The sequence below is a fragment of the Arenibaculum pallidiluteum genome (assembly GCF_017355985.1).
GTDB lineage: Bacteria > Pseudomonadota > Alphaproteobacteria > Azospirillales > Azospirillaceae > Arenibaculum > Arenibaculum pallidiluteum.
In genome coordinates this window covers 276,520-375,360 of the sequence record NZ_JAFIQU010000006.1, presented here as the reverse complement: position 1 = coordinate 375,360, position 98,841 = coordinate 276,520, and the positions used below count along the sequence as shown (strand labels likewise).

Sequence of the window (98,841 nt, the reverse complement as noted above, 5' to 3'; positions counted from 1 at the left end):
GGAAAAGATCGACGATCGCATCCGAAATCCGGTCGCAGACCTTGTCCGGATGCCCCTCCGATACCGACTCGCTGGTGAAGACGTAGTTGGCGCTGGGCATCGAGGACACTCCCGTGCAGTCAAAAGTTGTGGCGGGGCGGGCGGTCCGGCCGCGGAACGGCCTCCGGCGGTGACCAGGCACCCGCGGTGCTCCGCTCCGGCCTCACTGTCCTTGCAGCCCCCGCCGGCTGTCCAACCCACAATGGGAGGCTCCCCGAACGAGAGTTGCCATTCGCCCACTGCCGAGTCCGGATGCCGCTCCGGTACGCCACCACTTCCGTGTTCTCAAGGATGTCCATTCCGCGTTCGGATGATCCTCGTCCAGATTTTGTCACACCGTTCGGTGGACCGCTGATTTCCCTCGATGGTAGCGCCGAAGCAGGGGCCTCTGCTGCAACGTAGGGGCGTAATGATTGGCTGATTGGGGATCCCTTGCCGTCACGGAGCTCACGATGGGTCTCATCAGCGATGCCGCACGCCGGCGGATTATGGCCGCCTACAGGGAGAAGCGCAGCGAGGAGCGGCTCCGTTTTCACTACGAGGTTGAAAAGAGGCTTGCCGAGAAGCTGAGGGACTCGACGAAGGAGAGCCGGTCGAGCCTGTATCGCGATTGCTATGAAGAGTTGTTCCGTACGGTGGGGGACCATCCCCAGCTCACGAACAAGTTCGACAACGATGCCGCGCACGTGAAACGGCGCCTTCGCCTTCTGCTGCCCATGCTGCGCCCCGATGCAACGCTCCTCGAGATCGGGGCCGGAGACTGCCGGCTGAGCATCGCGGCCGCGCCCCATGTGCGCAAGGTGATCGCACTGGACGTGGCGCCGGCGATCATGGCACGGAACGACCTTCCCGCGAACGTGGAGCCGTGCCTGTCGGACGGCACCAGCATCCCGGTGCCCCCGGGCTCGGTCGACATCGCCTATAGCGACCAGCTCATGGAGCATCTCCATCCCGACGACGCGCTGGAGCAGCTCCGCAACGTCTTCGCGGCGCTGAAGCCCGGCGGCCGCTATCTCTGCATCACGCCCAACCGGCTAAGCGGTCCCCACGACGTGTCGCGCTACTTCGAGGATGTCGCGACCGGCCTGCATCTGCGCGAATACACGAACCGGGACCTCCTCGTGCTGATGCGCGACGTCGGCTTCCGGGAGGTCCGCGCCGTCCTGGCGGCCAAGGGCCGCAAGATCGCCGAGGTTCCGGCCAGCATGGTCTCGGCCGTGGAGGGAGTGTTCGGCGCGCTGCCGCGCCGTCTCCGGAGCTTCGCCGGCGGCCCCCTCTCCAACGTCCTCTTCGGCACGCGGGTCGTCGCCTCCAAGTAAACCCCGCGTCAAAAGGCTTCGGCGCGCGGCCCCTTTCGGGACCGCGCGCCGAATTTCATTCCAGGCGGCGCGCCGGAGGCAGCCCCGCCGGAGGCGGGGCTGCAAGGCAGGCTCAGATGAACAGGTAATCTCCAGGCGCCAGGCTCGTCACCCCGGCGATCTTGAGGGTCTCGCTTCCGCCGGTGTAGGTGACCGTCCAGTTATCGTCGTCGGCGTGCACCAGCTTCGCGCCGCTGCCGAAGCCGCGGAGTTCCAGCTTGTCGACCCCCGTCTCGAAGTCGGTGATCAGGTCGCCGGTGGTCTCGCCCTTGCGCAGGATGAAGGCGTCCGCGCCGGCGCCGCCCGTCATCTCGTCCGCGCCGGTGTCGCCGGCCAGCCGGTCATTGCCTTCGCCGCCGAACAGCTTGTCGTTGTCGGCTCCGCCCATCAGCCGGTCGTTGCCCGCGCCGCCGTACAGGATGTCGGCGCCGCGATAGCTGGTGATGGAGTCGTCGCCGTCGCGGCCGTTCATGACGTTGGCGTTGTTGTCCCCCGCCATGTTGTCGTTGCCTTCGGTCCCGTAGATCGTGTTGTCCTCGGGCTCGTCCGGCGGCGGCGTCTGCGGACCCGACACCTTGGTGACCTTCACCCGCTCCACGCCCGTGGCATGGGTCAGCACCAGCGTGTCGCCGTCCCAGCTCTGCTTCAGCCTGCTGAAGCCCTTGAACTCGAAGGTGTCGACGCCTTCCTGGAAGTCCGTGATCCAGTCGCCGTTGGACTCGCCGGGACGCAGGATGAAGGCGTCGGCGCCCTTGCCCCCGGTCATGGTGTCGGCACCGGTATCGCCGGCCAGACGGTCGTCTCCGTCCCCACCCTCCATGATGTCATTGCCCGACCCGCCCATCAGCCGGTCGTTGCCCGACCCGCCGTAGATCTTGTCGTTGCCGCCCAGCCCCGAGAGCAGGTCGTCGCCGCCGAGCCCGTGGATCACGTTGGCTTTCGAATCGCCGTGGACGTGGTCGTAGTACTGGCTGCCGGTCACGTTCTCGATGTTCTTGAGCGTGTCGGTGACCTTGATCTCGCCGGGAACGGCGTCGGTCATTCCGGCGGCCTTCAGCGCGGTGTACCAGGCATCCGCGATCTTCTTGTAGCCCTCGGGCGTGGCGTGCACGCCCGTGTCGTTCGGCGGGTCCGAGATGTCGTCGAGGGTCAGCGACGCCATGCTGACGAACACGATGTCGTAGCCCAGCGCCTTCTTCTGGGCGACCAGGTCCGGCAGGGCGGCATTGAAAGCGTTCAGCTTGTCGATCTGGGCCTGGGTGTGGGTGCGCGGATCGATCGGCGGCAGCGAGGCCAGGAAGATCTTGGGCCGGCTCTCGTGGGTCGCGACGGTGTCGATCAGATCGGACATCTGCTGAAGGATGGTCTGCAGCGTGTCCGAGGAGCGCACGTCATTGGTGCCCATCAGCAGCAGGACGCCGTCGGGCTGCGTCTTGTTCAGGTAGTCCGTGGCGCGCGGGGTCATCCAGTCGATCTGCTGGCCGGGGCTGCCCTGGTGGTCCCGGTCGGGCAGCGTGGAGGGGCCATGCTGCTGGGTGCCGACGAAGTTCACGGTCTTCCCGTCGGCCTGGAACAGCTTGTAGAGCTCGGTCCGGTAGCCGCCGTTCTCGACCAGCGGATTGGTCTGGACGTAGCCGCGGGTCAGCGAGGCGCCCATGGGCATCAGCTTGATCGGCCGGGCGGCCGAGGCATCCATGAAGGCGGTGCCCGAGCTCAGGGCTACGTCGACGGGCCCATTGGCCTTGGTGAAGTCGATGGTGTCGATGCCGGCGCCACCATCGAAGGTGTCGAGGCCGTTGCGGTGCTGGAAAGTATCGTTACCGGATGTGCCCGTGTAGGTCGCCATGGTTTCCTCAGGATCGCGCAAAGTCTGCGCGCATCCTCCATGCCTACGAAAGCACCGCAATCGGGCGCGCGGACTAATCCGCGCTGAGTGGTATTGCTTGCCGGGCCGCGCTGATCGCGGCTTCGAAACTTCCGAATTCGGGGGGCGGCGCCGTCAATGCATCGCCCGACCGGCGGAGGTCGCGGATCCTCGGAGGCAAGCCAAGTTCCGAAGCCTTTCCGTTTCCGGCGCAAAGTCGAAGCGCTTGCGGCGATTCGCCGGCGCCGGACGCCCAGGGCTGAGGGACGGGTCGACGGAGGCGACCGGAATCAGGGCAGCCAGCCGCGATCGCGCGCCATGGCGCCGGTCAGCTCGGCTGTCGTCCGCCCGTCGAGCCCCTCGGCCCGCCAGCCGCGCCGCGCACGGGCGCTCTGCTCGACGCGCTCGGTCCATTCCGCAGGGAACAGGGCTTCCAGATATCTGCGGAGCTTCGCCGCGAGCCCGGGGCTCTTTCCGCCGGTCGACACGGTGAGCAGCAGCGAGCCGCGGCGCACGACCGAGGGCGTGTGGAAGTCGCAGAGCGGCATCACGTCCTCGACATTGACCAGCACGCCAAGCGCGCGTGCCTGGGCAGCCAGGCGCTCGGCCTCGGGCTCCGCAAGCCCAGCCACCCAAAGCACCTGCAGGGCGGCGGTCTCGGCGGGGTCCGGCAGGCGCCGGCGCAGGGCCGGGCCGGCCAGGGCCTCCAGCTCCGCGTCCGGGGCGGGCGCGTAGACGGCGGGGTCGCCGCCGCCGTCCCTGAGCCAGGCCAGGCGCCGGGCCAGCAGGGGGCCGCCGCCGGCCAGCCCGATGCGCACGCGCACCGGGTCCAGCACCAGCGGCACCATCAGGCGCGGGGTCTCATCCACGGGCGCCCCCCGCGGTCGCGCCGGCATCCACATCCGCGCCAAGATCGGCATGGAAGCGGTTCCCGGCGGTGGTCGCGGCCACGTGGCCCGCCCGGATGACGTAGTCGCCGAATCGCTCGCCTTTGCGGCGCTGCTTGGCGTAGGACCGGATCAGCGGCGTCAGGACCGGCGCGATCTCCTCGGCCTTGAGGTCGCGGCGATAGAGCTTGTTCAGCCGGCTGCCGTCGAAGGCCGCGCCCAGATACAGGTTGTAGACGCCGGGCCCGCGGCCGACGAGGCCGATCTCGGCGAGATAGGGCCGGGCGCAGCCGTTCGGGCAGCCCGTCATGCGGATCACGATCTCGTCGTCGCGCAGCCCGGCCCGCTCCACCACCGCGTCCAGCTCGCTCACGAGATCCGGCAGGAACCGCTCGCTCTCGGCAAGGGCCAGGCCGCAGGTCGGCAGCGCGACGCAGGCCATGGAATTCAGCCGCAGGCCGGTATGGGCGTTGTCCAGCCCGTGCGCCTTCAGGATCGCCTCGACGGCCACACGGTTTTCCGGCCGCACCCGCGCGATGATCAGGTTCTGGTTCGCCGTCAGTCGGAAGTCGCCGTCATGGATGCGCGCGATCTCGCGCAGGGCGGTCTTGGCCGTGTGCCCCGGCACGTCGCGCACGCGCCCGTTCTGGATGAAGGCCGTGTAGTGGAAGTTGCCCTCGTGGTCCTCGACCCAGCCGTAGCGATCGCCGGTGCCGTCGAAGGCGAAGGGGCGCGGCGCGCCCAGGCTGTAGCCCAGGCGCTTCTCGACCTCGTCGCGGAACCACGCGATCCCGCGGCGCTCGATCGTGTATTTCAGCCGGGCGTGCTTGCGCACCGCGCGGTCGCCGAAGTCGCGCTGGACCAGCAGCACCTTCTCGGCCACGTCCACGGCCTGCTCGGGCGTGCAGAAGCCCAGGATATCAGCGGTGCGCGGGAAGGTGTCCTCCTCGCCATGGGTCATGCCCATGCCGCCGCCCACGGTCACGTCGTAGCCGACGACCGTCCCGTCCTCGACGATCGCGACGAAGGCCAGGTCGTGAGCGAAGACGTCCACGTCGTTGCTGGGCGGCACCGCCACCACGATCTTGAATTTCCGCGGCAGGTAGTGCTTGCCGTAGATCGGCTCCTCCTCGGTGGCGGCCTGCTCGCCGTCGTAGACCTTCTCGTCCTCGATCCAGATCTCGTGATAGGCCCCGGTGCGGGGGCTCAGATGGTCGCTGATCTCGCGCGCGAGGCGCAGGGCCTCGGCATGGGCCCGGCTCTGGTGCGGGTTGGGGTTGCACATCACGTTGCGGTTCACGTCGCCGCAGGCCGCCAGCGTGTCCAGGAGGCTGGCGTTGATCTCCTTCATGACGCGCTTCAGGTTCGTCTTGATCACGCCGTGGAACTGGAAGGCTTGGCGCGTCGTCAGCTTCAGCGTCCCGTTGGCGAACTGGTCGGAGATGCGGTCCATCTCCAGCCACTGGGCAGGGGTCGCGACGCCGCCGGGCACGCGCACGCGGATCATGAAGCTGTAGGCCTTCTCCAGCTTCTTCTTGCGGCGCTCCGAGCGGATGTCGCGGTCGTCCTGCTGGTAGAAGCCGTGGAACTTCGTCAGCAGCGTGTCGTCGTCCGACAGGGCGCCGGTGACGACCTCCTGGAGACCCTCGGCGATGGTGCCGCGGAGATAGCGGCTGTTCTCCTTCAGGATCTCGTTCTTGGAGCGGGCGGTCGGTTCGTCGGCCATGACGGCCTCCTCGCGGCGTATCGGGTTTCGGGTTCTGGGAATCGGCGCCCAGGGGATCGGCAGCGGGGTCAGTAGACGTCGCGCTGGTAGCGGCCCGCGCGCTTGAGCTCGGACAGCCAGACCTCGGCGGCCTCGGCGTCACGGCCGCTGCGGTCCTCGACGATGCGGCGGAGCATGGCGTGCACGTCCTTGGCCATCTGCTTCTCGTCACCGCAGACGTAGAGATGCGCGCCTTCCTCGAGCCAGGCGTGGAGCTCGGCCCGCCGCTCCCACATCCGGTGCTGGACGTAGACCTTCTCCGGCTGGTCGCGCGAGAAGGCCACGTCGATGCGGGTCAGAGCGCCGCTCTTCAGGTGGTCCTGCCAGTCGAGCTGGTAGAGGAAGTCGTTGGTGTAGGTGCGGTCGCCGAAGAACAGCCAGCTTCGTCCCCGGGCGCCGAGAGCTTCGCGCTCCTGCACGAAGGCGCGGAACGGCGCGACGCCGGTGCCCGGGCCGATCATCACGATGGGCGTGTCCGGCGAGGCCGGCAGGCGGAAATGCCTGTTGGGCTTAACGAAGACCGGAACCTCGGCGCCCGGGGTCAGATGTCCCGCGACATAGCCCGAGGCGACGCCCTTGCGCTGGCGGCCGTGGCTCGCATAGCGAACGACGCTGACCAGCAGGTGGGCGTCCTCGCCGGTGGCCTTGGCGCTCGACGCGATCGAGTAGAGCCGGTGCGGCAGCGGGCGCAGGAGGCCCGTGAGCTGCTCGGCCGTCAGGCGCTGGGGGAAAGCCTCGATCAGGTCGATGATCTGGCGGCCCCGCAGGAAGGCCGGCAGGTCGTCGTCCTGGGCCAGGGCGGCGATGCGCGCGTCGCCCGTGAGCCTGGCATAGGCGTCGATCACCGGGCGCGTCAGGGTCGTGACGTCGTGCTCGCGGACCAGCCGATCCCGCAGCACATCGTCGCCGCCAAGCCCCGCGATCTCCAGCAGCGTCTCCACGTCGCCGGCATCGTTGCGCGGCATGATGCCGAGCGCGTCGCCGGGCTCCCAGGTCAGGCCCGATCCCTCGAGCGACAGCTCGAGATGGATCGTCTCCTTGTCGGAGCGGCTGCCGTTCAGGTTCACGGATTCCTGGACCCGGGCCGGGAACGGATTGTCCTTGCCGAAGAGCAAGGCCGGCGCCTCGGCAAATGCGGGATCGGCGAAGACGACCCCGGCAGCGGGCCCGGGAACGGCCCCGGCGGGCTCGGGCGCATCCTCGCGCGCGAGGCGGTCGAGCGTGTCCAGCGCGGAGCCGATCCAGGCCCGGGCCGGCTTCTCGTAATCCACGTCGCACTCGACCCGGTCGGCGATGCGGGTGCCGCCCAGCGCCTCCAGCCGGGCGTCGATTCGGCGGCCCACCGCGCAGAAATTCACATAGGCCGTGTCGCCGAGGGCCAGCACCGCGAAGCGGACCCCCTCGAGGCGCGGCGCCGTCTCCGCCATCAGGGCGTCGTGGAAGCGCACGGCCCGCTCTGGCGGGTCTCCCTCGCCCCAGGTGCTGGCGATCACCAGGAGGTTGCGGGCCTCGGCCAGCGCGGCGGGCTCAGCCTCCGCCATGTCGAGCATGCGCGCGGCGAAGCCCAGCTTCGCCGCGGCCTTGCGCACCTCGGCGGCCAGCCCCTCGGCATTGCCGGATTCGGTCGCGAACAGGATGGTCAGCGGCGTCTTCGGCCGCGCCGCCGCGGCCGGGGCCACGGCCGCGGCCAGCCCCGCGGCGGGCCCCGCCGCGCTGTCGTATCCCGCGAGGAACCCGCTGAGCCAGGCGCGCTGAGACGGGTTCAGCACCGGCATGATGCCATTCAGCGAAGCGATCTGCTCCGCGGAGAAAGGGGCGGTGCGGGGCAGTTGAAGCGGGCCGAGCATGGCGAAGCGATCCCAGGCTGAAATTCCGCACATAAGTGCGTGGATCGCGCGGCGTTTTCAACACAAAAAGGGATGTTCGGGCCGGCGGGGCTGGCATGCGGAGCTGTTATTTGCTGCCTTGCGAAATCATGTGATGTGAGTCCACACTGTTAAATATCGCAGATCACGCATAAATGGTGTGAAATGACGGCGAGCGCGATCCTCCATACAGAGTCCGATCCGCTGCAGGATCGCCTTGCCGCCCTGCGCGTGGCCTATGGCGGGCTGGAGGGGACGGCGCTTCTCGATGGCCTGATCCGGCGCGAGTTCGCGGGCCGGATCGCGCTCGTCTCCTCCTTCGGAACGGAATCGGCGCTGCTTCTCGCCATGGTGGCGGAGGTGGATCGCTCCCTGCCCGTGGTCTTCCTGGATACCGGCAAGCTCTTCGGCGAGACCCTGCGCTATCGGGACCAGCTCGCGGCTCGGCTCGGCCTCTCGGGCATCCGGACCGTCGAGCCCGATCCCGCGGACCTGCGCGCGGCCGATCCCGAGGGGCTGACCTGGCGCAGCGATCCCGACGCCTGCTGCCGGGCGCGCAAGGTGCTGCCGCTGGCCCGGGCGCTGCGCGGCCTCGATGCCTGGATAACCGGGCGCAAGCGCTACCAGTCCTCGACCCGGCTGCGCCTGCCGGTCATCGAGCTCGCCGACGGCCGGTTCAAGGTCAACCCGCTGGCTGGTTGGGACCGCGCCCGCATACAGGCCGAGTTCGCGCGCCGCGGCCTGCCGCCCCATCCGCTGGAGTCCGAGGGCTACCTGTCCATCGGCTGCATGCCCTGCACCGACCGCGTCGCGCCCGGGGCCGATCCGCGGTCGGGCCGCTGGTCCGGCCTTGGCAAGACCGAGTGCGGGATCCATTCCCCGGGGCTGTGAGCGCGCCCCTCAGCCGGCGCCGCGGTGCACCTGGAAGCCCGCGAAGGACTGGCTGACGGGCATGATCTCCAGCGTGTTCACGTTCAGGTGCGGCGGAAGTGTCGCCACCCAGAACAGCGTCTCTGCGATGTCCTCGGCCGTCATCGGGTTGGCGCCCTGGTAGACCGTGTCGGAGGCCGCCTTGTCACCCCCGGTGCGAACCAGGGTGAATTCGGTCTCCGCCATTCCAGGCTCGATCGAGGTCACGCGGACGCCCTTGCCGTGCAGGTCCGAGCGCAGGCCCAGCGAGAACTGCCGCACGAAGGCCTTGGTACCGCCGTAGACGTTGCCGCCGGTGTAGGGATAGGTGGCGGCGATGGAGCTGATGTTGATGATGGCGCCACGGCGCTCGATCAGCGTCGGCAGCAGCCGGTAGGTGATGGTCACCAGCCCCGTCACGTTGGTGTCGATCATGGTCCGCCACTGCCCGAGATCGGCCTCGAAGGCAGGCTTTGTGCCGAGGGCGAGCCCCGCGTTGTTCACCAGCGCGTCGATGCCGCGGAACCGATCGGGCAGGGAGGCGAGCGCCGCGTCGATGGCGGCCCCGTCCCGGATGTCGAAGGCGGCGGCGTGGACCCGCTCGGGGCCGAGTTCCTCGGCCAGGCGCTCCAGCCTGTCGGCGCGGCGGCCGGTGACGATCACGTTCCACCCGGCCCCGGCGAAGCGCCGGGCGGTGGCCGCGCCGAAGCCCGCGGTGGCCCCGGTGACGAGAACGGTCTTGGTCATCTTTCCTCCATCTGGCCCCTTCGGGACATCGGGCATCTGGCCCTGACGGGGCGGGCCTGTCCAGCCCGGCGCCGCGGCGATCGTCAGCCCGGGTTCACGAGCTGCCGGATGAACGGCAGCTCCCCCGAGATCGCCGTCCTGCTCGACCTGATCTACGAGACGTAGGCGGGCCGCGACGAGAAGGTCACTTGGCTGTTCCATCCCGGCCCGGTGCCGCGGGATGCCGATACCTGGACGATGAATGGACCCGCGCGTGCGAATCGGCCCCCGGCGGCGGTTTTCGCGCCGGTAGATGCCTCCGCCGGGCTGCCGGCCCGTCGTCCGAGCTACCTCCCGATGCCGCAGCGTGCCTCCGGAAAGCCCGCGCCGAAGTGTCAGACGGCTGACGGGTTGCATATACCGATAATCAGCCGATCACGCGATTGACTTGTCTCGCGCTTGCGGCATGCTGTGCGCGCCAATCGGCCCGCGGCTCCCGCCGCGGCGGCGAAGGGGCCGGAGCGCTGCGCCGGCCGCCCCATGCGGGCGGCAGGATGCATGCGCTGGGCCGCAACGCCCCCGGGGTCAAAAAGGCCTCGGGACAAGAACCATAATCCGGAGGGGGATGCATGCGAATCGGCACTCTGGCCCTGGCCGCACTCGGCACGGCCGCCCTGGCGGCGCCGGCCGCCGCCCAGGTCTCGGACAATGTCGTCAAGATCGGAATCCTGAACGACCAGTCCGGCGTCTACGCCGATTTCGGCGGCAAGTGGTCCTACGATGCCGCGCGCATGGCGGTCGAGGATTTCGGAGGCACGGTTCTCGGCAAGCCGGTCCAGGTCGTCACGGCGGACCACCAGAACAAGCCCGACATCGCCTCGAACATCGCGCGCCAGTGGTACGACACCGAGCAGGTGGACGCCATCATGGAGTTGACGACCTCCTCGGTCGCGCTGGCGGTCCAGGGCGTGTCCAAGGAGAAGAAGAGGATCAACATCGTCACCGGGGCGGCGACGACCGATCTGACCGGGAAGCAGTGCTCCCCCTACGGCTTCCACTGGGCCTACGACACCCGCTCGCTGGCGGTCGGCACCGGTGGCGCCATGGTCGCCCAGGGTGGCGACAGCTGGTTCTTCCTGACCGCGGACTACGCCTTCGGCTACTCGCTGGAGAGCGAGACCGGCAACTACGTGAAGTCCAAAGGCGGCCGCGTCCTGGGCTCGGTGCGCCACCCGCTGTCGGCGACGGACTATTCCTCCTTCCTCCTGCAGGCGCAGTCCTCGGGCGCGAAGGTGATCGGCATGGCCAATGCCGGGCTCGACACCTCAAACGCCATCAAGCAGGCCGCGGAGTTCGGCATCGTCCAGGGCGGCCAGCGCCTGGCGGCGCTGCTCTTCACCCTGTCCGAGGTCAACGGGCTCGGCCTCCAGTCCGCCCAGGGGCTCGTGCTGACCGAGGGCTGGTACTGGGACCAGAGCGACGAGAACCGTGCCTTCGCCGCCAGGTTCGAGAAGCGCAACAACGGCCGCAAGCCGAACATGATCCATGTCGGCACCTACTCCGCGGTCAGCCAGTACCTGAAGGCCATCCAGAAGGCCGGAACCGACCAGACCGAGGCCGTTGCCAAGGCGCTGCACGAGATGCCCGTGCAGGACGTCTTCGCGAAGAACGGCAAGGTGCTGCCGAACGGCCGCATGGCCTACGACATGTATCTGTTCGAGGTGAAGAAGCCGTCCGAGAGCAAGGGCCCATGGGATCTCTACAAGCAGCTCGCCAAGGTGCCCGGCGACGAGGCCTTCGCCAAGCCGGCCGAGAGCGGCTGCCCGCTCGTCCAGTGAGGCAGGCCCGTACCGACCGCCGACCAGCAGGGAGCCCCGCCCGCGGCCGTGCCGCGGGCGGGGACGGCTTGTGAGCGCAGCGAGCATGACGACAGCGAACCCGATCCTGACCGCTACGGGGCTCACCAAGGAGTTCCGGGGCTTCGTCGCCGTGAAGAACGTGAACCTGTCCATCGCCGAGGGCTCGATCCATGCGCTGATCGGGCCGAACGGCGCGGGCAAGACGACGGTCTTCAACCTGCTGACCAAGTTCCTTGAACCGAGCTCCGGGCGGATCCACTACCGCGGCCAAGACATCACGCGCACCCGCCCGGCCGAGGTGGCGCGGCTCGGCCTGGTGCGGTCCTTCCAGATCTCGGCGGTATTCCCGCACCTGACGGTGCTCGACAACGTCCGGGTCGCGCTGCAGCGGCCCATGGGGCTGGCGACGCAGTTCTGGCGCTCGGCCCGCGTCCTCGACACGCTGGACGACCGTGCCGAGGAGCTGCTGGAGGCCGTCAACCTGAAGTCCTTCCTGCACGTGCCGGCGGCCGAGATCTCCTACGGGCGCAAGCGCGCGCTGGAGATCGCGACCACCCTGGCCCTGGATCCCGCCCTGCTGCTGCTGGACGAGCCCATGGCCGGCATGGGGCACGAGGACATCGACCGCATCGCGGCGCTGATCCGGCGCATCGCGCGCAACCGCACCGTGGTGATGGTCGAGCACAATCTGAGCGTCGTCGCCGACCTCTGCGACCGGGTCACGGTGCTCCAGCGCGGGGAGGTCCTCGCCGAGGGCAGCTATGCCGAGGTCAGCGGGGATCCCCGCGTGCGCGAAGCCTATATGGGAACCGAGCATGCCTGAAGCGCCCGCCCTCCTTACCGTGCGCGGCCTGCACGGCTGGTACGGGGAAAGCCATGTCCTGCACGGCGTGGACCTCGACGTCCGCGAGGGCGAGACGGTGACCCTGCTGGGCCGCAACGGCGCCGGGAAGACCAGCACGCTGCGTGCCATCATGGGGCTGATGCGCCGACGCCAGGGCGAGATTCGCCTGCGCGGCGAGGACCTGACCGCGATGCCGCTCTACAAGACCGCGCGCGCCGGCCTCGGCTACGTGCCCGAGGAGCGCGGCATCTTCGCGAGCCTGACCGTGGCCGAGAACCTGACGCTGCCGCCGAAGGTCGCCGAGGGCGGGATGTCGCTGGACGAGATCTACGCCCTGTTCCCGAACATCTACGAGCGCAGGACCAGCCAGGGGACGAAGCTGTCGGGCGGCGAGCAGCAGATGCTGGCGATCGCCCGGGTGCTCAGGACCGGCGCGCGCATCCTGCTGCTCGACGAACCGACCGAGGGCCTGGCCCCCGTGATCGTGCAGCGCATCGGCGAAGTCCTGCGCACGCTGAAGGCGCGCGGGCTGACGATCCTGCTGGTCGAGCAGAACTTCCGGTTCGCCCGGACCGTGGCGGACCGCTTCTACGTGATGGAGCACGGCCGTATGATCGACGGCTTCGGCGTGGCCGAACTGGACGGCCGCATGGCCATGCTGCACGAAGCGCTGGGCGTATGAGGACCTGACATGACGATGATCTTCGGGGTGGCTCTCCCGGCGCTTCTCGGACAGCTCCTGCTGGGGCTGATCAACGGCTCCTTTTACGCGATGCTCAGCCTCGGGCTGGCCGTCATCTTCGGCCTGCTCCGGGTCATCAACTTCGCCCATGGCGCGCAGTACATGCTGGGCGCCTTCGCCGCCTTCCTGCTGCTCGAGCGCACCGGGATCGGCTACTGGGCCGCGCTGCTGGTCGCGCCCCTGATCGTTGGCGTGGTGGCCGTGGTGATCGAGCGCACCATGCTGCGGCGGCTCTACGGACTGGACCCTCTCTACGGCCTGCTGCTGACCTTCGGGATCGCGCTGGTGCTCGAAGGGCTGTTCCGGGAATGGTACGGCACCTCGGGCAAGCCCTACGCCGCCCCGCCCGAGCTGGTCGGCGCGACCAACCTGGGCTTCATGGTGCTGCCGATCTATCGGGGCTGGGTGGTCGCGGCCTCGCTCGTTGTGTGCATCGCGACCTGGCTGCTGATCGAGAAGACCCGGCTCGGCACCTATCTGCGCGCGGCGACCGAGAACGCGGCACTGGTGGAATCCTTCGGCGTCAACGTGCCCATGCTGCTGACCCTGACCTACGGGCTGGGCGCGGCGCTGGCGGCGCTGGCGGGCGTGCTCGCCGCGCCCATCCAGCAGGTCAGCCCGCTGATGGGCTCCAACCTGATCATCGTCGTCTTCGCCGTGGTGGTGGTGGGCGGCATGGGATCGATCATGGGGGCGATCGTCACGGGATACACGCTCGGCATCTTCGAGGGGCTGACGAAGGTCTTCTATCCGGAGGCGTCGAACATCGTGATCTTCGTCATCATGGCCCTGGTGCTTCTGGTAAGGCCCGCGGGCCTGTTCGGGCGGGGAGCTTGACATGGCGGGCGTGACCGACACCGCGGCCGAGAGCCGCCCCCCGGGGCTCGCCCGGCTGGGCTTCTGGATGGCGCTGGTCGCGCTGGCGCTGCTGGTGGTGGCGCCCTTCGCGATCTACCCGGTCTTCCTGATGAAGATCCTGTGCTTCGCGCTGTTCGCCTGCGCCTTCAACCTGCTGGTCGGCTATGTCGGCCTGCTTTCCTTCGGGCATGCCGCCTTCTTCGGCGGGGCCGCCTACTTCACGGCCCATTCGGTGAAGGTCTGGGGCCTGACGCCGGAGATCGGGCTGCTGATCGGGGTCGCGGGGGCCGCGGGGCTGGGGCTGGTCGTCGGCTTCCTCGCGATCCGGCGCCAGGGCATCTACTTCTCGATGATCACGCTGGCGCTCTCGCAGATGTTCTTCTTCGTCTGCCTGCAGGCGCCCTTCACCCATGGCGAGGATGGAATCCAGGGCGTGCCGCGCGGCCGGCTCTTCGGCATCGTGAGCCTGGACGATCCGCTGGCCATGTACTTCACGGTGCTCGTGATCTTCGTGGCGGGTGTCCTCGCCATCTGGCGCATCGTGAACTCGCCCTTCGGCAACATCCTGAAGGCGATCCGCGAGAACGAGCCGCGGGCGATCTCGCTGGGCTACCGGGTCGACCGCTACAAGCTCGGCGCCTTCGTGATGTCGGCGGCGCTGGCGGGGCTGGCGGGAGGGACCAAGGCGCTGGTCTTCCAGCTCGCGACCCTGACCGACGTGCAGTGGCAGATGTCGGGCGAGGTGATCCTGATGACGCTCCTGGGCGGCATCGGCACCATGGCCGGCCCGGTGGTCGGCGCGGCGCTCGTGGTCACGCTGCAGAACTACCTGTCGGCGGTCGGGATCCCCGTGAACGTGCTGATCGGCGCGATCTTCATCGTCTGCGTGCTGCTCTTCCGGCGCGGCATCGTGGGCGAGGCCGTGCACCTGCTGTCCCGCCGGGCGCGTTAGCCCGGGGACATGCCCCGGCGGCCCGGGGTCAGGCCCCGGGCGGGCTCAGGCCTGGGCCACCCAGCCGCGCCAGGTGAAGGCCGCGTAGAAGAGGCTGACATCGGCGAAGCCGGCGTCGCGGAGAACGGCCGCGTCCTGCTCCGGGTCGAGCAGGGTCAGCGTGGCCCCGACCGCCTCGTGGGCCCTGGCGGCGTGATCGGGATCCGCCCCCGACGCGATGGCGAAGCCGGCATAGCGCGAGAGCCATCGCGGGCGCTCGGCCTCGCCCTGCGGGAAGCTGGAATGCGCCGCCACGAACGGCGCCCCGGGCCTCAGCCGCCGTCGGATCTCGCCTGCCGTGCGCCGCCTTTCCGCGGCATCGAGGAAATGCAGCGTCAGAAGGCATGTCGCGGCTGAGAACGGCCCTTCCGGCGCATCGTCGATGTAGCCCTGCACGAGCCGCACCCGCGCGCCGAGCGGCCCCAGGGTCCGCTCGGCAAGCCCCAGCATCTCGGCCGAGGGGTCGACGCCGACGAAGGTCCACCCGGGATGGGCCTCGGCCAGCGCCTTCAGCTCGAGCCCGCCGCCCGCGCCAAGGACGAGCACCTCCGCGTCCCGCGGCGCCCGCTCGGCCAGGAGGATCCCCGTCATGCGGTGGAGATCGTCGTAGCCGGGGACGAAGCGGCGGGTCCTTTCCGCATAGCGCGCCAGGGCCTCGGGATCGGCGAAGGCATCCAGGAGGTACTTCGGGCCCGGTCGAGGCATCATCGGGGATCTCCAAGAGCTGGAAGCCGCGGGGCACCGCCGCCGCCGCGAGGTCATGTAACTTTTCATATTGCGTGATGCTCCGGCCGTCAACGGCGCGGAACGCCGCCGGGGCGGTGGCGAGCGCGGCTGCCTCCGGGAACGGGGTTGGAGACCTTTGAAGCCGCGCTCGGGTGGGCCGCAGCTAGATGGCCAGGCCGAACTCGCGCAGCACGGCCAGGGCCGCCGCCCAGGCGACGCCGACGACGCTGGCGACGACCGCCAGGCTCGCGATGCCCACCGCGCCGCCGATGCCCACAAGGACCCCGTCCTTCTCGATGATGCCCAAGGACATCAGGCAGACGGCGAAGGCCGGCAGCCAGTTGCCCAGCGGGATCGGCAGGCAGAGGACGAGCGAGATCAGCAGGATGTAGAGGCCGATCATGCGCTCGGCCGGTCCCTCGGCCAGGAAGCAGAGGCGCGGGCGCAGCATGCGCTCGAGCTGCTCCAGGCGGTGGCGCGTGCGGCGCGAAAGCGTCTCGACGGTCGAGCGCGGCAGGGTGACCGCCGCCAGCCGCTTCGGCAGCCAGGGCTTGGACCGCCCGAGCATGAGCTGGACCGAGAACAGGATCATGGGGATGCCGAGCACGGTCGACAGGCCGGGCAGCGGCACCGGGATCAGGTTCGGCAGGGCAAAGACCAGCAGCAGGGCGCCGAAGGCGCGGTCGCCCAGCACCTCGACCAGCCGGCCCAGCGTGACCTCGTGATGGGAGTGCCTGTCCAGCAGATGGTCCAGAAGCTCGGACGCGCGGGGCGGGACATCCACCCCGTCATGCTCGTCCACTCGCTCCTCGGGCCGCTCCTTGGGCGGCTTCCGCACGGGATGGGCTGCCATCTCAGCGATAGGGCATGATCTGGTTGGGGTCCTCGCGCGGGGCCGGGGCGGGCCGCGCCGCCGGCGCGCGGGCGCTGCCGCCGCCGATCAGGCGTTCGATGAAGCTCTGGAAACCGTCGACCACCGGGGCCACGCGCTCCTGCACCTGGACGACCATGGGGGCGGAGTCGAGCCCAGGCAGCGGCCTGGGCGGGCGCCCCTGGTGGGCGTCGGTCATCACCTCGCGCCACAGCCGCGCCGGCAGGCCGCCGCCCGTGACGCGCCGCATCGGCGCGTTGTCGTCGTTGCCCAGCCACACACCGGCGACCATGTCGCCGGTGAAGCCGACGAACCAGGCGTCGCGATGGTCCTGGCTGGTGCCGGTCTTTCCGGCGGCCATGCGGTCGAGGCGCGCGGCCTTTCCCGTCCCGTACTCCAGCACCGCCATCATCATCCGCGTCACCTCGCCGACCGCCCCGGGATCGGCGGCGACCGTCGCCGGCCCCGCCGTCCGTCGGTACAGCACCCGGCCCGCGCCGTCGCGGATCTCGGTCAGGGCGAAGGGCGGGGCCGCGCGGCCGCCATTGGCGAAGGCCGCATAGGCGCCGCTGAGCTCCAGCAGGCTCACCTCGCTGGTGCCCAGCGCCAAGCTCAGGTCGCGGCCGAGCGGATGCTCGATCCCCATGCGGCGGGCGGTATCGCGCATGCGGTCCACGCCCACCTGGTCGATCAGCCGCACGGCGGCGGTGTTGACGGAATGGGCCAGCGCGTCGCGCAGCGTCATGGTGCCGTTGTAGCCGGGCTCGAAGTTCTCCGGGCGCCAGGTGCCGATGCGTACGGGCGAGGCGTCGACCATGGTGTCCGCGGTCATGCCGGCCTCGACGGCCGCCAGGAACAGGAACGGCTTGAAGGAGGAGCCGGGCTGGCGCAGGGCGACAGTGGCACGGTTGAACTGGCTCTCGTCGTAGTCGCCGCCGCCCACCATGGCGCGCACGGCGCCGTCCAGCCCCAGCACGACGACGGCCGCCTGGCTGGCCTTGGCCTGGGCCGCGGGGCCCGAAAGCATGGCCGTCAGGCGCCGCTCGGCCGCGCGCTGGACGCCGGGGTCCAGGGTCGTCTGCACCTGCACGTCCCCATGTTCGGGGCCAAGGATCCCGCGCACCTGCTCGGCCACGTGGTCGGCGAAATAGCGCCAGCCGTCGCCGCCGGGCTTGCGCCGCGGGGTCGGCGGCGCGTTGCGGATGGCCTCGACCTCGGCCTCGGAGACGTAGCCGGCGTCCAGCATGGCCGCGAGGACAACCCCGGCGCGCTCGCGCGCGAGATGGGGGTTCGCCGCGGGCGAGAAGCGGGACGGCGCCTTCAGGAGCCCGGCGATGATCGCGGCTTCCTGCAGGTTCACCTCGGTCGCGGACTTCCCGAAATAGGTCTGGGCGGCCGCTTCGACCCCGTAGGTGCCGGAGCCGAGATAGACCCGGTTCAAATAGGCCCCCAGGATCTCGTCCTTGCTGTAGGTGGCCTCCAGCCACACCGCCAGCATCGCCTCCTGCACCTTGCGCTTCAGCGTCCGGTCGGGCGACAGGAACAGGTTCTTGGCGAGCTGCTGGGTGATCGTCGAGCCGCCCTGGAGCACTTGGCCCGCCCGCCAGTTGGTCCAGGCCGCGCGGGCGAGTCCGATGGGGTCGATGCCGAAGTGATAGTAGAAGCGGCGGTCCTCGGTCGCGATCACCGCCTCGATCAGGTGGGGCGGCAGCTCGCCGACCTGCACGAGCTTGCCGTGCATGTCGCCATAGCGCGCGAACTGCGTGCCGTCCGCCGCCAGCATGGCGATGGACGGGCGCCGCTCGGCCTGGGTGACCTGGCGCACGTCGGGGAGGTCCCAGGCGAAGAAGATCAGCAGGAACAGCGCGGCGACCGCCCCCCAGATCGCCGTCAGGGCGGCGCCGCGCGCGGCCAGCCTGCCCCAGCGCGAATGGCCGGCCTTGCGCTTCGGGGCCGGCCGGGCGGTCGGGGCGGGTCGGTTGGGCTTGCGGCTGGTCACGGTGGGCCGGGGCGGTGGCGGGGACGGTCGAGATATGGCTTCAACGCCCCCCGGAGGGAACAGGGTTCAAGACTTTCTCACCAAAATGGCACCAAGATGGCGCCGCTCGAAGTTCGATCAGGCTCCGCGGCCGGGCAGCAGCCCGTGCCGGCGCAGATGGTGCCGGAAGCGGTGATAGCCGAGGCGCAGCGCCTCGGCCGCGCGTTTCTGATTGAACCGGTGCGTCTCCAGCGCCTCGGCGAGCAGCCGCCGCTCGAAGGCGTTCACGCGCTCCTCGAACCCGCCGCGGGGCGCTTCGTCCTCGGCATCCGGCGCGGGGGGCTGCCCCGCTGATGGTGCAACAGGCGGCGCAGTGGGCGGTGGAGCGGGCCCGACTTCCAAGGGCGACCAGGGCGACTGGAAGGGGTCGAGCACGACCGCGGCGATGGGACGGTCGGGGCGCTCGGCCCTGGCGACCGCGCGTTCGACGGCGTTGCGGAGCTCGCGCACGTTGCCGGGCCAGCGATGGCCGGTCAGGGTCTCCAGCGCGCCGCGTGTGAATCCCGGAAACAGGGACCAGCCGAGCTCGCGCGCCATGCCGATGCCGAACTGCTCGGCCAGGATGGGGATGTCCTCCTGCCGTGCGCGCAGGGGCGGCAACGAGACCACGTCGAAGGCCAGGCGGTCCAGCAGGTCGGCGCGGAAGGCGCCCGTTGCTGCCAGGGTGCGCAGGTCGGCATTGGTCGCGCCGACCACGCGCACGTCGACGCTCAGGGTCCGGTTGCCTCCGACCCGCTCGAACTCCCCGTATTCCAGCACGCGCAGCAGCTTCTCCTGGACCCGGGGCGAGGCGGTGGCGATCTCGTCCAGGAACAGCGTGCCGCCGTCCGCGAGCTCGAACCGACCGGCATGGCGTCTCTGCGCGCCGGTGAAGGCGCCCGCCTCGTGCCCGAACAGCTCGGAATCGAGAAGGCTGTCGGTGAGCGCCGCGCAGTTCACCTTCACGAAGGCGCGGTCCCAGCGCCGCGACAGGTAGTGCAGGCGCGCCGCGATCAGCTCCTTGCCGGTGCCGCGCTCGCCGACCACCAGCACGGGGCGGTCGAGCGGCGCCAGCCGCGAGACCTGCTCAAGCACCGCGGTGAAGGCCGGGGCGACGCCCACCGGGGTTGGCAGGTCGGCAGGCTCCGTGATCGCATGTTCCGCCATAAAATCGCAAAATCCGCCAAGAGATATCGATCCAGATAATATCCTCGGCGGCGGGGATCAAGGTTTCCGCCATTCGCGGGCTGGCACGCCCCTTGCGAAAGCAGGGGCAGCACTCCGTTTCCGCTGCGAGGCCCCATGTACGACTTCACGAACCGCCCCCGCCCGTCCACCCGGTCGACGCTGCGCCGGGTCGAAGACTACCTGCGGTCCCGCTCGACCGAGCATTGGGCGTTCTTCGCGGCGGGCTTCGTGGCCGCCGCGCTGCTGACCTGACCCCCCCGGCAGCCTTCCGACAAACCCGAGGCCATGGGTCCGGACCGGTGCGGTCTGGCCCTCCTTCCGATCCCGACGAGGACACCCGCCATGGGCATCTTTTCGCGCCTGACTGACATCATCAATTCGAACATCAACGCGCTGCTGGACCGCGCCGAGGATCCCGAGAAGCTGATCCGCCTGATCATCCAGGAGATGGAGGACACGCTGGTCGAGGTCCGCTCGAGCACCGTGCGCACCATCGCCGAGAAGAAGGAGATCGAGCGCCGGCTGGCCGAGACCGCGCGCGAGCGCGACGAGTGGCAGCGCAAGGCCGAGCTGGCGCTGTCCCGCGACCGCGACGACCTCGCCAAGGGCGCGCTGGTGGCCAAGGCGCGTCTTCAGGAGCAGTTCGAGGCGCTGACCCGCCAGCACGCCGTGATCGAGGAGGCGCTGGCCAAGAGCGGCGAGGACATTGCCCGCTTGCAGGCCAAGCTGGCGGACGCCAAGAGCCGCGAGAAGGCGCTGGTCGCCCGGCACAAGGCGGCCACCGACCGGCTGAAGATCCGCGCCAAGCTGCACGACGAGCGCATCACCGACGCCTTCGCCCGGTTCGAGCAGGTCGAGCGGGCGCTGGACGAGATCGAAGGGCGCGTCGAGTCCTACGACATCGGTCGGCGCAAGTCCCTCGGCGAGGAGTTCGCCGATCTCGAGGTCGAGGGCAAGGTCGAGCAGGAGCTGGCCGAGCTGAAGCAGCGCCTGCACAACCAGCGCAGCGCGGGCTGAGCCATGGTCTCGGGCCCCTTCGCCTTCGTCCTGGCGATCCTCTTCCTGACGGTGGTCGCGCCCGTCTGGATCATCTTCCACTATGTCACGAAGTGGCGGGCGGCCCGGGGCCTGTCCGCCCAGGACGAACGCACCCTCGCCGAGCTCTGGGAGATCGCCCGGAGGATGGAGACGCGCATCCAGACCCTCGAGAAGGTCCTAGATGCCGAAGCCCCTAACTGGAGGAGCCGCCTGCCATGACCGGCGCGCAGAACCCCTTTGCCTCGCCCAACCCGCACCGGCTCTGGCGCGACCCCGCGCAGGGCCGGATCTTCGGGGTCTGCGCGGGCCTTGCGGACTATTTCGGCATCAGCGCCTTCCCGCTGCGCGTCGTCGTCGTCCTGGCGGCGCTGTTCGGCTTCTTCCTTCCGGTCGTCGCGGCCTATCTACTGCTGGCGGTCGTGCTGAAGCCGCGGCCGCCCGAGGCCTACCGCTCCGAGGAGGAGGAGGCCTTCTGGCGGTCGGTCTCGATCCGGCCCGACCGTTCCGTGGCGGGGCTCGGCCAGAAGTTCCACGACCTCGAACGGCGGCTCGCCGACATGGAGACCTGCGTCACCTCGCGGGAGTTCCAGCTCGCCCGCGACATCGGCGAGCTGGAGCGCCGGCCACCCCGCTGATCTCCACGGGTGGCTTCCCCGACTCGCTTTCCCGCGCCGGGTCAGATTCCCCAGGCCAGCTCCTGCGGCCATCCCCGGAGGCCTGCGCGGGCCGCCAGCGCCGCCCCGCCCAGCAGCGCAGCGGTGACGAGGCCGGCGACGACAAAGAGCAGCAAGGCGCGTCGCAGGTCCCCGGGCTCCGCCCTTGCTCGGCCGTCGCCGATCCAGGGCGCCCGCACCACGACCTCGCCTTCGCGCCGCGGGCCGGCAAGCGCCAGCCCCAGCGCGCCGGCGAAGGCCGCGACCGGCCAGGCGGAGCCCGCCGCGAGGCTGGGCTTCGCGCCGTCGCGCCAGGCCGTGCGGAGCGCCGCCCGCGGCGAGGCGGTGGCGACGAAGGGCGAGGCCAGGACGGCCGTCAGCGCCGTCAGCCGCGCCGGAACGTAGTCCATCAGCCGCATCAGGCCGGCGGCGCCCGCGCCAAAACCCCGATGCCGGTCGGTGCGCAGGCCGAAGCTGGCCTCCATCACCTCGGCGGTGCGCCAGAGGACAAGGCCCGGCAGGCCGCCCAGCAAGTACCAGAGGGCAGGGGCGACAAGGCGCCGGTGCAGGACCACCGGCAGCGCCTCGACCGCGGTGCGGACCATCGCATGGTCGTCGAGATCACCCGGTGCGCCGGGGGCGAGCACCCGCACGGCGTCGTGGGCGCGGTCGCGGTCGCGGATCGCCAGCGCCGCGCCGACGGCCCGCACGCGCAGCCATGGGGCGCGCAGCGCGACCGCACCGGCCAGCATCCACAGCTCGATCACCCGCATTTGCGGGACGCGGGCGGCGAGGGTGGCGAGCACCCATCCGGCCACCAGCGCCAGGAGCACCATCACCCCGGCGGCGAGATAGCCCCTGGCACGGCGGGTCGCCTCGGATCGCTGCAGCCGGTCGAGGCGGCGGTCGATCTCGCGGGCGAGCGCGTGCAGCGGGCGCCACGGCAGGACGCGCACCCGGTCCGCCGGTGCCCAGCCACCCAGCCCGGCATCGACGGCCAGCGCCACGAGCAGCAGCAGCAGCGGCTCGGGCCCCTGGAGCACCGGGACCAGCATGGGGGCGGGGATCACGGCGGCTTCCCGCGCCACCGCGTCAGCGCGAAGCGGCCTTCTGCAGGGCTGCGACGACCTGGGGGTTGCGCCCGTCGCGCGCCCAGCCCAGCGCATCCCTCCCGGAGAAGTCCGAGCGGTCCGTCCGCGCCCCCCGGGCCAGCAGCAGCCGGACGACGTCCAGATGACCGCTGCGCGCCGCCGCCATCAGCGGCGTCAGCCCCTGGCGGTTCTCCTTCTCGATCGGGGCGCCCGCATCCAGCAGCCGCTCCACCACCGTGACGTCGCCCTGCTCGGCAGAGCTCAGCAGGGCCGTGTTTCCGAGCTTGTCGGCCAAGTGAACATTGGCGCCGCGCTGCAGCAGGAATTCTGCCATCTCGAGATTGCCGTTGATCGCGGCGTACATCAGCGGGGTCTTGCCCTTGCCGTCCGACGTGTTCACGCTTGCGCCGTGATGCAGGACCAGCTGCTGGACCGCGTTGAAGTCGTCGGCGCTCGACGCCTTCGATATCTCCGGGGGCTGGAAGAGCGTCGTCTGTGCCAGGGCAGGGGGCGCCGCCAGCACGGCGGCGGCCAGGATCAGGGCCGTCGTCTTCGCTTTCATGGTGTCCTCCGCGCGCGCGGCCGGCCGATAGGCGCCACGCCGATCGCGGCCGACCTTACCCCATGGCGGTGTCGGGGCGCGACAGCGAATGGGCGGGATCGCGCTGCCGGATCTTGTCGGCCTCCACCGAAATTCCAAATGGTCCCAGGCCCGGCAGCGACCTAATCTCCAGCCCCCGCCCGGCTTGGATCAGTCAGAACAGAGGGACCGACCACCATGAGCTATTCCCCCGACTCCGCCCGCTACCAGGCCATGCCATACCGGCGCTGCGGGCGCAGCGGCCTCGACCTGCCGGCGATCTCGCTGGGGCTGTGGCAGAACTTCGGCGGCGCCGACGTCTTCGAGACCGGCCGCGCCGTCCTGCGCCGCGCCTTCGACCGCGGCGTCACCCATTTCGACCTCGCCAACAACTACGGCCCGCCGCCGGGCTCGGCCGAGGAGAATTTCGGCCGGATCCTGGCGACGGACTTCCGCACCCACCGCGACGAGCTGGTGGTCTCGACCAAGGCCGGATACGACATGTGGCCAGGCCCCTACGGCAGCTGGGGCTCGCGCAAGTACCTCGTCGCGAGCCTGGACCAGAGCCTGCGGCGCATGGGGCTCGACTACGTCGACATCTTCTATTCCCACCGCGTCGATCCCCGCACCCCGCTCGAGGAGACCATGGGGGCGCTTGACCAGGTGGTACGCCAGGGCAAGGCGCTCTATGTCGGCATCTCGTCCTACTCGCCCGCGATGACCCGGCGCGCCTCGGCCATCCTGCGCGAGCTGGGAACGCCCTGCCTGATCCACCAGCCGTCCTACTCCATGCTGAACCGCTGGATCGAAGGCGGGCTGCTGGACACGCTCGAGGAGCTCGGCATCGGCTGCATCGCCTTCTCGCCGCTGGCCCAGGGCATGCTGACGGCCAAGTATATCGGCGACCAGCGCCCGACCGACGCCCGCGCGGCCAAGGGCGGATCGCTGAAGGCGCAGTTCCTGAACCCGGAGACGCTGGAGCGCGTGCGCGCCCTCGACGCGATCGCGAAGCGGCGCGGGCAGACCCTGGCGCAGATGGCCATCGCCTGGGTGCTGCGCAAACCCGCGGTCACCTCGGCGCTGATCGGCGCCCGGACGGTCGAGCAGCTCGACAACTCGCTGGACGCGCTGGCACGGCTCGACTTCAGCCCGGAGGAGCTCGCGGAGATCGATCGTCATGCCGTCGACAGCGGCGTCAACCTCTGGCAGACCTCCTCGACGGCCGAGGCGGGCTGATGGCGGCAGCCTGATGGCGGCGGGGTGATGCCGGGGCGGGCGGCGAAGGCTGCCGCCCGCCCCTTTCCCCCGTCCCGGCCATTCCGGCCGTTGATTCAGGTCAAGCCCGCGGCAGGGGCGCCGGTATAGCATCGCGCCATCCTCCGGAGACTCCCCCGTGGACCCGAACGGCGCCCTCGCCCTGCTCGAACTCGGCCTTGCACATTGCGGCGCCTTCATCGGACGCGACGGCGGCATCCTGCTGAGTCTGCTGACGGCCGGGCTCGTAGGCGGCACGACCCATTGCGCTGGCATGTGCGGCCCCTTTGTCCTGTCCCAGGTCGCAGCGCGACTCGAATCGGTGCCGGCTTCGCGCATGGGGGAGTGGACGCGCCTGGTCGGTGCCGCGGCGCTGCCCTACCATCTCGGTCGCGCCACCACCTACGCGGCGTTGGGCGCTGTGGCCTCCGGTGCCGCGGGAACCCTTTCGGACCTTCCCGGGCTGCGCTGGATCTCGGTCCTGCTATTGGGCTTCGCGGCGCTGAGCTTCCTGGCCGGCGCCCTCGGCCGGGCCGCCCCGATCCTGGGGCATGGCCGGTTCGGCCAGGGCAAACTCAGGCATGACGCTCTCCAGCGCTGGGGGGCGGCAGTCGCGCGCCTCGCGCGGCCTCTCTTCGGCAATCCCGTCGGATGGCGCGGCTACCGCCTGGGCCTCGCGCTCGGGTTCATCCCCTGCGGGCTGCTCTACGGCGCCCTGGCCGTCGCTGCGGCGAGCGCAAGCCCGCTTACCGGCGCGGTTGGCATGGTCGCCTTCGCGCTCGGCACCCTGCCAAGCCTTCTTGCGGTGGGACTGGCCGGGCACGGCGCGGCGCGGCTCTTCCGGGGCGTCGTGATGCGCGCGGCGCCGCTGGTGATGATGGCGAACGCGTTGGTTCTCGGCTGGATGGCGTACCGATTCGCAGCCGGGTGAATCGACTTCAACGCACAAGCGTCGCGATCGTTGCGCACTGTCAAAAAAATTTCTCGTTGCGAGGGCCCCGAATCTCACTGAATTCCGTTGCGGATTCAGGGGGTTGCCTGCTGCATGGCGAAATTTTGTTGGTTGGCCTAGCGGTTTACCAATCGGAAACCTTCGCTATATCAGGCTGTTGTGGTCTGTGCTGTTCTGTCGCAGGCGTGCTGCGACGCAGCACGGATCAATTGACGGCGCGTGAGGGTCAGCCTTGCTCTATCAGCTCTACGATCTCCAGCATGCCGCCCTGTATCCCATGCGGCTGCTGGCCGAGGCGACCCAGGCCACCTTCCAGAACCCCTTCCTTCCGGCCTCCTACACCCGGCTGGGCCGCAGCATCGCGGCCGGCGCCGAGCTGATCGAGCGCACGACGCGCCGCTTCGGCAAGCCTGCCTGGGGCCTTGCCAAGACCCGCACGCCCAGCGGCGAGGCGTCGGTCGCCGAGGTGAAGGTCCTGCGCAAGCCCTTCTGCGACCTCGTCCATTTCAAGCGCTCAGTGCCGCGGCAGGATCCCAAGGTCCTGCTGGTCGCGCCCATGTCCGGCCACTACGCCACGCTGCTGCGCGGCACGGTCGACGCCCTGCTGCCCGAGCACGAGGTCTATGTCACGGACTGGATTGACGCGCGCCAGGTCCCGCTCTCCCAGGGCCGCTTCGATCTCGACGAGTACGTCGCCTACGTGATGGAATTCATCCGGCACCTCGGTCCGGACGTGCATGTGATCGCGGTCTGCCAGCCCGCCGTTCCGGTGCTGGCCGCCGTCTCCCTGATGTCCCAGGCCGACGATCCCATGCAGCCGCTGAGCATGGTGCTGATGGGCGGACCCATCGACACCGCGGCGGCGCCCACGGTGGTCACCCAGCTCGCGGAGACGCGGCCGCTCTCCTGGTTCGAGCGGAACGTCGTGACCTCGCTGCCGGTCTACTATCCCGGCGGCCTGCGCCGGGTCTATCCCGGCTTCGTGCAGCTCACCGGCTTCATGTCCATGAACCTCGACAGGCATGTCGGCGAGCACCTGAAGCTGTTCGAGCATCTCGTGCGCGGCGACGGCGAGAGCGCGGAGCAGCACCGCCGCTTCTACGACGAGTATCTCTCCGTCATGGACCTGCCGGCGGAGTTCTACCTGCAGACGGTCTCGACCGTGTTCCAGGAGCGCGCGCTGGCGCGCGGCCGGTTCACCTGGCGCGGCCAGGCCGTCGATCCCGGCGCCATCACCCGCACCGCGTTGATGACGGTCGAGGGCGAGCTCGACGACATCTCGGCCCCGGGCCAGACCCGCGCCGCGCATCGCCTGTGCTCCGGCCTGCGGCCCGAGCAGCGGCAGGACTACTGCCAGAAGGGCGTTGGCCACTACGGCATCTTCAACGGGCGTCGGTTCCGCGAGATGATCCTGCCGCGGATCCGCAACTTCATCCGCAACACCGAGCAGGGCGCATCGCCGGCCGTCGCGGCCGAGTGAGCCGGCCTGCCGCCGCAGGCCGGGCGCGCCGGGCGGCGCTCAGGCCCTGCGGGCCTCGGAGACGCCGTCCGCCTGGACCAGCGCCGGAGGGAAGCTCAGCGTGACGGTGGTGCCGGCACCCACGGTGCTGGCGATCCTCAGCGCCCCGCCATGGGCCTCGATCAGCGCCTTGACGATGGACAGGCCCAGCCCGACTCCGCCGTAGCTCCGGGTCAGGACGCTCTCCACCTGCTGGAAGGGCTGCAGCACCCGCTGGATGTCCTGCGGGGCGATTCCGATCCCGGTGTCCGAAACCGACAGCTCCACCCCGGAGCCGGTCTCGCGCACGGCCAGCGCCACGCTGCCGCCGGGCGGCGTGAACTTCACCGCGTTCGCCAGAAGGTTCAGGATCATCTGGCGGACTGCCCGCCGGTCGGCATGGAGGCGCGGGCACGGCGTCGGAAGGTCGAGGGTCAGGCGCACGCCGTGCTCCTCGGCGCGTCGCGCGATCCAGGCCCGGCATTCCAGCAGCACGCCTTCCAGCGGCATCGGCTCCGGGCGGAGCTGGGTCTGTCCGGCCTCGATCCGCGAGACATCCAGCACGTCCTCGATCAGCGCCAGCAGGTGCCGCCCGCTGTCGTGGATGTGGGCGGCGTAGGCCGCGTACTGGGGGGCGCCCAGCGGGCCGAAGATCTCGCCGCGCATGACCTCCGAGAAGCCGATGATGGCGTTCAGGGGCGTTCGCAGCTCGTGGCTCATATTCGCCATGAAGGCCGTCTTGGCGCGGTTCGCCGTCTGAGCCGCGTCGCGGGCCTCCAGCAGGTCCGCCTCGGCCTGCTTGCGCGCCGTGATGTCGGCGTGGGTCCCGACGGCGCGCACCGGGCGGCCGGCGTCGTCGCGCGCCACCACCTTGCCGCGCGACAGCACCCAGATCCACGAGCCGTCGCGGGCGCGCAGGCGCTGCTCGCATTCATAGAACTCGGTCTGCCCGGCCAGGTGCTCGTTGCGGGCACGCATGGCGCGGTCCCGGTCGTCGGGGTGGATCAGGCGTTCCCAGGTGCTCAGATGCGCAGGCAGCTCGCCCACGGCGTAGCCGAGCATGGAATGCCAGCGGTCGCTGAACCAGATGGCGCCCGTGGGGATGTCCCAGTCCCACAGCCCGTCATTGGTGCCGGCCAGCGCATGGGCCAGCCGCTCGGTGGCGTCGCGGGTCGCGGCCTCGGCTGCCAGCGCCGCCGCGGTGCTGGCGCGCAGCGCGTCCTCGGCCGACCGGCGGCGGCGGTCCTCACGGGCCAGGACGATCATCAGCAGCGCCGCCGTGACCGCCACGAACCCCCAGCCCTTGAACGTCTGAAGGTCCATCACCTCGTCCGGGAAGAGCGCTGCGACCGCCCTGTCCGAGACGGCGATCCACAGGGCGGAAACCGCGACATAGACGGTGGGGACGAGGAGCGCGAAACGCATCGCTTCTTCTATTGCCCGGACACGTTCCCTGCCGATCCCGCCAGCCATACGGACGTGTACCAAACCGTTTTACAATCTTTCGATTAGCTGCGCCAGCAGGGATGGCGGCGGGCGCCGGTGGCGCCGCGTGGCCGCGGGATTCCAGGGATGCGCAGGCGCAGAATCGGTGCCACCCGCCGGGTCCGCGCAGGCCGTCGGGCGCCTGCGCGGACCCGACTCGGGGGCGCATCCTGCGCTCCGGACCGTCCCTTGGCGCGTGACAGCATTCGGGCAAAGCGGTGACGGCCGCGGGCCTCGCCCGCGCTGCCGGTCCTAGGGAAGGGGGCCGCCTCAGAGGCGGCGGCCGTTCTCCATGTCGAAGAGATGGATCTCGCCGGGTGTGATCCCGAAATGCAGCGTGTCGCCGGCGGACACCTGGGCGCTGCCGGGCAGGCGGGCGAGCATGGTGCCCTCGCCCGAAGGGATCCTGCAGTGGACCACGGTGTCGGCGCCCAGCGCCTCCACCAGCTCGACGCGGACGGGGATGTCGCCGACCCGGTCGCCGGCGCCCAGCACCAGATGCTCGGGCCGGATGCCGAGCGCCACGCGACGGCCGGGCTCGATGCGGATGGCGTCGGGCACCGGGGCGCCGTGTCCGGGCGCGATCTCGACCGTCCGGCCGTCGGCCGTGACGCGGGCCGGCAGCACGTTCATGGCCGGCGAGCCGATGAAGCCGGCGACGAACAGGCTCGCCGGCCGGTGATAGACCTCCATGGGCGTGCCGATCTGCTCGGCCCGGCCGCCATTCATCACCATGATCCGGTCGGCCAGCGTCATGGCCTCGACCTGGTCGTGGGTGACGTAGAGGCTGGTGATGCCCAGGCGGTCCTGCAGCCGCTTGATCTCGATGCGCATCTGGGTGCGCAGCTTGGCGTCCAGGTTCGAGAGCGGCTCGTCGAACAGGAAGACCGCGGGCTCGCGCACGATGGCGCGGCCCATGGCGACGCGCTGGCGCTGCCCGCCCGAGAGCTGGCGGGGCTTGCGCTCGAGCAGGGCCGCGAGTTCCAGGATCTCCGCCGCACGGCGCACGCGCTGCTCGATCTCGGCCTTGGACATGCCGCGGATCTTCAGCCCGTAAGCCATGTTCTCGTACACGCTCATATGCGGGTAGAGCGCGTAGTTCTGGAACACCATGGCGATGTCCCGGTCCTTGGGCTCCAGGCCGTTGACGACCCGGCCGCCGATCGCGACCTCGCCGCCGGTGATGCCCTCAAGCCCTGCCACCATGCGCAGCAGGGTGGACTTGCCGCAGCCCGACGGGCCCAGCATCACAAGAAACTCGCCGTCCCCGACGGAGCAATCGACGCCCTTGATGGCTTCGACGCCACCCGGGTAGGTCTTGCGGACGTTGCGGATCTCGACTTCAGCCATGGGGGCGCTCACTTCTCGCTCTCGACGAGCCCTTTGACGAACCAGCGCTGCATCAGCACGACCACCAGCACCGGCGGCAGCATGGCCAGGATCGTGGTCGCCATGACGACGTGCCACTGGGTCTCGGCGTCGCTGAAGACGATCATGCGGCGCAGGCCGATGATGATGGTGTTCATCTCGTTGCTGTTTGTGACCAGCAGCGGCCAGAGGTACTGGGTCCAGCCGTAGGTGAACAGGATCACGAACAGCGCCGCGATGTTGGTGCGGGACAGCGGCAGCAGGATGTCCCTCAGGAAGCGCCAGGGGCCGGCGCCGTCGACCCGGGCGGCCTCGATCAGCTCGTCCGGGATCGTCATGAAGAACTGGCGGAACAGGAAGGTGGCCGTGGCCGAGGCCATCAGCGGCACCGTCAGCCCGGCATAGGTGTCGATCAGGTTCAGATCCACCATGACCTTGTAGGTCGGCATGATGCGCACCTCGACGGGCAGCATCAGCGTGATGAAGATCATCCAGAAGAACACCATCCGCATCGGGAAGCGGAAGAAGACGATCGCGTAGGCCGAAAGGATCGACATCACGATCTTGCCGATGGCGATCGCGAGGGCCACGAAGAACGAGTTGAACAGCATGCGCCCGGCGGTGACGCCGCCGATCTGCCCGACGCCGGAAAACAGCGCCTCGCCGTAGTTCTTCACGAAGTGCGACCCCGGAACCAGCGACATGGGCGGGGCCAGGATCTCGGGGATCGTCCGGGTCGAGGCCACGAACACCCAGTAGATCGGGAAGGCCACCAGCACGATGCCGATGACCAGGGTGAAATGGGCCATGAGGGTGCCCAGGGGCCGCCGCTCGATCATCCGTAGTGGACCTTGCTCTCGACGTAGCGGAACTGGACCACCGTCAGGCAGATCACGATCGCCATCAGGATCACCGACTGTGCAGAGGAGCCGCCGAGGTCCAGGTTCACGTAGCCGTCGTTGAAGACCTTGTAGACCAGCGTCTCCGTCGCCTTCGCGGGGCCGCCGCCGGTCACCGCATGGATGATCCCGAAGGTGTCGAAGAAGGCGTACACGGTGTTCACGACCAGCAGGTAGAAGCTGATCGGCGAGAGCAGCGGGAAGACGATGGTCCAGAAGCGGCGCGCGGGGCCCGCCCCGTCGATCGCCGCGGCCTCGATCAGCGAGCGCGGGATTGCCTGCAGCCCGGCGACGAAGAAGATGAAGTTGTAGCTGATCTGCTTCCAGGCCGCCGCGAAGATCACCAGCGCCATGGCCTGGTCGCCCGCGAGGACGGGGTCCCAGGGGACGCCCGCGCGGCGCAGCAGATAGGCCAGCGTGCCCATGGACGGGTTGAACAGGAACAGCCACAGCATGCCGGCGATGGCCGGCGCCACCGCATAGGGCCAGATCAGCATGGTGCGGTAGAAGCCGCGGCCACGGACCACGCGGTCGGCCATCACGGCCAGCAGCAGCGCCGCCGCCATGGCCAGCACCGCGACGCCCAGGCTGAAGATGGCCGTGACCTCCAGCGAGTTCACGTAATTCGGGTCTTCCAGCACGAGGACGAAGTTCTCGAGCCCCACGAACTCGCTGGACAGGCCGAAGGCGTCCTCGCGGTAGAGCGACTGCTCCAGCGCCTGGTAGGCCGGCCAGAAGAAGAAGACCAGCGTGATCGCGATCTGCGGCGCGAGCAGCAGGTACGGCAGGAGCTTGTTCGGAAAGTGGACGCGCTGGCGCATGGATTCCTGGGTCTGGTTCCGGCGCAAGAAGACCCTCCCCGCACATGGCGGGGAGGGTCCGTCCCTGCGCCGCTGTCGGCGGGCTTTACTGGGAGGCCTTGATCGTCCGGGCAGCCTGGGAGATCGCGGCGTTGGAGCGCTCGACCGCCTTGTCCAGCGCGGTCTTGGCGTCCTGCTTGCCGGCCAGCAGCGCCTCGAACTCCTCGTTCTGGATCTCGCGGACCTGCGGCATGTTCACGAGGCGCACGCCGCGCGAGTTGTCGGTCGGCTCCTTGCCCATCATCTGCAGGATCGGCGTCTCGCGGCCGGGGTTCTTCTCGTAGAAGCCCGACTTCTTGGTCTCCTCGTAGGCGGCGAGGGTCACCGGCAGGTAGCCGGAGGCCTGGTGCAGCCTGACCTGGATCGGCGTCTGAGACAGGAAGCCGAAGAACCGGGCGATACCCCTGTACTCGTCCGCGGTCTTGCCGCCGAAGACCCAGAGCGAGGCGCCGCCCGGGGTCGTGTTCTGCGGCGCGCCCTGGGCGTCGGGGTAGTAGGGCAGGGAGCCGGTGCCGTACTCGATGCCGGACTTGATGACGTCGCCGAGGCCGCCGGAGGATTCCGTCAGGATGGCGCACTCGCCCGAGGTGAACTTGGTCTTGGCCTCGGATGTGCGGCCGCCGTACTGGAACACGCCGTCGCGCTGCAGGTTGGCCAGCGTCTGGAAGTGCTTGACGTTGATCGGCCGGTTGATCTGCAGCTTCGGCTCAAGGCTGTTCAGGCCGTTTGCGTCCGTCGCATAGGGCTGGTTGTTCCAGGCCGAGAAGTTCTCGAGATGGATCCAGGTCAGCCAGGTCGAGGTGTAGCCGCAGGGCCAGCCCGCCGACTTCAGCTTGAGGGCGGTCTCGAACAGCTCGGGCCAGGTCTTCGGCGGCTTGTTCTCGTCGAGTCCGGCCTGCCGGAACGCCTTCTTGTTGTAGTAGAGGATCGGCGAGGAGCTGTTGAACGGGAACGACAGCAGCTCGCCCTTGGAGGTCGAGTAGTAGCCCGTGATGCCCGGCAGGTAGGCCTTGGGATCGAAGGGAACGCCGCCCTCCTTCATCACCTCGGCGACGGGCTTCACCGCCTTGCCGGCGCCCATCATCACGCCCGTGCCGACGTCGAAGACCTGGATGATGTGCGGGGCCTGGCGCGCGCGGAACGCGGCGATGCCGGCCTGCAGCACATCCGGGTACTTGCCCTTGTAGACCGGGACGACCCGATAGTCCTTCTGGCTTTCGTTGAATTCCTTGGCGAGCGTCTCGACGACCTCGTTGTTGGCGCCTTCCATGGCGTGCCACCACTGCAGGTCGGTGGCGGCATGCGCCGCGCCGACGCTGGCGAAGAGCGCCGCGGCGCTGGCGGCCAGAAGCTTCGTAGTCTGAGTCACGGGGTACCTCCCTTTCGTCCAACGTCGCGACTGTTAGCCCAGGGGCATTGCGGTCGTGTTGCCGGATCGTGAAGCTTTTATTACAGAATGATCGGAGCCGAAACCGTTGATTTTCGCAACCGAAAAGATCAGCGCGTCGAAACGCGCGCAACCGCGCTCTTCCAGCCTTGGTAAAGCGCCTCCCTCCGGCCGGCGTCCATCATGGGCTCGAAGCGCCGGTCAAGTGACCAGGCCTCCTCGATACTCCGCAGTCCTGCATAGAGGCCGGTCTCCATGCCGGCCAGGAAGGCGGCGCCCAGCGCCGTCGTCTCGGTGACCCGGGGCCGCTCCACGGGGATCGCGAGGATGTCGGCCAGGAACTGGCAGAGCCAGTTGTTGCGCACCATGCCGCCATCGACCCGCAGCGCCTTCGGGCGCGAGCCCGAATCGGCCTCCATGCAGCCTATCAGGTCCTGGGTCTGGTAGCACACGGCTTCCAGCCCGGCGCGCACCACCTGCGAGATGCCGGTGTCGCGGGTCAGCCCCAGCAGGGCGCCGCGGGCGTCGGGATCCCAGTGCGGCGCGCCCAGCCCGGTGAAGGCGGGGACCAGGTAGACGCCGCCGGTGTCCGGGATGGCGCGGGCATGGTGCTCGGATTCGGCGCCGTCCGGGATCAGGCGCAGGCCGTCGCGCAGCCACTGGATGGTGGCGCCCGCCATGAAGATCGCGCCCTCCAGCGCGTAGGTGGCCTTGCCGTCCAGGCGGTAGGCCGTGGTCGTCAGCAGCCGGTGGGTCGATGCGGCGGGCTGCTCGCCCAGGTTCATCAGCGCGAAGCACCCGGTGCCATAGGTGCTCTTCACCATGCCGGGAGAGAAGCAGGCCTGTCCGACGGTGGCGGCCTGCTGGTCCCCGGCCATGCCCGCAACCGGCACGGGACGACCCAGCAGCTCGGGCGTGGTGGCGCCGAACAGGGCGCGGTTGTCGCGCACCTCGGGCAGGACCGCGCGCGGGATGCGGAACAGGCTCAGCAGCGCGTCGTCCCAGTCCTGCCGGTAGATGTCGAAGAGCAGGGTGCGGCTGGCGTTCGTCGCGTCCGTCGCATGGACCGCCCCGCCGGTCAGGCGGTACAGCAGGAAGCTGTCCACCGTGCCGAAGGCGAGCTCGCCGCGCTCGGCCCGGGCGCGGGCGCCCGGCACGTGGTCCAGCAGCCAGGCCAGCTTCGTGGCCGAGAAGTAGGGGTCGAGCAGCAGGCCCGTGCGCTGGCTGACCAGGGGCTCGGCCCCGTCATCGAACAGGCGCCGGCATTCCGGCGCCGTGCGCCGGTCCTGCCAGACGATCGCCTTGTGCACGGCCTCGCCGGTGCGCCGGTCCCACAGCAGCGTCGTCTCGCGCTGGTTCGTGATGCCGATCGCGCAGACGCGGCCGGCATCCATCCCCGCCTCGTCCAGGACGCCGCGGCAGACCGCGCGGGTGTCGTTCCAGATGTCCTCGGGGTCGTGCTCGACCCAGCCGTCATGCGGGAAGAACTGCCGGAGCTCGCGCTGGCAGGTCGCCACGGCCCGCCCGGCCCCGTCGAACAGGATCGCCCGCGTCGATGTGGTGCCCTGGTCGATCGCCAGGACATGGTCAGCGCCCATGCCGTTCCTCCCGGGTTTCCCGGCCGGGTCTTCCGCCCGCCTGCCCCCTAGCTAGCCGCAGCCGCTCCGCAGGGTCAACGGGGCGCTTGGGGCACCGGCGCGCCGCCACCGGCGCAGGAGTGGTGGCGTGGGGACCCCGTCACCGCCATTATGCGTCCATGGTCCCGTCCGCATGTCCCGACCTTCCCACGCCATGACCGTGCGACCGCTGCGCGTGCCCGACCTGCCCGACGCTCCGATCGAGCTGCGCGAGAGCCCGCGCGCGACCCGCCTGACCCTGCGGGTCGACGCGGCCCGCGACGTGATCCGCGTGGTCGTGCCCCGCGGCGTCCCCGAGGCGGAGATCGTGCGCTTCGTGACGCGCCATGCCGACTGGGTCCGGGCGCGGCTGGCCGCCATGCCGCCGCGGCTGCCCTTCGCGGACGGAGCGGTGGTGCCGGTCCTGGGGCGGGACCACGTGATCCGTCACGAGGCCGACCGGCGCGGCGGTACCCGGCGCGCCGAGGGCGAGATCCGCGTCGGCGGGCGGCCCGAGTTCCTGGCCCGAAGGGTGCGCGACCACCTCGCGGCCGAGGCCCGCCGCGAGGTGGCGGTGCGCTCGCGCGACAAGGCGGCGCTGCTGGGCGCGCGGGTGGCCGCCGTGACGGTCCGCGACACGCGGAGCCGCTGGGGAAGCTGCGCCGCCAACGGGCGGCTGAGCTATTCCTGGCGCCTGATCCTGTCGCCGGAATGGGTGCTCGACTACGTGGTCGCCCACGAGGTCGCCCATCTGCGCGAGATGAACCATTCCCGCCGGTTCTGGCGCCTGGTCGAGGAACTGGTGCCCGACATCGACGCGCCCCGGGCCTGGCTGAAGGCCCATGGGGCGCTGCTCCTGCGCTACGGCTGAGCGGCCGGACGCCCTGCACGGAGATTCACCCCCGCGAGGTTCACCCCGCCGACCCGCCAGGCCGGCCCGTCCGGCGTCGCGATCCGGTCGAGACGGGTGAGCGAGGGCGCGTCCACGGCGAAGGCCAGGGCGCGGCGGGGCTCCACGCCCAGCGCATGGGCCAGTGCCGCGCGGATCGTGCCGGCATGGCACACGGCCACCAGATCCCGGCCGGCATGGGCCAAGGACAACCGCTCGAGCGCGCGGCCGACGCGTGCGGCCAGGGTGTCGAAGCTCTCGCCCCCGGGCGGAGCCGCGCCGGCGGGATCCGCCCAGAAGCGGGCCGATCCCTCGGCGTCGCGCGCCGCCACCGCATCCCAGGTCAGCCCCTGCCACTCGCCGAAATCCTGCTCGGCCAGATCGGCCTCGATTTCGGGCGGGCCGCCCTCCGGCAGCAGCGCCGCCAGCGTCTCGGACGTCCTGCGCAGGGGCGTTGCCAGCAGGACCGCGCCGCGCGGGAGCAGGGCGCCCAGCCCCGCCAGCCCCGCGCGGTCGGAAAGCTCGGCCGGCATGTCGAGCCGGCCGAGAATGCAGCCCGGTGGCGCACGGCAGGTGACAGCGGCGGGCGCGTGGCGCACCAGCCACCAGCGGGTCGTCGTCACCGCGTCACGGCGGGCGCGAGCAGCGCCAGGACCAGAAGCACCGCGGCAGCCGTCACCTGCTGGGCACCGCCCAGCACGTCGCCGGTCTGGCCGCCGACCTGCCGCTCGGCCAGCCGCGCCCAGAGCAGCGCCGCCAGCATCGCGGCGGCCGCGCAGGGCAGCATGGCCGGTCCCACGGCCAGGCCGGCGAGGCAGGCGCCCAGGACCAGGGCGGCCACGGCGCGCAGCCCGGCGGTGCGGCCGTGGCTCTCGCCCAGGCCGCCGGGGCGCGCCGGCGGCAGATAGGCGCCCAGCACCGGCAGCACCGCGCGCGACAGCGTTTCGGAAGCGACCAGGCCGACCGCCACCTGCCCGGGATGGTCCAGCGCCATGATGGCGGCCGCGCGGATCGACAGGGTGAAGATCAGGGCCAGCGCCCCGAAGGTGCCGAGCCGGCTGTCGCGCATGATGCGCAGCTTCGCCTCGCGATCCCTGCCGCCGCCGAAGCCGTCCACGGAATCCGCGAGCCCGTCCTCGTGCAGCGCGCCGGTCACCAGCACCAGCGCCAGCAGCGCCAGCAGCGCCGCCAGCAGCGGCGTCGCGCCGAGGCCCATGGCGAGCGCATGGACGAGGCCGCCCAGCAGGCCCAGCGCCGCGCCGACCAGCGGGTACCAGGCCATGGCCCGCCCGGGCAGGTCGGGCCCGCCATGGACGGGCCAGGGCACCGGCAGGCGGGTGAGGAAGGCGGCGGCCGCGGCCAGCTCGTCCAGGGGGCGGCCGCGCTCCGGGGCGCCATCTGCCGCAGGGCGTGAATCGGGTTGCGTCTCCACCATCGCCCATCTATAGGCGAGCGGGCGGCGCCGCGCATCATCGCCGTCGTATCCCAGAAAGGGGGCCGCCCATGGCCGAGAAGAAGCCCGTCGCGCGCTTCGACGAGATCCGCGCCCTGATCCCGAACCTGCCGGGCCCCGACCTGGAGGCCGGCACCGCCGCCGCCTCCCGCGAGCGCGAGCTGACCAAGCCGCGGGGATCCCTCGGCCGGCTGGAGGAGATCTCGGCCTGGCTGGCGACCTGGCAGGGGCACCACCCACCGCGCGCCGACCGGCCGCGCGTCTCGGTCTTCGCGGCCAATCACGGGATCGCGGCGCAGGGCGTCTCGGCCTATCCCCAGGCGGTGACGGCCGAGATGGTGCAGAACTTCATCGCCGGCGGCGCCGCGGTGAACCAGCTCTGCCAGCTCGCCGATGCGGACCTGCGCGTCTACGAGATGGCCCTGGACGAGCCGACGGCCGACTTCACCGCCGGGCCGGCCATGTCCGAGGCCGACTGCGCCAAGGCCATGGCCTACGGCATGATGACGGTGGAGCCCGGCATCGACCTGCTCTGCCTCGGCGAGATGGGCATCGCCAACACCACCGCGGGCTCTGCCCTGTGCGCCGCCCTGTTCGGCGGCGAGCCCGCCGACTGGGTCGGCGCGGGGACCGGTATGGATCGCGCCGGCATGGCACGCAAGGCTGAGGTCGTGGCCCGCGGCTTGGCCGCGAACCCGCAGGCGGCGACGGACCCACTGGAGGCGCTGCGCTGCGTGGGCGGCTTCGAGCTGGCCGCCATCGCCGGCGCCGTGCTGGCCGCCCGCATGGGCCGGGTGCCGGTGCTGCTGGACGGCTTCACCTGCACGGCCGCCGCCGCCGTGCTCCACCGGCTGGACCCGCGGGCGCTGGACCACTGCATGATCGCGCACCGCTCGGCCGAGCGGCCGCATGCGCGGCTGCTGGAGACAATCGGGAAGGAGCCGCTGCTCGACCTCGGCATGCGTCTCGGCGAGGGCTCCGGCGCGGCGCTGGCGATCCAGCTCGTGAAGGCCGCGGTCGCCTGCCATACCGGCATGGCGACCTTCGGCGAGGCGGGTGTCAGCGGGCCGGCCTGACGGGGGGCTCCCCGGGGCCGTCGGGACGAGGGCGCCGCCCGGGGCTCAGTCCTCCAGGAATTCCCGCAGCGCCTGGTGCACGGCCTCGGGCTGCTCGGCATGCAGCCAGTGCCCGCTGTCGGGAATGGTCACGATGCGCGCGCGCGGGAACATGCGCCGGATCTCGTCGTGATGGGCCGGCCGGACGTAGCTGGAATTCGCGCCGATCAGGAACAGGGCGGGGCCGTCGTAGCGCAGGCCGGCAGAGTCCGGAAAGCCGATGATCCTGTCGAACTCGGCCTCCAGCACCGGCAGGTTCAGGCGCCAGCGCAGCACGCCGTCCTCGGCCACCAGGTTCTGCATCAGGAAGGAGCGTTCGCCCGCAATGGGGATGGCCTCGGTCAGCGCCGCCTCGACCTCCGCCCGGCGGGAGAACCGGCCGAGATCCAGCGCCCGCATGGCGCGGATGTAGTCGATCAGGTTCGACGAGCGGTAGGCCACCGGCGCGACATCGGCGGCGATCACGCGCTCGACCAGGTCGGGCCGCGTCAGCGCGAGCCACAGGGCCGCCTTGCCGCCCATGCTGTGCCCGAGCACGGCGCAGGGCGCCAGATGCCGCGCCTCGATATAGGCCGCGACGTCCTCGGCCATGGACGGATAGTCCATGCGCTCGGCCCAAGGCGACGCGCCGTGGTTGCGCATGTCCAGCGCGTGGACGCGGTAGTCCGGGGCCAGCCGCCGCGCGATCATGTTCCAGTTCTTGGACGAGCCGAACAGCCCGTGCAGCACGACGAAGGGCGTCGTCCCCTCTCCCATCTCCTGGCTTGCAAGCTCCAGCGCCATCACCCGGTCCGTCCCCTCCTGTCGCGGGGCGCAGCATAGCGGCGCCCGGGCGCCGGCACCACCCGGCGCGCCGGTCGCCCGGCGGCCGCTGCCCCGTCCGTCACTCGCCGGTCTGAAGCAGCGCGCCGCGGTCCCGGGCGGCCTCGAAGCTGCGCACGAAGACGGCGGCGGCGGCGGCCATATAGGCCGCGTTGATCGCGAAGGCCCAGGCCAGGTGGTCCCAGCGCAGCACGTCCTGGAAAAGCAGCGCCCGCATGCCTTCGAAGACATGGGCCGAGGGCAGCGCCAGGGCAACCGCCTGGAGCCAGCCCGGCAGGACCGTCACGGGGTAGTAGATGGCGCTGACCGGCGCCAGCAGGAACACGGAGACCCAGGCCAGGCTTTCGGCGCCGAGGCCGTGGCGCAGGATCAGCGCGATGATCAGCAGGCCGAGCCACCAGCCCATCAGCAGGAGGTTCACGAAGAACAGGGCGAGCGGCATCCCCATGGAGAAGACGGAATAGTGGAAGACGGGGATCGCCAGCAGGGCCGCCGGCAGGATCCCGATCACGGCCCGGATCAGGCTCATCGCCATCATGGAGAGCACCCATTCCGAAGGCCGCAGGGGGCTCACGAACAGGTGGCCGAGATTTCGCGACCACATCTCCTCCAGGAAGGAGATGGAGACGCCGAGCTGGCCGCGGAACATCACGTCCCACAGCAGCACCGCCCCGATCAGCACGCCCGATGCCTGGGCGACCCAGGCGCTGTTGGTGCGCATGAACTCGTTGATGAAGCCCCAGAGCACCATCTGCATGGTCGGCCAGTAGGCGAGCTCCAGCAGCCGCGGCCAGGATCCGCGCAGCAGGTACCAGTAGCGCAGGACCATGGCGCCGACCCGCGCCGCCGACAGGCCGGGGCGATAGGCGAAAGCGGCCTCACGGATCGGCATCGGCGTCCTCCCGGACCGGGGCGGGGTAGGGGGCGCGGGCGATGTCCAGGAACACCTGCTCCAGCGAGGCGCGGCCGTAGCGGTCCAGCAGCTCGGCGGGCGTGCCGCGGTCCACGATCCGGCCGCGGCGCATCATCAGCACCTGGGAGCACATGCGCTCGACCTCGGGCATGTTGTGGGACGCCAGCAGGATCGTGGCGCCGGTCTCGGCGCGGTAGCGTTCGAGATAGGTCCTGATCCAGTCGGCCGTGTCGGGGTCGAGGCTGGCCGTCGGCTCGTCCAGCAGCAGCAGGTCGGGCCGGTTCAGCAGTGCCTTGGCAAGGGCCACGCGGGTCTTCTGCCCGGCCGAGAGCTTGCCGGTCTGCCGTCCGAGGAGCTGCCCCACGTCCAGCGCCTCGGCCAGCTCCTCGATGCGCAGGCCGAGCTGCCGGACGCCGTAGAGCCGGCCGTAGACCATCAGGTTCTCGCGCACGGTGAGCCGGTGCGGCAGGTCCACATAGGGCGAGGAGAAGTTCATGCGCGGCAGCACGCGGTGCCGATGGCGCAGCATGTCCTCGCCCAGCACCCGGACCCGACCGGAGGTCGGCAGCAGCAGGCCCAGCAGGATGGAGATGGTGGTGGTCTTGCCGGCCCCGTTGCCGCCCAGCAGGCCGGCGGTGGTGCCGGCGGCGACCTCGAAGCCGATGCTGTCGACCGCGAGCGTCGCGCCGAAGCGCTTGGTCAGGTCCTGGACCGCCAGAGCGGGCTGGGCCGCCCCGGCCGGTGTCGCGGATGCCGATGTCATGGCGGCCAATATGGAGCGGGCATCGGCACCGCGCCAGGGAGCCCCGACACCCTGACGTCCGGGCCGTCGGGGTGCGGCCGGCTGGCCCGGACGGAAGAACCGATTCCTTCGTCGCTGCGAAAAGGGCTGGTAACGTCGGGGCTTCGGTCTTATATGCAGCGCATCACGCCGGAGGCCGTTGCGCTTCCGAGCGAGGTTCGATTGCTCGATTCGGTGCGGTACACGGATATCGCCCACAAGACGAAGCGCGCGCGCCTCCCTCTCCTCCGGCCATGACGACATCAGACCGCCCGCGGCTAGGCGACGGCCCGCGGCGACCTTTGCTTTTCGTCCGGAGACATCTCAGTGCAATTTTCCGATCTCAAGCTTCACGCCAACCTTCTGAAGGCGATCGAGGCGGCCGGCCATACGACGCCGACCCCCGTCCAGGCCCAGGCGATCCCGGTCGCCCTGGAGGGCCGCGACGTGCTCGCCACCGCCGACACCGGCACCGGCAAGACCGGCGCCTTCCTGTTGCCCTCCCTGCACCGCCTCGCGCTCGCCGAGGACGAGGCCGCCGCCGCCGTGCCGCGGCGTGCCAAGCCGTTCGGCCCGCGCGTTCTCGTCCTGGCGCCGACGCGCGAGCTCGCCCGCCAGGTGACCATGGCGGCCCGCAACTACGTCCGGAACCTCCGCCTCTTCGTGGTCGAGGTCGTGGGCGGCGTTCCCTACCGCCAGCAGATCCGCGATCTCTCGCGCCCCGTTGACGTGCTCGTCGCGACTCCGGGCCGGCTGATCGACATGATCGAGCGCCGCGCCGTCTCGCTCGGCGAGGTCGAGGTGCTGATCCTGGACGAGGCCGACCGCATGCTGGACCTCGGCTTCGCCGAGGACATCGATGCCATCGCGAAGTCCTGCCCGGACACGCGCCAGACGCTCCTGTTCACGGCGACGCTCGACCGCCGCATGGAGAACGTGGCCCGCGGCCTCGTGCGTGATCCCGTCCGCGTCGCGATCGAGAGCACGCCCCAGAGCGCGCCCAAGATCGAGCAGCGGCTGGTCCAGGCCGACGACCTCGCCCACAAGCACCGCCTGCTCCGGCACTTCGTCGAGTCCGACGAGGTCGGCAAGGCCATCGTCTTCGCGGCGACCAAGCAGGACGCGGCGGACCTCGCCGACGGGCTGCGGGCCGAGGGTCACGCCGCGGCCGCGCTGCATGGGGACATGCGCCAGGACGCCCGCAACCGCACGCTCAGCAAGCTGCGCGAGGGCCGCGTGCGCCTGCTGGTGGCGACGGACGTGGCGGCGCGCGGCATCGACGTGCGCGACATCACCCACGTCATCAACTTCGACCTGCCGCGCAACGCCGAGGACTACGTCCACCGGATCGGCCGTACCGGCCGGGCCGGCGCCGAGGGGATCGCGATCTCCTTCGCGACGCGCGCCGACCGCGGGACGCTGCGCAACATCGAGCGCCTGCAGGGCGCCACGGTGCCACTGCACGTCGTGCCCGGGCTCGAAGCCAAGATGCCCTTCACGGCCCCCGCGCGCGGCGATCGCTTCGGCGGCGGCCCGCGGCGCGGCTTCGGCGGGCATGGCGGCCCCGGCGGCTTCCGCCATGGCGGTGGCGGCGGTGGCGGTTTCCGCCAGGGCGGCGGCTTCGGCCGCAGCCGTGACGGCGCCGCCGGCGGCGAGGTCCGTGGCGAGCGGCCGCGGCCGGAGGGCCGTGGCGAGGGGACCGGCTTCGGCCGGCCGCGCTTCGAGGGCCCGGCCCGCGACGATGCCTGGCGTCCCGAGCGCCAGCAGCCCCACCGCGCGCCGCGTCACGCCGACGCCCGCGGTGAGGACCGTCCGCGCGCCCGGTTCGAGGGTGCAGCGAAGCCCCCTCATGCCAAGCCCGCCCACGCCAAGCCCGTGCGTCCCACGGAAGGCGGCGCTCCCCGCGCACGCACGCCCGAGGCCGAGGGCGGCATGGCCCCGCCCAAGCGCCGGCGCTTCTGAGCCGGCGCCGGAGCGCCGGCGGCACATACGACAGAGCCTGAGACAGGGGCGCCGGTCCACCGACCGGCGCCCTTTTTCCGTTTCAGGCCAGCAGGTCCTGGCTGCCTTTGTTCCGGCGGAACCAGGCCCGCGCATAGCCGCAGTACGGCACGATCTTCGCGCCTTCCTCGCGCGCGCGTTCGGCGATCCCCTGCATCAGCCGCCCGGCCGCTCCGGTGCCGCGCAGCGGAACCGCTGCCTCGACGTGCAGGATCTGGATCACGGAGCCGCCGCGGCGATAGTCGGCGAAGGCCAGCAGGCCGTCGACCTCCAGCTCGAACCGGCTGCGGCCGCGATTGTCGGTCACGGGGTTGTCGGTCACGGGTTCGTCCATCTCCGGTCCTTCGGGGCCATTCCTTCGGGGCCGTGCGCCCCGGTCATCTCCAACCGATCGCGGGCGCGGGCGTCGCGGACCTGCGGGCCTGCCGCCGCGTGCCGGGCGGGCGGCGCCTCTCCTGCCGCGATTTCCGTCTCCAGCTTGCCGAGGATCGCCTGGGCGAAGCTGTCGTGGTCGGACGCCACATGGACGAATGCGCCCGGGCCCCCGATCACGTTGTCGGCGAAGTACTGCCCGAGCCAGGGCACCTCGTCCAGGATCGCAAGGCCGTTCACCGTGATCTCGCGCGCGATCACCCGGTCGCGGGCGAGCTGGGGCGGGATCCCGACATTGCTGATGCCGTTCCCGACGATGTCGATCACGCGGCGCGGCGCGGCGAAGCCGTTGCGCTCGAACAGCGCCGCGGCCTCCACCAAGGCCGAGCCGAGCCCGGTGCTGCCCTGCGGCTCGAGACGCGGCGCCGCCTCGATCCGGGCCGCGAGACGCAGCGCATCCTCGGCCCTCGCGACCGAAGTCCAGGGCACCAGCACCTGGAGGTCGCTGGGATCGGACCAGGTCACGACCGTCACGGCGATCCCGCGGCCGGGCGGGGCCCCGCCCGGACCGCTGTCCTGGCCGCTGTCCTGGCCGCTGTCCTGGCCGCCCGCGATGGCCGCGATCACGCGGGGATCCCGGAACGCGCGCGCATGCCCGTCGATCTGGAGCGCGAGGGTCGAGCCATCGATGCTCTCGGAGCGGTCGAGCGCCAGGACCAGCTCCAGAGCCACGGGCGTGTCGGCCGCTCCGGCCCGGGCCGGGGCGAGGTCCGCGGAGCCGCTGAACTGGGCGAGCCCGGCAAGCAAGGCGACGGCGGCCCATCTCATGACCCGTCCTCCGGGATCCTGGCGCTTTCATTGGGCACCCGGGCGGGGCATCGCTGTCAACGGGGCTTTAGGCGTGGACTTCCTTGGACAGCGTGGCGGGGCGCGTCCGCGGGTCTCGACAGCCGGCGCGGGCTGTCCCATGTTCAGGCACTCCGCAGCAGAGCCAAGACACGCCATGCCGTCCGACGCCGCCGACCCTGCCGTCACCGAGACGCCCGTTTCCGGGCCGGCCGCCGATGCGGCCACGGAGAATGCAGCCCCGCGCGAGGCGCTCTACCTCGTCGACGGCTCTGGCTTCATCTTCCGGGCCTTCCATGCGCTGCCGCTGCTGAGCAGGCCGGACGGAACGCCGGTGAACGCCGTCCTCGGCTTCACCAACATGATGATCAAGCTGCTGGCCGACCTGAAGGCGGAGGCGGTCGCCGTCGTCTTCGACGCCAAGCGCAACAACTACCGGAACGAGATCTATCCCGAGTACAAGGCCAACCGGTCCGAGCCGCCCGAGGAGCTGAAGCCCCAGTTCGGCCTGATCCGTGAATGCACCGAGGCCTTCTGCGTGCCCAGCCTGGAGCTCGAGGGCTACGAGGCCGACGACCTGATCGCGACCTATGCCCGGCTCGCCCGCGAGCAGGGGCGCGAGGTCACCATCGTCTCCTCGGACAAGGACCTGATGCAGCTCGTCGGGCCGGGCGTGCGCATGCTGGACCCCATCAAGAACCGGCCGATCGGCGCCGACGAGGTGGTGGAGAAGTTCGGCGTGCCGCCCGAGAAGGTCGTGGACGTGCAGGCGCTGGCCGGCGACAGCGTCGACAACGTCCCGGGCGTGCCCGGCATCGGCGTGAAGACCGCGGCGCAGCTGATCGGCGAGTTCGGCGATCTCGAGACGCTGCTGGCCCGCGCCGGGGAGATCAAGCAGCCCAAGCGGCGGGAGGCGCTGCAGACCTTCGCCGAGCAGGCCCGCATCTCGCGCCGGCTGGTCAAGCTCGACGATCGCGCGCCCGTTCCGGTTCCGCTCGATTCCCTGCGGGTGCGCGAGCCCGACCACCAGAAGCTGATCGACTTCCTGCGCCACCAGGGCTTCCGGTCCGTGGTGGCGCGGCTCGAGCGCGAGATCCGCGCTGACGGCACCATCGCTGACGGTGCCGCGCCCCGCCCCGCGGCGGCGCCGGCGGGCGGAGCGGCCGCCGGCCCGGAGCAGGACGGGTCCGCACCGGCCGGCGCCGCCCCGGTCGCGCCGCCGGCGACGGGCGCCCGGGCGCTGCCGCCGCCGCGACTGCCCTCGCGGGCCGGGCGCTACGTCCTCGTCCAGACCGAGGCGGAGCTGGACAGCTGGATCGCCCGGGCCGTCGAGGCCGGAATCGTCGCCGTCGACACCGAGACGGACAGCCTCGCCGCGGTGAGCTGCGCGCTCGTCGGCGTCTCGCTCTCGGTGGAGATGGGCGAGGCCTGCTACATCCCCGTGGGCCACGTCGCGCCGGATGCGATCGCGGGCGGCCTGGACCTCGGCGGCGCGGCGCGGCCCGAGCAGCTTTCGCTGAACGTCGTCGTCGGCAAGCTGAAGCCGCTGCTGGAGGACCCGTCGGTCCTGAAGGTCGGGCACAACCTGAAGTTCGACATGCAGGTGCTCGGCCAGCATGGCATCCGCGTGGCGCCCTGGGACGACACCATGCTGATCAGCTACGTGCTGGAAGGCGGGGTGCACGGCCACGGCATGGACGAGCTCAGCAAGCTCCATCTCGGCCATGCGCCGATCCCCTACGACGAGGTGACGGGCACCGGGCGCAACCGCATCACCTTCGACCGCGTGCCCCTGGACAAGGCCCGGGACTACGCGGCCGAGGACGCCGACATCACCCTGCGCCTGTGGCACGCGCTGAAGCCGCGCCTCGCGGCCGAGCGGCTGGCCACGGTCTACGAGACGCTGGAGCGGCCGCTGATCCCCGTCCTCGCCGCCATGGAGAGCGCGGGCGTGCTGGTGGACCGCGCCTATCTGGCCGAGCTGTCGCGCGACCTCGACGGAAGGCTGCGCGAGCTCGAGGTCGAGATCCATCGCGCGGCGGGGATGGAGTTCAACGTCGGCTCGCCCAAGCAGCTCGGCGAGGTGCTGTTCGACAAGCTCGGCATGCCGGGCGGCAGGAAGGGCAAGACCGGCGCGTATTCCACCGACAGCGCCGTGCTGGAGGACCTGGCCGATGTCCATCCCGTGCCGCAGAAGGTGCTGGACTGGCGCCAGCTCTCGAAGCTGAAGAGCACCTACACGGATGCCCTGCAGGAGCAGATCGACGCGAAGACCGGCCGCGTGCACACCCATTTCTCCATGGCGGTCACCAATACCGGACGGCTGAGCTCGACCGACCCGAACCTGCAGAACATCCCGATCCGCACCGAGGAGGGGCGCAAGATCCGGCGCGCCTTCGTGGCGCCGCCGGGCAACAAGCTGGTCTCGGTCGACTACAGCCAGATCGAGCTGCGGCTGGTCGCCGACATCGCCGGCGTCTCGGCCCTGCGCGAGGCCTTCCGGCAGGGCATCGACATCCATGCCATGACCGCCAGCCAGGTGTTCGGCGTCCCGCTCGACCAGATGACGCCCGACATCCGGCGCCGTGCCAAGACCATCAACTTCGGCATCATCTACGGCATCTCGGGATTCGGGCTCGGGCGCCAGCTCGGCATCGGCCCGGGCGAGGCGCAGGCCTATATCAGGACCTATCTCGAGCGCTTCTCCGAGCTCGCGGACTACATGGAGCGGACCAAAGCCTTCTGCCGCGAGCACGGCTACGTGCTGACGCGGTTCGGCCGCCGCTGCCACATCCAGGGCATGCAGGACCGCAATCCGGCCCGGCGCAGCTTCGCCGAGCGGCAGGCGATCAACGCGCCGATCCAGGGCACCGCGGCCGACATCATGAAGCGCGCCATGACCCGCATCCCGGCGGCGCTGGAGGCGGCCGGCCTGCGCGCGCGCATGCTCCTGCAGGTCCATGACGAGCTGCTGTTCGAGGCGCCCGAGGAGGAGGCCCAGCGCACCGCCGAAGTGGCCCGGTCGGTGATGGAGGAGGCGGTCGAGCTGTCGGTGCCGCTGACCGCCGAGGCCGGCATCGGCGCATCCTGGGCCGAGGCGCACTGACGGCCGTCACACCAGCGGTGATAAGGATGTGACCACAAGGGGTAGTCCTGCTCTTATTAAGTAGGGGGTTACTCCCTTCGGCCAGCCTGCCGTTCCGACACCGGAACGAGCAGGAGGCCGCAATATGGTTCGACCTTCCGCCAGGGCCCTTGCCGTGGCCCTTCTTGTCATCATGTCGTCCGCACCCACGCAGGCCGCAGATCTCGCGGACATGCGTGTGGCCGTCTCCGCTGCGGCCGAGCAGACCCGCCTGGTCTTCGGCCGCGTCGGCGACCTGATCCGCGGCCAGCGCGGCATGGGCGCCCCCAGCAGCGTCACCGCCCGCCGCCTGCAGGTCGAGGTCGAGGACAAGGCCGTGCCGATGAAGGCCTTCGACGGGCTCGTTCCCCGCAAGGTGATGGACCGCGAGCGCGAGGTGCTGGGCGCCTTCGTCACGGGAAACGCCCGGGTCGCCCCGCGCAACAGCAATGCCAAGGGTCTTTTCGGTGTCGAAACACATGGGCTGACGTTCGGCTCCGACCTCAAGCTCAATGACGGGACGAGTGTCGGCGTCGCCTTTGGCTATGCCAGCAATCCCGCCGACGAGGGTCGGGTCGAGGCCGGAACGGTCTCTCTCTACGGGGCTCGGACCGTGGGAAGTCTCGGTATCGAGGCCGTCGCGGGCGGCGGCAGCATGCGCATGCGGGGCGAGGAGGCCGAGGCCGGCGCCATCTTCTTCGCGGGCCTGGGCGCCAACTGGGACATGCATCCGGCACGAGGCGTCGGCGTGCTTCCCTGGGTGCGGGTGGATCTCTCGGGCGCCGATGCCGGGGGCGGGGCGGTTGCCGCCATGGCCGGGGCGGGCGTCGTGCGCGCCTCCGCCTCCACCGGCATCCAGGCGGGATACGAGATGCCGGTCCAGTGGGGGCGGCTGCGGCCCAATGCGGCGGTAGACCTGCGCCAGGTCTCGATCTCGGGCAGCGAGCAGGCGGGGATCGGCTCCTATGGCGACCTGCCCGACGAGGGCGCGTCGGCGACCCTGCGGCTCGGCGTCCTGGCCGAGATGCGCGACGGCGGGCCGATCCTGACCATCGACGGGCTCGTGGACCGGATCGGCACCGAACAGGCGCAGCACCGCATCCATGCGCGGCTAAAGGGCCGCTTCTGATCCCCGGCGCGGGCTTCCTTACGCCGTCAGGGCCGCCAGGATCTCCGCCGTGTCTAAGACCCGCGCGAACTCGAAGCCCAGCGTCGCCAGATGGGCCCGGTGGACATCCTCCGCCGCGACGGTGCCGCCGCGCCCGTCGGGCAGGTCGAAGCAGGCGCAGGCATCGCCCGCCACCAACACGGAATAGCCAAGGTTCGCCGCGACCCGGACCGAGGTCGAGACGCACATGTCGGTGCTGATCCCGAACAGCACCAGCGTCCGGGCGCCCGACCGGCGCAGCCGCAGGTCCAGGTCGGTCCCGATGAAGGCCGCGTTCACCGACTTGGTCACCAGCGGCTCGCCGGGGCGGGGATCGAAGCCCGGCCGGAAGGCGTTGCCCGGCGTGTCGGGCGCCAGCGACGACCCAGGCTCCACGGAGTCATGCCGGACATGGATGACCGGCCGGCCGGTCCGGCGCCATGCCGCAAGGAGGGCCAGGCCGTTCTCCTCCATGGCGGGGTTGTTCCGCCGGCCCCAGGACGGGGCGTCGAATCCCCGCTGCACGTCGATGGGGATCAGCACCGCCCCGTCCGGAATCGTCATCGCCATTCTCACCCCCTATGATCTGCCGGGCCACCCTAGGACCGGCCCACGGCCGGGCGATACCCGGCAAGACGACCGGCGGGCCGGCGGAATGACTGTGGACGGATCGCGTGATGGCGGAGATCGACGAGAAGGACCGGCACATCCTGGCGCTGCTCCAGGACGACGCGCGCATGCCGCTGGTCGCGATCGCCCGCGCCGTCGGCCTGTCCCGCAGCGCCGCGCAGGAGCGCCTGCGCCGGCTCGAGCGCAGCGGCGTGATCGGCCGCTACACGATCCGCATGGCGGATTCCGTCCCTGAGCGCGGCGTCCGGGCATGGCTCGCCATCCGCTTCGCCCCCGGGCGGAGCTGCGCGCATATCGTGCCGCTGCTCGCGCCGCTGCCCGAAATCCGGCTGCTCCAGAGCGTCGCTGGGCCAATCGATCTGCTGGCGCTGGCCGAGACGGACTCGACGGCGGCGCTGACCGCGCTGCGCGAGCGGGTCAACGCGCTGGCGGGCGTCGCCGGTGTGGAGACGACTGTGGTGCTGGCGACGCATCTCGACCGCCTCTGAGGCGCCCGGCCCCCGTCGGCGTTGCCACCGGCACCTCGCGCCAGGCGCCGGGGGCGAGCCCGTCGATCGTCCAGTCGCCGATCGCCCAGCGGATCAGGCGCAGGGTCGGCAGGCCGACGGCCGCCGTCATGCGCCGCACCTGGCGGTTCCGCCCCTCGCGCAGGACGACCTCGATCCAGGCGGTGGGAATGTTCCTGCGGAAGCGGACCGGCGGGTCGCGCGGCCACAGGCCTGGGGGCTCCGCGATGCGGCGGGTAGGCGCCGGAAGGGTCGGCCCGTCGTTCAGCACGACGCCGCGCCGGAGCCGGTCCAGCGCCGCCTCGTCCGGCTCGCCCTCGACCTGGGCCCAGTAGGTCTTGGGCAGCTTGTGCCGCGGGTCGGCGATCCGGGCCGTCAGCGCGCCGTCGTCGGTCAGCGCCAGCAGCCCCTCGCTGTCCCGGTCCAGGCGTCCGGCGGGATAGACCCCGGGCACCGGCACCAGGTCGCGCAGCGTCGCGCGTCCGGCCTCGCGGTCGGTGAACTGGGACAGGACGCCATAGGGCTTGTTCAGCAGGATCAGCCGGGACAAGGGCGGGGCTTCAGTGGAAGCCGGCCCGGCTCAGCAGTGTGAAGAAGTCGCGTAGCGCCCGTTCACGCACAGCCGGATCGGCGATGTCGGCCACGAACTTCTGCTCGAAGTTCGGCTGGCGCAAGTGCCCGATCACGCGCTCGCGCACGATTGTCAGCGCCCGTTGCGAGGTCAGTACGCCGGGCGTGCACATCTGCATCAGGCGGATCGCGCGGTGGCGCAGCGGATCGCCGGGGTTGTCCAGGCGCTCGACCACCCGCTGGTTCACGATGTAGCTGGCGATCATCGCATCGATGCCGTCCGCGACGCGCCTGCGCGTCTGCGGCTCCAGGGGCGATCCGGCGGCCGTCTCGTACAGGGCCGTCAGTCGCTCCAGGTTCAGCTTGATGGTGGCGCCGGTGCTGGTGAAGCGGCCATGGCTGGCCGGGTTTGACACCAGCCCGGTCAGGACGCCCTCCAGGTGCTCGGCCTGGTCCCGCCCGAACTCGGACCCCGCGAGGGCCATTAGGTACAGTGCTGCCTGGCGGGCATCGGCGCAGCTCGCCACGACCCCGTCGATGGCGAGCCTCTTGCCCGTCGCGCCGCCCTGCTCCAGAAAGCGCATGTAGCGCAGCGTCAGCGCCTCGGCCATGCCGGAGCCGCCGAGCAGGCCCGAATCCGTCAGCAGCCGCTCCAGCAGGTGGCGGAAGGCGGTCCTTTCGCCCTGGGGATCGTTGCGGACCAGCGGCGCCGAGCCCTTGAGCTGCCGGCGCATCCAGTCGAGCATCACGTGGCGGCTGGCCGGCATGGCCCGGGACGCGAACAGCGCGTTCATGCGCATGGTGGCGGCACCGGCCCCGGTGGGCGGCGCCTCGAGCCGTCCCTGGCCGAGATCGGCGAGGGAGCCCAGCGCCCGGGCCAGGCTGGGCTGCGAGCCCAGCAGCTCCTGGACCACCGGATTGACGCCCAGCGTATCGGCCAGGGCCCCGTCCAGCAGGGCGAGCGGATGCCCGTCGAGCTCGGGCTCCCGGTCCAGGATGTCGGCGAAGAACTCGACCTTGCCCGGCCAGCTCCGGACCCGGGTGCTCTCGGTCGAGAGCGCCACCAGCGCCAGGAAGTCCCGGTCCTCGGGCGCGCCCAGCTCCGCCGCGGCCTGCACGGTGCGCGCCCAGCCGTGGCGCGAGACCAGGGGCAGGTTCCGCTCGCCCGCGGCCTTGCGCGCCCGCTCGCTCATGGTGTCGATGATGCGGTGGATCTCGTCGCGGCGGGCCCGGCTCTCCTGGCCAGCCTGGAGGGCGGCCACGCGCGACACCGCCGAGGGCAGCAGGTCGTCCTTGTCGGCCAGGCGGCGCAGCTCCGCATGGTTGTGCAGCATCTCGGTCGGCGTGACGACCAGGTGCTCGATATAGCCCTTGAACAGGCGAGAGACCGTCAGGCGCGCATCGACCCCGTAGAACTCGTCGATGGTCTCGCAGGGCCTGGGCGGATCGTCGATAGGGCCGAGGGTGATCCTGTCCGCGGCGTCCCGGAACTCGGTGAAAAGCTCGCGCTCAACCACCGTCCCGTCCTCGCGGGGCCATTCGCGGACCACCCTGACGCCGTCGCTCCGCCGCTCCGCCAGCACGAGGCGCGCGATCTTGCGCGCCTCCTCCTCGGAGGTGCAGCGGGTCTCGATGACCCAGTGATCCCTTTTGAAGACCTGGACCTCGAACGTCGGACGCAAGTGGAGTCCTGTATCGAAATTATTCGATAAATGCTGCCTTCTTGCCGGAAGCAATGCAAGGCTGGCGCGTCCGGAAGTTTACTCCTCGTCGATGGCATCGGGATCGCGGGCATCGATGACGCGCCGCGCAGTCTCGTAGGAGAAGCCGGCGCGGCCCAGCGCCGCCAGGTCCCGCTCGCGCTGGGCCTCCCTGTCGCCGGCCCGGAAGGGGCCGAGCCGTCGGCGGCGGGCGAAGGCTTTGGCCGCCTCCAGGTCGAGGTCGCCGCCGATCTCCTCCCCCAGCGCATCCAGCGCGGCATCGGCCTGTTCGCGGCCGATGCCCTTGGCGGCAAGCTTCTCGCGGATCGCGCGGGTCGATGCGCCCCGGCGCTGCAGGCTCGCGGCCCTGGCCTCGGCATAGACACGGTCGTCCAGGATGCCGCTGCGCCGATAGCGCTCGACCAGCGCGTCCACCCAAGCCGCGCCCTCCTCGGGGTCGGTTCCGTGGTCCCGGGCCGAGCGTTGGACCCGGCGCATCAGGACCCGCCTCAGATTGGCCGAGGAGGTCGCGAAGCGCTCGAGGTAATGCAGCGCCGCGTTCTCCAGGGATTGCGGCGTGACCCGGCGGGCGACCTTGCGCCCCCGCTGCTCCGCTCCATCCATCCGCCCCTCCGCGCCTCCGCCGCCTCTTCCGACACCGTCTTTCGGCCCCGTCTCCGCCGGCCGGCTCCCGGAGCGAGCTTAGGCCCGGGCGCCGCCGGGCGGAAGATCCGCAGGGGCACGAGATCCCGCAGCCGCGGCGGGGCGCCATGCAGCCCCCGCGTTTGCGCGAGGCCTTCCCAGACGCTAGGGTCCGCCGCCATGCACAAGCCCCTGCCTCCCCAGCCCCGCGAAATCGGCGCCGTCAACTGGATCGGCCTCTGGACGCTGTTCCGCCGCGAGGTGCAGCGCTTCCTGAAGGTGTATCAGCAGACCGTCGCCGCGCCTGTGGTGACGACGCTGCTGTTCTATGCCGTCTTCGCACTGGCGCTGGGCGGGAACCTGCGCATGGTCGGCGAGACCCCCTTCCTGCAGTTCCTGGCGCCGGGCCTGATCATGATGGCCATGGCCCAGAACGCCTTCGCCAACACCTCCTCCTCGGTGATCATCGCGAAGGTCCAGGGCAACATCGTCGACGTGCTGATGCCGCCGCTGGCCCCGGCCGAGCTGGCGCTCGGCTACGTGATGGGCGGCGTCTGCCGCGGCCTGGCGGTGGGCATCGTCACGGCCATCGCCATCAGCCTGTTCGTGCCGCTGGAGATCGCCGCACCCTTCTATATCGTCTACCACGCGGTGATGGCGTCCATGCTGCTGTCGCTGCTGGGCCTGATCGGCGGCGTCTGGGCCGAGAAGTTCGACCACATCGCGGCCTTCACCAATTTCCTGATCACGCCCCTGACCTTCCTCTCGGGCACCTTCTATTCCGTCGAGCGGCTGCCCACCGCCTTCTGGTGGGTCGCGCACGCGAATCCCTTCTTCTACATGATCGACGGGTTCCGCTACGGCTTCATCGGCGTCAGCGACGGCACGCTCGGCGTGGGCCTGGCGCTGCTCGCCGGGACCAACCTCGCGCTCTGGGCGCTGCTGCTGCGCATGCTGTCCACGGGCTACAAGCTCAAGCCCTGAGCGGCGGCGCCAGACGCCAGCACCGTGGCCGCGACCGCAGCGCGGCCGATGCGCCGCCCCGCGGCAGGTACTCGGCCCCGCGCTGTTGACAAGCGCCGGGGCGGATCTTCTTAATTGCCGCTTTCCGTCCGGCGAACCCGTGCGTCCGCCGGTCCTGCCCGTTGGGGGATTTGCGTGATTCCTGTCGTGATGCCTACCTACGCCCGCGCGGACGTTGCGTTCGAGCGGGGCGAGGGCCCTTATCTCTTCGATGACAAGGGCAAGCGCTACCTTGACTTCATGAGCGGCATCGCCGTGAACGGCCTGGGCCACTGCCACCCGCGGCTGGTCGAGGCGCTGACCGCGCAGGCACGACGAATCTGGCACGTCTCCAACGTCTTCCGCGTCCCCGGCCAGGAGAAGGTGGCGCGCAGGCTCGTGGAGAATACCTTCGCGGACACGGTCTTCTTCACCAATTCCGGCGTGGAGGCGTGGGAGTGCGGGGCCAAGCTGGTCCGCAAGTACCATGACGAGACCGGCAATCCGCAGCGCTGGCGCATCATCACCTTCAACCAGGCCTTCCACGGGCGGACTATGACGGCGATTTCGGCCGCCAAGCAGGAGAAGCTCGTGAAGGGCTTCTACCCGCTGGTCGAGGGCTTCGACCAGGTCGCCTTCGGCAACCTGAACGAGCTGCGCGCCGCCATCACCGACGAGACGGCCGCCATCTGCGTGGAGCCCGTCCAGGGCGAGGGCGGCGTCCGCTCGGGCGACGCCGACTTCATGCGCGCCCTGCGCCAGGTCTGCGACGAGTTCGGCCTGCTGCTGTTCCTCGACGAGATCCAGACCGGCATGGGCCGCACCGGCAAGCTGTTCGCCCATGAATGGGCAGGCATCACGCCGGACGTGATGTGCATCGCCAAGGGCATCGGCGGCGGCTTCCCCGTGGGGGCGTGCCTTGCGACCGAGAAGGCCGCGGTGGGCATGACCGCGGGCACCCACGGGACCACCTTCGGCGGGAACCCGCTTGCCATGGCCGTGGCCGATGCCGTGCTCGACGTGATCCTGGAGCCGGGCTTCCTCGATCGCGTGGACGCCGTCGCACGACGCCTGCGCGCCCGGCTCGAGGCGCTGGCGGCCAAGCATCGCTCCGTCCTGACCGAGGTGCGCGGCATGGGCCTGCTGCTGGGCCTGCGCATCCGTGACGGCATCGCCAACACCGACGTGATCGCGGCGCTGCGCGACGCGGGGCTCGTCACGGTGGGGGCCGGGGACAACGTAATCCGGCTCCTGCCGCCGCTGATCATCGGGGATGCCGAGATCGAGGAGGGCTGCGCCATCCTCGACCGCGTGCTGTCCGAGACGAGGGCGTCGTGAGCGCGGCGTCCCGGCATTTCCTCGACCTCGACCGATTCGACGCGGCGACCCTGCGCGGGATCCTGGACCGCGGCGCCGCGCTGAAGCGCGCGGGCCGCGATCCCGCGCACCGGCCGCTGGCGGGCAAGACCCTGGCGCTGCTGTTCGAGAAGCCCTCCACGCGCACCCGCGTCTCGTTCGAGGTCGGCATGCGCCAGCTCGGCGGCGACGTGGTGATGATGGCCTCGTCCGACACGCAGCTCGGCCGCAGCGAGACGGTGGCGGACACGGCCCGCGTGCTGTCGCGCTATGTCGATGCGATCATGCTGCGGACCGACGACGCGCGGAAGCTCGAGGAGCTCGCCCGATACGCCACGGTGCCGGTGATCAACGGGCTGACCGACCTGTCGCATCCCTGCCAGATCATGGCAGACCTGATGACCTTCGAGGAGCACCGCGGCCCGATCGAGGGGCGGGTCGTAGCCTGGACCGGCGACGGCAACAACGTCGCCGCGAGCTGGATCCACGCGGCGGTGCGTCTCCGGTTCGAGATGCGGCTCGCCTGTCCGGCGGGGCTCACGCCCTCGGCCGAGCTGATGGCCTGGGCCGCGCGCGAGGGCGGGCGCGTGACCCTGACCGAGGATCCGCAGGAGGCCGTGCGCGGCGCGGACTGCGTGGTGACGGACACCTGGGTTTCCATGCACCAGCGCGATGCCGCCAACCGGCACAACCGGCTGGCCCCCTACAGGGTGGACGAATCCCTCATGAAAAGGGCGGCTCCGGACGCCATATTCATGCACTGTCTGCCCGCCCACCGCGGCGAGGAGGTGACCGATTCGGTCATCGACGGTCCCCAGTCGGTGGTCTGGGACGAGGCGGAGAACCGCCTGCACGCCCAGAAGGGCATCCTGTGCTGGTGCCTGGAGAGCTAGAGTATTGTCCGAAGCCACGTCCGAACGTCCCCTCGAGGACGACATCGTCCAACCCTTCCAGATCGACGCCTCGCACCTCCGCGGCCGCATGGTCCGTCTCGGGGGCGCGCTGGACGAGATCCTGACCAAGCACGCCTATCCCGGACCGGTCGCCCAGCTCCTGGGCGAGACCATCACCCTGGCTGCGACCCTCGCGGGGATGCTGAAGTACCAGGGAGTCTTCACCCTGCAGACCAAGGGCGACGGCCCGATCCGGCTGATGGTCGCCGATGTGACCAGCACGGGCGACCTGCGCGGCTATGCGCAGTTCGACGCCGAGCGGCTGCCCGAGGCGACCGCCGCGCCGGTCCCCGACCTGCTGGGCAAGGGCTACCTGGCCTTCACCGTCGACCAGGGCGAGCATACCGAGCGCTACCAGGGCATCGTGGAGCTGAGCGGCGCCACGCTGACCGACAGCGTGCAGCACTATTTCCGCCAGTCCGAGCAGCTCGAGACCGGGATCCGCGTCGCGGTCGAGAAGCGGGGCGAGGGCTGGCGCGGCGGCGCGCTGATGCTGCAGCGCCTGCCGGGCGAGGGCGGGACGGTGCAGCCTGGAAGCGACGTCGAGGACGACTGGCGCCGGGCCATGGTGCTGATGAGCACCGCCGAGGGCGGCGAGCTGACCGATCCAGGCCTCGGGGCCAACGACCTGCTGTACCGGCTGTTCCACGAGGACGGCGTCCGCGTCTGGCCTCCTACCGCCCTGCGCCAGGCCTGCCGCTGCTCGCGCGAGCGCGTCGCGACAGTGCTGGCGTCGCTGCCCCGCGAGGAGGTCGAGACGCTGAAGGTCGAGGGCAAGGTCAGCGCCACCTGCGAGTTCTGCAACAGCACCTACGACTTCGACGACGCCGATCTCGCGGCAATCTACGCGCGGCACTGAGCCCGGCGGCCGCGTCTTGGCCTGGACGGCGCTCACGGGACTGTTCGGCGTCTCGTTCCTGGCGGCCACGGTCCTTCCGGCCCAGAGCGAGCTGGTGCTGGCGGGGCTGCTGGCCGACGGGCGAATCGATCCCTGGCTGCTCGTCGCGGTCGCGAGCCTGGGCAACACCCTCGGCGCGGTGGTGAACTGGGGTCTCGGCCGCGGCGTCGAGCGGCTGCGCCGGCTGCCGGGGATGGGCGTGTCGGAGCGCGCCTACCGGCGTGCCGAGGACTGGTTCCGGCGCTTCGGGGCCTGGACGCTGCTGCTCTCCTGGGCGCCGTTCTTCGGCGACGCGCTGACCGTCGCAGCCGGCGCGCTGCGCACACCCTTCGTGCTGTTCCTCGTCCTGGTGGCGATCGGAAAGACCGCGCGCTATGCCGTCATGGTGCCGTTCCTCGGCTGAGTTCGAGTTCCAGCGGAGACCCTGCATGAGAATCCTTCCCCAGTCCCTGCGCCGGCTCCACCGGCATTCCGGACCGCGCCGGCTGCCGCGGTTTCGCGCGGCCGCCGTCGCCACTGCCGCCGTCGTCTCCTCCCTTGCGCTGGCGGCCTGCCAGACGCCGACGCCCGCGCCACCCATCGCGCCCCTGAGCTTCGCGCAGTACGGGCCCATCGCCTTCGATGTCGGGCAGGTGACGGTGGAGAACCGCTACGTGGCCCCGCTGGGCGGCGAGAATGTCGAGCACCTGGCCCCGACCCCGCCGGAGCAGGCGGTGCGCCGGTGGGTCGCCGACAGGATCCAATCGGTGGGCCGCGACGGCACGCTGCGGGTCGTGATCCATGACGCGCGGATTGTCGCCGTGCCGCTGCGCGTGACCCAGGGGATCCAGGGCTCGTTCCGGAACGAGCAGTCCACCCGCTTCGACGGCCGGATGGAGGTCGAGCTGGTGGGCGAGACCGGAGGCCGGCGCTTCCAGGGCTCGACCATCGCCACCGTCGAGCGCTCGCTCACGATCCCGGAGAACGCCTCGCCCTATGTCCGCGACCGTGCGCTGAACGACGTCGTCTCGGAGATGATGCGCGACCTGAACTACCGGCTGGAGACAGGGGCGCTCGGCAACCTGGCCCCGCTGATCCGGCGTTAGGGGCCTCAGCCGCCGCGGAACCCGCGCAGCCGCGGGTCGTCCAGGTTGATGCGGTCGCGCGGGCGCAGGGTTCGCGCGGCCTCCACCACCTCCTCCAGGAAGGCGCGGTAGCGCTCGGCGGGGTCGAGGCGCGGCGCCCCGGCGTCCAGCGGGCCGCCATAGGCCGTGTCGTTCTTCAGGAGCTCGGCGCCGGTTTCCTGCAGGAACGGGCAAACGAAGGCCATGAAGGGATCGTCGGCGATCTCGCCGACGTCGTGACGGGCCGGCTCGACCTCGAAGTCGCCGGCGCCGTCCGGCGGGGATAGGATCCGCAGCCCGCGATGGGACGTGGCCTCGGGCGCCGCGTTGGCCCGCGCGTCGCGGTCGAAGGCCTCGGGCGGATAGACCGCCGCGATGCTCGCGGGATCCCGGACGTTGGCGATGGCCATGCTGCGGCGCCTCCTGCTGCCTCTCGAAGGGACAACAGCTTCGTCCGGCGGCCGTCCCGTGGCAGCACCGAAGGGCCCAACGCAACGCAACGCAACGCGGCGCCGCGCGGCGCTGTTGACCCCGCATTCCCCGGGAGGTCACCGGGATCGCAGCAGCCGGGATGGCGTAATGGTCAAGGACAAGGCGGAACCCGTCCCCCACAGGGGACCAGGCCAGGATCCCCTGGCGGAGGAGCACGACGACGTCGAGGAGCGCGACAGGCCCGAAGGGCCGGTCCATTCGCCTTCGATCCACCCGGCGGAGGGGACGGGCGGCCAAGGCCTCGAGGAGCCGCGCCGGCCGGGCACGCCCAAGTTCTGAGCATTCCTGTGGAGCGTGCCCGGGACGGCACCCGGCTTCAGCCGATCGCGGCGCTGGGTTTCCCGATGATGGAGAGGAACTCGCGCCGCGTATCCGGATTGTTGCGGAACACCCCGAGCATGCGGCTGGTGACCATGGCGACGCCATGCTTGTGGACGCCGCGGGTCGTCATGCACTGGTGCTCGCCCTCGACCACGACGGCGACGCCCTGGGGCTGCAGCACCTCGTCGATGGTGTTGGCGATCTGGGCCGTCATCTTCTCCTGGATCTGCAGGCGCTTGGCATAGGCCTCGACGATCCGGGCGAGCTTGCTGATGCCGACGACCCGATGGCGCGGCAGGTAGGCGACATGAGCCTTGCCGATGATCGGCACCATGTGGTGCTCGCAATAGGATTCGAACCGGATGTCGCGCAGCACGACCATCTCGTCGTAACCCTCGACCTCCTCGAAGGTGCGCTGCAGGATGGCAACGGGATCGACCTTGTAGCCCGCGAAGAACTCCTCGTAGGAGCGCACGACGCGGTCGGGGGTTCCGCGCAGCCCTTCCCGGTCCGGATCGTCACCGGCCCACAGCAGCAGGGTCCGCACCGCCTGCTCGGCTTCGGCCCGCGTGGGCCGCTGAGCCGGCGCGCCGCCGCGCCTCTGCTGGGCGGGCTCCGCGACGATTTCGGCGCTGGCCGGGGAATTGGGCGCGGTCACAGCTTCATCCTTTCAGGAAGGGTCTTACTCTTTCGGGCGAGCTTAATGGATATTGCGCCCGCGGGCCCGCGGGTCAAGCTCGGTCACACGGATCGTCCGCTCCGGGGTCAGTTGAGCCGAACCTCCTGGTGCGGGCTGTCGAGCGAGAAAGCCGGGATCTCGACCTCGAAGCTCTCGCCGGCGGCCGTCTCCATCTGGTAGGCGCCGACCATGATTCCCGAGGGCGCGGACAGGGGGGTGCCGCTGGTATATTCGAAGGCCTCGCCGGGATGCAGGACCGGCTGCTCGCCGACCACGCCCGGCCCGCGGACTTCCTGGACCCGGCCGTGGCAGTCGGTGATGCGCCAGTAGCGCGTCTTCAGCTGGACCGTCTCGCGGCCGACATTCTCGATGCGCACGTGATAGGCCCAGACGTAATGAGCCTCGGCCGGCGAGGACTGCCCGTCGAGATAGGCCGGACGAACCGTCACGGTGATGGAGCGTGTGGTCTTGCTGTACATGCCGGAGCCGCGGTCGCACCGATGTTCCGACAAGTTAGGAACCCGTCTGCCCCTTGTCCAGGCATGGCGTCCGGCAGGAGGGCAGCAGGCGGGGCACGCACCCGAAATCAGCGCTCCATGGGCTGGGCCAGGCGCAGCAGCATGGAGACGAGGCCGCCCTCCTCGACCAGCATCGCGGCCTGTCCCGGCGACATCCACCGGCGCTCGCGCTGGCCGCGCTCGGGCCAGTCGTCGAGCTCGCGCTCGACCTCCAGGAGGTAGGCCTCGACGCGGCACGGCACCTCGCGCCCGGAGTCCAGCCGCTTGTCGTATTCGAAATATCCGAAGGGCGTCGGCGAGGGGCGCCCGACCAGCCCGGCCTCTTCGTACGCTTCCCTGGCGGCGAGTTCGTGCGGCTCCAGCCCGGACTCCGGCCAGCCCTTGGGAATGACCCAGCGCCGCGTCTCGCGGGAGGTCACCAGCATCACCTGGACGCGGTTGCCCTCGAGGCGGTAGGGGACCGCGGCGTACTGGGTCCTGAGCTTGGGTTTTCCCATTTCTCCTCGAACAGGCCGGCCGCGGCAGGACGGCTCAGTGCTCACAAGACCAGCTACTATAGTGCTTTCACGAAGTAGGCCGAGCGTTTCTTTTCGACATAGCCGAGACGGGCGTAGAAGCGGTGCGCGCCCTCGCGATGGAGCTGGGAGTGCAGGGTACAGGCCGCGAGGCCGCGGGCACGCGCCCAGGTCTCGGCCGCTTCCATCAGTGCAGCCCCAACGCCGCTCCCGCGCGCGGCCTCGTCGACGGTGAGGCTCTGGACATAGGCGCGAGGCGGCGCGTGCAGGCTCGCCATCGCGAAGGCGTGCAGGAAGCCCGTGACGCGCCCGCCGGCCTTCGCCACCAGCAGGAGCTGGTCGTCCCCCTGCGCGAGGTGCAGGAAGCGTTCGCGCACCTCCGCGACCGCTAAGGGATAGCCGAGCTGGCCGAGAAGGTCCGCCACGGCATCCGCATCGGCCGCGGTCATGGGGTGGATCGTCGCTGCCGGAGCCGGGGCCGGGACCGGCTCCACGGTCGGGGATGGTTCGGGGCGCGAAGGCGGCATGCCGGGCTCAGTCTCCGGCGGCGTCCAGCGTCAGGCACGGGCCGTCGGCCTCGACCGCGTCAGCGGGATCGTGTGTGACCAGCAGCGTCGGCAGTCGCTGCCGCCGCGCATGGTCGAAGACGAAGGCGCGGAACCGCGCCCGCAGATCGGCATCCAGTTTGGAGAAGGGCTCGTCCAGCAGCAAGGCCGCCGGCTCCGAAAGCAGCGTGCGCAGCAGCGCCGCCCGCGCCCGCTGCCCGCCCGACAGCGTCGCGGGATCCCTGCCGGCGAAGCCCTGAAGGCCGGCATCGGCCAGCGCCGCCTCGATCCGGGCCCGGCGCTCCGCCCCGCGCAGGCCGGACGGCAGGCCGAAGGCCAGGTTCTCCCCGACGGAAAGGTGCGGGAACAGGAGGTCGTCCTGGAACAGGATCCCGATGCGCCGGCGCTCGGGCGGGAGCGGCGCCAGCGCCCGGCCGCCGAGCCAGGCGCTTCCCTCGACCACGAAGGCGGGATCGAGCGTGCCGCAGAGGAAGGCCAACAGGCTCGACTTTCCGGACCCGCTGGGGCCCATCAGGACGGCGACGCGTCCGGGCTCGACCGTCAGGTCCAGCGGGCCCAGCAGGCGCCGGCCTCCCAGCCGCAGGGCGACGCGTTCGAGGACGAGTCCGGACGTGGCGCTCATGCCGCGCGCCCCATCCACCGGCGCATGGCGCGCCGCCGCCCCAGGGCAAGCGCCAGGGCGAAGCCGGCCAGGGGCAGCACCGCCTGGGCGAAGGCGGTGACCGCCAGGACGCGCCGGTCCGACCCCGCGGCGAGGGCTACGGCCTCGGTCGTCAGGGTCGGCAGCCTTCCGGCCCCGGCGAAGACCGTCGGCAGGTACTGAGCGACCGAGACGGAGAATCCGATGGCCGCCGCGCCGAGCACGACGCGGCGCAGCAGCGGCAGGCGCACGCGCCAGAAGACCCGGGCCGGCCGCGCTCCCAGGCAGGCCGCGGCCCGGTCGTAGCGTTCGTCCAGGCTGCGCCAGGGATCGGCCATGGACAGGAAGACGTAGGGCAGCACGAAGAGCAGGTGGCTCCACACCAGGGCGGGCCAGGTCCCATCCAGGCCGGTCGAGACCAGCAGAACCTGCACGCCGAACAGGAAACCGACCTGCGGCACCAGTAGCGGCAGGTAGAGCAGCCACAGGCCGCCGGCGGCGGGGCGCACCCCCGCGCGCCGCTCGTGCTCGAGGCAGCCCAGCGCCAGCGCCAGCGCCACCACCGTCGCCGCAGCGCCGGCCGCGAGGGTGTTCGCAAGCGGGCGGGCGAGGCCCGGCAGCGCGCGGGACCAGGCGTCCAGCGACCAGGCGGCGGGCAGCATGTCGGGAAAGCGCCAGCGCAGGGCCAGGGACCAGACCGCCAGAGCCAGCACCGCGCCGATCGCGGCCGCCAGCACCGCCCCAGCGGCGGCGGCCCCGGCGGCCTGCGCCGCCCGCCCCGGACCGCCGCGCGCCCCGCCGACGAGCCAGGGTCGGGCCAGCCGCCCGATGGCGGCCTCGGCCATGCGCAGGCCCGCGATGGCCCCCACCACCAGCAGAAGCTGCAGGCAGGCCCCCGCGGCGGCCTGCAGGCGCAGCGTCAGGTCCGGATCGCCGAACCAGCGCAGGACCAGCACCGCAAGCGTCGGCGGCGTGGTGGGACCCAGCACCATGGCCATGTCGACGACCGACAGGGAATAGGCGAGCACCGCGTAGACCGGCAGCCGCATCTGTGGCCAGACCAGCGGAAGGACGGCCTTCAGCCAGGCCTGAACGGGGCCATAGCCCATGCAGCGTGCCACCGTCAGCGTGCGGCCCGCCGGCACCTGGCCGAGTGCGGCGAGCAGCATCAGGACCAGGAACGGCGCCTCCTTCAGCGCCAGCGCCAGGGTCAGGGCGATCGCCCCGGGATCCTGAACCAGCGCGATGTCCGGAGGGTAGGTCCAGCCCGTCGCCCAGGGCGAGAGCAGCCGCACGATCCAGCCGGATGGCGCCGCCAGGAAGGCGAAGCCGATGGCGAAGGCCGCGTGGGGCAGTGCCAGCAGTGGCGCGAGGCCGGCGCGCAGCACGCGGGCGGCGCGGGTTCCGCCAGCCGCCCCCACTGCAGCCATGGCGATCAGCAGCGCCAGGAGGGTCGAGCCGATGCCGCTGACCAGGCTGGCCGCGACCGCGCCACCCACTCCGGGCGCCGCCGCCAGGGCGCGCCACGGATGGAGGCCGGGCTCGGTGGCACCCAGCACCGGCAGCACTCCGAAGGCGGGAAGCAGCGTGCCCGCGAGCCCCGCCAGGATCGGGCCGAGGAACAGCCCCAGCGTCAGCGCGGGAATCCACGACAGGCCCCTCGGCCGGCCCGTTGAGGAGGAGACCGATTGCCGGGCGGCCCTGCGGCCCGCGGCGACGGCGGCGCGGAAAGCCTCCTGAATTAGGCCGGTCATCGTCCGGCCGATCCCCGTCGCGCCATTCCGGTCGCATTCCTCCTTCCGGACCCCGCTCCGTCGTGCAGGCTAGCCCAGGGCTGAACCGGCAGCCAGACATCGGCATGGCGAAAATGTAACGGTTCACGGGAGTTTGATGTCACGCCTGCCTCTGGCCGGCTGCTGCCGGCTCGCCGCCCCATGCATGTCTCTTCAAGCCGGGGGACATCGATGCTATATGAACCCCGCCTGAAACTGTTCGGGACCCTGTCCATGTCAAGCCCGTGCGTCCTGCGACGACGAGGGATCGACGGTCCGCTCAATGCGGTCCGTGCGGTCGCCCTGCGGCGCGCCGAGGCTTGGGGTTGCGGGGGCTGAAGGGCCCGGCTCGACCCGGCAGCGGCGCAAGCGCCGCTTCTCCATGCTCCTTGCCGGGAAAGTCCTTCTGACATGAACATCGCGCTCGAACTGCCGCAGCATGCCCACGGCATCGAGGCTCTTCTCGACCTGTCCTTCGGCCCGCACCGCACCGCGAAGACGGCCTATCGGCTGCGCGAGGGCGTCGCGCCGGTTCCCGAGCTGTCGCTGATCGCGACGGACGATGCCACCGGTGCGCTCGACGGAACCATCCGCTTCTGGCCGATCCTGATCGGCGGGCGCACCCCGACGCTGCTGCTGGGCCCGATCGCCGTGGCGCCGCACCGGCGGGGAACCGGCCTCGGCGGCGCCCTGATCCTGTCTGGCCTCGATCGCGCCCGGCAGTTGGGCTGGCGCAGCACGCTGCTGGTGGGCGACGCCCCCTATTACAGCCGGTTCGGCTTCACGCGGGAGCTGACGCGCGACATGGCCATGCCGGGCCCGGTGGAGCTGAGCCGCTTCCTGGGCCTGGAGCTGGTTCCGGGCGGGCTGGCCGGCGCGGGCGGCCTGCTCGGTCGCTGGCCGGCGGGCCGGCCGCTGCCGGGGGCGGAGGCGCCGGGAACGGATGCGTTGGGGGCGGATGCGGCCGTGATCGACAGGGCGCGCCAGGCGGTCGCCACTCCGGCTTGAACGGCGGAGCGGCTTCCCCTATAACCGCACAGGAGCGCGGGCGTAGTTCAGCGGTAGAACGTCAGCTTCCCAAGCTGAATGTCGCCGGTTCGATCCCGGTCGCCCGCTCCATCCCCCCTTCTTCCAGCCGGTCCGACCCCGGCCTGACTGCTCCGCCGCTGCCGGCAGGGCGGGCCTCCCGCTGTATGCCGGGATCATCATCCCGCCGTGGTCGCAATCTGTCTGCCGATTGAATGTTGGAACCAGGATCATCATCCCGCAGTCCGCGTGGAAGGAGGATCCGATGGCCCGCTATCTCAAGCAAGGTCGTGATCCCGGCCTGATCGCCGAGGCCGATGCCAAAGTGCGCGCGATCGTCGAAAGTACGCTGGCCGATATCGCGGCGCGGGGCGATGCCGCGGTCCGGGAGCTCTCGGTTAAATTCGATGGTTGGGACCGCGACGACTACCGGCTGACCGACCAGGAGATCCGCGATTGCCTGTCCGAGCTGTCGTCGAGGGATCTCGATGACATCCGCTTCGCCCAGGAGCAGGTCAGGAACTTCGCCCGGCATCAGCGCGAGGCGCTGAAGGACCTCGAGGTGGAGACGCTGCCCGGCATCGTGCTCGGGCACAGGAACATTCCGGTCAACTCCGTCGGCTGCTACGTGCCCGGCGGCAAGTACCCGCTCCTCGCCTCCGCCCATATGTCTGTCATCACCGCCCGGGTCGCCGGCGTCGGGCGCGTCGTCACCTGCGCGCCGCCCTACCAGGGCCGGCCGGCCCCCGCGATCGTCGCGGCGCAGCACCTGGCGGGCGCCGACGTGATCTACTGCCTGGGGGGTATCCAGGCCGTGGGCGCCATGGCGCTGGGAACGGAGACGATCCAGCCCGTCGACATGATTGTCGGGCCGGGAAACGCCTACGTCGCCGAGGCCAAGCGGCAGCTCTTCGGGCGGGTGGGCATTGACCTGCTCGCTGGCCCGACCGAGACGCTGATCATCGCTGACGACACGGTGGACGGCGAGATCTGCGCCACCGACCTGCTGGGCCAGGCGGAGCATGGCCCGACCACGCCCGCGGTGCTGCTGACCAATTCCGAGAAGCTCGCGCGGGAGACCATGGTGGAGGTCGAGCGCCTGCTCGGCATCCTGCCGACGGCCGAGGTCGCGCGGAAGTCGTGGCAGGACTATGGCGAGGTGATCGTCTGCGACAGCTACGAGGAGATGGTGGCCGAGGCGGACCGCATCGCCTCGGAGCATGTCCAGGTCATGACGCGGGACCCCGACTACTTCCTCGAGCGGATGACCAACTACGGCGCGCTGTTCCTGGGGCCGCGCACCAACGTGTCCTACGGCGACAAGGTGATCGGCACCAACCACACGCTGCCGACCAACAAGGCGGCGCGCTACACCGGCGGCCTCTGGGTGGGCAAGTTCCTGAAGACCTGCACCTATCAGAGGGTCCTGACCGACGAGGCCTCGTCCATGATCGGCGCGTACTGCTCGCGTCTGTGCATGCTTGAGGGGTTCGCAGGCCACGCGGAGCAGGCCAATATCCGCGTCCGCCGCTACGGCGGCCGGAACGTGCCCTACGCCACCGCCGCTGAGTAGCGGGGAGGGCCGGCCCCACACCCCGCCCAATCTTATGCCGACGTCTTCATGGTCGCCCTGGTGGGACCGGTCCTGGCGCTCGCCACCGTGATCCTCCTGGGGGCCCTGTTCGGCTCGTTCTGAAGGCGGCGCGGGTATCTCTCGGCCCCCGCGCGCCGGCGCGGGCCGCTGACGACCCGTGCCGATCGCGGACGGCTTCGGTCAGAAGGCGACGTCGTCGCCGCCCTTGAGGGACAACATGGAGCGGGCCTCCTCGGGGGTCGCGACCTCGAGCCCCAGCCCCTCGACCAGCGCCCGGACGGTGCGGACCTGCTCCGCGTTCGATTCGGCGAGGCGGCCCGGACCGCTCCACAGGCTGTCCTCCAGGCCGACGCGGACATTGCCGCCGAGCGCCAGCGACATGGAGGCGATCGGCATCTGGTTGCGCCCGGCGCCGAGCACCGACCACACGTACTGGTCCCCGAACAGGCGGTCCGCGGTGCGCTTCATGTGCATCACGTCCTCGGGGTGCGGGCCGATCCCGCCAAGGATTCCGAAGACCGACTGAACGAACAGCGGCGGCTTCACCAGGCCGCGGTCCAGGAAATGGGAGAGGTTGTAGAGGTGCGAGATGTCGTAGCACTCGAACTCGAAGCGGGTGCCGTTCCCCGAGCAGCTCTCCACGATGTGCTGGATGTCCTTGTAGGTGTTCCTGAAAACGAGGTCGCGGCTGTTCTCGAGGTGCTGGCGCTCCCAGTCGTGCTTGAACTCCTTGAAGCGGTCGAGCATCGGGAAGAGCCCGAAGTTCATCGACCCCATGTTCAGCGACGCGACCTCCGGCTTGAACCGGGTGGCAGGACGCAGGCGTTCCTCGACGGTCATGTGCGGGCTGCCGCCGGTGGTCAGGTTGATGACGGCCTTGGTGCCCTGCTTGATCCGCGGAAGGAACCGCTCGAAGGCGGCCGGGTCCTGCGTCGGGCGGCCGGTCTCCTCGTCCCGGGCGTGAAGGTGCAGGATCGTCGCGCCCGCCTCGGCCGCGGCGATGGCCGCCTGGGCGATCTCGTCGGCCGTCACCGGCAGGTGGGGCGACATGGACGGGGTGTGGATGGCGCCCGTGACGGCGCAGGTGACGATGACCTTGCGTGCGGGCTTCTTCGTGGCGCTGGCCATGGCGGCCTCTCCTCCTGTGGGGCTCAAAGAGCGACGATGTTCCCGCAGACGCTCAGTGCCTGGCCGCTGACGTTGCGGCCGGCGGTGGAGCAGACGAACAGGATCGTGTTGGCGATGTCCTCGGCCGTGACCATGCGGCCGAGCGAGGCCTTGGCCCGGTACTCGGCCTCCATCTCGTCGTAGGGCACGCCCAGCGCGCCGGCCCGGGCCGAGATCACGGCCTCGATGCGCGGCCCCTGCACGACGCCGGGCAGAACCGCGTTGACCCTGATGCCGTCCTTGCCGAGCTCGATGGCCAGGCTCTTGACCATGCCGACGATGGCCCATTTCGTCGCGGCATAGGGCAGGCGGAAGGCGTAGCCGAGCCGGCCTGCCACCGAGGACAGCGCCACGATCGACGCGTCCTGCGATGCCTTCAGCATCGGCACCGCGCGGGTCAGGCAGTAGAAGTGGCTGTCCAGGTTCACCGCGACCGTGCGGTGCCAGTCCGCGTCCGAGATCTCCTCGACCGCGGCCGTGGGCCCGGCGATGCCGGCATTGTTGACGAGCACGTCCAGGCCGCCCCAGCGCTCCTCCACCTCGCGGAAGAGAGCGTCGACCTGCACGCGCTCGGACACGTCCGTCCGGGTCGCCCCGTGATCGGGATGGGTGGCGCGGAACTCCGCGAGCGCGGGCTCCGAGATGTCGCAGACATGGACGGCCGCGCCCGCCGCGATGAAGCCGTCGGCGATCGTGCGCCCGATGCCCGCCGCGCCGGCGGTGACCAGCACGCGCCGCCCCTTGAGGCCGTATTCCATTCCGGGTGATCCGAACATCTTTCCTGATCCCTTCACGAGCCGCTCGACGCGGCGATCTTGTGCGCGAGCAGCGCCATCAGCCGGCGGTCGCGCCAGGCTTGGCGCGCCGGCAGCCCTTCGGCCGGCAGAGCCTTTCGGCGCTCGGCATGGATGCGGGCGACGACCGGATGGGTCCAGCCGGCAGGCGGCAGGGGCTCGGCCTCGACCCGGTCGTAGAAGCCGCCGTACCGCGCGGCATAGTCGGCGACGCCTTCGGGCGCGTTCAGGTCGATGGTCTCGAACGGTCCCATGAAGGACCAGCGCAGGCCCAGCCCGTCGCGCACGCAGCGGTCCAGGTCCTCGGGCGAGACGTAGCCATGGGCGACCAGGCGCAGCGCCTCGTTGAGCAGCGCGCCCTGCAGCCGGTTCAGGACGAAGCCCTCGATCTCGCGCTCGACGGTGACCGGCACCTGGCCGACCTGCTCCATCAGCGCGCGGGTCCGCGCCACCGCGTCGTCGCTGGTCCAGGGCGTCCGGCACAGCTCCACCAGCGGGATCAGGTGAGGCGGGTTCACGGGATGCGCGACCAGACACCGGCCGCGCCCGGCCAGCCCCTCCGTGAAGGCGGAGCCCGGGATCGCCGAGGTCGAGCTGGCGATCACCGCGCCCTCGGGCGCCAGGCGGTCGAGCCCCGCGAAGGCGGCGCGTTTCAGGTCCAGGCGCTCCGGCAGGTTCTCCTGCACGTAGTCGGCGCCCGCGACCGCCTCGGCCATGTCCTCTGCCACGGAGAGGCGCGCCAGGATGGCTCCGGCGCCTTCCTTCAGCAGCCCGGCGCCTTCGAGGTCGCCGAGGCTGGAGCGGATGATGTCGAGCGCCTTGGTGGCCTCGGCGGGCGAGGCGTCCGCGAGGCGCACCTCGCAGCCGCCGCGGGCGAAGACGATGGCCCATGCGCGACCAATCAGGCCGCTCCCGATGATCCCGACCCTGGTGGTCATGATCCTTCCTTCCGCTGATTGCCGCCGCCTGTCAGAGCCATAGGACCTCGCGCCGGTAGTCCAGGTCCTCCAGCAGCGGCCGGCTCGGGCCGTGATGGACCACGCGCCCGCGCTCCAGCGCATAGGTCCGATCGGACAGGGACAGGACCAGGTCGAGGTTGTGGTCGACGATGATGATGGAAACCTCCCGCCGCAGGCGGTCGAAGACCGTGAACAACTCCTCGGTCACGGCCGGCGACAGCCCTTCGAACGGCTCGTCGAGCAGCAGCACGCGGACGTCGCCGTGCAGCGCGCGGGCCACCGCGACCATCTGCTGCTCGCCGCCCGAGAGGTAGTCGGCCGGCGTGTCCAGGCGCTCGCGCAGCCGCGGGAAGAACTCGAGGATGCGCTCCGTGTCCCAGTGCCTGCCCGCGCCGGTGCGGCGGCGCAGGCGTCCCAGCATCAGGTTGTCGGCCACGCTCATGCCGGCGAACAGCCCGCGGCCCTGGGGCACGTAGCCGACCCCGAGGCGCGCGATCTCGGGTGCGCTCAGGCCGGCCAGGTTCCGCCCCTCGTAATCGATGGTGCCCGAGGCCGGCGGCGCGATGCCGATGATGCCCTTGAGCAGCGTCGACTTGCCGGCGCCGTTCCGGCCGAGCAGCGCGACGATCTCGCCTTCGTGCAGGTCGAAGGACACGTCGTTGATGATGTGGCTCTTCCCGTAGAGCACGTTCAGGTCGCGTACGGCCATGACCACGGCGCTTCCCGCCGCGCTCTCGCGCGGACGGGACGCGATCGCCGCGGTGCCGGAGCCGATGTAGACCTCCTGCACGCGGCGGTCGGTGCGCGCCTCCTCGACCGTGCCGTCGACCAGGACCTGGCCCTGGTTCATCACGGTCACGCGGTCGGCGAAGCCGAACACCCGGTCGATGTCGTGCTCGACGAGCAGCACCGGGATGTGGTCGGCAATGCGCCGGATCAGGGCCGCGATGCGCTCGCGCTCCGCCGCGGCCAGCCCCGCCAGCGGTTCGTCCAGGAGCAGGATCGAGGGGCGGGACGCGAGGGCGATGCCCATGTCCACCAGGCGCTGCCCGCCGTAGGAGAGGCTCCCGGCCAGCGCCTGCTCGGTCCCGCCGAGCCCCATGAAGGCGATGACCTCCCTGGCCTCGGCGTTGATCTCCTCGATCGCGTCGGCGGGCCGCCAAGCGTTGAAGCGATGGGCGTGCCGCGCCTGGGAGGCCAGGCGGATGTTTTCCTCGACGGTGAGGTCGGGGAACAGGTTGGTGATCTGGAACGAGCGCGCGAGGCCGGCCTGGCAGATGCGGTGCGGCGACAGGCCCGACACCGTCGCGCCGCCCAGGCGCACGGTCCCCGCGCTCGGCGCGAACATGCCGGAGATCAGGTTGAAGACCGTCGTCTTGCCGGCGCCGTTCGGCCCGATCAGCGCGTGCAGCGTGCGGTCCCGGACCGCGAAGGACACGTCGCTGACCGCGGCCAGCCCGCCGAAGCGCTTGTGGAGACCTTCGCAGGTCAGGGTGTGGCCGCCGGCCTCCGCGGCCTCGCGCAGGAAGGCGGGCACGGCCGTCCCACCCGCGCCCTGGCGGGCCGAGACGCGGTTCGCCATGGCGGCCTCGCCGACCGGGGGCGGGCGCAGCATCGACCACAGGCGCGCGCCGACGCCGACGAGCCCCGTCGGCGAGAACAGGATGAAGCCGACGAAAAGGAGACCGAACCAGAGCAGCCAGTTCGGCGTCCACATGGAGAGGTATTCGCGGAACAGGATGTAGAAGACGACGCCGAGCGCCGGCCCCAGGAAGCTGCGCATGCCGCCGATCACGACCATGGCCAGCAGCTCGCCCGAGAAGGCGACGCTGGTCGGCTCGGCCGAGGCGAAGCGGTTCTGGAGCACGAACAGCGCGCCCGCGAAGCCCGTGAGCGTCGCGGAGATCACGAAGGCCACGAGCTTGTAGCGGCGGGTCGGATAGCCGACGAAGGAGGCGCGCTGCTCGTTCTCGCGGATTGCGACCAGGGTCCGCCCCAGGGGCGAGCCGAGCAGCCGCCAGAGCCCCGCGGCCACCGCGAAGGTTAGGATCCCGACAAGGGCATAGAAGGCCCGCGGGTCGTTGAAGTCGATGCCGAGCAGCACCGGCCGCTGGATCCCGCCCAGGCCGTTCTCGCCCCCGGTCAGGGCCGTCCAGCGGAAGGCGGTCGCGAAGGTCATGGCCGTGAAGGCGAGGGTCAGCAGCGAGAAGTAGACGCCGCGCCGGCGCAGGAACAGGAATCCGGCGACCGCCGCCAGCGCGGCGACGACCGCGACGGCGCCGAGCACGGGGCCGAGGACGCCGCCCGGGAGCCAGTTGAGCTGGATCAGCGCCGCCGCGTAGGCCCCGATGCCGAACCATGCTCCATGGCCGAACGACACGAGCCCCGTGTAGCCCACCAGCAGGTTCAGGCCCATCGCCGCGATCACCAGGATCAGGCAGATCGTCGCGGAGTCGTAGGTGAGCCCGATCGCCTGGAACAGGAACGGCAGGAAGACGATCCCGGCCGCCGCGACCACGAGCTGCATGGGCACGGAGGATCTCCGCCTGACCGTGACCGCTGGCCCGGCCAGCCCGATCGGATCCGATCCGGCGCTCTTCTGGGTGGTCATGGGCCCTCACTCGAAACGCAGGATGCGCTCGCCGAACAGGCCCCGTGGTCGGAGCAGCAGGACGAGGAGCATCAGGAGGTAGATCGAGGCCTCGGCGGCGGCGGGCACATAGTGGACCGCCAGGCCACGCACGATGCCGACCAGCACGGCCGCCACGACGACGCCCCAGAAGCTGCCGAGCCCGCCGATGACGACGACCACGAAGGCGGCCGTGATGATCTCCGTCCCCATGGCGGGATGGACGCCGGTGATCGGGGCGAGCAGCACCCCCGCGAGGCCGGCGAGCCCGATCCCGAGCGCGACGACGGCGCTCATGACGGGGGCCAGAGAGATGCCGAGAACGGCGACCATGTCGGGATTCTGGACACCGGCCTTCACCACGCGGCCGAAGGAGGTCCTGTTCAGCAGGAGCCAGGTGGCCGCCACGGCGAGCGTTGCCACGGCCAGCATGGCCAGCCTGTAGTAGGGGAAGATCAGGTCGCCGACGAAAAGCTGGCCCCGGATGAAGTCGGGGATTTGGAAGGGCAGGGGCGCCGCCCCCCAGAGGATGCGGATGCCCTGCTCGATCACCATGGCCAGGCCGAAAGTGAGCAGGAGGCCGAGGATGGGATCGGAGCGGTAGAAACGCCGGAACATCGTCCGCTCCAGCGCGATCCCGATCAGCGCGACCAGCACCGGCGAGAGAACGAGCGCGCCGGTGAAGCCGAGACGCTGCGCGATCTCGACGGCGAAATACGCGCCCAGGGCATAGAAGGCGCCATGCGCGAGGTTGACGATCCCGCCCAGGCTGAAGATCAGGGACAGCCCGAGCGCGATGAGCAGGTAGTAGGCGCTGACGACCACGCCGTTGAGCACCTGCTCGAAGACGAAGATGAATTCTTCCATCGGCTCCATCCAGCGGCCGCGGACGCGCAATCGGGAGCACCGCGCCGGCGGGGCCGGGCGGTGCCGCTTTGCTCAGGAAAGGGCGCAGGCGCTCTCGGACCGGGGCAGCGCGATGCGCTCGAGATCCTCACCGGGACCGGGGACAGGCTCGCTCAGCAGCAGCATGTCCCACTTGTCGGCATGCTGGGCGGCAGGCTTCGGCCGGATCGTGTACATCTCGTTCATGAGCTGGTGGTCCCAGCTCCGGAAATAGCCCTCCCGCCCTTTGAGGACATCGAACTTGGCGCCGGATTCCAGATGGCGGAGTATGGCATCGGCTTCGGTCGACCTGGTCTCGTTCATCGACTGGGCCAGGATCTTCATGCCGAGATAATCGCCCCAGGCCTGGTTCTCCGGCGGCTTTCCCCAGCGCTTCGTGAAGGCTGCGACGAAGGCCTTCGCGCTCTCGGTGCCGATGGTGTGATGCCAGAGGGCCGGCCAGATACCGGCGAAGGCGTCGGCACCCGCGCCCCAGGCCGCGGCCGTGTCGAAGCCCCCTCCTGCCAGTGGGAAGTCGAGGCCGTACTCCTTGTATTGCTTGATGAAGTTCGTGATCTGGTTGCCGGCGAGGTTTGAGAAGACGACGTCCGGGCGGGCGCGCCGGATCTTCAGGATGAACGGGCTGAAATCGGTAGCGTCCGTCGGCACCAGCTCGTTCTGCGACAGGTCGGCGCCGTTCTTCTGCGCATAGCGGCGGCTGACCTCCAGCAGGTCGTGACCGTAGGCGTAGTCGGCGGTCAGGCCGAACCACTTCTTGCCCTGGACCATGCCCTCGCGCTTGAGGCTGTCGCCCACGGCGTTGATGTACATCGTGTTCGCGGCCTCGATGTGGAACATGTAGCGGTTGCAGGCCTTGCCGCGAAGCTCGTCGGAATTGCAGCCGGTCTGGATGAACGGCTTCTTCTCGCGAAGGGCGACCTGGGAGATCGCGAGGCCCGAGGCGGAGCTGATCTCGCCGAGGATCGCGATGACGTTGTCGCGGCCGAACATGCGGTCCGCCTTGGTGGAGGCGGTGGATGGATTGACGCTGTCCTCGGCCACCAGCTCGACCTTGCGGCCCAGCACGCCGCCGGCCGCGTTGATCTCCTCCGCGGCGAGGGTGACTCCCATGACGCCGTACTCGCCCAGCGGGCCGAGAAAGCCCGTGCGCGGGGTCAGGTGCCCGACGCGGATGATGTCGGACTGCGCGCGGACGATGGCCGGCGCTCCGATCGCCGCCAGGACGGCGGCCCCGGCGGAACCCTTGAGGATTGTGCGTCGCGACACTCCATCCAGCTTGATCATCTGTGCGGCCCCTCCGTGGCGGTTACCATTGCGTGGCGGCGTGCGATATGTGATCTCAGTTAAGGGCGATATGTTTGGCGCGTCAACAATCAGGTCCCATGACGGACATGCGCAAAGGGTGGAGGTGACGATGCTTGGGCTGGAGCCGATCAGCCGCGAGACGGTCGGAGGGCGCGTCTACCGGGACCTGCGCGAACTGATCATGGCCGGGCAGATCTCGCCGGGAGAGCGGCTCTCGATCCGCGCACTCGCCTCGGCGCTGGGCACCAGCGTGATGCCGGTGCGCGACGCGGTCGCGAAGTTGGCGGCCGAGCAGGCCCTGGAGGTGCTGCCGAACCGCGCCGTGCGCGTTCCGCCCATGACCCAGGACCGGTTCGAGGAGCTCCGGGCGATCCGCCTGCTGCTGGAGGGCCACGCCGTCGAGATCGCGACGGCGCGCATGACGCCGGCCCGGCTGGCCCGGCTCCACGCCATCCATGCGGAGTTCGAGGCCGAGCACGACCGCTCCGAACCGGACGCCGGCGCCCTGGTCCGCCTGAACAAGGACTTTCATTTCCACATCTACGAAACGGCGGAGATGCCGTCGCTTCTGCGGATCATCGAGGGCCTGTGGCTGCAGATCGGGCCGGTGCTGAACTACGACCTGCGCTCGAAGTCGAGGCGCACGAAGGATCGGACGGCGCTCGGGTTCCACCTCGCCCTCGTCCAGGCGGCCGCCCGCGGGGACGCGGCCGGCGCCCGTGCCGCCCTGGTCGGCGACATCAACGCCGCAGGCGACTTCATCCTGAGCTGCGGTGCGCTCCTCGGCGCGTCCCCGGCGGAGCGCCCCGAGCGCGGGCGCGGGGCGAAGCGGGCCTGAATTCCCGCGGGGGCGCGCCTGTCAGTCGATGCGACGAAGGCCGCGACGGAAGCGCTCGGCATTGCGGACATAGGTCTCCGCGGACCGCCCGAGCTGCGCGATCGCCTCCTGGTCGAGCTCGCGCGCCAGCTTCGCGGGGGCGCCGATGATCAGGGAGCCGTCCGGGAACGCCTTGCCCTTGGTCACGAGCGCGCCCGCCCCGACGAGACAGTTTCGGCCGATGCGGGCGCCGTTGAGGATGGTGGCGCCCATGCCGATCAGTGTGCCGTCGCCGACGGTGCAGCCATGGACGATGGCATGGTGCCCGATTGTGCAGCCGCTACCGACCGACAGCGGGAAGCCGGGATCGGCATGAAGCATCGCCCCGTCCTGGACGTTGGTCCGGTCGCCCACGACGATGTCCTCGTTGTCGCCCCTGAGAACGGCGCCGAACCAGATCCCGACCGCCCTGCCGAGCCTCACGCGGCCCATCACATGGGCATCTGGCGCGATCCAGCAGTCGGGCGCGACTTCGGGCTCGATATCGTCCAGGGCATAGAGCGGCATCGCTTTCCTCCTAGGTAACGGACGAGACGCCGGAGGCGGCACCCCGCGCCTGGCAAGGTGCCTCGGGGCTTCGCGGCGATCCCGTCGCGCCGATCAGCTTCAACGGCGCCCCAGTGAACAGCAATTCTCTGGCCCTGTCCTGGCCGGGCTGCTGGAGGTCGAGGTTCTTGAATGGGCGGATCGGCCGGCCTGGAATCAGAACGGGCCCCGAAGGGCCCGTCCGCAGCGATCGTCTGGCTTTCCCGCGCTCAGCCCGGCTGGGCGATCGGGCTCCTGGCCTCTTCGATCTGAATGAGCTGCGGCGCACTGCCATGCGCGACGCGCCAGCCCGTCACGGCGCTGCACGCCAGCAGCACGAGGGTCACGGCGAAGAGCCCGTACACCACCACGGCGTCGGGCGAAAGGCGGCGGAAGGCAACGCGTCCCTGGTGCTGATGGGCCAGTGTCGTCATGATCAAGGATGCTCCCGGAAGCCAACTCGCGCGGTTGGCAATGCTATTACACCCGAAATCTTCTAATAGCCGGTAAACAGAACAACCCAATTTCGGGTACTCAAGTCGCCGCCGGGCGATATCTTCGAAAATGGGGAAAATGCGATCTATCCACCAAGTATAGGAATGGGGCGTTCGGGATGCCCCCTACGCCACTACCCATAGTAGATCGCCTGGGCTTCAGCCCTTGGGCTTGCGGGTGTCCTCGCGACCGTAAAGGCCGTCCTGGCGTTGAGGATCCGCCTCGATCCTCACGGTCGCCGTGCCGTCCTTCGTCATGCCGAGCTGGCGCGCCGCTCTCTTGGACAGGTCGATGACGCGGCCGCGGACATGGGGGCCCCGGTCCGTAATCTGCACCTCGGTCTTCCGCCCATTCTCGATGTTCGTCACCTCGGCCTCCGTGCCGAGCGGCAGCGTGCGGTGGGCGGCCGTCTGCTCGTTGGTGTTGAAGCGGTCGCCGGCGGCGGTCCTGCGACCATGGAACCTGTCGGCGTAATAGGAGGCCTCGCCGCGCTGGACGAACTGCCGCTTCAGCTCCTTCGGGCGCTCCCCGGCCGCAAGGCCAGCCGTGCCGGCCAGCAGCGATGCCGAGGCCGCAAGGACGAGCGCCACGTGTTTCCCGCTTCTCAAGGCTTGTCTCCTGACCGTTCCGATCCCGTCGTGAACAGGGAGGCGGCCAGCGCATTCCCGTGACATTCCGCGGGACCGGGGCGACCCAGGAACCTGCCGCGGGCCCCGCCGTTACCTCCTGCAGCGGAATCCCTGAGCGGGCGAGGAGGCCCGAGCTATGCCCAACATCTTCGTGATCATCGGCGTGATCGTCGTCGTTCTGGCCATCCTGTCCTTCCTGGGGCTGCGCTGATTCTGCCCGCGCCCACCGGCGCCGGCACGCCCGCTCAGAAGCGGAGCCTGCCGATCAGCCCGAAATACGGCTTCGATACGCCGACGAGGGGGATCAGCGTCGCGGAATCGTCAACCGCCTCGGTCAGGAAGAACGCCGTCGTGTAGGCCAGCGCCGCGCCGGCTATCACGTCACGGACATGATGGTCGTCGGACTCGACGCGGCTGTAGCCGACGACGGATGCGACAGCCGCCGCGGGCAAGCCGTATTCCCACCCATAGCGGAAATGAAGGTATGCGGCGCCCGAGAAGGCCTTTGCGGCGTGGCCGGATGGGAAGGCTTCCCTCCCGCCGTTCGGGCGCTTCCCCCACCCAGTGCCGTCGAAGGTTTCCTTCAGACCTTCGGTGAGCACGAGCGTGACGCCGAAGGTCGCGCCCAGCTGCGCCAGGCCCTCACGGTCGTCCCTGGCGGCGGAAATGCCCCCCGCCGCCAGGGGAATTCCGTAGCGCATCAGGTCGCCGAAGGTCTCCAGGCCGTCTCCGGCCTGCACCGGCGGTCCCGCGAGGATGACCGCCAAGCCGAAGGCCGGGGTCGCACGGCGAAGACGGCTCATGTGGCTCTCGCTCTACGCAGCAGACGCGTGGTGCAGCGGTCGCTCAGTCGGGCGCGGGCGGTGATGGCACCCGCCTTCGCCCTGACTTCCTCAAACAGGTCGTGCGCGCCTGCATCTCTCATGGCCCGCCTTGAATTCCGTGGGGCGTGGGGTCACATCCAGGTCACTTCGATCCGGGCCCCTCTGGCAGCCGCCTCCGGCTGCGATGTCGGATCTCTCACCTGACGAGCGCCTCGCGCTCAGCTTCTGGGAGACCACCTTGTACGGCCAAGCATCCCCCCTGCAATTCACCACCGGCGCCACCGACGTCGAGGCCACCCGCGATAGGCTGGAGGCCATCGCCCGCCTGCTCGACAGCGCCTTCGTCGTGCCCGGGACGCGCGTACGCGTCGGCGCCGACGCCATCCTGAACCTTGTTCCCGGCCTCGGCCCGCTCGTGTCCAAGGGCCTCTCGGGCTACCTGATCTACGAGGCCCGGCGGCTCGGCGTCCCCACGGGAACGCTCATCCGCATGGTGGGCAATGTGGGCCTGGATTTCCTGATCGGCCTGATCCCCATCGTCGGCTGGGTCGGAGACGTGTTCCATCGCGCGAACGCCAAGAACATGCGTCTCCTGCGCGAGCATCTCGACCGCGTGGTCGGCCCGCGCGGCGTGATCCTCGAAGCGACCGCGCGCTAAGGGAGGTCGCAATGCTCAGGAAGTTTGCGGTGCTCGCGCTGCGCATGGTCGCCGAGCGGTACGGGCGGCGCTGGATCCGGGGCGCGCCGGGAGCCGGCCGCGTCTCCCCCGGCGCCTTTTCCACCGATCCCTTTTCTCACGGACGTCGGGCGCGCGGCCCGGCGGCGCAGATCCTGCAGATCCTTCTCGGACGCCTCCTGAAGCGCTGATAAGGCCGGCCTGGGGCCCCGCGCCGGTGCGCGGCCCCAGGCGCTGCGGCCGCCTTGCGGGCACGCCTTACGGGCCGGCGTTGTCCAGCGACGGCACGAGCGGCCGGGCCCCGGGGGCGTCCGGAGGCGCGGCCAGCGAAGCCACCTGCGGCGAGGATTCCGGCGGGGCCGCGCGGCGGTCGACGTCGGCGACCGCCGCGCGGATCGCCCCATCCACCGCCGTCACGATCCGATTCCGGAGAGCCTTCCGGAGCGGATAGAGATAGCCCGTCGTCACCGTCCGCTTGACCCAGCCCCAGGGACCGGCCTCGCCGGCGCCGGGAAGCATGGGCGCCTGCAGCGCGTCGACCAGCGCATGGACGCGCGCCTTCACCAGGATCCCGATCCGGTCGAGGTCGGACGCGCGGCCGCCGGGCCAGTCGGGCAGCGGCTCGGGAGCCGCGCAGCGGCCGAAGAGCGGGACGATCGGCACATGGGTGGGATCGTTCCCGCAGCAGTCCGCGTCCGTCATGCGGCTGCGCCAGTCCTTGAAGAGCGGATTGTCCCTGGGCAGCGCGAAGGTCCTCTTCAGGAACCTCTGGCAGTTCCGGCGCCCGAGCATGAAGTCGTGGTGGCGGTAGGCCTCGGCAAAGAAGCCGAGGAAGGCTCCCAGGCCGCCCGAGGCGAGAGCCTCCCTGCCGCGGATCCCGTCGCCGCGGGACGGCGCGACGAGGTAGCGGCTGTAGACCTTCTCGTCGAGAAGCGGGTCGAGGTCGGCGGGATCGTAGCGGCACTGCATCTTCAGGGCGTTGGCGAGCGCAAGGGCGACCCTGTATAGCGGCGCCTCGGTCTTCAGCCCCTCCGCGAGGGGATCCGCGAAGGGGTCGACCATGATCACGGCCCGTTTCGCCCTGTCGCCCTCCCGCGGGTTCCGGCCCTGCGATCCCGCGAGCGCCTTGCGCGCGAGCTCCAGCGGCTCGTTGTCCATGGTCCCGCCGTCGACGCACAGGAAGCTGTAGGGATCCGCGTCCCGCGGTTCCGGCCAGGCTGGCTCGTCGAACTGCCATCCCTCTGTCCCGCGCCGCGGCCTGCGCCACGAATAGTCTTCGAAGGGACGCCTGAGGACGCGCGGGGCAAGCGCCAGGGGGAAGGCCCCGGTCGCGAGCGCCGTCGTACCGAGCGCGCGCCATTTCTCGTCGGCATAGTCGGCCCTGCCGGAGAGCGGGGCCGCGTCGGGCGGGACGGGGGCCTCCTGCCTGCGCCCGGACAGCGTCTCGACCGCGAAGGCGACCCAGTCGCGGTGCATCGTCATCTGGTGGCGCAGACGCGCGTCGGTGCGGAAACCCAGCGCATAGGGCACGCCGCGAAGATTGGTGACCGTCAGGGCAAGCGTCAGCGGGTCGGAGAGCCAGCGCCTCCCGCTGCCCGGGGGCGGCCCGCCGAGGACGGTCTCGACGATCTCGTCGAGGTGCCGGGAGTTCAGGGCGGACCTGACTTCCCGACCGCCTTGGAGATCCGTGGTGTCGAGGAGCTTCGTGATGTCGATATCCTTCACCCAGGCCCGATAGAAGGGATTCCCGGCAAGCCGGGCAGGCTCGGCATCGGGCCGCGCAGGCTCGAAGGAACGCCCCTGCCAGGCGGCTGCGATCGCCCCGGTGATACCGCCTGCAGAGGCACCGGTGATGATCCTGACCACCACGTCATGTGTGGGAACGGCCCGCCCGTCAGGCTGCGCGCCCGGCGAGGACTTCGCGGCCTCCCATGCATCAAGCGCCTCGAAGAGGAAGTCCATCACCCCCGCGGTGTAGGCTCCCGCGGAGACTGCGCCTGCCAGCGTCAGCCCGATCTCGAAGCGCCCGTCCTCGGGCAGCGGCCTCTCGGCCGGGAACCAGGCCTCGTAGTTCCTGGGATCGAACGATGTCATCACCGAACCCTCCCTGTCTGGCGGCCGCCCGCAACGCCGAACGGTTCTTGCGCCCGGATCATATCGTGCGCAGTGTTGTTGCGCGGCCCGTCTTTCGTTAGCGCTGCAACCTCGGGGCGTCTCAGGCGGGGTAGGGGACGTCTCCGATCGGCGAGCTATGGCGCCGCCACGGCGGGGCATGGGGCGGCCGCGGACCGGGCGCGCGGTGCCGGCCCTGCTCCGGCAGCGGATCGCAGGTCGGGCGTTCTGCAGGTTAGGCGTTCTGCAGGTCAGGCGTTCTGCAGGTCAGGCGTTCTGCAGGTCAAGCGTTCGGCGGGGTCCCGGCCTTGGCGCCGCGTCCCAGGGCCATGTTGACGACGGCCGCCGCGTCCCGGCGGAAATCGTCGTTCCGGCCCAGACGCGTGAGCACCATCGCCGCGATCTTCCGCCAGAACCTGGCGGCGCCGCGCTGATCCGCCTGGGCCGCCTTGTCGGCCCAGTGCTGGGAAAGGCTCAGGGCGCAGGGCCCGTGCTCGCGCAGGAGCTCGTCCGCGATGCGCTGGTGGTGACCGATCTTCAAGGCCGAATCCTGACCGCGGGAGCGCCATGCTCCGGACAGTGCTGACAACAGCGCTTGCGGCGCGGGATCACGGTCCCGGATGGCGGCACCCGCCGCGGTGTCGCAGGAGGATCAGCGGTGGCCGCGCCGGATCGCTAATCCAGGCGCCGGACCGCCAGGATGCCGCCGGCGCGCGCGGCCACCTCGTCCAGCGGCTCCACGCAGACGGACAGGGAGAAGGCGGTGGCATGCAGGAGCCGCGTGCCGTCGAGCATCAGGCCGACATGCCCCGGGAAGAAGACGAGGTCGCCGCGCCGGTAGGCGAAGCCCTGGCCGTTCTCCGACACCAGCGTCCCGACGGCGGCGCGCTGCTGGTCGCTGTCCCGGGGCGCGTTCCGCCCCGACGCGGCCATCGCCCGCTGCGCCAGACCGGAGCAGTCGATGCCCAGGCTCGTGCGTCCGCCCCAGAGATAGGGGACGCCCAGGAACGCCAGCGCCGTGTCCACCATGTCCGCGGGCGGCGCGCCCACCGGCGTCAGGTGCTTGGCGAAGATCCAGCCGCCCGTCGCAAGCTCGGACCAGCCGTTCTGCGTGCGGGCGACCGCCACCAGGGCCCCCTGGCTGAGGTCGTCGCGCGGATGGGTCTTCAGGTCCGCCTCGGGGAACAGGAAGGTCCGCAGGGCGGAGACCTGATGGGTCGGCGCGAGCGGGCCTTCCTCGAGCGCGGAGGCCGGCGTCCAGCCGACGTAGCCGTCCGTCCCGCACTGGCCCCAGGCCCAACCATCCCGCCGGTCGTAGACCGTGAAGGTCTCGCCGAAGATCAGCTCCGAGGTCTGGCGCGCGGCATCCGTAGGCTCGCCGCGCAGGGTCGCGCGGCCCTGGCGCATGCGGTGCGCGACACCGTCGGCATAGCGCGGCGCCTCGACGATGCCACGCAGATGGGATGCCGCCAGGTCGTCGCGATAGGGGGTGACCCTAGGATCCGGCGACTTCATCGGCGAGCGCCAGGTTCAGCGCGCCGGCATCGTCGCGTGCCGTCGCCGCGCCGATCATCTCGGAGTCCGGTGCCATGGTGCCGCCGACACCGCGCCGCGCCTCGATCACGAGATGGGCGAACTCGGTCAGGAAGACCGAACCCTTCACCGTGCGTTGCACCAGCACGTTCCGCCGGTCCGTCTCGTCCCGCTTGCGGCGGATAAAGCCGAGCCGCCCGAGCCGGTCGAGAGCCCGGCTGATCGCCGGCTTCGAAATGTTCAGCGCGGCGGCCAGGCCACGCACGGTGTGGGGCGGTGGCGTCAGATAGACGGTCAGAAGCAGCGCGAGCTGCCGCGACGACAGGTCTGGGCCTGCCTGCCGGACGCTCGTGACCAGGACGGTCCGCCACAGGTCCAGCGCTTCCAGTTTCTGCGCCATGCCGCTCCTCTCGGACGGGCGACACCGTTCTATGCCGCTCAACCGGGAGTTTGCCGGATGCTTCGGATACCGGCAAGAATTTAGCGCGCATTGCTGTAGTCGCGCTCGAGCAGCCGGAACACGGCGCGCATGCCCAGCGCCTCGCCGCCTTCGGGCCGTCCGGGGCGGCTCGACGGGTTCCAGGCGAAGGTGTCGAAATGCGCCCAGCGGATGCCCTCGGGTATGAAGGACTCCAGGAAAAGTGCGGCGGTGATGGCGCCCGCGAAGGGGCTCGAACCGGTGTTGCTGAGGTCCGCGACCTTGCTGTCGAGCATCTTGCGGTATGGGCGGTGGAGCGGCAGGCGCCACAGCGGATCGGCCACCTCGCGCCCGGCATCGGCCAGCCTCTGGGCTGTACCGTCGTCGTTGCAGAAGAGCGCCGGCAGATCGGGGCCGAGCGCGACTCGGGCGGCGCCGGTCAGCGTCGCGAAGTCGACGATCAGGTCGGGCTTGCGGCTGGCGGCCTCGTGAAGGGCGTCGCACAGGATCAGGCGCCCCTCGGCGTCGGTGTTCCCGATCTCGACCGTCGTGCCCTTGCGTGTGCGGATCACGTCGAGCGGCCGGAAGGCATCGCCCGAGATGGCGTTCTCCACGGCGGGGATCAGGACCCGCAGCCGCACGCGGAGCCCAGCCATCATCACCATCCGGGCGATGCCCAGGACATGGGCCGCCCCGCCCATGTCCTTCTTCATCAGCAGCATGCCGGCGCTGGGCTTGATGTCCAGGCCGCCGCTGTCGAAGCAGACGCCCTTCCCGACCAGGACCACCGCGGGGTCGCCCTCGTGCCCCCAGGAGAAGTCGACGAGGCGCGGCGGCCGGGTGCTGGCCCTGCCAACGGCGTGGATGGTGGGATAGCCGCGGGCGAGAAGCTCGTCCCCGACGATCTCCTCGAAGGAGGCGCCGAACTCCGCGGCGAGGTCGCGGGCCGCCTGGGCGAGCTCGGCCGGCCCCATGTCGTTGGCGGGCGTGTTCACGAGGTCGCGCACCAGCGTCGTTGCGCTGGCCGCGCGCTCGACGGCGGCGCGGTCGCAGGTCTCGGGCCAGGCAAGCGTCGCGCCGCGGCGCTCGGAGCTGCGGTAGCGGGTGAAGGCGTATCCGCCCAGGGCCCAGGCGAGCGCCGCCGCCGTCGCGGCGGCCGGGTCCATGGCCCCCTCGATGCGGTAGGCCCCGGCGGGCAGCGTGCTGGGCAGGCCGCCGAAGGCCCAGGGATCGTCGCCACGGCCGAGACCGACAAGGATGCGGCCGAGGCGGCCGCCCGCGTCGGGCAGAAGGGCGGTGGCGCCGGCGTCGGCCTTGAACCCGGTCGCCCTGATCCAGGCGCCCACCGGCTCGGGCTGCCCGGCGATCCAGGCGTCCAGGCGGTCTGCGGTGATCGGCAGCAGCGGAACGGCGTCGGGAGCGGCGGCGTCGGTCAAGTTCGGCAGCAAGGTCCAGCTTCCTCTCGGGCCCTCGATCTCGGGGCGCCAAGAATGGCAAGGCGCGCAGCCGGTGGGAAGGGGACAGGCACCCGATCCGACGAAATCGCATGGCATCGCCGGGTGCCGTTCCCTGGCCTTGCGACCCATGGCTCGCGGCCCGGTGCCCGTCTGCTTGCAGCGCCGGGTCTTCATGCCGCCGGGTCTTCACGCAGCCTCCGGGCCGTCGTAGCCTCTGTCGATCCCGCGGCCAGCCGGCGCCTCCAGGAGCTGTCATGAGCGATCTCGTCCTCGTCATCGGAAATAAGGCCTACTCGTCCTGGTCGCTCCGGCCCTGGCTCGCCCTGAAGCAGGCCGGGATCCCCTTCGAGGAGGTCGTGATCCCGCTGCGCCAGCCGGAGACGAAGGCCGAGATCCTGGCGCATTCGCCGGCTGGCAAGGTCCCGGTGCTGCGGCACGGCGAGCTCGTGCTCTGGGAGTCGCTGGCGATCTGCGAATATGTGGCCGACCTGTTCCCCGACGCCGGCCTTCTGCCCGACGACCGCGAGGCGCGGGCGGTCTGCCGCGCGGTCTCGTCCGAGATGCATGCCGGCTTCCCCGATCTCCGGCGCAACATGCCCATGGACCTGAAGCGGAGCCTGCCGGGGCGCGGGCACGTGCCGGCGGCGCTCGCCGATGCCCAGCGCGTCCAGCAGCTCTGGCGCGACGCGCGGGCGCTCTACGGCGCCGGCGGGCCCTTCCTGTTCGGGCGCTTCTCCATCGCGGATGCCATGTTCGCGCCGGTCTGCACGCGTTTCGATACCTATGGCGTGGAGCTCGATCCCGTCAGCCGGGCCTATGTGGAGGTGGTGCTGGGCCTGCCCGCCATGCGCGCCTGGATCGAGGATGCCCGGGCCGAGCCCTGGACCATCGCGCACGACGTGCCATAGCGCCCCGGTCTGAACGGGGGCCGGACGCCGCGGCCGGGAACTGCGGCAGGACCGGGCGCTCAGGCGCCCTCGGACCTGCGGCCGAAGGGACGCTGGCTGGGATTGTCGCGCCAGGCCGCGAGCACGGCCTTGGCGCGCTCGACCGGAACCCGGTCGAAGAAGGACAGGACCCGCGTCAGCTCGCGCGGGTCGACCACCTGCTCGCCCCGGCGCGCGCCACGCGCCATCAGGAAGATCGAGGCGAAGTGCCCCTTGTCGATCTCCAGCGCCCGGCAGGCAAGCGCCAGACCCTCGCCCCCGGGGTCGGAGATCGTCTGTGCGATGGTCTGCGGCGGCAGGCCGGCGAGCCGGCCGAAGAGCATGGCGAAGAGCTCGAACCGGCCGACCCGCAACACCTGGATCAGCACGGCGGCGTCGATGGATCCCGCCGCATGGAGACGGTCGGCCAGCATCACATGCTCCGGCCCGAGGCCCCGGCGCGACGAGTCGATCAGCCGCTGTACCGTGCCCTGGAGCGCCCGGTCGAGCTGGTCCGCCGGGATCGGGAAACGCCGGAGCAGGCTGCGCCGGAATTCCACCGAGACGAACCAGTAGAGCCGGGCGGCGAGCTCGGGCGTCAGCTCCGGCCGCTGCAGCAGCGGCTCGCCGAGATCCGCGCTGCGCTGGGCGGCCTCGGCCAGGATCGAGACGGCGCCGGGCGACAGGCGGGCGCCAGCGTTGCGCACCAGCACCGCGGCCACGGCGGCATCGCCGGTCCCGACCAGCGCGTCGCCCACGGGCGGGCTGACGACCCGGCGGGCGGCGATGGCGAGCTGGTGAGGAGTGGCATGCCGGCGCACGAGGTCTATGAGGTCGTCGTCCCCGAGCAGGTCGGAATGCAGCAGGACCGGGCGGGCGATCTCGATCTCGTCCCCGGCGAGCTGCAGCGCGAGGGCCCGCGGGACCGCGCTGTCCTCCGCGAGGCGCGCCGCCAGCGTCACCCGCACGGTGCGCTCGGCATCCCGGATCACCAGGCCCAGAATGTCGAGGACGATGGCACGCTCGGTCTCCGTCAAGGAGGCTGCCGGACCCATGTAGAGGTCGCCGACCGTCGTGGCGACCTCGCGCCGGGCATCCGGACTGCGGTCCCGCGCCTTTTCGACGAGGCGCGCCAGGTCCGGTTCGATCGCTCCGGCCGCCATCGCCGCCACGGCCGCAAGGGGGCTCTCCTGGGTGTTCGCGCGCAAGGCCATGCTCCAGCGCTCGTCGGCGCCGCGCCGGCGGCGCCAATAGATAAAAGTTTAGGAGATCCCCGGTGAAGGTCAATGGCGCAATCGCGCCGCGCGCCCGCGTCGCACCCCGCGCCGCCGCTTGGGCTTCCCTCTGGGACATCTCCCCGGGACATCTCCCCGGGGTGCCCCCTTCGGCCATTCACCTCGCCCCGTCTGCCGTGTCGCGCCCTTCCGTCGCGGCGGCGGATGGGCCATGCTGATTCCGTCATGAGCCCGGAGCCACCCCGCGGACCGTTTGTCCGCGCGATCCCCGCGGGTGACGACCGGCAGCGGCTGGTCTGCCCGGACTGCGGATTCGTGAACTACGAGAACCCCAAGATCGTGGTCGGCTCCGTCGCGTCCTGGGAGGACAGGATCCTCCTGTGCCGGCGCGCCATCGAGCCTTCCCGCGGCCTGTGGACCCTTCCCGCGGGGTTCATGGAGATGAACGAGACCTCGGCCGGGGGCGCCGCCCGCGAAGCCTGGGAGGAGGCGCGGGCGCGCATCGAGATCGACTGCCTGCTGGCCGTCTACGACCTGCCCTGGATCGGCCAGGTCCAGATGATCTTCCGGGCGCGCCTGCTGGCGCCCGATGTGTCGGCGGGGCCGGAGAGCCTGGAGGTCGGGCTCTTCCCCTGGGACGAGATCCCGCGGGCCGAGATCGCCTTTCCCACCGTCGGCTGGGCGCTAGACGCCTGGCGAGCCCGCCGCGGGACCGCACCCGGATTTGCGCCCGCCGCGAATCCGGAGGCGGGGCCCCGATGAGGGTGGGGGCGGGGCGGGCGCCAGCGATCGACCAGGCCGTTCGCGGGGGCGCCGGTCTTTCACCCTCTGGTAAGGGGTCGCGCCCTATGGTCGCCCCGTGATGGAGCGGCGCCCGATCACCTACGAGGAATCCCGGCGTCTCGCGCAGGACCAGGATCCCTCGGTCCGCAGCGAGCTGGCCGCGCGCGACGACGTGCGGCCCGAGGTGCTGTACTACCTGGCCGTCGACAAGGCGGTCGAGGTGCGGCGCGCGGTGGCCGGCAACGCCGCGGCCCCGATCCAGGCCAGCCAGCTGCTGGCGCGCGACTCCGACGAGAGCGTCCGGCGGATCCTGGCGGCGAAGCTGGGGCGCCTTTTGCCCGAACTGGAGCCCGAGAAGTTCGGCAAGCTCTTCCAGCTCACCGTCGAAGTGCTGGAGACACTGGCGCGCGATCAGGCCCTGGGCGTGCGCGAGGCGCTGGCGACCAGCCTGGCCGACGTCGCCTGCGCGCCCCCGCGCCTGTGCGTGACGCTTGCCATGGACGTCGCCCGCGAGGTCGCCGATCCGATCCTGCACTACTGCGCGACCCTGACCGACGAGGACCTGCTGCGCCTGATCGCCTGGTCCGCCGAGGGATGGCGGGTCGCGGCGATCGCCCGGCGCGCCTCGGTCTCGGAGAGCGTGTGCGAGGCGATCCAGCGGCGCGGCTATGCCGAGGCCACCAGCGCGCTGTTGCGGAACGCCGGCGCGCGGATCTCCGAGCCGGTCCTGGACCGCATCGCCGAGGAGGCGGCCGTCAAGCTGGCGCTCCAGGAGCCGCTGGCCGCGCGGCCCTCCCTGCCGCCGCGCCTCGCCGCGCGCCTTGCCGAATTCGTGGGGCAGCAGGTGCTCGAGGTCCTGCGCCAGCGCAGCGATCTCGACATCGGGACGGTCGCCGAGGTCTCCGCGGTCTCGCGGCGCCGGCTCGCCTACCGGGCGGCCTCCGACGTGAAGGAACCCGGGGAGAAGCGGGCGCACCGCCTTCATGCCGCGGGGCGCCTGGACGAGGAGGCGATCGGCGACGCGCTGGCCTGGCAGGACATGGACTTCGTCAAGACCGCGCTGAGCCTCAGGGCCGGCGTGACGCGCGACACCGTCGAAAAGATCCTGGCGACCCAGAGCCCGAAGGGCGTGACCGCGCTCGCCTGGAAGGCCCAGCTCAGCATGCGATTCGCCATGCAGCTCCAGAGCCGCGGCGCCGGTATCGCGCCGCGGCAGCTTCTGAACGCCCGCGGCGGCACCGACTATCCCATGACGACGGTGGAGATGGCCTGGCAGCTCGAGCTTTACGGGGTGACGGCCTAGATGGGGTGACGGGCCCCGCTGCCCCGCCGGGCCCGATGGGCGTTGCGAATCATTCTCATTGCCGCTAGGCTGCCGCCTCCTCGGGATGCTGGCACCATGCGGGATTCACTGCTGCTTCGCGCCTTCCACGAGCACCAGTGGGAACTGCTGCGGTTCCTCGGCAGGCGCCTGGGCTCCCATAGCCTCGCTGCGGATGTTGCGCACGACATCTACGTGAAGCTCCTGCGTACCGACGAGCACCCTACGGTCTCGGACGGCCGTGCCTACCTGTTCGGGATGGCCGCGAACCTCGCGACGGACCACCTGCGGGTCGAAGCGCGGCGAGGGGAGATCCTGGCCGAGGCCGACGGTTTCGTTTGGCACGAGGCGGACGAGCTGTCGCCGGAGCGCCACGCGCTGGCCCGGGCCGAGCTCGCCTATCTCGAACGCGCGATAGCCGGTCTTCCTCCCCGGTGCCGCCGCGTGTTCCACCTCAACCGCTACGAGGGAAAGACCCAGCCCGAGATCGCCGAGGCACTCGGGATCGGCCTGACGACGGTCTACAAGGACCTGAAGACCGCGATCGACACCCTGGTCAAGGCCAGGCGCCGGTTCCGCGATTCCGACGGCCGCGACGGCGACGGGCACGGGAAGGCATGAGCTGGATCGTCTATTGTATGGGGCGCGCGCATCGCGCGGCCGCGGCGCCTTCGCCGGACGAAGGACGATCAGGGCGAGTCCTCGCGTTGCCGAGGAGGCGCATCGTGTGCAGGCGATGAGAGAACCGAGAGACCGCGACGAGGCCACCCGCGACGTCGACGACGCGGCTCAGGACTGGTTTCTCAGGCTCGCGTCGGGTGAGCCGAGCGCCGAGGAACTGGCATCGTTCCGGAAGTGGCGGGACGCCGACCCCCGGCATCGCGCGGCCTACGACGAGATCCGGGAGGTCTGGAACGGGATCGGCGCGCTGGAGGCGGCCTGGGTGCCCGCCGCCCCGCCCCGACCGGCCCGCCGCGCGGTCCGGGGGGGTGCGGTCCGGGGGGTTGCAGTCCGGGGGCTTGCGGTCCTCGGCGGCCTTGCGGCCGCTTGCGCCGTGCTGTTCGTCGCCGCCTCGGTCGACGTGCCCGTCCTGCTGAGGGCAGATCACAGGACCGGCGTTGGAGAGCAGAGGACGATCACGCTGCCGGACGGCTCCCTGGCCCATCTCAACACCGACAGCGCGATCGCACTCCACTTTTCCGATGGGCACCGGAGGGTCTCCCTTCTCCGGGGCGAGGCGATGTTCGAAGTTGCCAAGGATCCGGACCGGCCGTTCGACGTCTCGGCGCTCGACGGCCGCTCCACCGCCCTCGGCACGGCCTTCGTGGTCCGTGAATCCGGCGAGGCGGCAACCGTGACCGTCGCCGAAGGCACCGTACGCGTGACCGCCCCGGCGGCGCCGGAGACGGAAACATCCGGATCCCCGGGATCCAGCGTGACGCTCACGGCGGGCCGCCGTGTCAGCTATCGCAGGGGCGGCCCGCCGGGACCGGTCGGCGCGGCGGATCTCCCTTCCGCGACGGCGTGGCGCAGCGGGTCGATCGCGATCGATGGCCTGCCGCTCGCCGACGCTCTGGCCGAGATCGACCGCTACCGGCCGGGACGTATCGTCCTGCTCGCCGACACGGCGCGGTTCGAGCCGGTCACGGTCCGCGCCTCGCTCCAGGCGCTGGACGGAGCGCTCAAGGCGCTGGCCGCCACCCACGGACTGACGGTCATCGAGGTCACGCACTACCTGACCATCATCCGGGACCCTTCAGCTTGACGAAGGCGACCTGACGAAAAAAGTTTCGAAAACGCCACCGGTTTCCACGAGCCCACTCGTCTTCCAGGCAGAGAACGACGCAACTGCGACGCATTCGCGCCGTGGCGTAGGAAATCATCGGCTTGGTCGGGGAGTGGACGGTGGGGAAGATGACGACGAGGAACGCAGGGTGGACTCCGGACGCGGAGACTGACGCCGACGGCCTGACATCCGCGGGAGGGGCCGTGCTCCCGAAGCTCCTCGCCACCGTCTCCTGCACGGCGCTCTTCGCCGCGTGCCTGGCGTCCGGAGCGGGGCCGGCTGCCGCCACGCCGCGCGGCACCGGTTCGGCCGGGCCGCAGCAGCTCGCGCAGCGGAGCGACACGCGGACCTTCGCGATCCCGGCGCAGCCGCTTGCCCCCGCACTTGCCGCCTTCACGGACCAGGCCGGCGTGGCGCTGGCCTATCGGACGGAGGGGCTCGCCGGCCTCGCCTCGCCGGGCGTCTCGGGAACCATGAGCCCGGCCGAGGCGCTGCAGCGGCTGCTCGCCGGCACCGGCGTGACCTTCCAGTTCACCGGTGCCGATTCCGTGACGCTGGCCCGTACGCCGCCCGGGGGCGACGGGAGCACCCTGCAGCTCGATCCCATCACGATCGAGGGCGTGGCGGCTGCTCCGGCGACGGCGGCGATCGGAACGACCCCACCCGAATACCCCGGCGGACAGGTTGCGCGCGGAGCACGGCTGGGCCTCCTCGGCAACCGTGACATGATGGACACGCCGTTCAGCACCAGCAGCTACACGGCGCGGACCATCGAGGACCGCCGCGCGGTCACCGCGGCCGACGTGCTGGAGACCGACCCTGCCGTGCGGTCCAGCGCTGCGAAGGGCGGCATCCTCGATGCCTTCTTCATCCGCGGCTTTCCGATCGGCGAAGGAAATCTCGGCGAGATCGCGTTCAACGGCGTCTACGGCGTGGCACCCAACTACCGCGTGTTCCCTGATTACGCCGAGCGCATCGAGGTGCTGAAAGGCCCCTCCGCCCTGCTCTACGGCATGGCGCCGAACAGCAGCGTCGGCGGGACCATCAACATCGTGCCCAAGCGTGCGCCGGACACGGATCTGACCAGGGTCACCGCCGATTACGCCCCGGACAGCCAGTTCGGCGGGAACGTCGACCTCGGCCGCCGCTTCGGCGAGCAGCGCGAGTGGGGCGTGCGCCTGAACGGCAGCTACCACGACGGCGACACGCCGCTGGACAAGCAGTCCCGCAAGGCGTTCGTCGGGGCGCTCGCAGCCGACTACCAGGGGGAGAGGCTGCGCGCCACGGTCGACGTCCTCGACCAGGAGGAGCGCTTCGACGCCCCGGTGCGCCCCTTCCTGGTCGCCCCGGGCATCGACGTGCCGTCGGCGCCCAACGGCGCACGGAACGTCACCGATTCCTGGGCCTGGTCCAAGGTCACGGACAAGGCGGTGCTCGGCCAGGTCGAGTACGACCTGACCGAGCGCATGACGCTGTTCGCCGGCGCTGGCGGCGGGCGCACCACAGTCGACCGCCTGTCCGGGCAGACGCCGACGATCGTGAACGCCAGGGGCGACACGACCGCCGCGCCCTTCTACTTCAAGTTCGAGATCGACCGCGTCACTTACGACGCGGGCCTCCGGACCTCCTTCGACACGGGGGCGCTCGGCCATACGGCGACGTTCCAGGCCAGCCGCTACGAGGACGAGCTCTCCCGCGGCTCGACCTCGTCCGCGACGACGCTCCGGTCGAACATCTACAACCCCGGCGACAACGCGCCCGTGCTGCTGGCCGAACCCCGCAACGTCGCGCGGATCTCGGACAGCACGCTCACCGGGTTCACGCTGGCCGACACGCTGTCGGCCCTCAACGAGCGGATCCAGCTCACGCTGGGAGGCCGGCACCAGCGGATCGAATCCAGGAACTTCGACGCGACGACCGGGGCCACGACCTCGTCCTACGACGATGACGCGCTGACGCCGGTGGCCGGGCTGGTCATCAAGCCGTGGAAGGACGTCTCGGTCTACGCGAACTACGTCGAAGGGCTGAGCCGCGGGGATATCGCGCCGTCCACCGCCTCGAATGCCGGCCAGGCGCTCGCCCCCTACGTGGCGACCCAGCACGAAGTCGGCGTGAAAGTCGACTTCGGCCGGATCGCGATGACCGTGGCAGCCTTCCAGATCGAGAAGCCGTTCGGGCAGCTCGAGGGCGGCCTCTTCACCGAGGGCGGCGAACAGCGCAACCGCGGGGTCGAGATCAGCGCCTTCGGAGAGGTGACGGACGACCTGCGGCTGTTCGGCGGCGTGACCTTCCTCGACGCCGCGATGACGAAGACCAACAGCCCGGCCACGATCGGCAACAGGCCGATCGGCGTTCCCGAGATCCAGGCCAACCTGTCCGTGGAATGGGACACTCCGTTTCTGGAGGGGCTGACCCTGGCCGGCAGCGCCATCCACACCGGCAACCAGTTCGTCAATGTCGCGAACACGCAGAGCATCCCGTCCTGGACGCGGTTCGATGTCGGCGCGCGGTACCGGACCGAGGTCAAGGGCACGCCCCTGACCTTCCGCGCCCGCGTCGAGAACGTCTTCGACGAGAACTACTGGTCCGGGGTCGCAAGCAGCTACGGCGGGCTGGGCCTTGGCGCGCCGCGCACCGCGATCCTCTCCGTCTCGGCGGACTTCTGAGCGGGAGCGGAGCGGATGGCGGGGCGCTGATCATGCCGGAACGAGTCCCGCCACCGGCCTATCCCCGGGCGACGGTCCGGCTGCTCTTCGCATTGCAGCTGGTCTCGATGGGCGCCATGGAGATGAGCGGCCCGTTCTGGCCGCTGCACCTGCGGGAGCACAGCCCGTCGGACTGGGTCTTCGGCTTGGCGTCTGTCGGCGTCTATGTCGGGCCGATGCTCGGCATCATGCTGACGAGCGCATTCTGGGGCCGGGTCGGCGACCGCTTCGGCAACAAGCTGATGATGATCCGGGCCCTGCTCGGACTGTCGGCGACCCAGCTCCTGTTGGCCTTCGCCGCCGACGTGTGGTCGATCCTGGCGTTGCGCTTCCTGCAGGGCGCCTGTGCCGGCTACATCGCGCCGGCGCAGGCCTATGGCGTGCAGATAGAGGCCCCCGAGCGCCGTGCACAGCTTTTCGCACGGCTGCAGATAGCCACCAACCTCGGCTCGGTGGGCGGCGCGGTGCTCGGCGGGCTGGTCCTGGATCGCGCACCCTTCGCCGCGATCAACCTTGCGGCCGGCGCGCTCTGCGCGCTGTGCGCAGCAACGGCGTGGCTCGCGCTGCCGGAGGTCTGCCAGCGCCGCGGGAATTCCGGGGGCGGTGCCGCTCCCGACGATCCGGCGATCGCCGACCGGATCGCCGGTCCTTCGCCGGTTCCGGGGCTGCTGCTCCTCCTCGGCATGCTGCTGGCCAGCCGGCTTGTCATGCAAGCGCCCTTCTCGCTCTACGTCCAGGAAGTCTTCCGGGCCGATACCTCGGTGACAGGGCTGTGCTACGGCCTCCTGGCACTGGGGTTCGTGGTGTCGGCGTCCGGCTGGGCGCGCGTCTTCTCGGGCCGGCCGGCGGCCGAGGTGCTGCGCGGGCTGTCCGCCGTCATCGCGGCCTGCGCCCTGGTCGCCGTCGGCATCGGCCTGACGCGCACGGTCGCGGTCTTCATCGCCCTGTGCTTCGCCTGGGGCGCGCTCCTGGCGGCCACCACCCCGGTGCTGACGTCCCTGATCTCGGCGGCGACCGCCATGCACCGCCAGGGTCGGGTGCTCGGCGTCGTCCATGCCACGCAGCAGTTCTCCTCGATCGTCGGCATCGCCATCGGCATGGGATTCAGCCAGGCATTCGGCCTCGAGACGATCTTCTTCCTCGTTGCCGCGCTCTACCTGCTCTCGCTGGGAGTGGCGACAATCCTCAGGTGCGGCGGGCCCCGCGGGTCTGCCGCGCCGCCCGCTCTGCCCGCGCAGCCGAAAGGGAAGGTTCCGTGACGTCGCGACGACATTGCTTCCGTGCGGTCCTGGGCGGCATCGCCGTCGCGGGCGTGGTGATGCTCGCCGCGGGGCCGGGCGGGCGAGCCCTCGCCCAGGGCGACCCGGCGCCCGGCCATGCGACCGTGACCGACCTGGCCGGGCGCCGCGTCTCCGTGCCCGTGCCGGTCCGACGCGTGATGCTGGGCGAAGGTCGCCTGCTCCACGTGGTCGCGGCCCTCGAGCCCGAGGACCCGCTCGCCCGCGTCGGTGCATGGCGCGACGACCTGATCGAGGCGGATCCCGGCAGCTACCGGCAGTACCTCGCCGCCTTCCCGGCGCTCGCGAAGCTGCCCCGCTTCGGCGGGGCCGAGAACAGCCTCGTCGATGCCGAGTCCGCGATCGCCCTCGGAATCGACGTGGTGCTGCTGAACATCGAAGCGATGCGCGCCGTCGAGGACGCCCGCACCATCGAGAAGCTCGGGGCGGTCGGCATCCCCGTCGTCTATGTCGATTTCCGGCACGACCCGACGTCGAATACCGGGCCCACGATCCGCCTCCTGGGACGCCTCTTCGGACGGGAGGCGCGCGCCGAGCAGATCGCCGCCTTCCGAGACGAGCAGATCCGGCGCGTCACGGACGTGATTGCGGCCCGATCTCCCGCCCGCCCCGACGTCTTCATCGAGCGCATCGGCGGCTACACGGACGACTGCTGCCTGTCCTTCGGCGACGGGAACTTCGGCCGGTTCGTCGAGATGGCCGGCGGCAACAACATCGCCAGGACCGTGATTCCCGGCACGTTCGGCCAGGTGAACCCGGAGCAGGTGATCGCCGCCGACCCCGACCACGTCGTCGTCACCAGCGCGGAGTGGGAGGCCTATGTTCCCGGCGGGCGCTGGATTCCGCTCGGGCCCGGCGCCGACCAGGCCGAAGCCGCGCGCAAGCTTGAGTGGTACCGGAGCAGGCCGGCCTACACGGGCGTCACGGCGAACCGGAACCGCGCCTTCCACGGAATCTGGCACCAGTTCTACAACAGCCCCTACGACTTCATCGCCATCCAGCAGCTGGCCAAGTGGTTCCATCCCGACCTGTTCTCGGCCCTGCGGCCCGAGGAGACCTTCCGGACCTTCCATGAGCGCTTCCTGCCCGTCGCGTACCGGCCGGGCTACTGGGTCTCGCTGGCGGGGCCCGAACGGTGACGGAGCTTGCCGAAGGCGTCCAGGCGGCCGGGAGCGCGCGCTACCGCGCGCTGGTCCGGCGCCGCATCCTGCTGCTCGGCGCGCTGGCGCTTGCTCTGTGCCTCAGCCTGCTCGTCGACGTCTCGACCGGGCCGGCGAGCTATCCGCTGCCCGACGTCCTCCGGGCCATCCTGAGCCCGTCGCAGGCCAGCGCCCAGCTCGGGGCGATCGTCTGGGCGATCCGGATGCCCTCGGCGCTGATGGCCGCCGTCGTCGGCCTGGCGCTGTCGGTCGCAGGCGGCCAGATGCAGACGATCCTGAACAACCCGCTCGCCAGCCCCTTCACGCTCGGCATCTCGGCCGCCGCCAGCTTCGGGGCTGCCTTGACCATCGCGTTCGGAATCACCCTGGTGCCGGTCGCGGCCGACTATGCGGTTCCGGCGAATGCCTTCGCCGTGGCCATGTTGACGGCGCTCGCCATCCACGCCCTGAGCCTGAGGCGCGACGCCACGGTGCACTCGGTCGTCCTGCTCGGGATCGCGCTGGTCTTCACTTTCAACGCCCTGCTGGCGATGGTGCAGTTCGTCGCCTCGGACCAGGCCGTCGCCGCCGTGGTGTTCTGGACCATGGGCAGCCTGACCAAGGCGACCTGGCCCAAGCTCGCCGTCACCGTCGCCGCGATCTGCGTGGCCGTTCCCGTCTTCGTGCTGCGCCGCTGGTCGCTGACCGCGCTGCGCATGGGAGAGGCCAGGGCCGCGAGCTTCGGGATCAGGGTCAGGCGCCTGCGCCTCGAGACCCTGATGCTGGTGGCTCTGCTGGCGGCGGTCCCGGTCTCCTTCGTCGGGACCATCGGCTTCATCGGCCTTGTCGGCCCGCACATCGCCCGCATGCTGATCGGCGAGGACCAGCGCTTCTTCCTGCCGGCCACGGCGCTGTGCGGAGCTTTGATCATGTCGTTGAGCTCGATTGTCGCGAAGACGCTGATCCCGGGGGCCATCATTCCCATCGGGATCGTCACCTCGCTGGTCGGCATCCCGCTCTTCTTCTTCCTCATCCTGCGCAACGGGCGGCCTTCATGGTGACGGTGCGGCCATGGTGACGGTGTGGCTGGAGGCGGTCGGCGCCGCCTATGGCGCCAAGCCCGTTCTGAGCGGCGTTACGACCCCGGCCTTCCATGGCGGCACAGTGATCGCCGTGATCGGCCCGAACGCCGCAGGCAAGTCGACGCTGTTCAAGCGGATCGCCGGCATCATGAAGGGGCCGGGCAAGGTGCACCTGGAGGGCGTCCGCGATCCGACCCGCGCCGTCTCCTACCTGCCGCAGGACGACACTCCCGCAGCCGCGCTGACGGTCTACGAGTCCATCCTTCTGGCGCGCAAGCAGGGCGGGTCCTGGCGCCTTGAGGCGGAGGACCTGACGCAGGTCGACCGGGCGATCGCCGACCTGCAGATCGGCGCCATCGGCTTTTGCCACCTGCACGAACTCAGCGGCGGGCAGCGGCAACTCGTCGGCATCGCCCAGAGCCTCGTCCGGGAGCCCGATGTGCTGCTGATGGACGAGCCGACCAGCGCCCTCGACCTGTGCCGCCAAGTCGAGGTGCTTCTCCTCCTGCGCCGCCTCGCCAAGGAGCGCGGCATGGCCGTCTTCATCGCCCTGCACGACCTCAATCACGCGCTGCACTTCGCGGACATGGCGCTGCTGGTCGCCGATGGCACGGCGCAGGCGTGCGGCGCTTGCGACGAGGTCATCACCGACCGCGTTCTGCGGGAGGTCTACAATGTCGAAGGCCGGATCGAGCGCTGCAGCATGGGGCGTCGCCACGTCATCGTCGACGGCGTGGCGGCCCGCCCCGCGGCCGGTCCGGCCGAAATCCGCTGAAAAGCCGCTGAACGGGCCGCAGCCCAAGGAAAAAGGCCCGACCCGGCGGTCCGGGTCGGGCCTTTTTCCTTCGCCGACGGCGGCGGCTGTCACTTCGGCGCCAGCACCATCACCATCTGGCGGCCTTCGAGCTTGGGCATCTGCTCGACCTTCGAGAGGTCCTGCAGATCGTCGCGCACCTTGACCAGCACGTTCATGCCGATCTCCTGGTGCGCCATCTCGCGGCCCCGGAAGCGCATGGTCACCTTGACCTTGTCGCCCTCCTCCAGGAAGCGGCGCGCGCTCTTCATCTTCACGCCGTAGTCGTTGTCATCGATGTTCGGCCGGAGTTTGATCTCCTTGACCTCGATGATCTTCTGCTTCTTGCGCGCTTCCGCGGCCTTCTTCTGCGCCTCGTACTTGAACTTGCCATAGTCGAGGATCTTGCAGACCGGAGGCTCTGCGTTCGGCGACACCTCGACCAGGTCGAGGCCGGCATCCTCCGCGGCCATCAGGGCTTCGCGCAGGGTGACGACGCCGATCATCTCGCCGTCGGCGCCGATCAGGCGGACGGAACGGGCATTGATCTCGCGGTTGACCCGGGGGCCTTCGCGCGACGGCGCTTCGTTGGGGCTGAGCCTGGCTATGGATGAACTCCCTCGGTTCGCGCGTGCCCCGGCGTCCATCGCGGGGCCGCGCCTCGTTCAGTTGTCAGAATGGCGAATCCTCGACCAGGTCCCCCGCGGGGGACCTCGCCTCGATGCCGATTTTATGAAGGGCTTCGTCAAGGGCAAGGATTTCCTGCGCGTTGCTTCCAAGGCGCCGGATCGCGACGGTCCGCTCCTCGGCCTCGCGCTTGCCGACGACGAGGAGCAGCGGAACCTTGCGAAGGCTGTGCTCCCGCACCTTCAGATTGATCTTCTCGTTCCGAAGATCAAGCCGTGTCCGCACGCCGGCGCGGGCCAGAGCGTCGCGCACGGTGCGGGCATAGTCGTCGGCATCGTTGGTGATCGTCGCGACCACGGCCTGAACCGGGGCCAGCCAAAGCGGGAAGCGCCCGGCGTAATGCTCGATCAGCATGCCGATGAAGCGCTCCATGGAGCCCAGGATCGCGCGGTGCAGCATCACCGGGCGGTGGCGCTGGCCGTCCTCGCCGACATATTCCGCATCCAGCCGCTCGGGCAGGACGAAGTCGACCTGCAGCGTGCCGCACTGCCAGTCGCGCCCGATGGCGTCGCGCAGCGTGAATTCCAGCTTGGGGCCGTAGAAGGCGCCCTCGCCGGGGTTCAGCTCCCATGAAAGGCCCGCGGCGTTCGCCGCGTCCTTCAGCGCCTGCTCGGCCCGGTCCCAGACCTCGTCGCTGCCGGCGCGCTTCTCCGGCCGGTCCGAGAACTTCACGAAGACGTCCTCGAAGCCGAGATCCTTGTAGACCCGCTGGAGCAGCCGGCAGAACTTGACGCTCTCCTCGGTGATCTGCTCGGGGGTGCAGAAGATGTGGGCGTCGTCCTGGGTGAAGGCGCGCACGCGCATGATGCCGTGCAGCGCGCCCGAGGGCTCGTTGCGGTGGCACGAGCCGAACTCGGCCATGCGGATCGGCAGGTCGCGGTAGCTCTTGATGCCCTGCCGGTAGATCTGGACGTGCGCCGGGCAGTTCATGGGCTTGATGGCGAGGACGCGCTCCTCCTCCGTCTGTACCGTGAACATCGCCTCGCGGAACTTCTCCCAGTGTCCCGAGGCCTCCCAGAGCGACCGGTCGATCAGCTGCGGCGTGCGCACCTCGATGTAGCCGTCGGCCTGCAGGCGGCTGCGCACGTAGTTCTCCAGCGTGCGCCACAGCGTGTAGCCATTGTCGTGCCAGAAGACCGAGCCGACGGCCTCCTCCTGCTGGTGGAACAGGTCCATCTCGCGGCCGAGGCGGCGATGGTCGCGGCGCTCGGCCTCCTCGAGCTGGTGCAGGTAGGCCTCCAGCTCCTTCTCGGACCGCCAGGCGGTGCCGTAGATGCGCTGGAGCATGGCGTTGCGGTGGTCGCCGCGCCAGTAGGCGCCCGCGACCTTCATCAGCTTGAAGGCATGGCCGGCCCGGCCGGTCGAGGGCATGTGCGGGCCGCGGCAGAGGTCGTACCAGCGGCCCTGCCGGTAGATCGTGATCGTCTCGGTGCCGGGCAGGTCGCGGATGATCTCGGCCTTGTATTTCTCGCCGATCTCCTCGAAGTGGCGGATCGCGTCGTTGCGGTCCCAGACCTCGCGGGTGAAGGGCAGGTCGCGGGACACGATCTCGTGCATCTTCTCCTCGATCTTCTCGAGGTCGGCCGGCGTGAAGGGCTCGGACCGCGCGAAGTCGTAGTAGAAGCCGTTGGCGATGGCAGGGCCGATGGTGACCTGGGTGCCGGGGTAGAGCTCCTGCACGGCCTCGGCCATGATATGCGCGCAGTCGTGGCGCAGCAGCTCGAGCCCTTCGGGCGTCTCGCGCGTCACGATCTCCAGCCGGGCGTCGCCCTCGATGTCGCGGGTGAGGTCGCGCAGCTCGCCGTTCACCTTCACCGCGACGGCGTCCTTGGCCAGACGCTTGCCGATGGATTCCGCGACGGTGAGCCCCGTCACCGGGGCGTCATAGTGGCGGACGCTGCCGTCGGGCAGCGTGATCGCGATCTTGTCGAGCTTTTCGGCCGTCTGCATGGCAACGGGGACCGGTCCTGGTGGCGGAGTCGGCCGAATGTAGGCGCCGTGCCCGGCGAGTCAAGCAAACCGAGGCGCGGCCGCCCGCCGCTCGTCCAGCAGCTCGGCATAGACGCCCAGCGTCTCGGCGCACATGCGCTCGCGCGAGAAGCGCTCGCCGACGAAGGCGATGGCGCGCTCGGCCACCGCCGCGCGCTCCTCGGGTGTCATGGACAGCGCCAGGGACAGCGCCTCGGCCAGCGCCTGCGGGTCGCCGGGCGGCACGACCCAGCCGGTCTCCCCGGCGAGCACGGTCTCGCGCACGGCGCCGTGGTTCGTCACGATCACCGGCCGCCCCATGGCCTGTGCCTCGACGATCACCCGGCCAAACGCCTCGGGGTCGGACGAGGCACTGACCACGACGTCGGAGAGCAGGTAGGCCGCGGCCATGTCGTCGCAATGGTCCGCGAGATGCACGAGGTCGCGCAGCCCGCGCGCCGCGGCCAGCTCCTCCAGCTCCTTGCGGTAGCCGGTACGGCCCTGGTCGGCGCCGACCAGCAGGCAGTAGAAGTCGCGGCGCTCCAGCAGGGCCAGCGCCTCGATCAGCACCGCCTGCCCCTTCCAGCGGGTCAGGCGCCCGGGCAGCATGATCACGTGGCGGTCGTCCGGGATCCGCCAGCTCCGCGACAGGGTGACCAGGCGCTCGCGGCCCACG

The 98,841-nt window shown here is 70.6% G+C and carries 97 protein-coding genes and 1 tRNA gene (1 of these 98 only partly in view); 43 read left to right on the top strand and 55 right to left on the bottom strand.

Annotated elements, in window-relative coordinates; translation table 11 throughout:
* A partial coding sequence (locus tag JUB13_RS15610; RefSeq protein ID WP_207480554.1) for an S-adenosylmethionine synthetase N-terminal domain-containing protein occupies window positions 1-100 on the bottom strand: 100 nt, incomplete at its 3' end.
* A gap of 391 nt (window positions 101-491) precedes the next feature.
* Between JUB13_RS15610 and JUB13_RS15605 the strand changes: the two genes are divergently transcribed.
* Complete coding sequence (locus JUB13_RS15605; protein WP_207480492.1) at window positions 492-1,358, top strand: class I SAM-dependent methyltransferase; 867 nt, start codon at window positions 492-494, stop codon at window positions 1,356-1,358.
* A gap of 112 nt (window positions 1,359-1,470) precedes the next feature.
* On the opposite strand, the gene JUB13_RS15600 is transcribed toward JUB13_RS15605, so the two are convergent.
* From JUB13_RS15600 to JUB13_RS15585, 4 genes are all read right to left on the bottom strand, one after another.
* On the bottom strand, window positions 1,471-3,243 hold the full coding sequence (locus JUB13_RS15600) for a GDSL-type esterase/lipase family protein (RefSeq protein WP_207480489.1): 1,773 nt from the start codon (window positions 3,241-3,243) through the stop codon (window positions 1,471-1,473).
* Between the two features lie 308 nt (window positions 3,244-3,551).
* Window positions 3,552-4,130 carry a precorrin-2 dehydrogenase/sirohydrochlorin ferrochelatase family protein gene (locus JUB13_RS15595; RefSeq protein WP_328702940.1) on the bottom strand — a complete coding sequence of 193 codons (579 nt, stop codon included), beginning with the start codon at window positions 4,128-4,130 and terminating at the stop codon, window positions 3,552-3,554.
* On the bottom strand, window positions 4,123-5,874 hold the full coding sequence (locus JUB13_RS15590; RefSeq protein ID WP_207480487.1) for an NADPH-dependent assimilatory sulfite reductase hemoprotein subunit: 1,752 nt from the start codon (window positions 5,872-5,874) through the stop codon (window positions 4,123-4,125). Before JUB13_RS15590 ends, JUB13_RS15595 begins: the two co-directional genes overlap by 8 nt.
* Window positions 5,875-5,942: 68 nt before the next feature.
* On the bottom strand, window positions 5,943-7,760 hold the full coding sequence (locus JUB13_RS15585) for a diflavin oxidoreductase (protein ID WP_207480485.1): 1,818 nt from the start codon (window positions 7,758-7,760) through the stop codon (window positions 5,943-5,945).
* A gap of 183 nt (window positions 7,761-7,943) precedes the next feature.
* Here JUB13_RS15585 and JUB13_RS15580 point away from each other — a divergent pair, with 183 nt between their 5' ends.
* On the top strand, window positions 7,944-8,669 hold the full coding sequence (locus JUB13_RS15580; RefSeq protein ID WP_207480483.1) for a phosphoadenylyl-sulfate reductase: 726 nt from the start codon (window positions 7,944-7,946) through the stop codon (window positions 8,667-8,669).
* A 9-nt stretch (window positions 8,670-8,678) separates the two neighbouring features.
* On the opposite strand, the gene JUB13_RS15575 is transcribed toward JUB13_RS15580, so the two are convergent.
* Complete coding sequence (locus JUB13_RS15575) at window positions 8,679-9,434, bottom strand: SDR family NAD(P)-dependent oxidoreductase (protein ID WP_207480481.1); 756 nt, start codon at window positions 9,432-9,434, stop codon at window positions 8,679-8,681.
* A 608-nt stretch (window positions 9,435-10,042) separates the two neighbouring features.
* Here JUB13_RS15575 and JUB13_RS15570 point away from each other — a divergent pair.
* The 5 genes from JUB13_RS15570 (at window position 10,043) to JUB13_RS15550 (ending at window position 14,668) form a co-directional block, all read left to right on the top strand.
* A complete protein-coding gene (locus JUB13_RS15570; RefSeq protein WP_207480479.1) occupies window positions 10,043-11,251 on the top strand; it encodes an ABC transporter substrate-binding protein in 1,209 nt (402 codons plus the stop codon).
* An 85-nt stretch (window positions 11,252-11,336) separates the two neighbouring features.
* Window positions 11,337-12,095: an ABC transporter ATP-binding protein gene (locus JUB13_RS15565; RefSeq protein WP_207480477.1), complete on the top strand. Its 759-nt coding sequence runs from the start codon at window positions 11,337-11,339 to the stop codon at window positions 12,093-12,095.
* Window positions 12,088-12,798 (top strand): ABC transporter ATP-binding protein, encoded by a 711-nt coding sequence (locus JUB13_RS15560; protein ID WP_207480475.1) that lies wholly within the window; start codon window positions 12,088-12,090, stop codon window positions 12,796-12,798. Before JUB13_RS15565 ends, JUB13_RS15560 begins: the two co-directional genes overlap by 8 nt.
* Window positions 12,799-12,807: 9 nt before the next feature.
* Window positions 12,808-13,695, top strand: a complete 888-nt coding sequence (locus JUB13_RS15555; RefSeq protein WP_207480473.1) for a branched-chain amino acid ABC transporter permease — start codon at window positions 12,808-12,810, stop codon at window positions 13,693-13,695.
* 1 nt (window position 13,696) lies between these two features.
* Window positions 13,697-14,668 carry a branched-chain amino acid ABC transporter permease gene (locus JUB13_RS15550; RefSeq protein WP_207480471.1) on the top strand — a complete coding sequence of 324 codons (972 nt, stop codon included), beginning with the start codon at window positions 13,697-13,699 and terminating at the stop codon, window positions 14,666-14,668.
* 45 nt (window positions 14,669-14,713) lie between these two features.
* Here the strand turns inward: JUB13_RS15550 and JUB13_RS15545 are convergent, their stop codons facing one another.
* From JUB13_RS15545 to pspF, 4 genes are all read right to left on the bottom strand, one after another.
* Window positions 14,714-15,415 carry a class I SAM-dependent methyltransferase gene (locus JUB13_RS15545; protein ID WP_207480469.1) on the bottom strand — a complete coding sequence of 234 codons (702 nt, stop codon included), beginning with the start codon at window positions 15,413-15,415 and terminating at the stop codon, window positions 14,714-14,716.
* A gap of 181 nt (window positions 15,416-15,596) precedes the next feature.
* The gene (locus JUB13_RS15540; protein WP_207480467.1) at window positions 15,597-16,271 is read right to left on the bottom strand and encodes an exopolysaccharide biosynthesis protein; all 675 of its coding nucleotides are present in this window, start codon (window positions 16,269-16,271) and stop codon (window positions 15,597-15,599) included.
* 16 nt (window positions 16,272-16,287) lie between these two features.
* Window positions 16,288-18,303, bottom strand: a complete 2,016-nt coding sequence (locus JUB13_RS15535) for a transglycosylase domain-containing protein (RefSeq protein WP_328702939.1) — start codon at window positions 18,301-18,303, stop codon at window positions 16,288-16,290.
* Window positions 18,304-18,420: 117 nt separating this feature from the next.
* Window positions 18,421-19,488: a phage shock protein operon transcriptional activator gene (gene pspF, locus JUB13_RS15530; RefSeq protein WP_207480465.1), complete on the bottom strand. Its 1,068-nt coding sequence runs from the start codon at window positions 19,486-19,488 to the stop codon at window positions 18,421-18,423.
* A 135-nt stretch (window positions 19,489-19,623) separates the two neighbouring features.
* Between pspF and JUB13_RS15525 the strand changes: the two genes are divergently transcribed.
* From JUB13_RS15525 to pspC, 4 genes are all read left to right on the top strand, one after another.
* Window positions 19,624-19,761: a hypothetical protein gene (locus JUB13_RS15525; protein WP_207480463.1), complete on the top strand. Its 138-nt coding sequence runs from the start codon at window positions 19,624-19,626 to the stop codon at window positions 19,759-19,761.
* Between the two features lie 90 nt (window positions 19,762-19,851).
* Entirely contained in the window at window positions 19,852-20,526 is a 675-nt protein-coding gene (gene pspA, locus JUB13_RS15520; RefSeq protein ID WP_207480461.1) for a phage shock protein PspA, read from the top strand.
* Between the two features lie 3 nt (window positions 20,527-20,529).
* Window positions 20,530-20,766 carry an envelope stress response membrane protein PspB gene (pspB, locus tag JUB13_RS15515; protein ID WP_207480459.1) on the top strand — a complete coding sequence of 79 codons (237 nt, stop codon included), beginning with the start codon at window positions 20,530-20,532 and terminating at the stop codon, window positions 20,764-20,766.
* A complete protein-coding gene (pspC, locus tag JUB13_RS15510; RefSeq protein ID WP_207480457.1) occupies window positions 20,763-21,182 on the top strand; it encodes an envelope stress response membrane protein PspC in 420 nt (139 codons plus the stop codon). The genes pspB and pspC overlap by 4 nt, the downstream gene beginning before the upstream one ends.
* Before the next feature lie 41 nt (window positions 21,183-21,223).
* Here pspC and JUB13_RS15505 read toward each other — a convergent pair whose 3' ends face one another.
* A complete protein-coding gene (locus JUB13_RS15505) occupies window positions 21,224-22,270 on the bottom strand; it encodes a cobalamin biosynthesis protein (RefSeq protein ID WP_207480455.1) in 1,047 nt (348 codons plus the stop codon).
* A 22-nt stretch (window positions 22,271-22,292) separates the two neighbouring features.
* Window positions 22,293-22,853: an ankyrin repeat domain-containing protein gene (locus JUB13_RS15500; RefSeq protein ID WP_207480453.1), complete on the bottom strand. Its 561-nt coding sequence runs from the start codon at window positions 22,851-22,853 to the stop codon at window positions 22,293-22,295.
* Window positions 22,854-23,069: 216 nt separating this feature from the next.
* Between JUB13_RS15500 and mgrA the strand changes: the two genes are divergently transcribed.
* The 3 genes from mgrA (at window position 23,070) to JUB13_RS15485 (ending at window position 26,557) form a co-directional block, all read left to right on the top strand.
* A complete protein-coding gene (mgrA, locus tag JUB13_RS15495) occupies window positions 23,070-24,107 on the top strand; it encodes an L-glyceraldehyde 3-phosphate reductase (RefSeq protein WP_207480451.1) in 1,038 nt (345 codons plus the stop codon).
* Window positions 24,108-24,264: 157 nt separating this feature from the next.
* Window positions 24,265-25,056 carry a sulfite exporter TauE/SafE family protein gene (locus JUB13_RS15490; protein WP_207480449.1) on the top strand — a complete coding sequence of 264 codons (792 nt, stop codon included), beginning with the start codon at window positions 24,265-24,267 and terminating at the stop codon, window positions 25,054-25,056.
* A 253-nt stretch (window positions 25,057-25,309) separates the two neighbouring features.
* Window positions 25,310-26,557, top strand: coding sequence for a polyhydroxyalkanoate depolymerase (locus tag JUB13_RS15485; protein ID WP_207480447.1), 1,248 nt, complete (start codon window positions 25,310-25,312; stop codon window positions 26,555-26,557).
* Window positions 26,558-26,596: 39 nt separating this feature from the next.
* Here the strand turns inward: JUB13_RS15485 and JUB13_RS15480 are convergent, their stop codons facing one another.
* From JUB13_RS15480 to glpK, 6 genes are all read right to left on the bottom strand, one after another.
* Window positions 26,597-28,000: a PAS domain-containing sensor histidine kinase gene (locus tag JUB13_RS15480; protein WP_207480445.1), complete on the bottom strand. Its 1,404-nt coding sequence runs from the start codon at window positions 27,998-28,000 to the stop codon at window positions 26,597-26,599.
* A gap of 330 nt (window positions 28,001-28,330) precedes the next feature.
* The gene (locus JUB13_RS15475; RefSeq protein ID WP_207480443.1) at window positions 28,331-29,410 is read right to left on the bottom strand and encodes a sn-glycerol-3-phosphate import ATP-binding protein UgpC; all 1,080 of its coding nucleotides are present in this window, start codon (window positions 29,408-29,410) and stop codon (window positions 28,331-28,333) included.
* A gap of 8 nt (window positions 29,411-29,418) precedes the next feature.
* Window positions 29,419-30,267, bottom strand: coding sequence for a sn-glycerol-3-phosphate ABC transporter permease UgpE (gene ugpE / locus JUB13_RS15470; protein WP_207480440.1), 849 nt, complete (start codon window positions 30,265-30,267; stop codon window positions 29,419-29,421).
* Window positions 30,264-31,148, bottom strand: a complete 885-nt coding sequence (gene ugpA, locus JUB13_RS15465) for a sn-glycerol-3-phosphate ABC transporter permease UgpA (protein WP_207480549.1) — start codon at window positions 31,146-31,148, stop codon at window positions 30,264-30,266. Before ugpA ends, ugpE begins: the two co-directional genes overlap by 4 nt.
* 85 nt (window positions 31,149-31,233) lie before the next feature.
* A complete protein-coding gene (gene ugpB, locus JUB13_RS15460; protein ID WP_207480438.1) occupies window positions 31,234-32,556 on the bottom strand; it encodes a sn-glycerol-3-phosphate ABC transporter substrate-binding protein UgpB in 1,323 nt (440 codons plus the stop codon).
* A 128-nt stretch (window positions 32,557-32,684) separates the two neighbouring features.
* Window positions 32,685-34,172, bottom strand: coding sequence for a glycerol kinase GlpK (glpK, locus tag JUB13_RS15455; RefSeq protein WP_207480436.1), 1,488 nt, complete (start codon window positions 34,170-34,172; stop codon window positions 32,685-32,687).
* Between the two features lie 193 nt (window positions 34,173-34,365).
* Here glpK and JUB13_RS15450 point away from each other — a divergent pair, with 193 nt between their 5' ends.
* Complete coding sequence (locus tag JUB13_RS15450; protein ID WP_236024956.1) at window positions 34,366-35,061, top strand: M48 family metallopeptidase; 696 nt, start codon at window positions 34,366-34,368, stop codon at window positions 35,059-35,061.
* Here the strand turns inward: JUB13_RS15450 and JUB13_RS15445 are convergent.
* Both JUB13_RS15445 and cobS read right to left on the bottom strand, forming a co-directional pair.
* Entirely contained in the window at window positions 35,052-35,702 is a 651-nt protein-coding gene (locus tag JUB13_RS15445) for a histidine phosphatase family protein (protein WP_207480432.1), read from the bottom strand. The genes JUB13_RS15450 and JUB13_RS15445 overlap by 10 nt on opposite strands.
* Window positions 35,699-36,514 (bottom strand): adenosylcobinamide-GDP ribazoletransferase, encoded by an 816-nt coding sequence (gene cobS / locus JUB13_RS15440; protein ID WP_207480430.1) that lies wholly within the window; start codon window positions 36,512-36,514, stop codon window positions 35,699-35,701. Before cobS ends, JUB13_RS15445 begins: the two co-directional genes overlap by 4 nt.
* A 68-nt stretch (window positions 36,515-36,582) precedes the next feature.
* Here cobS and cobT point away from each other — a divergent pair, with 68 nt between their 5' ends.
* On the top strand, window positions 36,583-37,608 hold the full coding sequence (gene cobT, locus JUB13_RS15435) for a nicotinate-nucleotide--dimethylbenzimidazole phosphoribosyltransferase (RefSeq protein ID WP_207480428.1): 1,026 nt from the start codon (window positions 36,583-36,585) through the stop codon (window positions 37,606-37,608).
* Between the two features lie 45 nt (window positions 37,609-37,653).
* Here the strand turns inward: cobT and JUB13_RS15430 are convergent, their stop codons facing one another.
* From JUB13_RS15430 to JUB13_RS15420, 3 genes are all read right to left on the bottom strand, one after another.
* Window positions 37,654-38,430 carry an alpha/beta fold hydrolase gene (locus tag JUB13_RS15430; RefSeq protein WP_207480426.1) on the bottom strand — a complete coding sequence of 259 codons (777 nt, stop codon included), beginning with the start codon at window positions 38,428-38,430 and terminating at the stop codon, window positions 37,654-37,656.
* Between the two features lie 100 nt (window positions 38,431-38,530).
* Window positions 38,531-39,361 carry an ABC transporter permease gene (locus JUB13_RS15425; protein ID WP_207480425.1) on the bottom strand — a complete coding sequence of 277 codons (831 nt, stop codon included), beginning with the start codon at window positions 39,359-39,361 and terminating at the stop codon, window positions 38,531-38,533.
* Window positions 39,348-40,145, bottom strand: coding sequence for an ABC transporter ATP-binding protein (locus JUB13_RS15420; protein ID WP_207480423.1), 798 nt, complete (start codon window positions 40,143-40,145; stop codon window positions 39,348-39,350). Before JUB13_RS15420 ends, JUB13_RS15425 begins: the two co-directional genes overlap by 14 nt.
* Window positions 40,146-40,490: 345 nt before the next feature.
* Here JUB13_RS15420 and JUB13_RS15415 point away from each other — a divergent pair, with 345 nt between their 5' ends.
* Window positions 40,491-42,125 (top strand): DEAD/DEAH box helicase, encoded by a 1,635-nt coding sequence (locus JUB13_RS15415; protein ID WP_207480421.1) that lies wholly within the window; start codon window positions 40,491-40,493, stop codon window positions 42,123-42,125.
* Between the two features lie 82 nt (window positions 42,126-42,207).
* Here the strand turns inward: JUB13_RS15415 and JUB13_RS15410 are convergent, their stop codons facing one another.
* Together JUB13_RS15410 and JUB13_RS15405 are read right to left on the bottom strand one after the other, a co-directional pair.
* On the bottom strand, window positions 42,208-42,498 hold the full coding sequence (locus JUB13_RS15410) for a GNAT family N-acetyltransferase (protein ID WP_207480419.1): 291 nt from the start codon (window positions 42,496-42,498) through the stop codon (window positions 42,208-42,210).
* Window positions 42,483-43,364: a DUF1194 domain-containing protein gene (locus tag JUB13_RS15405; RefSeq protein WP_207480417.1), complete on the bottom strand. Its 882-nt coding sequence runs from the start codon at window positions 43,362-43,364 to the stop codon at window positions 42,483-42,485. The genes JUB13_RS15410 and JUB13_RS15405 overlap by 16 nt, the downstream gene beginning before the upstream one ends.
* Before the next feature lie 175 nt (window positions 43,365-43,539).
* Here JUB13_RS15405 and polA point away from each other — a divergent pair, with 175 nt between their 5' ends.
* A complete protein-coding gene (gene polA, locus JUB13_RS15400; RefSeq protein ID WP_207480415.1) occupies window positions 43,540-46,488 on the top strand; it encodes a DNA polymerase I in 2,949 nt (982 codons plus the stop codon).
* A 124-nt stretch (window positions 46,489-46,612) separates the two neighbouring features.
* On the top strand, window positions 46,613-47,635 hold the full coding sequence (locus JUB13_RS15395; protein ID WP_207480413.1) for an autotransporter domain-containing protein: 1,023 nt from the start codon (window positions 46,613-46,615) through the stop codon (window positions 47,633-47,635).
* An 18-nt stretch (window positions 47,636-47,653) separates the two neighbouring features.
* On the opposite strand, the gene JUB13_RS15390 is transcribed toward JUB13_RS15395, so the two are convergent.
* Window positions 47,654-48,217, bottom strand: coding sequence for a cysteine hydrolase family protein (locus tag JUB13_RS15390; RefSeq protein ID WP_207480411.1), 564 nt, complete (start codon window positions 48,215-48,217; stop codon window positions 47,654-47,656).
* A 113-nt stretch (window positions 48,218-48,330) separates the two neighbouring features.
* Here JUB13_RS15390 and JUB13_RS15385 point away from each other — a divergent pair, with 113 nt between their 5' ends.
* The gene (locus tag JUB13_RS15385; protein WP_207480409.1) at window positions 48,331-48,771 is read left to right on the top strand and encodes an Lrp/AsnC family transcriptional regulator; all 441 of its coding nucleotides are present in this window, start codon (window positions 48,331-48,333) and stop codon (window positions 48,769-48,771) included.
* Here the strand turns inward: JUB13_RS15385 and JUB13_RS15380 are convergent.
* The 3 genes from JUB13_RS15380 to JUB13_RS15370 form a co-directional block, all read right to left on the bottom strand.
* The gene (locus JUB13_RS15380) at window positions 48,701-49,339 is read right to left on the bottom strand and encodes a pseudouridine synthase (RefSeq protein WP_207480407.1); all 639 of its coding nucleotides are present in this window, start codon (window positions 49,337-49,339) and stop codon (window positions 48,701-48,703) included. The two genes, JUB13_RS15385 and JUB13_RS15380, sit on opposite strands and share 71 nt — an antisense overlap.
* Before the next feature lie 10 nt (window positions 49,340-49,349).
* Complete coding sequence (locus JUB13_RS15375) at window positions 49,350-51,041, bottom strand: hypothetical protein (protein ID WP_207480405.1); 1,692 nt, start codon at window positions 51,039-51,041, stop codon at window positions 49,350-49,352.
* Between the two features lie 78 nt (window positions 51,042-51,119).
* Window positions 51,120-51,683, bottom strand: coding sequence for a regulatory protein RecX (locus tag JUB13_RS15370; protein ID WP_207480403.1), 564 nt, complete (start codon window positions 51,681-51,683; stop codon window positions 51,120-51,122).
* A 198-nt stretch (window positions 51,684-51,881) separates the two neighbouring features.
* Between JUB13_RS15370 and JUB13_RS15365 the strand changes: the two genes are divergently transcribed.
* From JUB13_RS15365 to JUB13_RS15340, 6 genes are all read left to right on the top strand, one after another.
* Complete coding sequence (locus JUB13_RS15365; protein ID WP_207480401.1) at window positions 51,882-52,685, top strand: ABC transporter permease; 804 nt, start codon at window positions 51,882-51,884, stop codon at window positions 52,683-52,685.
* 189 nt (window positions 52,686-52,874) lie between these two features.
* Window positions 52,875-54,041: an aspartate aminotransferase family protein gene (locus JUB13_RS15360; RefSeq protein WP_207480399.1), complete on the top strand. Its 1,167-nt coding sequence runs from the start codon at window positions 52,875-52,877 to the stop codon at window positions 54,039-54,041.
* Complete coding sequence (gene argF, locus JUB13_RS15355; RefSeq protein WP_207480397.1) at window positions 54,038-54,952, top strand: ornithine carbamoyltransferase; 915 nt, start codon at window positions 54,038-54,040, stop codon at window positions 54,950-54,952. Before JUB13_RS15360 ends, argF begins: the two co-directional genes overlap by 4 nt.
* A gap of 4 nt (window positions 54,953-54,956) precedes the next feature.
* Window positions 54,957-55,871: an Hsp33 family molecular chaperone HslO gene (gene hslO, locus JUB13_RS15350; RefSeq protein WP_207480395.1), complete on the top strand. Its 915-nt coding sequence runs from the start codon at window positions 54,957-54,959 to the stop codon at window positions 55,869-55,871.
* 16 nt (window positions 55,872-55,887) lie between these two features.
* Window positions 55,888-56,313, top strand: a complete 426-nt coding sequence (locus JUB13_RS15345) for a YqaA family protein (RefSeq protein WP_207480393.1) — start codon at window positions 55,888-55,890, stop codon at window positions 56,311-56,313.
* Between the two features lie 25 nt (window positions 56,314-56,338).
* Window positions 56,339-56,995, top strand: a complete 657-nt coding sequence (locus JUB13_RS15340) for a hypothetical protein (protein ID WP_207480391.1) — start codon at window positions 56,339-56,341, stop codon at window positions 56,993-56,995.
* A 5-nt stretch (window positions 56,996-57,000) separates the two neighbouring features.
* Here the strand turns inward: JUB13_RS15340 and JUB13_RS15335 are convergent, their stop codons facing one another.
* Window positions 57,001-57,423: a hypothetical protein gene (locus tag JUB13_RS15335; protein WP_207480389.1), complete on the bottom strand. Its 423-nt coding sequence runs from the start codon at window positions 57,421-57,423 to the stop codon at window positions 57,001-57,003.
* 169 nt (window positions 57,424-57,592) lie between these two features.
* Here JUB13_RS15335 and JUB13_RS15330 point away from each other — a divergent pair, with 169 nt between their 5' ends.
* The gene (locus JUB13_RS15330) at window positions 57,593-57,784 is read left to right on the top strand and encodes a hypothetical protein (protein ID WP_207480387.1); all 192 of its coding nucleotides are present in this window, start codon (window positions 57,593-57,595) and stop codon (window positions 57,782-57,784) included.
* Window positions 57,785-57,821: 37 nt separating this feature from the next.
* Here the strand turns inward: JUB13_RS15330 and folE are convergent, their stop codons facing one another.
* The 6 genes from folE to JUB13_RS15300 all read right to left on the bottom strand — a co-directional run bounded on the left by folE (window position 57,822) and on the right by JUB13_RS15300 (window position 62,498).
* Window positions 57,822-58,451 (bottom strand): GTP cyclohydrolase I FolE, encoded by a 630-nt coding sequence (gene folE, locus JUB13_RS15325; RefSeq protein WP_207480546.1) that lies wholly within the window; start codon window positions 58,449-58,451, stop codon window positions 57,822-57,824.
* A 140-nt stretch (window positions 58,452-58,591) separates the two neighbouring features.
* The gene (apaG, locus tag JUB13_RS15320) at window positions 58,592-58,984 is read right to left on the bottom strand and encodes a Co2+/Mg2+ efflux protein ApaG (protein ID WP_207480385.1); all 393 of its coding nucleotides are present in this window, start codon (window positions 58,982-58,984) and stop codon (window positions 58,592-58,594) included.
* Window positions 58,985-59,091: 107 nt separating this feature from the next.
* On the bottom strand, window positions 59,092-59,520 hold the full coding sequence (locus tag JUB13_RS15315) for an NUDIX hydrolase (RefSeq protein ID WP_207480383.1): 429 nt from the start codon (window positions 59,518-59,520) through the stop codon (window positions 59,092-59,094).
* Window positions 59,521-59,576: 56 nt separating this feature from the next.
* A complete protein-coding gene (locus JUB13_RS15310; RefSeq protein ID WP_207480382.1) occupies window positions 59,577-59,987 on the bottom strand; it encodes a GNAT family N-acetyltransferase in 411 nt (136 codons plus the stop codon).
* Window positions 59,988-60,072: 85 nt separating this feature from the next.
* Window positions 60,073-60,726: an ATP-binding cassette domain-containing protein gene (locus JUB13_RS15305; protein ID WP_207480380.1), complete on the bottom strand. Its 654-nt coding sequence runs from the start codon at window positions 60,724-60,726 to the stop codon at window positions 60,073-60,075.
* A complete protein-coding gene (locus JUB13_RS15300; protein ID WP_207480378.1) occupies window positions 60,723-62,498 on the bottom strand; it encodes an ABC transporter permease in 1,776 nt (591 codons plus the stop codon). The genes JUB13_RS15305 and JUB13_RS15300 overlap by 4 nt, the downstream gene beginning before the upstream one ends.
* A 429-nt stretch (window positions 62,499-62,927) precedes the next feature.
* On the opposite strand from JUB13_RS15300, the gene JUB13_RS15295 reads away from it, so the two are divergent.
* From JUB13_RS15295 to hisD, 3 genes are all read left to right on the top strand, one after another.
* Window positions 62,928-63,524, top strand: coding sequence for a GNAT family N-acetyltransferase (locus JUB13_RS15295; protein ID WP_207480376.1), 597 nt, complete (start codon window positions 62,928-62,930; stop codon window positions 63,522-63,524).
* A gap of 36 nt (window positions 63,525-63,560) precedes the next feature.
* Window positions 63,561-63,635: transfer RNA gene (locus tag JUB13_RS15290), tRNA-Gly, on the top strand.
* Between the two features lie 172 nt (window positions 63,636-63,807).
* Window positions 63,808-65,115: a histidinol dehydrogenase gene (hisD, locus tag JUB13_RS15285; RefSeq protein WP_207480374.1), complete on the top strand. Its 1,308-nt coding sequence runs from the start codon at window positions 63,808-63,810 to the stop codon at window positions 65,113-65,115.
* A 201-nt stretch (window positions 65,116-65,316) separates the two neighbouring features.
* Here the strand turns inward: hisD and JUB13_RS15280 are convergent, their stop codons facing one another.
* From JUB13_RS15280 to JUB13_RS15255, 6 genes are all read right to left on the bottom strand, one after another.
* On the bottom strand, window positions 65,317-66,264 hold the full coding sequence (locus JUB13_RS15280; protein WP_207480372.1) for a BKACE family enzyme: 948 nt from the start codon (window positions 66,262-66,264) through the stop codon (window positions 65,317-65,319).
* 23 nt (window positions 66,265-66,287) lie between these two features.
* On the bottom strand, window positions 66,288-67,079 hold the full coding sequence (locus tag JUB13_RS15275; RefSeq protein WP_236024955.1) for an SDR family oxidoreductase: 792 nt from the start codon (window positions 67,077-67,079) through the stop codon (window positions 66,288-66,290).
* Window positions 67,080-67,093: 14 nt separating this feature from the next.
* Complete coding sequence (locus tag JUB13_RS15270) at window positions 67,094-68,035, bottom strand: 3-hydroxyacyl-CoA dehydrogenase (protein ID WP_207480370.1); 942 nt, start codon at window positions 68,033-68,035, stop codon at window positions 67,094-67,096.
* A gap of 31 nt (window positions 68,036-68,066) precedes the next feature.
* A complete protein-coding gene (locus JUB13_RS15265; protein WP_207480368.1) occupies window positions 68,067-70,667 on the bottom strand; it encodes a branched-chain amino acid ABC transporter ATP-binding protein/permease in 2,601 nt (866 codons plus the stop codon).
* 6 nt (window positions 70,668-70,673) lie between these two features.
* Window positions 70,674-71,552 (bottom strand): branched-chain amino acid ABC transporter permease, encoded by an 879-nt coding sequence (locus tag JUB13_RS15260; RefSeq protein ID WP_207480365.1) that lies wholly within the window; start codon window positions 71,550-71,552, stop codon window positions 70,674-70,676.
* Window positions 71,553-71,624: 72 nt separating this feature from the next.
* Window positions 71,625-72,875, bottom strand: coding sequence for a substrate-binding domain-containing protein (locus JUB13_RS15255; protein ID WP_207480363.1), 1,251 nt, complete (start codon window positions 72,873-72,875; stop codon window positions 71,625-71,627).
* 130 nt (window positions 72,876-73,005) lie between these two features.
* On the opposite strand from JUB13_RS15255, the gene JUB13_RS15250 reads away from it, so the two are divergent.
* Window positions 73,006-73,734, top strand: coding sequence for a GntR family transcriptional regulator (locus JUB13_RS15250; RefSeq protein WP_207480361.1), 729 nt, complete (start codon window positions 73,006-73,008; stop codon window positions 73,732-73,734).
* A 21-nt stretch (window positions 73,735-73,755) separates the two neighbouring features.
* Here the strand turns inward: JUB13_RS15250 and JUB13_RS15245 are convergent, their stop codons facing one another.
* From JUB13_RS15245 to JUB13_RS15230, 4 genes are all read right to left on the bottom strand, one after another.
* Entirely contained in the window at window positions 73,756-74,280 is a 525-nt protein-coding gene (locus tag JUB13_RS15245; protein WP_207480360.1) for a gamma carbonic anhydrase family protein, read from the bottom strand.
* Window positions 74,281-74,528: 248 nt separating this feature from the next.
* Entirely contained in the window at window positions 74,529-74,738 is a 210-nt protein-coding gene (locus JUB13_RS15240) for a hypothetical protein (RefSeq protein ID WP_207480358.1), read from the bottom strand.
* Window positions 74,739-74,951: 213 nt separating this feature from the next.
* A complete protein-coding gene (locus JUB13_RS15235) occupies window positions 74,952-75,401 on the bottom strand; it encodes a septal ring lytic transglycosylase RlpA family protein (RefSeq protein WP_236024954.1) in 450 nt (149 codons plus the stop codon).
* 266 nt (window positions 75,402-75,667) lie between these two features.
* Window positions 75,668-76,225, bottom strand: a complete 558-nt coding sequence (locus JUB13_RS15230) for a phosphatase PAP2 family protein (protein WP_207480354.1) — start codon at window positions 76,223-76,225, stop codon at window positions 75,668-75,670.
* A 205-nt stretch (window positions 76,226-76,430) separates the two neighbouring features.
* On the opposite strand from JUB13_RS15230, the gene JUB13_RS15225 reads away from it, so the two are divergent.
* Together JUB13_RS15225 and JUB13_RS15220 are read left to right on the top strand one after the other, a co-directional pair.
* Window positions 76,431-76,904, top strand: coding sequence for a DUF4112 domain-containing protein (locus tag JUB13_RS15225; RefSeq protein WP_207480352.1), 474 nt, complete (start codon window positions 76,431-76,433; stop codon window positions 76,902-76,904).
* 11 nt (window positions 76,905-76,915) lie between these two features.
* Window positions 76,916-77,113 carry a hypothetical protein gene (locus tag JUB13_RS15220; protein ID WP_207480350.1) on the top strand — a complete coding sequence of 66 codons (198 nt, stop codon included), beginning with the start codon at window positions 76,916-76,918 and terminating at the stop codon, window positions 77,111-77,113.
* A gap of 67 nt (window positions 77,114-77,180) precedes the next feature.
* Here the strand turns inward: JUB13_RS15220 and JUB13_RS15215 are convergent, their stop codons facing one another.
* The 5 genes from JUB13_RS15215 to JUB13_RS15195 all read right to left on the bottom strand — a co-directional run bounded on the left by JUB13_RS15215 (window position 77,181) and on the right by JUB13_RS15195 (window position 82,433).
* Complete coding sequence (locus tag JUB13_RS15215; RefSeq protein ID WP_207480348.1) at window positions 77,181-79,016, bottom strand: patatin-like phospholipase family protein; 1,836 nt, start codon at window positions 79,014-79,016, stop codon at window positions 77,181-77,183.
* 301 nt (window positions 79,017-79,317) lie between these two features.
* Window positions 79,318-79,575 carry a hypothetical protein gene (locus JUB13_RS15210; protein WP_207480346.1) on the bottom strand — a complete coding sequence of 86 codons (258 nt, stop codon included), beginning with the start codon at window positions 79,573-79,575 and terminating at the stop codon, window positions 79,318-79,320.
* A gap of 134 nt (window positions 79,576-79,709) precedes the next feature.
* Window positions 79,710-80,549 carry a C40 family peptidase gene (locus JUB13_RS15205; RefSeq protein WP_207480343.1) on the bottom strand — a complete coding sequence of 280 codons (840 nt, stop codon included), beginning with the start codon at window positions 80,547-80,549 and terminating at the stop codon, window positions 79,710-79,712.
* Window positions 80,530-80,967 (bottom strand): MarR family transcriptional regulator, encoded by a 438-nt coding sequence (locus JUB13_RS15200; RefSeq protein WP_207480341.1) that lies wholly within the window; start codon window positions 80,965-80,967, stop codon window positions 80,530-80,532. The genes JUB13_RS15205 and JUB13_RS15200 overlap by 20 nt, the downstream gene beginning before the upstream one ends.
* 80 nt (window positions 80,968-81,047) lie before the next feature.
* Window positions 81,048-82,433, bottom strand: coding sequence for a leucyl aminopeptidase family protein (locus JUB13_RS15195; protein WP_236024953.1), 1,386 nt, complete (start codon window positions 82,431-82,433; stop codon window positions 81,048-81,050).
* 263 nt (window positions 82,434-82,696) lie between these two features.
* Here JUB13_RS15195 and JUB13_RS15190 point away from each other — a divergent pair, with 263 nt between their 5' ends.
* Complete coding sequence (locus JUB13_RS15190) at window positions 82,697-83,350, top strand: glutathione S-transferase family protein (protein WP_207480339.1); 654 nt, start codon at window positions 82,697-82,699, stop codon at window positions 83,348-83,350.
* Window positions 83,351-83,409: 59 nt separating this feature from the next.
* Here JUB13_RS15190 and JUB13_RS15185 read toward each other — a convergent pair whose 3' ends face one another.
* Complete coding sequence (locus JUB13_RS15185) at window positions 83,410-84,576, bottom strand: DUF2336 domain-containing protein (protein WP_207480337.1); 1,167 nt, start codon at window positions 84,574-84,576, stop codon at window positions 83,410-83,412.
* Window positions 84,577-84,828: 252 nt separating this feature from the next.
* Here JUB13_RS15185 and JUB13_RS15180 point away from each other — a divergent pair, with 252 nt between their 5' ends.
* The 9 genes from JUB13_RS15180 to JUB13_RS15140 all read left to right on the top strand — a co-directional run bounded on the left by JUB13_RS15180 (window position 84,829) and on the right by JUB13_RS15140 (window position 95,492).
* Window positions 84,829-85,365 carry an NUDIX hydrolase gene (locus JUB13_RS15180; protein ID WP_207480335.1) on the top strand — a complete coding sequence of 179 codons (537 nt, stop codon included), beginning with the start codon at window positions 84,829-84,831 and terminating at the stop codon, window positions 85,363-85,365.
* A gap of 100 nt (window positions 85,366-85,465) precedes the next feature.
* Window positions 85,466-86,689, top strand: coding sequence for a DUF2336 domain-containing protein (locus JUB13_RS15175; protein ID WP_207480333.1), 1,224 nt, complete (start codon window positions 85,466-85,468; stop codon window positions 86,687-86,689).
* A gap of 96 nt (window positions 86,690-86,785) precedes the next feature.
* The gene (locus JUB13_RS15170) at window positions 86,786-87,328 is read left to right on the top strand and encodes an RNA polymerase sigma factor (protein WP_207480331.1); all 543 of its coding nucleotides are present in this window, start codon (window positions 86,786-86,788) and stop codon (window positions 87,326-87,328) included.
* A gap of 115 nt (window positions 87,329-87,443) precedes the next feature.
* On the top strand, window positions 87,444-88,472 hold the full coding sequence (locus JUB13_RS15165) for a FecR family protein (protein WP_207480329.1): 1,029 nt from the start codon (window positions 87,444-87,446) through the stop codon (window positions 88,470-88,472).
* 224 nt (window positions 88,473-88,696) lie between these two features.
* Complete coding sequence (locus tag JUB13_RS15160; RefSeq protein ID WP_207480327.1) at window positions 88,697-91,159, top strand: TonB-dependent siderophore receptor; 2,463 nt, start codon at window positions 88,697-88,699, stop codon at window positions 91,157-91,159.
* A gap of 32 nt (window positions 91,160-91,191) precedes the next feature.
* Entirely contained in the window at window positions 91,192-92,457 is a 1,266-nt protein-coding gene (locus JUB13_RS15155; protein ID WP_207480326.1) for an MFS transporter, read from the top strand.
* A complete protein-coding gene (locus JUB13_RS15150) occupies window positions 92,454-93,635 on the top strand; it encodes an ABC transporter substrate-binding protein (protein WP_328702938.1) in 1,182 nt (393 codons plus the stop codon). The genes JUB13_RS15155 and JUB13_RS15150 overlap by 4 nt, the downstream gene beginning before the upstream one ends.
* On the top strand, window positions 93,632-94,696 hold the full coding sequence (locus JUB13_RS15145) for a FecCD family ABC transporter permease (RefSeq protein WP_207480324.1): 1,065 nt from the start codon (window positions 93,632-93,634) through the stop codon (window positions 94,694-94,696). The genes JUB13_RS15150 and JUB13_RS15145 overlap by 4 nt, the downstream gene beginning before the upstream one ends.
* Before the next feature lie 10 nt (window positions 94,697-94,706).
* Window positions 94,707-95,492 carry an ABC transporter ATP-binding protein gene (locus tag JUB13_RS15140; RefSeq protein ID WP_207480322.1) on the top strand — a complete coding sequence of 262 codons (786 nt, stop codon included), beginning with the start codon at window positions 94,707-94,709 and terminating at the stop codon, window positions 95,490-95,492.
* Window positions 95,493-95,581: 89 nt separating this feature from the next.
* On the opposite strand, the gene infC is transcribed toward JUB13_RS15140, so the two are convergent.
* The 3 genes in view from infC to JUB13_RS15125 are tightly spaced (at most 60 nt apart) and all read right to left on the bottom strand, a layout consistent with a single transcriptional unit that may run on beyond the window.
* Window positions 95,582-96,157 (bottom strand): translation initiation factor IF-3, encoded by a 576-nt coding sequence (gene infC, locus JUB13_RS15135; protein ID WP_207480319.1) that lies wholly within the window; start codon window positions 96,155-96,157, stop codon window positions 95,582-95,584.
* Between the two features lie 25 nt (window positions 96,158-96,182).
* Window positions 96,183-98,147: a threonine--tRNA ligase gene (gene thrS / locus JUB13_RS15130; RefSeq protein WP_207480317.1), complete on the bottom strand. Its 1,965-nt coding sequence runs from the start codon at window positions 98,145-98,147 to the stop codon at window positions 96,183-96,185.
* A gap of 60 nt (window positions 98,148-98,207) precedes the next feature.
* Window positions 98,208-98,841, bottom strand: the 3' portion of a protein-coding gene (locus JUB13_RS15125) for a glycosyltransferase family 4 protein (protein ID WP_207480315.1). 581 nt of this gene lie beyond the right edge of the window; only the last 634 of its 1,215 coding nucleotides appear in the window; its start codon lies beyond the right edge, outside the window; the stop codon is at window positions 98,208-98,210.

What these genes read in the sequence shown, in the direction of transcription:
- cobS (WP_207480430.1), bottom strand. Translation starts at nt 36,514, where the DNA reads ATGGTGGAGACGCAACCCGATTCACGCCCTGCGGCAGATGGCGCCCCG.
- JUB13_RS15225 (WP_207480352.1), top strand. Translation starts at nt 76,431, where the DNA reads ATGTCGGATCTCTCACCTGACGAGCGCCTCGCGCTCAGCTTCTGGGAG.
- JUB13_RS15570 (WP_207480479.1), top strand. Translation starts at nt 10,043, where the DNA reads ATGCGAATCGGCACTCTGGCCCTGGCCGCACTCGGCACGGCCGCCCTG.
- ugpE (WP_207480440.1), bottom strand. Translation starts at nt 30,267, where the DNA reads ATGATCGAGCGGCGGCCCCTGGGCACCCTCATGGCCCATTTCACCCTG.
- JUB13_RS15215 (WP_207480348.1), bottom strand. Translation starts at nt 79,016, where the DNA reads ATGACATCGTTCGATCCCAGGAACTACGAGGCCTGGTTCCCGGCCGAG.
- JUB13_RS15385 (WP_207480409.1), top strand. Translation starts at nt 48,331, where the DNA reads ATGGCGGAGATCGACGAGAAGGACCGGCACATCCTGGCGCTGCTCCAG.
- JUB13_RS15245 (WP_207480360.1), bottom strand. Translation starts at nt 74,280, where the DNA reads ATGCCGCTCTATGCCCTGGACGATATCGAGCCCGAAGTCGCGCCCGAC.
- hisD (WP_207480374.1), top strand. Translation starts at nt 63,808, where the DNA reads ATGGCCCGCTATCTCAAGCAAGGTCGTGATCCCGGCCTGATCGCCGAG.
- JUB13_RS15335 (WP_207480389.1), bottom strand. Translation starts at nt 57,423, where the DNA reads ATGGCCATCGCCAACGTCCGGGATCCCGCGAGCATCGCGGCGGTCTAT.
- JUB13_RS15155 (WP_207480326.1), top strand. Translation starts at nt 91,192, where the DNA reads ATGCCGGAACGAGTCCCGCCACCGGCCTATCCCCGGGCGACGGTCCGG.
- JUB13_RS15420 (WP_207480423.1), bottom strand. Translation starts at nt 40,145, where the DNA reads ATGACATCGGCATCCGCGACACCGGCCGGGGCGGCCCAGCCCGCTCTG.
- JUB13_RS15605 (WP_207480492.1), top strand. Translation starts at nt 492, where the DNA reads ATGGGTCTCATCAGCGATGCCGCACGCCGGCGGATTATGGCCGCCTAC.
- JUB13_RS15600 (WP_207480489.1), bottom strand. Translation starts at nt 3,243, where the DNA reads ATGGCGACCTACACGGGCACATCCGGTAACGATACTTTCCAGCACCGC.
- JUB13_RS15550 (WP_207480471.1), top strand. Translation starts at nt 13,697, where the DNA reads ATGGCGGGCGTGACCGACACCGCGGCCGAGAGCCGCCCCCCGGGGCTC.
- JUB13_RS15200 (WP_207480341.1), bottom strand. Translation starts at nt 80,967, where the DNA reads ATGGCGCAGAAACTGGAAGCGCTGGACCTGTGGCGGACCGTCCTGGTC.
- pspF (WP_207480465.1), bottom strand. Translation starts at nt 19,488, where the DNA reads ATGGCGGAACATGCGATCACGGAGCCTGCCGACCTGCCAACCCCGGTG.
- JUB13_RS15270 (WP_207480370.1), bottom strand. Translation starts at nt 68,035, where the DNA reads ATGACCACCAGGGTCGGGATCATCGGGAGCGGCCTGATTGGTCGCGCA.
- JUB13_RS15315 (WP_207480383.1), bottom strand. Translation starts at nt 59,520, where the DNA reads ATGGGAAAACCCAAGCTCAGGACCCAGTACGCCGCGGTCCCCTACCGC.
- JUB13_RS15280 (WP_207480372.1), bottom strand. Translation starts at nt 66,264, where the DNA reads ATGGCCAGCGCCACGAAGAAGCCCGCACGCAAGGTCATCGTCACCTGC.
- pspA (WP_207480461.1), top strand. Translation starts at nt 19,852, where the DNA reads ATGGGCATCTTTTCGCGCCTGACTGACATCATCAATTCGAACATCAAC.
- JUB13_RS15140 (WP_207480322.1), top strand. Translation starts at nt 94,707, where the DNA reads ATGGTGACGGTGTGGCTGGAGGCGGTCGGCGCCGCCTATGGCGCCAAG.
- JUB13_RS15560 (WP_207480475.1), top strand. Translation starts at nt 12,088, where the DNA reads ATGCCTGAAGCGCCCGCCCTCCTTACCGTGCGCGGCCTGCACGGCTGG.
- JUB13_RS15295 (WP_207480376.1), top strand. Translation starts at nt 62,928, where the DNA reads ATGAACATCGCGCTCGAACTGCCGCAGCATGCCCACGGCATCGAGGCT.
- JUB13_RS15525 (WP_207480463.1), top strand. Translation starts at nt 19,624, where the DNA reads ATGTACGACTTCACGAACCGCCCCCGCCCGTCCACCCGGTCGACGCTG.
- JUB13_RS15175 (WP_207480333.1), top strand. Translation starts at nt 85,466, where the DNA reads ATGGAGCGGCGCCCGATCACCTACGAGGAATCCCGGCGTCTCGCGCAG.
- JUB13_RS15250 (WP_207480361.1), top strand. Translation starts at nt 73,006, where the DNA reads ATGCTTGGGCTGGAGCCGATCAGCCGCGAGACGGTCGGAGGGCGCGTC.
- JUB13_RS15330 (WP_207480387.1), top strand. Translation starts at nt 57,593, where the DNA reads ATGGTCAAGGACAAGGCGGAACCCGTCCCCCACAGGGGACCAGGCCAG.
- JUB13_RS15575 (WP_207480481.1), bottom strand. Translation starts at nt 9,434, where the DNA reads ATGACCAAGACCGTTCTCGTCACCGGGGCCACCGCGGGCTTCGGCGCG.
- JUB13_RS15265 (WP_207480368.1), bottom strand. Translation starts at nt 70,667, where the DNA reads ATGACCACCCAGAAGAGCGCCGGATCGGATCCGATCGGGCTGGCCGGG.
- JUB13_RS15545 (WP_207480469.1), bottom strand. Translation starts at nt 15,415, where the DNA reads ATGATGCCTCGACCGGGCCCGAAGTACCTCCTGGATGCCTTCGCCGAT.
- JUB13_RS15555 (WP_207480473.1), top strand. Translation starts at nt 12,808, where the DNA reads ATGACGATGATCTTCGGGGTGGCTCTCCCGGCGCTTCTCGGACAGCTC.
- JUB13_RS15360 (WP_207480399.1), top strand. Translation starts at nt 52,875, where the DNA reads ATGCCTACCTACGCCCGCGCGGACGTTGCGTTCGAGCGGGGCGAGGGC.
- JUB13_RS15390 (WP_207480411.1), bottom strand. Translation starts at nt 48,217, where the DNA reads ATGACGATTCCGGACGGGGCGGTGCTGATCCCCATCGACGTGCAGCGG.
- JUB13_RS15480 (WP_207480445.1), bottom strand. Translation starts at nt 28,000, where the DNA reads ATGCGTTTCGCGCTCCTCGTCCCCACCGTCTATGTCGCGGTTTCCGCC.
- JUB13_RS15500 (WP_207480453.1), bottom strand. Translation starts at nt 22,853, where the DNA reads ATGAAAGCGAAGACGACGGCCCTGATCCTGGCCGCCGCCGTGCTGGCG.
- JUB13_RS15205 (WP_207480343.1), bottom strand. Translation starts at nt 80,549, where the DNA reads ATGAAGTCGCCGGATCCTAGGGTCACCCCCTATCGCGACGACCTGGCG.
- infC (WP_207480319.1), bottom strand. Translation starts at nt 96,157, where the DNA reads ATGGACGCCGGGGCACGCGCGAACCGAGGGAGTTCATCCATAGCCAGG.
- thrS (WP_207480317.1), bottom strand. Translation starts at nt 98,147, where the DNA reads ATGCAGACGGCCGAAAAGCTCGACAAGATCGCGATCACGCTGCCCGAC.
- apaG (WP_207480385.1), bottom strand. Translation starts at nt 58,984, where the DNA reads ATGTACAGCAAGACCACACGCTCCATCACCGTGACGGTTCGTCCGGCC.
- JUB13_RS15395 (WP_207480413.1), top strand. Translation starts at nt 46,613, where the DNA reads ATGGTTCGACCTTCCGCCAGGGCCCTTGCCGTGGCCCTTCTTGTCATC.
- JUB13_RS15565 (WP_207480477.1), top strand. Translation starts at nt 11,337, where the DNA reads ATGACGACAGCGAACCCGATCCTGACCGCTACGGGGCTCACCAAGGAG.
- JUB13_RS15430 (WP_207480426.1), bottom strand. Translation starts at nt 38,430, where the DNA reads ATGGCGCTGGAGCTTGCAAGCCAGGAGATGGGAGAGGGGACGACGCCC.
- JUB13_RS15585 (WP_207480485.1), bottom strand. Translation starts at nt 7,760, where the DNA reads ATGCTCGGCCCGCTTCAACTGCCCCGCACCGCCCCTTTCTCCGCGGAG.
- JUB13_RS15370 (WP_207480403.1), bottom strand. Translation starts at nt 51,683, where the DNA reads ATGGATGGAGCGGAGCAGCGGGGGCGCAAGGTCGCCCGCCGGGTCACG.
- cobT (WP_207480428.1), top strand. Translation starts at nt 36,583, where the DNA reads ATGGCCGAGAAGAAGCCCGTCGCGCGCTTCGACGAGATCCGCGCCCTG.
- polA (WP_207480415.1), top strand. Translation starts at nt 43,540, where the DNA reads ATGCCGTCCGACGCCGCCGACCCTGCCGTCACCGAGACGCCCGTTTCC.
- pspC (WP_207480457.1), top strand. Translation starts at nt 20,763, where the DNA reads ATGACCGGCGCGCAGAACCCCTTTGCCTCGCCCAACCCGCACCGGCTC.
- JUB13_RS15310 (WP_207480382.1), bottom strand. Translation starts at nt 59,987, where the DNA reads ATGACCGCGGCCGATGCGGATGCCGTGGCGGACCTTCTCGGCCAGCTC.
- JUB13_RS15305 (WP_207480380.1), bottom strand. Translation starts at nt 60,726, where the DNA reads ATGAGCGCCACGTCCGGACTCGTCCTCGAACGCGTCGCCCTGCGGCTG.
- JUB13_RS15405 (WP_207480417.1), bottom strand. Translation starts at nt 43,364, where the DNA reads ATGAGATGGGCCGCCGTCGCCTTGCTTGCCGGGCTCGCCCAGTTCAGC.
- JUB13_RS15580 (WP_207480483.1), top strand. Translation starts at nt 7,944, where the DNA reads ATGACGGCGAGCGCGATCCTCCATACAGAGTCCGATCCGCTGCAGGAT.
- JUB13_RS15255 (WP_207480363.1), bottom strand. Translation starts at nt 72,875, where the DNA reads ATGATCAAGCTGGATGGAGTGTCGCGACGCACAATCCTCAAGGGTTCC.
- glpK (WP_207480436.1), bottom strand. Translation starts at nt 34,172, where the DNA reads ATGGGCGCTGACCATGTCCTGGCGATCGACCAGGGCACCACATCGACG.
- JUB13_RS15170 (WP_207480331.1), top strand. Translation starts at nt 86,786, where the DNA reads ATGCGGGATTCACTGCTGCTTCGCGCCTTCCACGAGCACCAGTGGGAA.
- JUB13_RS15425 (WP_207480425.1), bottom strand. Translation starts at nt 39,361, where the DNA reads ATGCCGATCCGTGAGGCCGCTTTCGCCTATCGCCCCGGCCTGTCGGCG.
- JUB13_RS15220 (WP_207480350.1), top strand. Translation starts at nt 76,916, where the DNA reads ATGCTCAGGAAGTTTGCGGTGCTCGCGCTGCGCATGGTCGCCGAGCGG.
- mgrA (WP_207480451.1), top strand. Translation starts at nt 23,070, where the DNA reads ATGAGCTATTCCCCCGACTCCGCCCGCTACCAGGCCATGCCATACCGG.
- JUB13_RS15590 (WP_207480487.1), bottom strand. Translation starts at nt 5,874, where the DNA reads ATGGCCGACGAACCGACCGCCCGCTCCAAGAACGAGATCCTGAAGGAG.
- JUB13_RS15190 (WP_207480339.1), top strand. Translation starts at nt 82,697, where the DNA reads ATGAGCGATCTCGTCCTCGTCATCGGAAATAAGGCCTACTCGTCCTGG.
- JUB13_RS15180 (WP_207480335.1), top strand. Translation starts at nt 84,829, where the DNA reads ATGAGCCCGGAGCCACCCCGCGGACCGTTTGTCCGCGCGATCCCCGCG.
- JUB13_RS15450 (WP_236024956.1), top strand. Translation starts at nt 34,366, where the DNA reads ATGACCGTGCGACCGCTGCGCGTGCCCGACCTGCCCGACGCTCCGATC.
- JUB13_RS15340 (WP_207480391.1), top strand. Translation starts at nt 56,339, where the DNA reads ATGAGAATCCTTCCCCAGTCCCTGCGCCGGCTCCACCGGCATTCCGGA.
- JUB13_RS15300 (WP_207480378.1), bottom strand. Translation starts at nt 62,498, where the DNA reads ATGACCGGCCTAATTCAGGAGGCTTTCCGCGCCGCCGTCGCCGCGGGC.
- JUB13_RS15230 (WP_207480354.1), bottom strand. Translation starts at nt 76,225, where the DNA reads ATGAGCCGTCTTCGCCGTGCGACCCCGGCCTTCGGCTTGGCGGTCATC.
- JUB13_RS15165 (WP_207480329.1), top strand. Translation starts at nt 87,444, where the DNA reads ATGAGAGAACCGAGAGACCGCGACGAGGCCACCCGCGACGTCGACGAC.
- JUB13_RS15410 (WP_207480419.1), bottom strand. Translation starts at nt 42,498, where the DNA reads ATGGACGAACCCGTGACCGACAACCCCGTGACCGACAATCGCGGCCGC.
- JUB13_RS15475 (WP_207480443.1), bottom strand. Translation starts at nt 29,410, where the DNA reads ATGGCTGAAGTCGAGATCCGCAACGTCCGCAAGACCTACCCGGGTGGC.
- pspB (WP_207480459.1), top strand. Translation starts at nt 20,530, where the DNA reads ATGGTCTCGGGCCCCTTCGCCTTCGTCCTGGCGATCCTCTTCCTGACG.
- JUB13_RS15275 (WP_236024955.1), bottom strand. Translation starts at nt 67,079, where the DNA reads ATGTTCGGATCACCCGGAATGGAATACGGCCTCAAGGGGCGGCGCGTG.
- JUB13_RS15365 (WP_207480401.1), top strand. Translation starts at nt 51,882, where the DNA reads ATGCACAAGCCCCTGCCTCCCCAGCCCCGCGAAATCGGCGCCGTCAAC.
- JUB13_RS15260 (WP_207480365.1), bottom strand. Translation starts at nt 71,552, where the DNA reads ATGGAAGAATTCATCTTCGTCTTCGAGCAGGTGCTCAACGGCGTGGTC.
- ugpA (WP_207480549.1), bottom strand. Translation starts at nt 31,148, where the DNA reads ATGCGCCAGCGCGTCCACTTTCCGAACAAGCTCCTGCCGTACCTGCTG.